Raw genomic sequence first — 115,343 nt, 5'->3', positions numbered from 1 at the left:
GTCACGGCTCGGCGGGATACATTTCTTTCCCGCCCCGGAGTTCCTGTGGATGTCTAATCTTGTGCTCACTGTGATTTACAATCTGACATAGCATAGCCAACACCAGTTGCACGGCGGGAGCAGTTTTGCGTTTAGCAAGAATCGAAGCAGAGAGAACTATCGAAGGCCGTTCAGAACGGCGTTCCATGCGGTCCAGAATGGGTATGAAAGCCAAGGCTGCAGCTGCAGCCGGCGTTCTGGCTGCGCTTGTGGCGGCAGCAGGCTGCGGCAACACGTATCGCCCAGTAGTGACGGCCATCAATCCCGTAGGACCGGCCTCGCAGCCGCAGCGGTTTGCGCTTGCCATCTCCGATCCTGGCGGCGGACTTCCCGGTATTGTGACGATCGTCGATTTTTCCGGTGATACGGTGCTGATTACGGCAAATGTTGGCGTTGCTCCGTACTTTTTCTGGCTGAATGCAACGGGCACTACAGGCTATACGTTGAACGGCGACGCAACCATGACGAGTTTCGATGTCTCGACTAGCCTGCAGACGAGAGACATGGTGGAGACGACGCTGTTGAATGGCGCTGCACCGAACAGCATCTTCGCGGATACGGCGTCGACCTACCTGACAGAGGCTGGTCGAGGCGCAGTCGCCCAGTTGACAGGAGCTCCTCCGGCGCTGAAGCAGGAACTGCCGATTACGACGGGATATACCCCTGTCTATATCGCCGGATACGCGGGCGCGGCGCGGCAGTATGTCATCAATCAGAATGCGAGTGGTGGAAATGGCTTGGCCTCGTCGATCGATACGACGAGCAGCACGATCTCCGGTACGGTGCCTCTCGGCAATACCCCTGTTTATGGCGTGATGACCTCGGATGGAAAGAGAGTCTTCATCATGAACAAGGCAGATGGCACCGTTTCTGTCATCAATGCCCAGGCGAATGCACTGGATGCGGTTCCGTCTCCGGCCGTCAATCCGATTCCTGTTGGAACAGCGCCGATCTGGGCTGACCTTGCAACGACGAAGAACGAGTTGGTGGTGCTGAACTCAGGTGACGGCGTCAACAAGGGGTCGGCGAGCATCATCAACATCCCGCTCTGCTCGACGGCTGCACTGCCGGGCAATGCGAATTGCGATGCGACCAACCCGATTGATGCGACTGGCTTCGGCCAGGTGCTGGCGACGGTGCCTGTGGGTGTGAATCCGCAGATGGTGGCAGTGTTGCAGGACGGCTCGCGCGCCTATGTGGTGAACAAGGCGGACAGCACGGTCTCGGTGGTGAATCTGACGTCCAATACCGTCACAGCGACGATTCCGGTGCCGAACACAATCCATCCGAACTTCATCGCGGCGATCAACGGCACGCCAACCGGAAAGATCTATGTGACCTCACCGGAGTCGACGAACATGACGATTATTCGTACAGATACGGATATTGTGGAGACGACGATTCCGCTGCAGGGATACGGCGTTCAGGTTCGCGCGCAGCTTCCGTAAACAACTCGATCAAAGATTAGAACAGAGGCTCTCAGTCAGTTACCTGCCATCACGATGGGCATGGTAGGTGTCTGGGAGCCTCCGTCGTCTTCGAGGGTGATTCCAAAGGCCTTGGCCTGAATGCCCTTGGGAAGCGGCGGCAGAATCACGCTGGCGTTTCCGCGCGGGTCGGGATGGAAGGTGCCGGCAGGGATAGGATCGCGTCCATCGGCGGGGATCAGCCAAAGCTCGTAGGTCTTGTAGGTTTCGACCGGCTCGAGGCTGCTGCCCAGGAAGATAAGGGCTCCCTTTGAGGTGACGTAGATCACTCGTCCCTGCGGGCCGGATGAGACGGGAGCACCCATGGAGGGGGTGAGGGTGACCTGACGGGCAGTGGGGTCGGTGATGGTCTCGAGGAGCTGGCGAGCACCCTCGGAGTCGGCGCGGAGGCGATTGATGATGTTGGTCTGATCGGCGATTCGTAACTTCTGGCTCTCGCGCTGGTGATAGAGATTGCCAGCTGTGATCGCAATGCCAGCGGCTGCGATCCATCCCAGCCAGGAAGCGATGCGCGGGAGCAGCCTGGTGACGGTCGCGTCTTCGTCCGTCTTTGGGAGCTTGTCCTCGTCAAGATAACGTGCGCTCCCCAGGCTTGCTGAGCGGGAGTGCAATCGTCCTCCCACCGCCGGCGGCGGTGGTGCGGTGACAGGACGAGGTGCCCGCTCGGAGCGCTCGTATCGTACTGGCTGCTCGGGAGGGGCGGACACGTCCTTCGGGGTGGGTTCCAGCTGCTCGATGGGGGCAAGTTTCTTTTCGCGAGCCACCTGATTCAGCAGGCGGTCGCGCACCTGGGACGGAGGGGAATGGGGTTCGACGATGGAGGCGAAAGAGGCAAGATCGCCCTGCAGCTGGGCGAGCTCCTGACGGCAGTAGCTGCAGCCGGAGACGTGCATCGTCATGGACGCCGATTCGGCGGAAGGCAGCAGCTGCAAGGCGAACAGTGCGAGATCGGCTTGATCGTAATGGGCGAGGGAACTCATGCGAGAAAGGCCTTTCTCAGCGCATGGAGTGTGCCGGTGATCCTGGCGCTTACGATGGCGGGAGAGTCGCTGGTCATCTCGCTGATCTCTGCATGCGTCAGGCCGTCGAAGAACGCCATGTCGAGTGTCTTTCGCTGATCGGCGCCGAGCTGGAGCAGGGCCGTGGCTGCCTGATTCGCCATCAGCTGTCGCTCCGATTCGACGCTGAGATCATATTGACCGGCGAGTGCAATGTCGCTGATCGCTTCTACCGGCTTCTTACGCCGGATGGCATCGATGGAGCGGTTACGTGTGAGGAGGGTCAGCCACGCTCCAAGGCTTCCGCGAATGGCAACGAACTGTTCCGGCGTACGCCAGATCTGGAGGAAGACAGCTTCCAGAATCTCTTCGGCGGAGGTGGGATCGCGGAGGACGCGGAGTGCGGTGGAATAAACAATCTTTGCGTAGCGATCGTAGAGAGAGGCCATGGCGTGCTCGTCACCGCGTCGTATGAGCGCGAGGAGGTCGGCGTCATCGTTCGATGTGGAACGGGATGCATGATTCGCTGGTCCCAACTCTCTGTACATCAATCAATTCCTGAGGTTCTGCTGAATTTTTCGATTAAGTCTTGTCCTAGCAACTCTAACGCATGAGGCCAGACAATGTACCTTAACCAATGAACGACCTCTGTGTCGGATATCGATTGAGTTTGCATGAAGATACGTCTGGACAAATTACTGGTGGACCAAGGGCATGCCGCATCGCGGGAGAGGGCGCAGGCCCTCATCCTTGCAGGACGCGTGCTGGTGAACGAACAGAAGGTGGAGAAGCCTGGAGCCGCCGTTACGGAAGACGCAGCCATTCGTATGCTGGGAGAAGACCTGAAGTATGTCAGCCGGGGCGGCCTGAAGCTGGAGAAGGCGCTGCAGCACTGGAAGATTGATCTGACGGGTGTTCCTGCAGTGGATGTCGGCGCTTCCACGGGGGGCTTCACGGATTGTATGCTGCAGGCCGGGGCAGTCTCGGTGTTGGCTGTAGATACCGGCTACGGGCAGATTGCGCAGAAGCTGCGCAGCGATGCACGCGTCACGCTGCTTGAGCGCACGAATGCGCGCTTGCTGGAACCGGGTAGCCTGCGCTCACCTGAGAAGGCTGCGCCTGTCTTTCTGGCGATGGATGTGTCGTTTATCTCGGCGACGCTGGTGCTGCCTGCCGTGATCGCGGCGTTGGCGGTCGAGGGGGAGAGATGGAGCGGAACGGCGGTAGTGCTGATTAAGCCCCAGTTTGAGGCCGGAAGGCACAATGTGGGCAAAGGTGGAATCGTGCGGGAAGAGTCTGCACGCCAGCAGGCGATTGAACGCGTTACGGAGTGTGCGCGAGAGCTGGGAGCTGCCGATCTCGAGGTGATTGACTCGCCGATCAAAGGGATGGAGGGCAATCATGAATATCTCCTGCGTGCTGTATTCGATGGAGCGAGCGATGAGAGCCCGGAGCCGGTAAACTAACAGAAATGTACAAGGCCGCAATTATCTCCAAGCCGCAGAAGCCTGAGCTTGCTTCGATTCTGAGCGAGCTGATGGACTGGCTAACCAGTCATGGCTATGAGGCGTTTCTCGACCCGCATAGTGCGGCTTACGTCGGCGCGAAGGTGTCGGTACAGCGCAGTGAACTGCCGAAGCATCATCCCAACCTGGTGATCGTGCTTGGCGGCGATGGAACGCTGCTGGCCGCGGCGCGGGCGTTCGCTCACTTCCCGACGCCGATCCTGGGTGTGAATCTGGGTTCGCTGGGCTTTCTGACCGAGGTACCGCTGGCGGAGCTGTATCTGGCTCTTGAGGCATGGTGCGATAACTGCGCGAGCATCGAGACGCGCGACATGATGCATATCGAGCTGCGCCGGTCTGCAAAGATCGTCAAGCACTGGGACGCGCTCAACGACATTGTGGTCTCAAAGGGCGCTATTGCACGTATGGCGGATTTTTCGGTGGAGATCGACCAGCAGTTTGTCGGGTCGATGCGAGCGGATGGCATTATTGTCTCGACGCCGACAGGATCGACTGCCTACAACCTTGCAGCGAATGGGCCGATCGTGATGCCTTCGGTGAGTGCCATGACGGTGACGCCGATCTGTCCTCATCTGCTGACGATCCGGCCGATTGTGGTGCCGGGGGATGCGACCATCACCATTCACATTGAGGGCGTGCCGAACCTGACCTACCTGACCGTAGATGGGCAGGAGGCGATCGAACTGGAGCTGGGAGACGAGATCGTCTGTTGCCGTTCGGAGCACAGCGTTCGCCTGTTGCGGCCGCGGCGCAATGGTCTCTTCAGCGTGTTGCGGAGCAAGCTGAGCTGGGGCGAACGCTAACGGATCGGGACGATCGCTCCGCCGACGGGATGGCAGAAGACCTTGCCGTGGCTGAGCGCGATACGGCGCTGGGCGAGAGAGGCCATCTCGGGGTCGTGCGTCACCATCACGATGGTGTGTCCCTGTGCGTGCAGGTCCTTGAGCAACCCCGCGACAATCTTCTGATTGGCTTCGTCGAGGTTGCCGGTTGGCTCATCGGCGAGGAGAATCGGCGGGTTGTTGATGAGAGCGCGGGCCACGCAGACGCGCTGTTGTTCGCCGCCTGAAAGCTCGCTGGGGAGATGATCGGCGCGGTTGCCGAGGCCGACGCGCTCAAGCGCAGCGCGGGCTTCCTTCTCGTCGGTCATCGAGTGGAAGTACTGCGCCAGCATGACATTTTCCAGCGCCGACAGGTAGGGGATCAGATGAAACTGCTGGAAGATGAAGCCGATCTTGTCGGCGCGAAAGCGGTCGAGATCGGTCGCCGACATGGAAGCGACGTCGACGCCGTCAATCATCAGGGCGCCCTGCGTGGGACGGTCGAGACAGCCGATCATGTTGACCAGAGTGCTCTTGCCGGAGCCCGAGGGACCGGTGATGGCGACCCATTCGCCGGCGACGATGGAGAAGGAGGCAGCGTTGAGTGCGCAGACCTTGCCAGCATGACCGGAGTAGTCTCGCGTGACCTCCTTGAGGGAGATCACGGCGCAATCGGGTCGCGTGAGATCGTTGGGATTTATCATCGCGAGGTTCTCTTTTACCATCATGATCATTCGCCTTTCAGCAGTGCCGCGGGTTGAAGGCCGCGCAGCAGACGGACGGGAAGCAATGCTGCCAGGACTGCGATGGACACATTCAGCAGAAGGATGGCGGGCAGGACGCTTAGCCGTGGCATGGTTGCGGTGTGAAAGTTGAGCTGGCTGATGAGAGAGGATGCTCCCGAGCCGAGGATGTAGCCGATCATTACTCCGCCGATGGAGAGAACCACGGCCTCGCAGACGAATAGCCCAACCATGTGAATCGTCGAGCTGCCGAGTGCTTTCATTAACGCAAAGTCTCGACGACGCTCCAGGACGCTCGCGGACAACGTGGCCAGAACGCTGATGGCCACAGTGAGCGCGATGAGGATCATGGCGGCGTACATCAGCGCATGCGTCTTATCGACGATGCGGTTTTCGCCTTCGACCAACTGTCGCACCGGATCGACCTTGATGCCGGGAAGCTGTTTGCGAAGGTCGCCGATGACGGATTCGACCTGCGCTGCTCCGCCGGGAACCTGGAGTTCGATGACGCTGGGCAGAGCACCAGTCCACGCGGTAAAAGATGCGAGCGGCATGTAGATGCGGTTATCTTCGTCTCCGCCGGTATTCAGTCGTCCGGCGCCGTGCAGCGTGATGGGACGGTCTGCGAAGGTGAGCTGCACGTTGTTTTCATCGCCGATGAATTGCGCGGCGTGCTGACCCAGGAGTGCACTTGAGGTTTCAGCGGGCGTAGGCCACGCCGTGACCTGCCACCAGGAGTCGAGGCGGCGTACAGCGGCGAAGTCGGTTCCTGCGACGACGACAGGAGTGCCGCGATCAGTGGTTGCGACGGCATAGCCGAACTCGGCTGCGTTGGCATCCGGTCCCGCGAGTGCCTGTACCTTGTCGAGCGTTCCATCGGCGAAGTGCTTTTCACCCTTTGCGGGAGTGATGACGATGTTGGCGCCGAAGCCGCGGAACTCGTGATGCAGCTTGGCATCAAGGCTGGTGTAGAGCGTGAGCAGCGCCGTTGCCACAGCGGCAGAGATGGTCATGGCGAGAAGCGCCGAGAGACTGCGCGCCCTGCGGTGCATGATCGACCGCCGGATCATCTGGAAGAGGCTGATGCGATGGCTCATGCGCCCGTCCGGAGGATCGAGGACGGTTCCATGGAGAGTGCCCTGCGAATGGCGGGTGTACTGCCTGCGATTGCGATAAGAAGCGACAGGCTGACGATGACGGGCAGCAGAACGGGGTTGAGGATGTCCGTCAGGGCAGGGGTTGCCGATGCCCCAAAGATCTTAATGCCAACCCATGCGGCGACCCCTGAGCCGATAATGTAGCCGATGGCTCCTGTGATGAAGGCCAGCAGGCCGGACTCGGTATAGAAGAGCAGTGCGATGGAGGTCTTGCTGGCGCCGAGTGAGCGCATCAGGCCGATCTCTACCTGCCGTTCGAGGATGGCGGTCGCCATGGCGGCGCTGACGGCGAAGGCCGCGGCGAGCATGGCTGCTGCACTGATGAGCCACATGAGGCCGCTGATGCGGCTGAGAACGGTGCCCTGGCTTTGTTCCACGCGGCGGATCTGCTCGGCGCGGGCTCCGGGGATGGCTTCACGAATCTGATAGGCGATGGAGTTGGCGTAGGGACGGCAGTACCAGATCTCCTTCTGCTTGGCGGAGAGGGAATCGGGGTCTTTGCGGGCGAAGGAGTCTTCGGGCTTGGTGCGGGCGGAGACCTCGACGCGCTTGACGGCATCCGGCGTTCCGGCGATGCTTTGCGCGGTGGAGAGCGGCAAGAGAATCTGATTGTCGACGGTATCTCCCGTGGCGACGATGCCGGTCACGTGAAGGCTGTGGAGAGCGCCGGGATTTTGAGGGGACGGCGTCAGTTGAATCGTATCGCCTGTGTGGATGCCTTTGCTCGTCGCCAGCGCACTGCCAATGACGGCATCAGCGCTGTTGGCTGTAGGGGAAGTCTCTTTCGGCCATTCACCGGTCAGCTTCCAGAGAGGATGCAGCGCGGGAGCTCCGGTGACGATGGCTGGGCCGCCGTTGGAGAGGGAGTGACGAAACCAGAGGCCGGTGGCCGCAACGTCGAGTGTCTCGCCTTCTGAGGTGGTTCCGAGGATGTGGACGGGCAGTTGAGGAGAGACGCCGGTGATGTTGTTGGCCCAGAAGATGCCGCGAAGCTTCTTGAGATCTGATTCCTTGAGGGTGGCTCCGCCGGAGTCGGGACGCACGTCGATGCCACCGACTTGGACGTCTAGCTGCTCTGCCGCGGGAGTGACAACGATGTTAGCTCCGTAGACGGCCAGCTCATCTTGAATGCGGTCGCCGATGGTGGTCGCCAGGGCGAGCATCGCGGTTACGGCTGTTGTGCCGAGAAGTATGGCGATGCCGGCGAGGATCTTGCGTCTCCGCTGCCGCCGAAAACTCTCAATCAAAAGCCGAAGGAACATGATGCGTGCCTTGTGTCCTTATTGCTGGAAGATCGGGATGAGAGAGCGCAGAGCGTCGGCCTGGATGGTGACCTGACCTGCGGTGACAGCGCTCTTCAGCGGGATGGGATTGCAGCCGCCCTCCTGGCCCATGGAGCCGGCGTTGAGGGGAGAGGCGCACATCTTGCAGGTGATGCCCTGATCGCCAATGTAGAAGCCTACGGGACCGCAGATGCGGCAGGCATCGCCGACGGCGACGATGTTGCCGTCCGGCTTCTTGAAGAGCAGGAAGCGAACCTCGGTGCTGCCGCCCTTGCCATCTTCGACGTGGACGCCGAAGCGGTGGAGCTGGTCGTCGTTGATCTCGGATGCGGGGACGGTGACCTCGGAGCCAACGAGTGTGACGGCGGTGGTGGGCGAGAGAGCCGTGGTGCTCTTGGCGTAGATGAACTCGGCGGTGGAGAGGAAGATGAACAGGAAGCTGGTGATGACGACAGCGTTCATCCAGAGCTTCTCGCGGCGCTGGGTCCACTCGATGCGGCGGCGGTCTGCCGGGGTGGCATCGGAGGCGAGCTGAACGGGAGCGCGCCGACGGTATTCCATCAGAATCATCAGGCCGGCGAGGGCAAGCATCGTAACGAAGAAGAAGAGGTCGTTGCGGACGATGGGGCCGATCAGGCGCATCTCCGCTTTGCTGGAGGGAAGGGCGCCGTTTTCGCTCAGCTCGTGCAGGCCGCTGACGATGAGCTGGAAGGCCACGAAGTAGAGGATGACGGTGGTGACGCGGAAGAAGCGCTGAAGATTGATCTTGACACTGCCACGGACAAAGAGAACACCGAAGACGACGGCGACGGCGATGCCGAGGACGGTTCCGGTGAAGCTTAGCAGCTCAGTGGAGTTGAGCGTGACGGCAGAGAGAATCAGAACCGTCTCGACGCCTTCGCGCAGCACCATGAGGAAGACGAAGAAGAAGAGGCCGGTCGTCGAAACGCCCTTTTCGCTGGTGTACTGCGAGACTTTTTCTTCGATATCGCCGCGCATGGTGCGGGCCGTCTTATGCATGAACCAGATCATGCTGATGACGAAGACGGCTGCGGCGAGCATGACCCAGCCCTCAAAGATGTCGGTATTGAGTTCGAGATGGGCCAGAACGATGGCCCCGGCGACGCTGCAGCCCACAGCGGCTGCGATGGCCCAGAAGACGATTTTCTTGAGCTCTTCGCGGCCGATCTTAACCAGATAGGCGAAGATGATGCCAACGATCAGCGAAGCTTCCACGCCCTCGCGGAGGGTAATGATAAATGCCTGCAGCATAAGGTGTTTCTCTTCCTCAGGGCCGCGATACGCGACGAACCGCCTGCTGGTCACCCTTGATCAAAGCATGGCGTCGAAGTCGACCTGTCCTGCATTCTAGTCTATTGAGGACTAAATTGGTCGTCAATCGGGAAAGGCCGTTATACGCGCAATCATTTCGAGGCGTGTTCTGTGAGTAGCAGATTGAAGGGATTTGATTTGCTGGGGGAGGGATGGTGCGCCCGGAGTGATTCGAACACCCGACCTACTGGTTCGTAGCCAGTTGCTCTATCCAGCTGAGCTACGGGCGCACATTGCGTTGACTGCAACTAGATAAGAATACATGATCTTTGGAATCAGATCAAACGTACGGTTGAGGAAAACAGCCGCCTAACGAGGCAGGCGGCTGGTATCGGCTGTGGTCTGCTGCAGCGAAGATGCAGGGATCGCCTTCATGGTGACCTCGGCTCCACTGCGGGCCAGCGCCAGAACGCGGTTCGGAGCGATACCGAGCAGCAGTGTGGCGACAGCTGTGAAGGTGAGCGCGATGGCCGCCGGGATGGACACCGGAGCACTCACCTTGATGTGTCCGGTGTCGGTTGCGGGGCGGCTGTACATTGCGGCCAGGAGGCGAAGGTAGTAGAAGCAGGCGATGCCGCTGTTGAGCAGGCCAAATAATGCAAGCCAGACGTTGCCCGCGTGCAGCGCTGCCGAGAAGACATAGAACTTGCCGAAGAAGCCGCCGGTGAAGGGGATTCCGATCAGCGAGAGGAGGAAGAATCCGAGCAGCGCGGTGAGGACGGGACGCTTGAGCGCGAGGCCGGCGTAGTCGTCGATGGTGCGAGCGTTCTCGTCGTAGCCGGAGAGCTGCGTGATGACGGTGAAGGCACCGACGTTCATGGCTGCGTAGGCTGCGGTGTAGAAGCAGGCCGAGGCGATGCCATCGGCTGGGAACGCGGTAAAGGCGACGAGGAGGTAACCGGCATGCGCGATCGAGGAGTAGGCGAGCATGCGCTTGACGTCGCGCTGCATCAGGGCGCCGAGGTTGCCGGTGAACATGGAGAGGACGGCGATGATCCAGATGAGGCCAGCCCAGCGCGGCTCGTACGAGGGAAAGCCGGAGAAGAGGACACGCAGAAGAACGGCGAACGCTGCGGCTTTGGGCGCGGTGGACATCAGGCCAACAACAGGAGCGGGAGCTCCCTGGTAGACGTCGGGGGTCCAGACGTGGAAGGGAGCCGCGGAGACCTTGAAGCCGATGCCGATGACGATCATCGCTAGCGCCAGCAAGGCGAGCATCGGTGTCGCTGTGGTCGCGAGTCCCTGCGAGAGGATATCGATACGTGTGGAGCCGGTTGCACCGAAGGCGAGGGCGATGCCATACAGGAAGAAAGCCGTGGCGAAGGAGCCGAGCAGGAAGTACTTGATCGAGGACTCGGCTGGTGGCGGCCTTGCCCTTGCGGAAGCCAGCCATGATGTAGCTCGAAATCGAGGAGATCTCAAGGCCGACGAAGACCATCAACAGCTCAACCGAGCAGGTCATCAGCATCATGCCCGTTGCGCCGAAGAGCACGAGGGCATAGTACTCACCCGCGACGTTGGCGTGACCCTGGAAGTAGTCCAGCGAGCTGAGAAGCGTGATGAGGACGACGGCGCAGATGAGCAGATGAAAGAAGACGGAGAACGAGTCGGCCTGGATGGTGCCGAAGAACGCATGGATGGTACCGAAGCCGAGCTGGTACCAGCTGGCGAAGCCTGCGGCGATGGTGCCAAGGATGGCGAGGAGGCCGAGCGACTTGCGGTTCTGCTGAGCCGGAATCAGGGGATCACCCAGCATTACGAGGACGCCGGTGATGGTGAGGATGTACTCAGGCAGAAGAGCGAGGACGTTGGGAGACATCTAGCGAGCTCCTTTCGTCGAAGCGGTCATGGTCTGTGTCGTTGCTGCGGGCTTAGCCGATGCGTCAAAGTTCATGTTGACTGCCTGAATGTGATTAACTCTTTCGGCGATCTTCGTGCCTGCGGTGTCGATGACATTCATAAAGACCGGGGAGGCTACGCCCATGAAGAGGAAGAGAGCCACCAGGGGCCAGAGAGCGAGATGCTCGCGCAGTTCGAGGTCGGGGGCCGTGATGGATTCGGAGCGCGGTCCGAGATCGCCGTAGAAGACGCGCTGGATCATCCAGAGCATATAGGAGGCGGTGAGGATGACTCCGGTGGTGGCGAGTGTCGTCCATCCGATGTGGTGCGAGATCGTCGACTGCATGGAACCGGAGAGAACGAGGAACTCACCGACGAAGCCATTCAGCAGTGGAAGGCCGGTGACGGAGAGCGCCGTGAGGACGAACATGGTGACGACCCAGGGCAGACGAGCTGCCAGACCGCCGTATTCGCGCATATCGTAGGTGCGGTAGCGCTCGTAGAGCAGGCCGAGGAGCATAAAGAGCGCCGAGCCGCCGATGCCTTCGTTGAGCGTCTGGTAGATGCCGCCGTCGATGCCGGAGACGGTGAAGGCGAAGATGCCGAGGATGACGACAGAGACGTGCCCGAGAGTACCGAAGGCCGCGAGGCGCTTGAGGTCCTTTTGGACGAGGGCGAGCAGCGCTCCGTAGACGATGCCGATGGCGCCGAGTGCGATCATCAGCGGCGCGATACGGTGAGCCTGTCCGGGGAAGATGCCGAGGTAGAAGCGCAGCAGGGAGTAGAGGCCCAGCTTGCCGGCGATAACCATGACGGCAGCGGTGGGAGCTTCGGAGACAGCGTCCGCCAGCCAGCCATGCAGCGGGAAGATTGGAACCTTGACGGCGAAGGCGGCCAGGAAAGCAAGCGATGCGAGCCAGAGTGCGGTCGGGTTCGATGAGATGCCGTGCGAGACGGCAAGCTCTGCGAGACGCGGATAGTCGAAGGTGCCGGTACGCGCGTAGAGCCAGAGCACAGCGACCAGCAGGATGGCTGAAGGGATGAAAGCGTAGAGGAAAAACTTGATGGCGGCGCGGCGGCGGTTCTCCGTCCGGCCGAAGGCTGCGATCAGCAACGCCATGGGGACCAGGGAGAGCTCCCAGTAGGCGTAGTAGAGGAAGAGGTCGAGCGAGACGAAGATGCCAAGCATTGCGACCTGCTGCAGCAGGAAGAGAACGTAGAAGAGGCGGCGGCGGCTGTCGATGGCACGCCAGGAGATGAGCACGCCAAGCGGCGCCAGAAGGCCGGTGAGCACGACGAACCACATGGAGAGCCCATCCACGCCAAGGTGATAGCCGATGGCGGGCGAGGTGATCCAGGGGCAGCTCTGCTCGAACTGGAAGCTTCCGGCGGGAACCGCGGAGTTGTAGTGAAAGGGCAGATGCAGCGTGAAGAGGAAGGTCAGTAGCGTGACGGCGAGAGCTCCCCACTGCTGGAGCTTGTCCCGATCAGGCAGCAGGGCAAGGACGATGGCTCCAACAAGGGGAGTGAAGGTGATGATCGTCAGGATGTTGTGGTCGAGGTTCATCGAGTTCGTCGGTTTCCTGTCGTTTTAGTGCAACCAGAGTGAATGGCCGAAGATCATGACGGCGATGACGGCAGCGGCGCCGAGAGCGAGCCATCCTGCGTAAGAACGAATGTTTCCGGACTGAATACGGCGTACCAGCGATCCCAGACCGCGCGTGGAGGCTCCAGCCGCATAACCCGCACCGCCAACCACGCCGCCATCGAAGATGGTGCCGAGAATGAGGCGCGAGAACATCAGCAGAGGAGTCACGATGACGCCCTGGTAGATCTCGTCCACATAGAACTTATTGTCGACGAGGCGGTAGAGGGCGGGGAACTTCTGTGCGTAGGAGGCAGCCGTGCCTGGCTTCTTGTAGTAGAGCGCGTAGGCGATGAAGAGGCCAAGCAGCGCTACGAGAACCGAGACGGCTGCAAGGCCGAGCTCGGTGGAGTGGCTGACGACCTCGGTCACGGTGACGGCTGGTGAGAGGACCGGCTCGAGGAAGGCACCGATCTCGTCGTGTCCGCCAAGTGCCGCGGGAACGCCAACCCAGCCGCCGATGATGGAGAGCAGTGCAAGAACCATCAGCGGCAGCGTCATGACCAGGGGCGATTCATGTACGCCGTGGCCGTGATGGTCATCGTGTCCGTGGCCATGATCGGTGTGCTCTTCGAAGCGCTCTTCACCGAAGAAGGTCTTGAACCACAGGCGGAACATGTAGAACGAGGTCATTCCGGCTGTGATCAGTCCAACGAGCCAGAGCAGCTTGCCGATCGGATTCGGAGAGACGAAGGCCTGGAAGAGGATCTCGTCTTTTGAGAAAAAGCCTGCGAGGGGAGGAAGCCCGGCGATGGCGAAGACGCCCATCGTCATCGTCCAGAAGGTGACGGGGATACGCTTGCGCAGGCCGCCCATCTTACGCATGTCCTGCTCGCCCGAGAGCGCGTGAATCACGGAGCCAGCGGCGAGGAAGAGCAGAGCCTTGAAGAAGGCATGCGTCAACAGGTGGAAGATACCAGCCGTGTAGGCCCCGACGCCGCAGGCCAGGAACATGTAGCCGAGCTGCGAGACGGTGGAGTAGGCCAGGACGCGCTTGATGTCGTGCTGCACCATGCCGATGCAGGCCGCGAAGAAGGCAGTCGCAGCACCGATGATGGCGACGACGCCGAGGGCGTAGGGCGAGCGGTCGAAGATGACGTGGGAGCGCGCGACCATGTAGATGCCCGCTGTGACCATGGTGGCGGCGTGGATGAGTGCGGAGACCGGGGTTGGGCCTTCCATAGCGTCAGGCAGCCAGACGTAGAGTGGAATCTGAGCTGATTTACCCGTGGCGCCTACAACGAGCAGCAGAGCGATGGCGGTGAGGAAGCCACCGTGCCATTCAGGATGAGCGGACACCGCGGAGAAGACCGTGGCGAAGTCGAGTGATCCGAAGTGGGAGATCATCAGGAACATCGCGAGGAGGAAGCCGAAGTCGCCGATGCGGTTGACGATGAAGGCTTTTTTGCCTGCGTTGGCAGCGGAGTCCTTCTTGAAGTAGAAGCCGATCAGCAGGTACGAGGCGAGACCGACGCCCTCCCAGCCGACGAAGAGCAGAAGGAAGTTGGCGGAGAGCACCAGGACCAGCATGAAGAACATGAACAGGTTCAGGTAGGCGAAGAAGCGCCAATAGCCCTCTTCGTGTGCCATGTAGCCGACGGAATAGAGATGGATGAGGAAGCCGACGCAGGTAACGACGCCGAGCATGATGGCGGTCAGATGGTCGACGGTAAAGGCGAAGTCGGCGTGGAAGCCGGAGACCGAGATCCAGCTGTTTCCGAACAGCGTGATGGTGGAGTGAATGGACTCAGGCGCGCCGGGAGCCTTGATGGTGGCCCAGAGCCACATCCAGAGCAGGGCTGAAATGGCCGTGGGGATCAGGGCGACGGCGGAGACGAGTGCGCGGGGCAGGCGGCGGCCCAGGGTTCCATTGAATCAGGAATCCCGCGAAGGGAAGCAGCGGAATCAGCCATAGATAGGAGGCGGGCATCTGGGTCTCTCGTGTCCTTAATTCTTGAGCAGGTTGACCTGGTCGACGTTGAGGGTCTGGCGCGTGCGATAGATGGCGATAATGATGGCGAGACCGACGGCGGCCTCGGCGGCGGCGACGACCATGACAAAGAAGACGAAGATCTGACCGGTGATCTGGTGCCACATGTGGGCGAAGGCGACGAAGGTCAGATTGACGGCATTGAGCATGAGCTCAATCGACATGAAGATGGTGATGATGTTGCGTTTGATCAGGAAGCTGGCGATGCCGACGGAGAAGAGGATCGCGGCGAGAACCAGGTACCAGGAGATGGGAACGGCTGCGGACATCGTAGTCTAGTGCTCCTTTCGGGCGAGCACGACGGCTCCGAGGATAGCGACGAGGATGAGAATGCTGGTGGACTCGAAGGGAAGCAGGAGGTCGCGGAACAGAACCTGAGAGATCTCGGCGATGTTGTTGGCGGCGTGGGTCAGGTGGTTGCCGAGATCGGTGACACCGAAGCTCTTGCCGTTGGAGAGGAAGACAAAGCTGAGCAGGCAGAAGATGGCGGCGGCGCCGGGGAAGCCGACGGCGTATGCGGCCTTGCTGCCGTGGGTTCGCTCTTCCTCGCCCGCGTTGAGGAGCATGACGACAAAGACGAATAGAACCATCACGGCGCCGGAGTAGACGATGACCTGTGCCGCGGCGAGGAATTCAGCCCCAAGCGACCAGTAGAGGACGGCCAGCGACATCATCACGACGACGAGCGAGAGCGCCGAGTTGATGGGGTGCCGCTGCAGCAGGAAGTTAATCGCTCCGGCGACGGCGAGCAAACCAAAGATGATGAACAATGCGAGTTGCATGATGCTCCGCGGATTCGTTCTTAGTGTGAATCGCTTGAATCAGGGCTAAATTGTTGTGGGCTACCTGTTGATTGTAAAGCAGGTAGCTCTGGGCTCATCCGCGCAGGGCAAGGACGAGGCTGGTGGCAATGATGTTGAGGATGGCGACGGGAAGCAAGAACTTCCAGCCGAAGGCCATGAGCTGGTCGTAGCGGAATCGGGGAAGCGTCGCGCGGACCCAGATGTAAAGCAGGAGAAACGCGAAGACCTTGGCGACGAACCAGAGCACGGGGAAGATCGCTGAGAGGATCGGTCCGCCGAAATTAGCAGGGAGGAGATTGCCCAGCGGGCTGGTCGCTCCACCCAGGAACATGAGGGTCGCGACGCAGGCAACGGTGATCATGTTGGCGTACTCAGCCATGAAGAACATCGCGAACTTCATCGAAGAGTATTCCGTGTGATAGCCGGCGACCAGCTCGGACTCGGCCTCGGGAAGGTCGAAGGGAGCGCGGTTGGTCTCGGCGTAGGCCGCCATCAGGTAGATGAAGAAGGCGATGAACTGGAAGCCTCCGAAGAGGTTCCAGGAGAGTGCGCCGTGCGCTGCCTGGCTGTCGACGATATCGCGGAGGCGAAGCGAACCGGCGCGAAGGACGACGCCGACCAGCGAAAGTCCGAGGGCAAGCTCGTAGCTGATGACCTGCGAGGTAGCACGCAGGGAGCCGAGGAGAGCGAACTTGTTGTTCGACGACCAGCCGGAGAGCGCGATACCGTAGACGCCGATTGACGTGATGCCGAGGATGACCAGCAGACCGATGTTGATATCGGAGATGGCGAACATATCGACGCCAGCGATGTGGGTGACTGCACCGAAGGGAACGACGGCGATCGAGATCAGAGCGCAGGTGAGCGCGATGATCGGCGCGAAGATGAAGAGCGGCCGCTCGGTGGCAAGCGGCATCAGGTCTTCCTTGAGGAAGAGTTTGATACCGTCGGCGAGGGGCTGCAGCAGGCCGAAGGGACCGACGCGGGAGGGGCCCCAGCGGTTCTGCATGCGACCGAGGACCTTGCGCTCGAGCAGAACGGTGTAGGCCACCGCCGTCAGCGTAATGACGAGCACGACGACGATCTTCAAGATCGAGAGCAGAAAGAATGTCTGGAAATCAGTCAGATGACTCACGTGTTTGCTCTCGTCTCCTAGTCGGCTGCGGTCTGGATGCGAACCAACTGCTCGCTGGTCTGGTACTGCTTGACGTCGTTCAGGTTGGGCGAGAAGCGGCCCAGAGTCCCCGAGGTGAAGAGCGTGTCGCCGGAGGGCAGAACCAGGTCGCGGCGGTTCGTGATCTGTACGAGCGGTGCCGCAGGCTCTAGGTGCTGGTCGTTGCCGCTGATCAGCTGGAGCCGAAGCAGGTTGTAGCCCGGTACGAGGCGATGAATCTCATCCAGGATCGCGAAGGGATCGAAGGGCGAGAGCTTGGGCTCGAGGTTGTTGGCGGTGAGCCAGACGGCGTGACGGTCGGCCTCGCCGGACTGAGCGCCGCGGCTCTGACCCATGTCGGCGCGAAGACCCTTGCCGAAGGGAACCAGCGCCTTGACGTCGGCCCCCATCTTGTCGGCGACGCGAACGATCATCTCAAAGTCGGTGCGGACACCGGCGCGGTCGCCGGCTTTGGCGACAAGCTGCAGGTCACCGTAGCTGTTGGTGACCGATCCTGCCTTCTCATAAAGATTGGCGGCGGGAAGAATCACGTCAGCAAGCTTTGCCGTCTCGGTCAGGAACATCTCCTGCGCGACGACGAAGGTATCCTTGAGCGCTGCCGGATCGACGCCATAGCGTCCGACCGGATTCGCATTGACGATGTAGAGCGCCGAGAGCTTGCCCGCGGCGGCGGCGTCGAAGATCTCGAGCATGTCGAGGCCTGCGGTGGCCGGTGCGTTGAACTCTGCGAAGGGGCCGGGCTGCGCAACCGGAACGTAGCCGGGAAGCATGTCGGGCAAGAGGCCCATGTCGGCTGCTCCGCGCGAGTTGACGTAGTCGGAGAGCAGGGCGAACTTCGCTCCCGGAATCGTCAGGCCGAATTCGATGAGGCGCTTCAGATCCGCGCCGCGAAGCTCGGAGCCGATGAGGATCAGGAGCTTTTCCTCTGCCTTGACGGCTTCGGTGAAGGCGCCGAGGGCGGAGGGATCGTTTGCTGCACCCGCCGCGGAGGCAGAATCACCCGCGAGGTAACCGGCGAGAGCGCCGTAACCGAACGGAGCCACCTGCAGGAATGCCTTGGCCTGACGGCGAAGCTTGATCTCGTCAGTGTTGGCGATGTAAAGCTTCGCCTTGTTGAGGCGGACATCGGAGCGAAGGTTCCACGCGGTTCCGGGAGCCTGGTTGGTGGGATCGCCACCTACTGATCAGGACAGCAGGGAAGTTCTGCGTGTCGCGCCACGAGGCGGTGCGCCCCTTCTGACCGGCGAGAGCCTGGGCGAAGGTGACGTAGTCTGCCGTGCGGTGATGATCGATGTTGTTGGTGCCGAGGACCGTGCGTGCGAACTTCTGCAGCAGGTATGCCTCTTCGTTGGTCAGGCGGTTTCCGCCGAGAACGCCGATAGAGCTGCCACCGCGGGTGTCACGCAGCTCGCGCAGCTTTTTGCCGGTGAAGGTGAAGGCCTCTTCCCAGGAGACTTCCTTGAGGCTGCCATCGGCCTGCCGGATCATCGGCGAGGTGATGCGCTCGGGGCTGTTGGCGAAGTCGAAGGCGTAGCGGCCCTTGTTGCAGAGGAAGTCGCCATTGATGCCGCTCTTGTCGCGGTTGTCGCCGCGAACGATCTCCGCGCCGTCTGAGGTGGAGCGGACGCCGAGGGTCGTCTTGCAGCCATCGCCGCAGTGCGTGCAGATGGTTGAGACGTGGTTCATCTCCCACGGACGGGTCTTGTAGCGGTAGGTGCCGGAGGTCAGCGCGCCGACCGGGCAGGCATCGATGCACATGCCGCACTGTTCGCAGTCGAGATGAGCGAGGTTGTCGGGAGAGAGCTGTGCGGGGATGTTGGGCGCGATGACGGCTGAGGAGCCACGGTTCTGAATGCCGAGGGCGAAGACGTCCATGCCCTCGCCGCACATACGGACGCAGCGATAGCAGAGGATGCAGCGCGGGCGGTCGAAGTAGACGGCTGGAGACCACTTCTGCTCTTCGCGGTGATTCTTCGGTTCGGCGTAGAAGCTCTCTGCCGCGCCGTACTTGAAGGTCATGTCCTGCAGTTCGCACTCGCCGCCAGCGTCGCAGACGGGGCAGTCGAGGGGATGGTTGCCGAGCAGTAGCTGCAGCGTCGCCTTGCGGGCCTGGGAGATCTCTGGCGTCTCGGTCTGGACGACCATGCCTTCGGCGACCGGCGTGGTGCAGGCGGTCTGGAGCTTGGGCATCTTCTCGATGCGGACGACACACATGCGGCAGGCCGCCTGAAGCGAAAGACCGGGGTAGTAGCAGAAGGCAGGGATCTCAATGCCGGCGGACTTGCAGGCATCGATGAGCAACGTGCCTGCCGGGGCGGTGAGTTGCTTGCCGTCTACGATGAACTTTACGTCTGGCATTAGTGCGCTCCCACGAGCTGTTCGACCGTAATGATCGGGGTTCCGGCCTTCTGGCCGTCGATGTAGTCTTCGAATTCCTTACGGAACTTCTTGACGAAGCCGAGTGTCGGCATGGCAGCGGCGTCGCCGAGCGGGCAGAAGGTGCGGCCCATCATGTTCTCGGCGAGATACTGCACATTGGCAACGTCCTTCTTCGTTCCGCCGCCGTTGTAGACGCGGCTGAGGGTCTTCTTGATCCAGTCCGTGCCTTCGCGGCAGGGGATACACCAGCCGCAGGACTCGTGCTGGTAGAAGGAGATGGTGCGCAGGGCAAACTCGACGATGGAGACGGTCTCGTCAAGTACGACGATGCCGCCGGAGCCAAGCATGGTGCCGGCCTTGCCCATCTGGTCGAAGTCGAGGCCTACGTCGATCTCTTCAGGCAGCAGAACCGGGCAAGAGCTTCCACCGGGGACGACGGCCTTGAGCTTCTTGCCATCCTTGATGCCGCCAGCGACGTCGTAGATAGCCTTCTTGAGGTTGTAGCCCATGGGCAGCTCGTAGACGCCGGGGCGCTCCACGTGGCCGCTGATGCCGAACAGGCGGGTGCCGCCGTTGCGCTCGGAACCGATCTTGGCGTACTCTTCGCCGCCCATAAGAAGGATGTGCGGGGCGGAGGCGATGGTCTCGGCGTTGTTGATGACCGTAGGACCACCGTAGAGGCCGACGACGGCGGGGAAGGGCGGCTTGATACGCGGGACGCCACGCTTGCCTTCGAGCGACTCCATGAGGGCGGATTCTTCGCCGACCTCATAGGCGCCTGCACCAGACTGGGTGATGATGTCGAAGTCGATGCCCGAACCGAAGATGTTTTTGCCGAGGAAGCCCCTGGCATAGGCGTCGGCGACGGCCTTCTCGACGATCTTCAGCAGGTAGCGATACTCGCCGCGAAGGTAGATAAAGCCCATCTTCGACCCGATGGCGAGGCCGGCGATCATGGTGCCTTCGATGATGGCATGGGGGTCGTGCAGAAAGATGACGTGGTCTTTGCAGGTGCCCGGCTCGGATTCGTCACCGTTGACCAGAACGTACTTCGGCTTCTCCGACTGCTTGGGCACGAAGGACCACTTCAGGCCGGTAGGGAAGCCTGCGCCGCCGCGGCCGCGAAGGCCGGAGGCCTTCATGGTGTTGATGATCCACTCGGGACCTTCAGCGATGGCCTTCTGAACTGCCTTATAGCCGTCGAGCTCGATGTACTTGTCGATGTCAGCGGCGCCCTGGCCGAAGCGGCGGCTGAGAACTTTAACTTCGTCGGGATGGGAGACGAGGGTTGGCATGGTTATTTCACGTCCTTTCCCTTGCCGGCGCGGTAGGTCTCGATGATCTCGTCGACCTTCACGGTGTTGAGATTGTCATGGAAGTCGTAATTGACCTGCATGGCGGGGGCCCAGCAACAGGCGCCGATGCATTCAACCTCTTCGAGGGAGAAGACGCCGTCCGAAGTGACTTCTTTATGGCCGATGCCCAGCTTGTGCTTACAGTGGTCGAGGATCTCGTAGCCGCCGCGCAGCATGCAGGATATGTTGGTGCAGACCTGCACGTTGTACTTGCCGGCTGGCTTGGTGCGCAGCATGGAGTAGTACGAAAGCACGTTGCGAACGTCCAACTCCAGAAGATCGAGGCGTTGCGCGATCTCGGTGACCACAGCATCGGAGACGTAGCCGATATCGTCCTGTGCATAAAGCAGCATAGGGACGAGAGCAGAGCGCTTGACCGGGTAAAGCGTTACCAGGTGATCGAAGCGCGCCGCCGTCTGGGGCGAAAAGATTGTGTTGGCGATCTCACTCACTGTGCATTATCTCCCGCGCCAGTCGTTCGGCGGCAAGGTCCATCTCTTCGGTAATTCCATTCAGTTTAACCGTTCCGTCCTCTTCCAGCGAAAAAGAGGAACGATTGCCCACGCTGTCTTCGAGGATGCCGTGTGTGACGCGCAACCAACGGTTGGCGACGCGAAGCATGATCTCGTCTGCGCCGACCTCGACGACTGCGTGATGCCGGCTGTTGAGTCCGTGGGCGGCCGAGTAGGAGCGCAGCAGCGATGCCCAGGAGGTCCAAAGTTCAGTGTGGAGCTGATGACTCGTTATCACAGGACTCCACCTCTTGCCATTAGCGGTCGATGGCTCCCAACACAATATCGATCGATCCGATGACTGCGACGACGTCGGCGAGCAGACGGCCCTTGCACATCGTCTCCAAAGCCTGAAGGTTCGAGTAGTCCGCGTTGCGCATGTGCACGCGGTAGGGCTTGGCGGTTCCGTCGGAGACGACGTAGTAGTTCATCATGCCGTGGGCCGCTTCGACCGAGCTGGTCGCTTCACCCGCGGGGACCGCAAAGCCTTCGGTGACGATCTTGAAGTGATGGATCAACGACTCCATCTGGGTCTTCATCTGTTCGCGATCCGGAAGGATGATCTTCGGCGCATCGGCCACGATGCGGCCCTCAGGCATGCCGTCGAGCGCCTGGAGGCAGATCTTCACGGACTCGCGCATCTCTTCCATGCGCAGCACATAGCGCGCCCAGACGTCGCTGTCGTTCGAGACAGGGACCTTGAACTGGAACTTCTCGTAGCTGGAGTACGGCATGTCGCGGCGGATGTCGAAGTCGATACCGGCGGCGCGCAGCGGAGGCCCGGTGACGCCGAGAGCGATCGCGTCTTCGGGCGAGATATAGCCGACGCCCTTCAGGCGCTTGATCCAGATGGGGTTGTTCTGCAGCAGGCCTTCGTACTGGTCGATCTTGGAAGGGAAGTCGAGCAGGAAGGCGCGGATGTCATCGAAGAGACCGAGCGGTGGCTCCATGCTGACGCCGCCGATGCGGATGTAGCTGGTCATCATGCGCTGGCCGCTGACGGCCTCGAAGATGCGCAGCAGCTGTTCACGTTCACGGAAACAATAAAGGAAGACGGTGAGCGCGCCGATGTCCATGGCGTGTGTTCCCAGCCAGACCAGGTGGGAGTTCAGGCGCATCAGTTCGTTGAAGAGCACGCGCAGCCACTGGGCCTTTTCGGGGATCTCGAGCTGCAGCAGCTTTTCGACCGCGAGGGCATATGCCGTGTTGTTGGTCATCGGCGAGAGGTAGTCGATGCGGTCGGTGAGGGGAACGACCTGCTGGTAGAACTTGGCCTCGCAGGTCTTCTCGATGCCAGTGTGCAGATAGCCGATATCCGGGGCGAGCGAGACGACGGTCTCGCCGTCAATCTCGAGCACAAGGCGGAGCACGCCGTGGGTGGACGGGTGCTGCGGCCCCATGTTGATGATCATGGTCTGATCGGAGATGGGGTCGGAACCGTGTTTGTGGAGCTCGGCGTCGGCGATAACGTCTTCGATGCCGGGATTAATCTGGTCGGGAGCGGCGATAGGTGGCATTAGCGGTAGCCCTCCACGGGGTAGTCCTTACGCAGGGGGTGGCCCTGCCAGTCTTCGGGCATCATGATACGGCGCAGGTTGGGGTGACCGTTGAAGTTCACGCCAAAGAGATCGAAGACCTCGCGTTCGTAAAAGTTTGCCGACGGCCAGATCGAGACGATGCTGTCGAGCGAGGCATTCTCGCTGTCGAGGCGGACGCACAGGCGAATGCGGCGCTTCAGCGAGTGCGAAAGGATGTGATAAACGACCTGAAAGCGGGGCTCGGACGGGTACCAGTCGACGGCCGTGACGTCCTCAAGGAAGTTGTAACCAGCTGCCTGGATGGCCTTGCAGGCAGGGATAATGTTTTCGCGGGCGACGGTGACGGTCAACTCTTCGCGGTCGTACTTGGCGGCGGCGGCCAGATCAGATAGTGCCTTAAGGGCAGGCTCTTCAGGGAACTTGTCGAAGACGGCCTGGGTGTCGAGAATCGCGGGCTCCATTAGAGATCTCCCTTATCGGTGGACCAGTCGAGAATGCCCTTCTTCCAGACATAGAACAGGCCTACAGCGACAAAGCCGAGATAGACGAGCATCTCCCAGAAGCCGAACATCTTAGAACCGGTGATAGCAGGCAGGCGACGGAAGATGACCGCCCAGGGAAGCATAAAGACGGCCTCGACATCGAACAGGATGAAGAGCATCGCCACCATGTAGAAGCGAACCGAGAAACGGCCTCGCGCGTCACCGATCGGATCCATACCGCACTCATAGGGTCCGAGTTTGGTGCGGGAGTTCTTGTGCTTTCCGACAAAGTAGGACGCCCCCACCATGCCGCATGCAAGACCAAGAGCCACCAGTATTTGCAGGACAAGCGGAAGATAATTCCAGATGTAGGGGTAATTGTGCATGGCCATGTTTGACTTTAAGTTTGCGGCTGGCAAGTGTCAAGCTATCAGGCCGTTGTGTTCGGCTATCGGCATTGCTAACGCAAAAGCTGTGAATAGGCGTCGATGATGCGGTCGCCTACCTGGGCGGCGATCAGTGCTCCTGCAGCCAGAAAGCTGCCGAAGGCGAGTTTGGAGGATGTTCCTGCACGACCCCGAGCCAGCTGGAATATCCCGTAAATGGATGCTCCAAGTACGCCAAAGAAGAGCGATAGCATGCCTGGCCAGAACCCCAGGAAGGCCGTGATCATGGCCAGCAGCTTGACGTCGCCGAGCCCCATGCCTTCTCGATGCCGGATAGCACGGTAGGTCTGTCGGATCAGCAACATAAGGATCGCCGCACCGCAGGCGGCCAGGACGCGGCCGAGGATCAGGGCTTCAGGCCCGGTCATGAAGAGATTGCCGGTATCGGCAGTGGCGCCCACGCTGGTCAGCTTTGGGCTATTTTGTGTCAGAAGGATCTGGTCCTGGCCGGGTGCGAGAAAGATAGCCTGGGTGCAGATGAGCAGGAGGCCGAGGAAGACTCCGGTCAGCGTGAAGCTGTCGGGCAGAAGGCCGGTCTCCCAGTCCATGAAGATCAGGCCGATCAGGAGAAAGCCTGCAATCGTCACGCCGAGGTTCGCAATGATGGCAAAGGCTGAGTAGGATGACCCGCCGTTTGTCCCCGGCGAGAAGTAAAAATGGATCACGGTATGCAGGCGGGCGGCCTGAATCGTAAACCAGATTGCTGTGAGCAGTTCAACCAGCGGGTAACGTGCTGAGATCGGTTGCCCGCAGTCGCGGCACTTCCCGCGAAGGAGTATCCAGCTCAGGAGCGGGATGTTGTCGTACCAGCGGATGGAAGCATGGCAGTGGGGACAGCGAGAGGACGGTTTGACGATCGATTCGTGCCCTGGAAGGCGGGAGATGCAGACGTTCAGAAAGCTGCCGAAGATCAGCCCGAGCAGAAAGCCGACCGTCTCGTAAATCATTCGTGCGCTCACACCTGAAGTATACGGCGCGTTAGAAATCGACGTGCATGCGGACGCCTTCGACCAGCACGGGACCTCGGTCCTGGTTGTAGCCCGGATGCTCGATGAACTGGATGTTGAGCGCGTAGAAGACACCTCGCCAGGCATGCAGGTTGTAGTAGCTTTCGAGGATGTCTTCGCGGGCGTAATTCAGTTTGCCGTCTCCGAGGAGGAAGCCAAGGCCTCCATAGCGCAGGTAATTCTGGTGGTCGCGCTTGATGGCGTTGGAGACGAAGGCGACACCGATCTTGTCGTTGGGGCGGGAGAAGGCCCGGCCGGAGTAAGCGCCGCCGAAGGCTACGGTCTGGTCGACCTCTGTGTAGGCATAGGACTCGTGCTGTCCCTCGTTCCAGCCTGCGCGGAAGAAGATACCGAGGTCGGGCGTCAACTCCTGCTCCATGTTGAGCCCGAAGCCATACTTTACGGCACCGAATTTTGCATGTGCAGAGATGTCAGGCTTGGCATCCTCGCCGGAGAGATAAGCGTTGACTGCGTCGCGGTATAGCCCCATATGCGCGTGATTGACGAAGCTGAGGATGCGTACTGTGCCTCTTCGGTTGGAGGGGACCAGCGGTCCCAGAAGGTTGCGCCTGAGTTCCACTTCGACGTTCTGTCCGCTGGCGCGGCTGAAGGCCCAGTCGAGATCGATGCCGTTGGCGACGGTGGGCATTGCCGCGATGGCGTAGCGTGCCGACCAGGAACGGTCGTGATACTCGGCGACCGCGGCGTAGGTGTAGCCACGGGTGTCGGCGGCGTAGTCCCATGCGCCGTTGTTGTCGACGGTCCAGTTGAGGAACTGCAGGTGACTGTCGGAGCCGATGGTATTGAGGTCGATGTAGTCGGGCAGACTCATCTTGCCGATGTGCAGCTCGATGCGGCGTTCCGGGAGCTGCGTGGCGAGCGAAAAAGGCGTCCGATCCACCTCGACCATCTTGTCGGTGAGGCCGATGGTCTGGTGGATCACAACTCTTGCAAGATAGGGCTTTGAGCCCAGGTTGGGATTACGCACGACATCGAGATTGGTGAATCCGGCCAGGCCCAGCGCCTGGCTGATACCGCGGCCGCCGGCAGACTCAAAGTCGACGATGGTGTCGGTGGCGTAGCGCATGTTGCGATGAAGCTGGAGCCCTAAAAATAAAGTGCCGATAAGAGAGGTCTTGTACTCGCCCCGGCTCTGCAGGCTGTTTGTGCCCTCGTACGGAGAGTGGAAGGGACCGTGAGCCTGGAAGATGATGTTGGCCTGCCCGGAGATGAGGTAGCGCGCCTGATCCGGGTGAGGGAAGATCGTCGTTGCGTCAGGAGATGCGCTCTGCTGTGGAGCGGGGGCGTCGATGGCCTGAGCCTGTAGATGCGTTGGCGTACGCATGGCGAGCGTGAGCGCCGCAAGGGCACACTTCGCAAGGAGAGATTGCATTGCAGGCCGATGTGGAGACATAGGTTTATTAGGCAAAGATGGACTCGACCAGAAGCCACAGGTTCAGCGCCGCGATCAGGATCGCGACGGCCCATCCCGCGACACGTGTCCATGTGCTGTTTACGAAGGTACCCATGCGATGTTTATCGCTGGTGAATTGCACGAGCGGGAAGACCGCAAAGCTCAGCTGCATGCTGAGAATGACCTGGCTGAGGATCAGTAGCTTTGCCGTGCCGGAGCTGCCGTAGATGGCGGTGACGATGATCGCGGGAATAATGGCCACCAGGCGTGTGATCAGGCGACGGAGCCAACTGGGCAGGTGGATATCGAGGAACCCTTCCATGACGATCTGACCGGCGAGAGTGCCGGTAATGGTCGAGTTCTGTCCAGAGGCAAGCAGGGCGAGGGCGAACATCATGCTGGCGCCGGTAAAGCCCAGAAGAGGCGTGAGCAGCCGATAGGCGTCGTCGATCTCCGCAACCTCAAAGTGGCCATTGCGATGGAAGACAGCCGCAGCGACGATCAGGATGGCGGCATTGATAAAAAGCGCCATCGAGAGAGCGACGGCGGAGTCGATGTTAGCGAATTTGATGGCGTCGCGCTTGCCTTCGACGGTGCGCGGGTAGGCGCGCGTCTGCACGATGGAAGAGTGCAGATACAGGTTGTGCGGCATGACGGTCGCGCCGAGAATACTAATCGCAATGTAGAGCATCTCCCGGTCGTGAAAGATCTCGCGGGAGGGTACGAAGAGATGGTGCAGGATCGGGAGCCACTCGGGGCGGGAGAGGATGGTTTCGATGCCAAAGAGAACCGCGATGGTGCTGATCAGGACCATTACCACGGCTTCGAGATAGCGGAAGCCGCGGTGTTCGAGCAGGAGGATGACGAGAACATCGACGCTGGTGATGATGACGCCAAGGATCAGCGGAATGTGGAAGAGCAGCTGCAGGGCGATGGCGGAGCCGATCACCTCGGCAAGATCGCAGGCCGCGATAGCAATCTCTGCGAAGATCCAGAGCGCAAAGGAGACTGGCCGGCTGTAGCGCTCGCGGCATGCCTGGGCCAGGTCGCGTTCCGAGGCGATCCCAAGTTTCAGCGAGAGACTTTGCAACAGGATGGCCATCAGGTTCGACGCCATGATGACGAAGAGCAGGGTATAGCCGTAGCGAGAGCCGGCGGCCAGATCGGTGGCCCAGTTGCCGGGGTCCATGTAGCCCACTGCAACCATGAAGCCCGGGCCGATAAAGCCCAGCATCCGGCGCCAGAGCTTGCTGGACGAGGAGACATCGACGCTGGCAAAGACGTTTGGCAGCGTGGGCCGATGGGCTTTGCTCACGCTTTCCTTAGCAATCGTGGATGTCGCCGTCTCCATCATCCTGTAACAGACCTCACTTTAGCTGAGTATGCCACAGCATGTTAACTATGGTTAATTTATTTTCGTTGAAGGATCGCTAAACGTGTCGTACCCATACCTTTTCGGCGGCTGGGCGCCCCAGGGTGGTCGTTCCGGATGGCGTTTCGATGGTGACGGTTTCGTCGTAGTTCCTCGCCAGAACGCGAATGGGCGTTTGGGGGCCGATGCCGTGCCGATGCAGAAAGAGCAGAAGCTTGGGGTCGCGTTCGTAGAGGCTGGCAACGATGAGGTTCTCCTGCTCCTCGACGTCGGAGAGAGGTGTCAGGCCACGCTTTTTGCGCTGGGAAGGGCTGTCGGGAAGAACGGTATTGCCGTGAGGGCAGGTTCCGCGCTCGCCCAGCTTCTCAATCAGCTTTGCTTCAAACGCAGGGGAAACCGCGTGCTCGAGACGTTCTGCCTCATCGTGAATCTGGTACCACTCCATGCCGAAGATCTCGGAGAGCATGCGTTCGATCAGGTGGTGCCGCAGTGCGGTCTTGTAAGCGATAGCTTTGCCGGTGGATGAGAGTTGGATGGTTCCGTCCTCGTGGACCACGACGTATCCATCGCGCTTGAGTCGGCGCAGGGCCATGGTGACGGCCGGGGGGGAGACGGAGAGCCAGTGAGCGAGGGTCGCCGAGATGACGTGCTGCCCCTCGCTCTCCGCTTCAAGAATGGCCTTGAGGTAATCCTCTTTGGAGACGGTAATTGCAGTATTCATCCAGATCTCATCGTGGAGTAGTTTCTGATCCGGAATTAACTATAGCTAATACCCTCTTTGAAGGAAATGATCTTTTACTTTGCCTTCACGCCAACAGCCACCAGGCCAGCTCCGGCGATCAGGGCAATCGTGCTGAGGATTGGGGAGATGGGCACTGTCTCCTTTTTGTCATGCGAGATCTGGATCGGGCCGGCGTCAACATCCTTGTGTTGGTGGGTGAAGCTGAAGCCGCCGCTGGCGAAGCCGACGATGCCAAGAACGATAAGCAGAATGCCAATGATGGTTGCGGGTTTCATCGTCTGAGAGAACCTTTCATAAAAGAGATAAGGGTGCATTTTTAGTGGTGCTTTTGTTTGTTGCAGATAGTCCGATGCGACGCCCAAGATGCGAGATGTACGCCGGTTGCGCGTTGCGGGGCTTGGGCGTAGTCTTGCCGTACACGGGAAAGGAGGATGATCCAGCCTATGAAAATTGACAGTAAGAGTTGCATCGATGCACGTGAGGTGACTGAGGCTTAGAGCGTTCTTCGCTCTAGTCCTGGCGACTTCAGTAATTTGCTGAACGTACTCCGCCGAGGCCCATGTCCGAGCAAGGACGCCTCAGGTCAATCTCAACAGCTCACCGACGAACGGCCCGCTGCTCCCTGTGAGCGCGGGCCGTTCGTGTTTTGGTTTTAGAATGGAAACCATGACACCTCTCGTTATCGCTGGCAGAGCCTTTCAGTCACGTCTCATCGTTGGAACCGGAAAGTACAAGGATGGTCCGGAGACGCAGGCTGCTATCGAGGCTTCGGGCGCGGAGATGGTCACGGTTGCGGTGCGGCGGGTGAATCTCGACCGCTCCAGTGAATCGCTGCTGGATTTCATCGATCCGCGACGCTACTTTCTGCTTCCGAATACGGCGGGTTGTTACACGGCAGAAGAGGCGATTCGGGCGGCGAGGCTGGGACGTGAGGTCGGTCTCTCCGACTGGGTGAAGATTGAGGTCATCGGCGACCAGGCGACTCTCTACCCGGATGTTCAAGCGACGCTTGAAGCAACCAGGGTTCTGGTTAAAGAAGGCTTCACTGTTCTGCCCTATACCTCTGACGATATTGTGTTTGCCAAGCGGTTGATTGATGCGGGCGCCGCTGCGGTTATGCCGCTCGGAGCCCCGATCGGCAGTGGCCTTGGCCTGCAGAATACGGCCAACTTGCGGATTCTGCGGGAGTTGATCACGGAAGTTCCCTTGATTGTGGATGCTGGAGTTGGGACGGCCTCGGACGCAACCGTCGCAATGGAATTGGGATTCGACGGCGTACTGATGAATACTGCCATTGCGCAGGCGAAGGACCCTCTGATGATGGCGGAGGCGATGCAGCATGCCGTTCTGGCTGGGCGCCAGGCTTATCTTGCAGGACGCATGCCGCGCAAGCTTTATGCGACGGCCAGCTCACCGCTTGAAGGAATCTCCCTATAGTCGCGCCAAAATCGTCAGACGTCAGGGTCTGCTTGATGAAGTAAACTTCGCCCATGCGTGTCTTTGGGATCGACTGCGGAACCGAGTTTACGGGGTATGGTGTCGTCGAGGTGGATTGCGATGCGCTGATGCCAAGGTTGGTTCATCGCGCGGCCGGGACGATTCGTCTGAACAAGAAAGACAGGACACCGCAACGGCTCGCGCAGGTTTACGCCGAGCTGACCGGGATGATGGAGCTGTATGAGCCGGATGTGGTAGCGGTTGAGGAGGTCTTCTTCTCCGCTAATGCAAAGTCGGCCCTCAAGCTGGGGCAGGTGCGCGGGGTCGCCCTGCTGGCCGCCGCCACGTGCGGTCTTCCCGTCGCGGAGTACGCTCCGCTCAAGATCAAGAGTTCGGTCGTAGGCTATGGGCTGGCTGCCAAGGAGCAGGTCCAGTTTATGGTGACCCGCCTGCTGGAGCTGGAGCGTCCGCCGGATTCAGCCGATGCTGCCGATGCGCTGGCAATCGCGATCTGCCATATCCACACGGCGCAGACGCTGGAGAGCCAGGGGGGCATGCGATGAAGCTCCTGTTTTTTATGCTTCTGATTGCGGGAAGTTCCGCACAGGCGATGGCACAATCGACGGCAACACCGTTGCAGTCTGCGCAGTCCGAGATCAGTTTTCAGTTTGAGCGGCAAGGGCTGGCGGTGCCGAAGTTCGCTCTTGTGCTGTATGAAGACGGAACTGGGAGCTACAAGGGGGAGACCGCTCCCGTGAGCGGGGCAAGTTATAACGCATCGCTGCATGCATCTTCTGCGGCGCAGCCGATTGATAGGCCTGTTCGAATCTCGCCTGCAACGACGGAGCAGCTTTTCAAGACGGCGCGATCGCTGAAGTACTTCAATATTCCCTGCGAATCGAAGGCAAAGAATATTGCGAATACGGGCAAGAAGACGCTCAGTTACAGCGGCAGCGCCGGGCGTGGGAGCTGCGTCTACAACTACTCCGATAACAAGGATGTTGCACAGATCACCGAAGTGTTTCAGGCGATTGCTTTCACCATGGATGAGGGGCGCAGGCTGGATTTTATGCATCGCTACGACCGTCTCGGGCTTTATTCCGAGATGGATACGTTGAGGCACGAGGTCGAAGCAAAGCGCGCTCTTGAGCTAGGTAACATCTCCACTTCTCTGACGTCGATTGCGCGTGATGAAGATCTTATGGAGAAGGTACGGGAGCGGGCCCTGGCGCTATTGAATAGCATCGGGGAGGGGCCGAAGTAGCCGGAACGCCGGGTCAGGCGTTTGCCGCAAGCGCACGATAGAGTTCCGACATCTCCTCGAGAGTGAGTGCCTCGGCGCGTGCCATCTTCGGAATAGAGGCTGGCCAGGCCTGGGCAAGATGCTGCGGGCTGAAGCCGGCGGCGCGGAGGTTATTCTCCAGAGTCTTCCTTTTCTGGGCAAAGCTCTGCTTCAGGAAGCGATCGAATCCTTCGGGGTCGACCTGCAGCTCGCCATAGCGAGGCGCGAAGGTGAGCCGCAGGACGGAAGAGAAGACCTCCGGCGGGGGAGAAAAAGATGAAGGCGAGAGGGTGAAGAGGTGCTCGACGCTGGCGTTCATCTGGGCCGTTGCAGAGAGCAGCCCGTAGTCCCTCACTCCAGGCGACGCGGCGACGCGATCGGCGACCTCGCGCTGCATCATGACCACGGCACGTCTGAGGTGGCCAGCTGCTCCTGCGGCGAACAGTTTCAGCAGGATGTCTGAGGTGATGTAGTACGGCAGGTTGCCGATGACATCCGCGGTTTCGCCGGAAGGAATGATGCTGGCCAGGTCGATGCGCAGGACGTCGTCTTCGATGACTCGAATCGTGGGTGTGTCCGCGTAGCGGGCGGCGAGTGCGGGTGCCAGTTCGCGATCCAGCTCCAGGGCCACAAGATGACCGGCGCGCGGCACGAGAATATCGGTGATCGCACCCTTGCCTGGGCCGATTTCGATGACCGTCCGCTGGCGGATATCACCGAGGGCGTCGGCGATCGCATGGCGAGCACGGTCGTCGGTCAGAAAATTTTGTCCGAGTTTCGGTTTCCGTTTCAACTGGCGTGGTACGTTTCGGGGGTATTTTGCATCTCTTTGTATAGACTAACGTTTTGGTCGACAGAGTAGAGGGAGAACGAATGCATATTGTTTTTGCGGCATCGGAGTGCGCACCCTGGGCGAAGACTGGCGGTTTGGCGGATGTAGTGAGTGCGCTGCCGAAGACCCTGGTTAAGATGGGCCATAAGGTGCATGTCTACCTGCCGTACTACCGCCAGGTGGCGAAGATGGTGCCGGAGCCGCCCGTCGTTCTGCCGAGTGTGACGATCCCATTCGCATCCTACAGCCGCTTTGCCAGGATTCTGGATGGGGGCAATGCGGACGGCGTACAGGTCTACTTCGTTGACATTCCCGAGCTGTTTGACCGTGAGAGCTTCTACGCAACGCCCTCTGGTGACTATCCCGATAATGGCGAGCGCTTTGGCAGCTTCAGCCGTGCCGTAATCGAGGCGACCAAGGTGATTGATGTACCGGATGTTTACCATGTCCATGACTGGCAGACATCGATGCTGGCGGTGATGTTGCGGTCGGTCTACTACTTCGATCCGATCCTGCGCCATGTCCCGGCTCTATTGACGATCCATAATGCCGGCTACCAGGGGACCTTTCCTCCGCGAATGATGGAGACCTTACTTCTGCCATGGGATATGTTCACGCTGGACAAGCTGGAGCAGTACGACCAGGTAAATTTTCTCAAAGGTGGCATCGTCTACTCCGACGCGATTACGACGGTAAGCGCGACGTATGCGAAGGAGATCCAGACACCAGAGTTCGGCAACGGGCTTGAGGGGACGCTGCAGAGCCGCGCGAGCGATCTGTTCGGCATCCTGAATGGAGCGGATTATTCGGAGTGGGATCCTTCCAGCGATCCTCTGATCGCCGCCCACTTTACGCCTCAGAAATTAGATGGGAAGAAGGAGTGCCGAAGGGATCTTCTCCATGCGTTTCGCTTTGAGAACGTCACTGACGATACGGCAGTAATTGGCGTGGTCTCACGCTTTGCCACGCAGAAGGGCATCGATTTTATCGTCGACATCATGGATCGTCTGCTGAAGGAGGACGTGGTTCTGGTGATGCTCGGTAATGGCGAAGAGTATTACGAGCGCCTGCTGACTGAGATGGCGGAACGCTATCCCGAAAAGGTTCGCGTGCAGGTGAAGTTCGATAACGTGATGGCTCATAAGATTGAAGCCGGTTCTGATCTCTTCCTGATGCCTTCGCGTTATGAGCCTGGCGGGCTGAACCAGATCTACAGTCTGAAATACGGAACGATTCCTGTGGTTCGCGCGACGGGCGGCCTTCAGGATTCAATCGAGGAGCTGCCGAACGGCGATGGGAACGGCTTCAAGTTCCTTGGCTACGATCCGAATGACTTCTTCGAGGCTGTTCTGCGTGCCTTGACGGCCTTTCGCGACAAGAAGGTGTGGAAGGTGATGATGAAACGGGCGATGGAGCAGGACTTCTCGTGGGATAAGCCAGCCCAGGAGTACGTTCGTGTCTACGAACGGATTATCCAGAATCGGCTCTAGTTTGTGGCGTACCGGCGTTGAAAGAGGTAGTGCAGCGGGATGCCGAGCAGGATAATTGCGGTGCCGATCAGCGAATTACGCGGCTGATCGGCAAATGAAAAGACCAATAAAACAATTGCGGATGCGATGAACAGCAGCGGCAGGAACGGATATCCCCATACGCTGTAAGGCCGCACCGCGTTTGGTTCTCGTCTGCGAAAGACGAAGATGGTGCTTGCTGTCAGTGCGTAGAAGAACCATTCGGCAAAGATGGCGAGAGAGAACAGGGCCTGGAACCTGCCGATGGCAAGCAGGAGCAGGGAGCTGAGAACGGCCTGCAGGATAAGCGCCGTTGAAGGCGTTTCGAAGCGCGGATGGACACGTGCCAGTCCTTTGAAAAAAAGACCGTCATGCGCTGCAGCAAAGGGAACCCGCGCACCGGACAGAGACGATCCGACAAAGGTAGCGCAGATGCTCACTGCCATGCCCAGGGAGACGAGGCCGGAGCCCCAGTTGCCGACGATCAAGCGCAGAGCATCGGCGGCGGGACGGTCGGCTGTAGCGATCGCGGCTGCAGGCATCACGTATTGGATCGCCGCGTTCGTCAACATGTACAAGCCACCGACGATTGCGACGCCGCCCACGAGAGCGAGTGGCAGGCTGCGTTGCGGTTGTTTAATCTCCCCGGCCATCTGCGTGACGTCGCTCCATCCGTCGTACGCCCAGAGCGCGGCGATGAGAGCGACCATGAAGCCGGAGAAGCCTCCACGCGCACCGGTAAACTCCGTGGAGAAGTTGTGCCATGAGCCGGTGTGTCCAGCTGCGCCGAAGCAAACGGCCGCGATGACGACGATCAGGAGAATCTTCAGCCAGGTAAGCGCCAGTTGCACGTTACCCGACTTGCGGGTGCCGAGGATGTTCAGTCCTGTAATGGCCCAGGTTGTGACGATGGCAAAGATCTGGCTCCAGAGCAGGTGTGCGAAGGCCGGCTGTGCAAGGAAGCTGAAGATGGGAAAGGTGCTGAGAACCCGCGCGAGTCCAGCGGCAATCGTCGCAATGGATGCAGGTTTGGCGATGGTGATCCAGGTCCACATGTAGAGGAAGCCCGTGAGGTCGCCATAGGCCTCGCGCAGGAAGGCGTACTCTCCGCCGTACTTTGGCCGTTGCGCCGCGATCTCGGCGTAGGTCATGGCGCCGAACAACGAAAGGAGGCCGCCGACGATCCAGACGGCATAGACCATCTTCGAGGAGCCGACCGCCGCCATCATCTCGCGCGGAACCAGAAAGATGCCGCTGCCGATGATGATGCCCACCACGATGGAAGTCGCATGAGAGGCGTTCAGTACGCGGGGAAGTTCTGTCCTGGATTCTTGCATGGGTTAGCGGGAGAGTAGCACATTCTCCTGGCTTGGCCGCATAATCCGGCAAACCTAGATGTAGTGCTTCAGTCCCAGCCAATCATTGCTGAGGTTCTTTTTACGGCCGCGGACAAGGTAGATGTTGCGATGCTCATATGGCATGGCGAGGGGATGGTCCATTCTTCCTGCGATCTCAACGGATTCGTAAAACTTGCTCATCTCTTCGGGCGTTGCGCCGTTGATGACGATCATGATTTCGCCGGTCGCTTCATTGGGCCCCCAGAGCCAGTAATTGTTGTGACCGCTGATCGCGAAGGGAAGCCCGTGACCGAGAAAATTAATCGCGCTGGCTTCGCCGTAGTTCGAAGCGAGAATACCTGCCTTGCGCTGGTCTTCCGGAGACAGGGAGTGGTAGATACGGGTTACCTGATCCACCTCTTCCTGCCAGCCAAAGCGGTCAGCATAAAACTGCGGCAAAACCCCGATAGCCCCGTTCTCCGTTTTTCTTCCGGCGTTGTAAAGATGTGTGGCTTTGGCATAGGCCAGCCATGCTGTCGGCCTTAGAACCGGAATGCCCATCGGCAGGACAAGTAATCCCAGCAAAAGAAGGATGCTTTGGTAGAGCGGAAAAGCAAAGATGCCGCCTTCTTTGACCAGTTTCCTGGAGGCAAACCGGCGCTCCCATGCGATACCCCCCGCGGCAAAGAGATAGGGGTAGATGGGGGCAACGTAATAATCCTTGGCGAACAAAGCCATCATGATGCCGAGGAAGAGAAGGTACGTGTACCCCAGCCATCGCCATGTCGCAGAGCGGAGCAGCCATATCAGGCCGGGCAGCCAGAGAAGAAGCGTTGCCGGTTGCATGTTGAGAATCTGTTGGGTGAGAAAGGGGATGGGGCCAAGTCGAACATTTTTGTTTTCGACTCTTCCGTTATGCAGAAACTCGAGCGTGGGCCAATGATGCTGGATCTGCCACAGCAGATTTGGCGAGGCAATGATGATGGTGAGCGCGATACCCATCCAGGCCCAGCGGTTCGAGAGGAGGCGTCTTTGTGGCGTGAGAAGAATGCCGACCAGCAATGCGAGCAGGAAGAATGTCATGGAGGGCTTGTTCAGCAGGCCGATTCCCGCGGAGATGCCGAAGAGCAGCCAATAGCGTCTTTCGGATGATCCGCGCAGGATCAGAATCAGCGCCAGAAGGCATGTCATCCAGAAGAGAGACTCAAAGGAGTTCATCGAAAGAAAGCTGTCGGTGCCGAGATACTGTGGCACAAGGAGAATGCCGGTCATGGCGAGCGCCTGGGCCGGACGCCTGCCTCCAAGCGACCATGCCAACAAGCCGGTCAGCAGAACCCGTCCTGCTCCGGCAGCAGCGGATAACATTCGGATGCCTGCCAAAGAGTGGCCGAAGACGGTCTCGGCGAAGCGTGCCTGTAGCGCAACGATGGGTCCGTGATCGACATAACCCCATGCCAGATGACGCCCGCAGATCAGGTAATAGAACTCATCCCGGAAGTAGCCGTAGCCGATATGGGCTTCCCAAAGGTTTGTTGTGAGATGGAGGAGAAACTTCACCAGCGCAAAGAGGACACCGAGACGTAGAGCGCTGCTCAATGCGGCATCGGGTACACGTACTACCGTTGTGCTGGCTGTCGCAGTGGACAGGGGCATAGGTTTCTCCAGGGGCAGAAGATCTCAGGTTGCACTTTAATACGAAGCGGCGGCGACAACGTTCCCTGATTTAGTATTTGTTTTTGCGGGCCACGAATTTGTCTCAGTGAAGGGTGGGAAGTGGAATGGACTGGACACCGGGCAGCATGAGCAGTGATGTCGAAGATAGGCGTGGTTCTTCAGGGGGCGGAGGATTTGGCGGGGGTGGACTCGGTATCGTCGGGATCATCTTCCTGTTGGTCATCAGCCTGATCACGGGCCGTAACTATATCGGCAGTTATCTGTCCGGAGGAGGTCACGTTGCAACCTCGTCGAGCAGCCGGCCGGTCACGGCGTCACGCGAAGAGGACACGTCTGCGCATCTCGTATCGTATGTGCTCGATGACGTGCAGCAGACGTGGGATAAGCTTCTGCCGGAACAGACCCGACAGCCCTATCGTCACGCGAAGCTTGTTCTGTTTCGCAACTATACGCAGTCGGGCTGCGGCGTTGCTCAGTCGCAGACGGGCCCCTTTTACTGTCCGGCCGATGAGAAGGTCTACATCGATTTGGGATTCTGGGATGAACTAAAGAAGATCGGTGGCAGCACCGCGGAGTTTGCGCAGGCTTACGTGATCGCGCATGAGCTTGGCCATCATGTGCAGAATATTCTCGGAATCGAACGGCAGATGCGCCGTCTTTCGGCACAGAATCCATCGCAGAAGAATGCGCTCTCCGTGAAACTGGAATTACAGGCGGACTGCTTTGCGGGTGTGTGGGGGCATAGTGCTGCCCAGCGGGGCAAGATCGACGAGGCTGATGTGCGCGCCGGGCTGAGCGCCGCAGCTGCCGTCGGAGACGATCACATTCAGAAGATGTCCCGCGGGGCCGTCAGTCCTGAGAGCTTTACCCATGGAACGTCAGCTCAACGACAGAGCTGGTTTATGCGCGGACTGCAGCAGGGGGACGTCAAAGCCTGCGATACCTTTAGATCGGCAGATGACAGTGGGAGCTACTAGGCGAGACCGGGAATCGCTCCCGCAATATTCGTATTAATCGTTGGCTTCTCTGCCAGAAAGACCGTAACGGTGGTCCCGTGACCGGAGCCCTGTGTCTCGCTGGTGAGGTCAATGGTTCCTCCGAGCTTATGGACGATGCCGCGGCTCACCCAGAGTCCAAGGCCGGTTCCTTGCTCTCCCTTGGTTGTGAAGAAGGCCTGGAACAGGTGCGGCGTGTCTTCCGGGGAGACGCCTGGACCATTGTCCGCGATGATGATGCGGGCACCTGAGGGCTGCTTTTGACCGCTTGAGTCGATATCGGCAGCTACCGGCAAAACACTGATATGGATCTCATGTCCGCCAACGGTCGCGGCCTCGGCAGCATTGCTGATGAGGTTCGTGAAGACCTGCCGCAGCTCTGCTGGAAAGGCGTCTACTACGACGGGACCTCGAAGATCCGTGCGTACGTTGACATCGAGCTCGTTGAGGCGGTGTTCCGTGAGAAGAAGGATCTCCTCGAGGATGACTTTAAGGTCGACAGGGACGGGCGCCCGGGATTCGCGATAGAGGCCGAGGATCGCCCGGCTTATCTGGGTCACGCGGGTAAGCTCCCGCTCGGCCATATCGATGAACTGTGCCGATTCTTCCGCCGAAACACTGTTCTTCATCAGGTAGAGCAGGTTGGACACGGAGTCCAGCGGGTTGTGAATCTCGTGAGCGATGGTGGCTGCGAGTCGCCCCGCGACGGCGAGCTTTTCGTTGGCGACCAGAGCTTCCTGTGTGCGCCGTTCCAGGGTGATGTCACGAAAGACCAGCACGATGCCGACGGTCTCGCCAGTCTGGTCGCGCACCGGGGCGCCGCTGTCGGCGATCAGGAGCTCAGTCGAGTCCTTGCGGATGAGAATGGTGTGATTGGTTGCCCCAACGGCAGCCTTCAGGCGTTTAACCTTGACCACGGGATCTTCCATTGGTTCGCGTGTGAGCTCGCTCACAATCCGAAAGACCTCGTCCAGGGGACGGTCCACCGCCTCGTTTGCAGGCCAGCCGGTCAGATCGCACGCGACGGGATTGATCATCTGAATGCGCCCGTCGATATCGCAGGTAATGACGCCATCCCCGATGGAATCGAGGGTGGTGCGTAGCTGTTGTTCCGACTGGTAGATCTCTTCTGCCCGCCGGCTGAGAATCTCCAGCGAGCTGCGATACGCAGAAGAGACAGCGTGCAGACGGCTGCGCATGAAGAGCCCAATCAGGATACCCATGCCGAGAGCGACGACGATCAGGGCTTCAATGAGATTACGAACCTGTCGGTGCCACTCGGCGATACGCTCCTGGCGTCGTGTCTCTGCGCGCGCTTTGATGGAGTCGATGTCCTGGCGGACCTGGTCCATCAAGCTCTTGCCGTAGAGATTTAGATTGACATCGTTACTGCGTCCGCCGGCTTTGACGAGGGCGGTGATGGGCAGAGCAAAGGCATCGCGCCAGGTCTGATGCTCGTTCCGCAGGTCTTCCACGTTGAAGCGCTGCTGTGGGTCTCCTTCGGTTAGGTTCTGCAGCTTTTCAAATTCAACAGGAAGGCGATTGCCGGCATCAGTAAATGGCTGGAGAAAGCGTTCATCGCCGGTGGTCTCGTATCCCCGAAGACCCGATTCCTCGTCCACGATCAGCTTGGCGACAAGCGAGGCCTGAGCGATGCGGGTATCCGTGAGCTGGATGATGCCAACGGTGTCGTTCGTGCTTCGGATCTGAAGATAAAGCGCTGCAGCTGCAAGCAGAAGCGCGATCACGGGGAGCAACAGCGCCTGTCGCAGAATCCGGGTGAATTTAGCTAGGTTCACGGCCCTCTCGTTGGCTTTCTATTCAGGTCGTTTCAACTAAGGCAGGAGCATATCAAGCTTTTGTAACAGTACGGGGGCTCCTTCTCCCTTTGTCATGTACAGGTTGACCAACCTGGTGACCTCTGGAGGCAAGCCGATGTAAGCAGAGAGCAGGAGAATTGGGACATCCGGTTTGATCTGCCGCATTCGCCCGGCAACTTCTCCGCCGTGCATGCCCGGCATCGAATAATCGAGGACGACGGCTTCGACGGGTTCGTTTTCAAACAGGCGCAGACCCGCACCTCCGTCCTGGGCTGTTAGAACGCGATAGCCTGCGCGTTCCAATAGGACCTTTCGGACATGAAGGCCGATGAGTTCATCATCCACGCAGAGAATAAGATGCGATGTTCGTGTCATGTGCGATCAGTTTTGGCAGAAAGGAAAAAGGGAAGCAGAGGTACGAAGTAAGTATACGTTCAGCGTTTGAGGCGGGATAGAGCGTAACGATTCACCGTACGTTTGCAATCTATGCACATTGCTTGGAGTAATCTGTGGTTGCGGATGCAAACAGCCTGTAAGAGGTAGAACCAGTTGAATCAGACGATCTTTGTGTTGGAAGATGACGCCGATATCTCTCGGCTGGTGCAGTATCACCTGGAAAGCGCCGGTTTTACCGTCCGGCCTTATCTTTCGGTTGGTCAGATTGTTCAGGATGCGGAGCGTCAGCCGCCTGCACTCTTTCTCTTGGATATCATGGTTCCTGGCGGCGACGGCCTGGATTTGTGCCGGCGTCTGCGTCTGAACCCTATGCTCAGCGTCGTTCCGATTATCTTCCTGACTGCACGTGCGGCAGAGAGCGATCGTGTGCAGGGTCTGGAGCTTGGGGCTGACGACTATATTACGAAGCCTTTTGGCACTCGCGAGCTGCTGGCCCGCGTAAAAGCTGTCCTACGTCGGTTTGAGCGTCCAGCGGTCTCCTCGATCGTGCGGTTTGAAGAGATCGAGATTGATGCCGGCGCCATGCAGTTGCGGGTGAAGGGAGAGCTGGTGACGACCACGGCGACCGAATTCCGCCTGCTCGACTACCTTGCCCGGCACCCAGGAAGAGTCTTCAGCCGGGACCATCTTCTGGACGCGGTCTGGGGTGATGCGCGCTTTGTGACGCCGCGCTCCGTAGACGTCTATGTCCGCCGCATCCGGGAAAAGATCGAGGAAGATGCAGAGACTCCGCGCTATCTTAAGACGATGCGAGGAGCAGGGTATCGCTTCGAGATCCCCAAGGCCGTTCCAGTCCCGGCTTAGAGGGAAATATTGACGAAGAGCCTCTTCTTTTCTTTTGTGGTCCGTATGACGATCGCCCTGGCGGTCGTTGTGTTGTTGCGCGCGTGGGCGGTTCCGGGCGGCTGGATGGTTGGAGCTGTTCTTCTCTTTGCCTGGGCCGTGGTCAACGGATTTCTGTTGTCACGTGCCGTCCGGAGGAGCGTGAAGCCCCTGGAAGCCGCGACGGTGGCGATTGCAGAGCAGCCGGCAAACAACCTGACCCCCTCGTTTACTGACTTCGATGGGCTGGCGTATGCGATTACGACTGCATCCACGCATGTCGAGCGCGTCCTGCACAACTCTTCGGAGAGTCGGCGCGAGTTGGAGGCCATGATCGACAGCATGCAGGACGCAGTCGTTGCCGTCGATCCGGCCGGGCGCATTCAGTGGACAAATCAGAGGCTGCAAAGGCTCCTTCCGAATGCTGTCGCAGGTGGTTCGGTGCGGATCGGACATGCTCTCGTGCAGACAATTCGCGATCCTGAGGTGCTCGAATGCGTACGGGGCGCCCTGGAAGAACGAACCGTGACCGAACGCCGTTCGATATCGTTGGTGCCGGGCAGAATTTTTGAGGTAGCGGCCTCTCCCATGCCGGGAGGAGGAGCTGTTGCAGTGCTGCATGACATCACCCGGATCGAACAGGTGGAGCGTACCCAGAGAGAGTTCGTCGCGAATGTCAGCCATGAGCTTCGTACGCCCCTTACCTCGATCACGGGCTATGTGGAGACGCTGCTCGATCATGAAAGCAGCCTGAGTCCGCAGGCCAGAGAGTTTCTGACGACGATTCACAAGAATGCCACGCGGATGAACCGTCTCACAGAGGACCTGCTGGTGATGGCGCGCGTCGAATCCTCGGAGCAGGAGTTGCATCCGATGCCAGTGCGTGCAGATATTCTGGTCCGCGATGCCATTCAGGCGATGAGTGGTCTGGTGCAGGATGAGGAGGCTGTCCTCGAGATTGGCAGCACAACGGAGTGCGAGGTCTTTGCAGATCCGGATGCCATCGTTCAGGTTTTGAGCAATCTTATTGAAAACGGCATTAAGTATGGCAAGTCCAAGGGCGAGGCGCGTAGCCGCGTGATCGTCGGAGCCAGAGAGATCGATGAACCCGGCGGCGCGGTCGAATTTATGGTTCAGGACTTCGGGCAGGGAATCGCATCGGAACATCTGCAGCGTATCTTCGAGAGGTTTTACCGGGTGGATAAGGCCAGGTCTCGGGAGTCCGGCGGTACCGGCCTGGGGCTGGCAATCGCTCGCCACGTGGTACAGACTCAGGGCGGAACTATACGGGCCGAGAGTCAGCTCAACGCAGGAAGCACTTTTCTGTTCACTCTGCCGAAGGCTCCAGTGAATGCTATCTAGTTGTTTTTCCGCGATTTCAAGCCGTTGTAACCTTTTGTTAATATTGCGGCGGCAGACTGGAAAACAGCGTAAAGTACGGTGGGCAACGGTGAAGGAGAATTTTGAGGCAGCGTTCTCACGATCGGCCTTCCGGTCTTCGTGCTGGGGAGTTACTGCGAGATTGATTTTGTCTGTAGGGCCTTGTGTGGATCAAAAACGCGCTGGTCCGATGCTGGAGTTCAGGCAGAGACAAGTTTAATGAATGCAGCGGGTTGCTCCTGTGTATTGTGGGGTATGCCTTCTCGTCCTATGAGTGGACGGAAGCCTTATTCTGATAGGACTTGGTCATGGTGTCAGTGAAGCTGGTGCGGATCTTTGCCAACCACTGGGTACGTCAAGGGGGAAGTTAGTGGGAGTTGGCATTCAAGTAGAGAGCCTGAACGCCTGGTATGGAAGTACGCATACGCTTCAGGACATCAATCTGCATATTCCTGCAAATCATGCGACGGCGCTCATCGGCCCCTCCGGCTGCGGAAAGTCTACTTTTGTCCGTTGCCTGAACCGCATGCATGAGACCAATCCCATCGCTCGGGCTACCGGCGTAGTGAAGATGGGCGATATCGATATCTACCGTGACGCGTCGCCGGTGGAGGTTCGTCGCCGTGTCGGAATGGTCTTTCAGCGCCCCAATCCTTTTCCGACGATGTCGATCTACGACAACGTCATCAGTGGACTTAAGCTCAACGGTTTTCGCAATCGACGGATTCTTGACGAAACGGTAGAGCGATCATTGAAGCAGGCTGCGCTGTGGGAAGAGGTGAAGGACGATCTCAAGAAGAAGTCTGGCGCATCTCTTTCCGGTGGTCAGCAGCAACGTATGTGTATCGCTCGCGCACTGGCTGTAGACCCGGAAGTTCTGCTGATGGATGAGCCTGCCTCGGCTCTGGATCCTGTGTCGACTTCGAAGATCGAAGACCTCATCTTTCAGTTGAAGAGCCAGTACACGATTGTGATCGTGACGCACAACATGCAGCAGGCGGCTCGTGTAGCGGAAAATACCGGCTTCTTTTTGAACGGTAAGCTCGTTGAGTTTGATTCGACGCACCGCATCTTCACGAATCCTCACGATAAACGAACGGAGGACTACATCACCGGGAGGTTCGGTTGATGCGCGTCAAATTTCATCAGAACCTGGATGAGTTGAAAGAACGTCTTCTGGTGATGGCCGGTATGGCAGAGCAGGCGATCCAGCGCTCGGTCGAAGCGTACCGCACGCGCGATCTCAGTATCTGCGAGCTTGTTTTCCACTCGGAGACGGCGATCAACAAGCTGGAGCGCGAGATCGATCAAATGGCCCTGGATCTTCTCGCGATGGAACAGCCCATGGCAATTGATCTGCGCTTCATCCTTTCGGTGATTCGCATCAACGCCGACCTGGAGCGCGTCGGAGATCAGGCTGTCAATATTGCTCTGCGTGTTCGCGAGATGGGAGCGCTTGCCAACGTCGACCTGCCAGTCGATATCCCCAGGCTTGCTTCGTTGTCTCTTGCCATGGTGAGGAAGGCACTGCAGGCCTTTATCGAGGGTAATGCAGAGATGGCCGATTCTGTTTTTGAGATGGACGATCAGGTCGATGCGATGAATGATGCTGCGTACAGGTCGCTGACGACGTTCATCAAGGAGCGGCCCGATCTTACTCCGCAATCTCTGAACGCCCTGATTATTGCGCGTAACCTGGAGCGCGTTGGCGATCACGCAACGAATGTTGCGGAAGACGTGATCTTTTGGGTGCGTGGCGCTGATGTGCGCCATAACGTCACCTCGAACTAGAGGGCACTTTTAAGGCGTCCACCAGATAAACCTGGGCAACAGCGGATAGTAAAGGCCAACTCTCAACTCGCCCTGGTATCCGCCGCCTCGAAGAATGCGAGCGTATGTCTCCAGTTGTGGAGCGTATTTCTCTCGTTCTGCTTGCATGAAATAGCTGATGTCTCCGCGGCTGTTTGCCGCTGTCTTGTAATCGACGATCCAGAGGTGATCCTCGCCTGCGGCCGTTGGATTATCTCCGGCGCGAAAGATGCGATCGAGGCGAACTCTGGATTGTTCTTCGTCCCATGACGTGATCCCGTGCTCGCTGATGGACTTTCGATGAGATTGAAGAATCCATAATCCTTCAGGATCCTGCAACGTGTTTGCGAGGGCGCGATGGATCGTCGGAACGAGAGTTGGAATTTTCGAGGAAGGGATACCGCTGCTGCGAAGAAGTGCCGTTATCCTCGGCGTCCAGCTCTGAATCTCTTTCAATAACTGTGAGGGATGATGGCCTGAGCTGATCTTGTTCGCCATCAGCTCAAGAAATGCATGGACGGCCGTTCCCACCATGCGGGCTTCAAAAGATCCCTCAGGGCGCACAAAGTCAGAGGGATGTGCTTCCTGTCTCGGAGCAAGGCGCAGCGAGGGCGTAGCTGTGCGTACGAAGGTCACGGGCAGGCGATAGAGTGGTTCGGATGACCGCGGCTTAGCCTCCGCTGCAAGCTGCGGGAGAACGGCGTGATTGGTGGGTTCGGGAAAAGCTACGATGGAAGCGATCAAGGGTTTTGAATGAAGATCGCTGTCCACGAAGTGTGATTCTGCAGCAGGCCATGCCGCTGCAAGCAGCGTGTTGCTCTCTGGATGCAGCGAGCTATCCTGCCTCTGTTTGAGCGTCGCAAAGAGGTGGAGCTCTTCGCGTGCCCGGGTGCAGGCGACGTAGAAGAGTCGCTTCGTCTCAGCTTCCTCGCGTCTGCGGCTGACCTCACGCAGCCATCGATTGAGTTTTTCCTCTTCCTCTCCCTTGCGTTGAATGGGTGCGAAGATTACGCCACTATCCTCTTGGCCGTTGTAACTGAGGGTGTCCCATACCAGAAGGCGATGGCCACCTGTCCGGGCTTTTTTTTCAAGGCCAGGCAACAGAACAACATCCCACTCCAGGCCCTTTGAGCCATGAATTGTCATCAGGTCGACCGCGCCCACTTTTGCGATACTGTCGGCGTAGAGTTTTCTCATCTTCTGCTTCAACGATTCAAGGTTTACCGCGCTGCCATGTTGTTCGGCATCGTAAAGGAGATCGAGATAGCGTTGCACATTGGAAAGTTCTTCAGGAGTAAGGTACGAGTCTCCTCCCAGCGTTTTCCATGTGCGCTCCACCAGCTCAGCAAGCGGGATTCGTGAGTGCTGCCGAGACATGGAAGCGATGATGTGCCGGATGCGCTGGAGGGCCTGTCGTCCACGTTCGCCAAGAAGATCGCCGCGCTGATCGATCAACTCTGTGACGGTGTACGGCTCCCACTTCGCGTCGTCCTGTCCACAGAGCATGTGCAGATCTGCTAACTCGAGACCGCACCAAGGTGCTCGCAAGACGGACAGCCATGCTATGCGGTCTGCGGGATGGAGCGCTGCCCGTGTGAGTGCGAAGAGGTCGAGAACCTCCGGCCTCTCTGCGAGCGATTCAATATCGACAGCGCGGAAGGGAATGGGGCCTGAACCATCTGTGCGTTTTAGTTCCGCAACGATCTGCGACAGATGACTGCGATTGCGCACGAGGACGGCGATCTTCCATGGCTTCCTGCGTCCTTCGGGCAAAGGCATGGCACGCCACTGTTCGATGATGCGGCGAATATGGGTCGCTTCGCGGCGAGCGAACCACTTCTTCGGCAATGTCGATTCTTCGGAAGTATTCGGCGCGATGACCTGTGTATGCCAGTGCGCGCTGGGTGCTTCGGCAAAGCTTGCTGGCCGTACAGGTTCGGCAGGGACGTAGGTCGCTTCGTCCGGTCTCTTGTGGTCGGACTCGCGTGGAAACAAGTTGGAGAAGATGCCGTTGAATGCATTTACGAGTCCAGCCTGAGAGCGAAAATTCGAGCGGAGGCGGAGCAGCTTGAGGCCGATTCCTCCAAGGACCTCTTCTGACATCGTGCGCACGAATCTCTCCACGCGAGCCTGGCGGAAGAGATAGATCGATTGCTTCGGATCTCCAACGAGAAAGAGTGTCTGGCTGTGTCCATCCCAGCCCTGGGTGAGAAGCTGCAGCAGCTCATACTGGCTTGTCGAGGTGTCCTGCATCTCATCGACGAGGATGTGCTGCAGCTCTATTCCCATGGAGTTTTCGACAGAGCTGGATTCATGCTGCAACGCGGTCCGTGCCAGAAGAGCAAGTTCCGTGAAATCGCACTCACCTCGTTCGGCAAAGATGATCTGCAGTTCAGCAAGCGAGCGGTATAGAACGCGAAAGAGTGCTTTCGCGACGAGCCACTGGCTTCGTGGATAGATCGGCGGAGGCAGGGTTCTTAACCGACGCAGTGCTTTGAGCAGATCTTCGTCGGCGCTAAGCGTTTCAACGATCTCCCTTAGAGTTGCAACAAGCTCTTTGCTGGGGGAGAAGCCCATGTGATTTGCATTGAAGCTGGCTCGCCATTTTCCTTCCCCGGTTAAGAGGAGATGTGCCAGCGCCTGCCATGTCGGCAGATCGTCGGCGACGGCTTGCGGCGGAGCGAGTCGATCGCGGCAAACGAGCAGGGGAGAGGGTTTATCTTTGTACCCTTCTGCGCTGCTCATCTCGTTTGCAAGGCTGGCAAGTCGTTCCAGCTGTCCGCGAGGAAAAGATCTTTCGATCTCTTCGAGTTCGCTGCAGATGGCTGAAGCGAGAGTGTCTTCAAGCTGCGGGAGAACCTGACCGTCCAGGAAGCTTTCTTCGAGGCTTTCCTTGTCGAGCGGAATCAAGCGTCCCCATTGGTCGCGCAGCGCAAGCATGTCAGCGATGAGTTCCTGGCACTTTTGCAGATTGCCGTCGCGCTGCAGGAGTAGAAGCTCGATGGCGCTGCTCAGAGCTGTGTCGGAGCCTCCAAGCAGAAGCAAGGTTCGTTCGGCAGCGAGACGATACAGATCGCCTGCATCTTCTACAGGGGACAAGCCGCTGCTGCCCGAGAGCACGGGTTGGCGATGCGCTATCTCAGCGCAGATGGAGTCGATGGTGCGGAGATTCAGGCGCTGGGGATGCTGCAGGATCTCCCATCCGAATCGGGTATCGCGCTCCAGAACTTCCCTGGCTAGCAAGAGTGTCTCTGCTTCGAAGTCACTTGCGGCGTCACTGGTTTCTGCCAGCGCGCGTTGCAGTTGTTCGAGTACGCGATCACGTATTTCTCCGGCGGCCTTCAGTGTGAAGGTGATGGCGAGCACCTGCTCCGGCTGCTGCACCTCCGTCCTTGCGAGGAGCTTGAGGTATCGCTGAATTAGAAGCCCGGTTTTGCCCGAGCCCGCTGGTGCTTCTGCAATCCAGGATTGCGTGATGTTGAGCGCGTCGCGGCGCTCAGCGTTATCCGTGACCGTCGATGGTGTAGAGGCTGGTGCTGGTTCTTCGCTGATTTCATCGAGCGCGAAGAGTTCACCACTCTGCGGACTCGCCTTCTGCTTGTTCATCCAATTCCTCGTCGAAGTCAATCGCTGCAGGGTTCAGGCGACAAAGTGTTCTTTGGGAGCAATGTTTGCAGGTCTGCGGATATTGCTTCGGATCTACGTGCGCCTCACCGCGATCGAAGCTCTCTGCGAGCCCTGTCAGAACCGTCTTCCATCCTTCGAGTTGTTCCTCAATGGGGGGACGTTTTTTGTTGGGCCTCCAACCGCTTCGTGTTGTTTTTCCGGTGTAGCCATCGAAGACCGCGTCTCCTCCAGCGTGGATATTGGCAAACGCGAGATCGATGGGCGGCATGTCCGGTTGAAGCATGGAGGACAGAACAGCATAGAGCGGCAGCTGCGGAGCATCGGGACGATCTCCCATCCACTGAGAGGGCATAGCGCTTCCAGTTTTGTAGTCGATGATGACGCTTCCTGCCTCTGTGGCATCGACGCGATCGACGCGCACCGTCAGCTGCAAGGGGCCAATCTTGACGTCGTCAAACTGCTTTTCACTGACAAGAACTTCGAAGTCGGAGCGAACTCGTTCGATCTCCATCCAGTTTGCCAGTAGTGTCTGCAGGCGTTCGCGTTGCACCTGGACATAGGCGGCGTCCCACACGCTGCGTGTCGACTGTAGCGCTCGCTGAATGCTCTCCTCTACAGACTCGGTGATGGCGACATTCAACTGTGACGAGGCCAATGCCTTCAGTGCGGCCTGGCTGCCCACCTTCTTCCAGAACGATTCGAGCGCTTCATGAACGATTGTTCCACGCTCGCCAGCATCCATACCCAGGACAACACTTCTAAGCTCGCTGGAGAGAAGACGCTTCTCCGCGAAGGCGCGAAAGCCGCACGCGGCCTGCATGCGCAGAATCTCCGCTCCCCCCTGAATCGTTCGCTCCGGCAGCCGTGGCAATGGCATGGTGTCGAAGAAGGGCTCAAGGCGAGCCTGCATCTCAGGCGCGTCTTCAGGAGAGAAGGAGTCTACGGATGCAATGGTGAGACTAAGAGAGGCGAGCAAAGGGGAGAGCCTCTGCCGGCCAGCTTCGGTCTCTGCCGCATAGCTGAAGATGACCTGCGGAGCACTTGCGCAGATCCGGGTGGCGACTGCCAGATTCCGCCGATCATCCGCTACATTGTCTCCAGGCATTCCAAGCTGTGCCTGAAGCGTCCAAGGTAGCAGCGCATTCCCGGAACGCTTGGTTGGCCAGGTGATATCTCCTGCGCCTAAAAACCAAATGGCATCAAACTGAGCACCGGCAGCTTCAAGTGGTCCCAGAATCTGCACGGGAGCTTCTCTTGATTCCTGGGTGAAGATCGTTGTTCGAACGATCCGCTCGAGCGAGTGTAGAGCGGTCGAAAAGTTGGCTTCGACCTCACGAAAATCGAGTGAAGCTAGTTCATCCAGACATGACTCCCAACGCTTGCGCGTCTGAAATTCGATGGAGTCCTCGGTGCCAAGATGTCCCCATTGTGCATCGGTGAGCAGGCTGCGTATCGTTGTTGCCCAGTCTGCAAAGCTGCGCAATTTGTCTTCAATCTCATATCGTTCCTGCGCTTCTTCAAGGCGCGAGAGTGTCAGGAGGAGCGTTGCCGGTAGCGGCCGTTTTTTGTTGCGCCGCGCGGTTGCAATCATCCACGCGATCGTTCCTTCCGGGCGCAGGAGAAGCTTCGCTCTGCGAAGGTTGAAGGCATCGAAGATGGAGCGTGCTTCTGCGTCGCCCTCCGGCATGGCAAAGAGGGGGGAGACAAGTAGAGCGCTGATTCGCTCCAGGGGAAGCGGCCCCGACAGCCAGCGGAGGATCTCCATGGCTACGCGGACCAAGGGGGTATCCGACAACCTGCTCCCGATGGAGAATTCGTAAGGAGCGGTTTCGTTGGATGCGGTGATCTCTTCCAGATGCGGTGAAAGAATGTGCCGGAAGCAACGATCGATGGAGGAGCGCCTAGACTCAAGCGAAGGGGAGATCACCGCAAGCCTGCAGGATGGCTCTTCGATCAGGCGGTTCCGCGCCCATCGTGCCACAGCCAGAATCTCATCTTGATCATTGCTGCATTCCACCTGAAGACGGCCATCGGCAAGCGGACCGACAGGCACTTCTATGACCTGTGCTCCTGCAGATGTGACTTCTTTGAGAAGACGTCGACGGGCCGGAGTGATGTCGTCAAAGCCGACCAGCAAAACTTCGAATGGAGGCGCCACAGAACCGGATTGAACGGCCTCGTGGAGCTGCTGTTCGATCAGGGCCTTGGAGAGCCAGTCCTGTGCCTTGCAACGTCGATCGAAGGCCGCCGCCCACCGAAGGTAGGTGCGGGTATCGAGACTGGAGGCTGCCTGTTTCATCAGGGACGAAGCCTCGTACTGCGCAACGAGTCGCCAGGCCTCGGCAGCCAGCTCTGCCAGGCCATCAACAGATCGGAGGACATCGCCACGCGTCTTATCCGCTTCGATGATGGAGCACCAGATCGTGTGCTCCTGGAGACCGTTCAGCAGGAGGGCTGTCGTATGTCCTTCGAGCAGCGCGGTTCGCCAGAGCGTCTCCATCCAGGAATCCCAGGCGAGAATTGTAGGAGAGGTCCAGCTCAACAGCCCTTTGGTTCGCTGCCGATGGTCGAAGGCACGTCGCAGCGTTCGCGCCGTCCGCTGGTTGGCGGTAATTACTGTAGCCCCGCGGTCAAGCGATTCGGCGACCGTTTGCTGGAGCTCTACAGTCGGGGGCCTTTCGTCCATATACCGGTTATACGCCGTAGCCTTTCGGAAATCGAACATCTGTCCAGGTGGCGGTGAAAGAGTGGCGCCCATGCACGTATCATCGTTAATCAGGAGAGTTTGCCCGTGTCTCGAAAGTTCTTTCTTGCATCTGTCTTTGCCCCCGTCATGCTGGTTGCTGCGACAACGCTGACCCTGGGCTGCAATACCGGATCGTCAGGGACTGAGAAGAAATATGTTGAAAAAACATTCCCGGTGAGAGGCAAGATCATCAGCACGGATGCGACCCACGTCACGCTCGATCACGATGCGGTTCCTGGCTTCATGGACGCAATGACGATGCCTTATAAGCTGAAAGATCCATCGATCGTAAGCGAGCTGCATCCCGGTGACATGATCTCCGCGCGTATCATCGCTCAGCAGGACGCAGCGGGGTTCCGCAGTCCTGAGCTCGACAATATTGTGGTCCTGGCTCAGGCCCGCCCGGACTACAAGCCTGCGGTTCAGTATCACGTGCCCAAACCGGGAGACAGCGTTCCGGACTTTCACCTGCTCAATCAGAGCGATAAGACGATTCATGTGTCCCAGTTCAAGGGGAAGGTGCTGCTCGTCACCTTTATTTACACGCGCTGCCCGATTGCGGACTATTGTCCGCGGATGAGCCGTAACTTCGCCGAGATTGATAAAGCCCTGGCTAAGGATGCTTCCCTTTATGCGGAGACGCACCTGTTGAGCATCAGCTTTGATCCCAAATACGACACGCCATCTGTTCTGCGTAGCTACGGTGGAGCGTATACAGGAAACTACACGCGCGAGAAGTTCGGGCACTGGGACTTCGCGGCTCCTCCAGAAAAAGAACTGGATTCAATCACACAGTACTTCGGGGTTGGAATTACCCAGGGAGATGACAAGACCCTCACCCATTCGCTCTCGACGGCGGTCATCGGCAAGGACGGCAAGATCGCTGCCTGGTTCCCGACAAATGACTGGAAGCCCGAAGATATTGTGGCCGTGTTGAAGAAGGTCGCGGCAGCTTAGGTCAATGGCTGGTCCACTGAATCCCGTTGCTGGCTGCTGAGAGCGGGTGATGGCATGTTCCGGGGCCCTCGAATCGTTTATCCTCAGCATCAGGCTAAAAACCGGGGAACCGGACAAGCCCACAAGATCAGGAGCTACAAGAACATGGCAAGGTTCACTATTGCGTTTGGAATCATTCTTATTCTTCTGGCGGTCACCGGATTCGTCGCGACGGGGAGCGCTCACCCCACGGCGCTGATTCCTGCGGTCCTCGGACTTTTGTTTGTTCTCTTTGGAGCGCTTGCGAATACGGCTGACTCGAAGAAGCGCATGCTGTGGATGCACATCTCCGTCACCGTAGCTCTGCTCGGCTTCCTGTCCATGATTCCGGCCGATATCGCGGCGTACCGGCTTTCACACGGAGCGTCGTACCCTTATCCGGCTGCAATTCTTGAGAAGGCGGCGATGTCGCTGCTATGCCTGATCTATGTGTTGTTCTGCATTCGCTCGTTTATCAACGCACGCGTCGCGAAGGCCTAGCCCTCCGGTTGGGGGAGGGCAGAAGCGTACACTGGTATAGAGATGCCTTCCCTTGGACCTTCCAGCTTTGGAGCGCCTTCTATGAAGGCCGCCGATCGACCATCACGGAACACAGGACGCGCAATCTCCGGCGAGATGACTGCTACCCGTCCGCGGCCAACGCTGAAAAAGGTGTTGCCTGAGGTCTGGAAGCTCATCAGGCCCAGGCGTGTGTTGCTGGGTTGTAGCTTCCTGCTGATGGTCGTCAACCGTGCGAGCGGACTCATTCTTCCTGCCTCCACGCGCTACCTGATCGATAACGTGATGGGCAAGCATCTGCTGTACCAGCTGCCTTATATCGTTGGGATCGTCGCCTTAGCCACGATTGTTCAGGGAATTACATCGTTTACCCTGACCCAGCTCCTCTCCAAGGAAGGTCAGCGGCTGATCGCAGAGCTGAGGATGCAGGTTCAGGAGCATATCGGTCGCCTGCCAGTCGCCTTTTACGATGAAAATCGAACCGGAACCCTTGTAGCGCGCATCATGACGGATGTTGAGGGCGTTAGAAACCTGATCGGCACAGGTGTCATCGACTTCTTCGGAGGCGTTCTCACAGCGCTGTTTGCCTTCGGCTACCTGATTCATCTTAGTGTCCAGATGACCCTGGTGACGTTTGTGATCCTTGTCGTCTTCGGGCTCATTCTGCAACGCGCCTTCAAGACGATTCGTCCCATCTTCCGGGAGCGCTCGAAGATTAACTCAGAGGTGACCGGCCGGCTCACGGAGTCTTTGGGCGGCGTTCGAGTGGTCAAGGGCTATCATGCTGAGTCCACTGAGGCCGAGGTCTTTGCGGGGGGCGCCAATCGGCTGCTGCAGAATGTCATCTCATCGCTCACGGCGCAATCCCTGATGGCACTCGCTTCGACAGCAGTGCTTGGTGTTGTCGGTGCGCTCATCATGTACCTTGGCGCTCACCAGGTTGTTGCTGGAAGGCTGACGACCGGAGGCTATGTCACGTATGTGATGTTCCTGGCCTTTATGATCGCCCCGATCGTTCAGCTGGTGTCGATCGGAACGCAGCTTACAGAAGCCGTCGCCGGCCTTGACCGTACGAGCGAGATTCTTGCCGAGGCAACGGAGGATGCTGATCCACTGCGGACCGAAATTCTCGGTCCGATTCGCGGCGAAGTGTCCTTTCAGGACGTGACCTTCTCGTACGAAGAAGGGAAGGAAGTCCTGCATGGCATCAGCTTCGATTCCCGGCCGGGCACGGTGACTGCCCTGGTCGGATCGTCAGGGTCGGGTAAATCGACGATCATCTCGCTGATCTGCGCCTTCCATTCGGCCAGCACCGGCCAGGTGTTGATCGACGGACTCGATCTCGCCACGGTCAACCTGGCGAGTTATCGAAATCAGCTGGGCGTTGTCCTTCAGGAGACTTTTCTCTTCGATGGCACGATTCGGGAGAACATCCTGTTCTCGCATCCGTTGGCGACCGAGGAGCAGTTTCTGCACGCCTGTAAGATTGCCCGCGTCGACGAGTTTGCAGAACGCTTCCAGGAGGGATACGGGACGATCGTTGGCGAGCGGGGGGTGAAGCTTTCCGGTGGTCAGCGGCAGCGTCTCTCCATTGCGCGCGCGATTCTGGCGGACCCACGCATTCTCATCCTCGATGAGGCGACCAGTTCGCTAGACTCCGAGTCAGAAGCGATGATCCAGGGCGGTCTCAATCACCTGATGAAGGGACGAACGACCTTTGTGATCGCCCATCGTCTCTCGACGATTCGCCGGGCAGATCAGATCCTCGTCATTGAGCAGGGGAGCGTGGTGGAAAAAGGAACTCACGACGAGCTCTATGCCGAACAGGGCAGGTACTACGATCTCTACACTCGTCAGCATGGCCTCGAAGCCAATCTCTTTCTCGCGCCCGGTGAAGGCGATCCCGTGGAAGAGCTTAAATGAAAAAGGCAATCTCCGCATCGGGGATCGCCTGCATTTCAACGATAGGAATCAATCGCTCTTAGTGCCGTGGTGTCACCGTGACCCCCATGCCGCTTAGCTTGCTGCGCGCCTGCATGGCCTCGGGAGAGTTGGGGAAGCGCTGAATGAGAGCGCGAAACTCGCGGACACCGGCATCATTCTGCTTGAGCGCCAGCAGTGCTTGTCCCTTGTGCAGGTGAGATACCGCAACCTTGCTGTTATCCGGAAACTGTTCGATGACGTGGTCGTACTCGCGAATCGCATCCTGGTACTTTCCGCCGCGATAGTGGATCTCGGCCTGATAGTAGGAGGAGTTGCCCGCCAGAGGGCTCTCCGGGTAATTCTTGATGACATCGCCGAACTCTGAGGAAGCCAGAGGGTACTTGGCTCCCATGTAGTCGCCCAGAGCGGTCTTGTAAAGCTCGTCTACCGGTGGCGCAGCCGGCGCCAGTGGAGCCTGCTCCACCGGCGCAGCCGACATCGGAACTCCTGCAGAGGGCTTGCCGCGTCGCGCCGGAGCAGCCGCCGGGGGAGGCGTAACCGGAGCAGGGGCCGCATTACCGTCGACAGGAGCTCCCGCAGCGCCGCCCGCAGGCATATTCGCGCTCATGGATTGCTGCTGGCTCTGGACGTCCTGCATCACCTTCTCCATACGCCCAAGTCGAGCCTTGACCTCGTCCAGCGAATCGTTCAGCGACTGAATCTGTCCGGAGACCTGATCCAGCTTGCCGTTCTGTGCTTCCTGGCGCACCTGCATCTGCTTCTGCAGCGTGTCGATGTTCTGCGACATGCGATTGACGGAGTCCGCACTCTGCTGCACCAGGTCCTTCATGACGCCCATACGCTCGTCGTTGGACTGCTGCAGTCGGGCTACGGCATCCTGCAACTGCTGCACCTGGGTCTGCAGCTGTACGATCTCTTTGCTGACGGCGAACGAGGGTGTTGCCGGCAACAGGAGAGCTGCAGCGAGCAGCGTCGAGCTCGCGGTGATACGAAATTTCATTGTGCTTATTTTTGTCATGGCGGTGATCGGTCCTCTCGCCTTTCTTCGTCGTTCCGGTGCAATGGTTAGGCCCTCGCGCCGCATTTATCTGCGGAGACGCGAGGGCCGAGGGTCATCTCAACAGCTCTAGCGGTCCATCGAGAACTGAGCGCGACGGTTCTGCTGCCAGCAGCTTTCGTTTTGCTCGGTGCAGAACTGCTTTTCCTTGCCGTAGCTGATCACGCGGATGCGAGAGGCCGGGACACCTGCGTTGACCAGGGCCGTCTTCGCCGAGTTCGCGCGGTTCTCGCCAAGGGCCAGGTTGTACTCTGCCGAGCCACGCTCGTCACAGTAGCCGCCAATGACAATCTTGATCGCCTTGTGAGCGTTCAGATAGGAAGCCGCAGTCTGAGATGAGGTCTGCGCATCAGGACGCAGATCGTAGCTGTCGTAGTCGAAGAAGACGTCCTGTACGTTCTGGTGGAAGGCCGCCTCTGACCCCATGTCGCCGGAGTCGCCATTGTTGGTCGGAGCGACGGGCACGCGCACTGTCACGCGAACATTGGCCTCCGTCGTGCCGCCGTCACCCTTCGCGGTCAGGTGGAAGTTGGTCGAGCTCGACGGGGAGACCGTCTGTGTACCGTTGCTCGGAACTTCGCCGATGCCGTCGATCGTGACGACCGTGGCATTCTGGGTGCGCCAGTTGAGCACAACCGACTGGCCGAGGTCGATCGCCACTGGGTCTGCCGACAGAGTGGCGGTCGGTGCGGCGGCGGGCGGTGCCGGCATCGGGCCCAGCGAGGACGGATCAACTGCCTTGTCCTTCTTGTGGCATCCGGTCACGGCGCTAAGGGCCGCTGCAACGGCAAGCATTGCCACAGCCCGGCGATAATTTGCGTGCGATAAGTTCATTGTCTCTCCTGCTCCTGCATTCAGATCAAAAACCAAGGTTTGAAGTCATTACTGCGAGTGTTCCCATCAACAATTATCTCGCAGAACGACGTTCTTATTTCCAACTCCAGTTCGGCATATCCGCTCCCGCTTCGGTGAGCGTCTTGCGACCGGTACCGTCGGCCAGCATCGAGACGATTCGTGTGCTCGAGCTGCGCCCTCCTGGAGTATTGGCAAATACGATGTGGCGTCCATCGGGAGACCACGAGGGGAAGTCGCAGCGGCCGATATCATGCGTCAGCTGAATCCAGCGCTTGGTCGCAACCTCCATGACGTAGATGTCCTGTCCGCCAGGTGCGCCAGGGCCGTACTTGCGGTCCCAGGCAAAGGCAATGAACTGTCCGTTCGGAGACCACGATGGCGACGTGGCGTAGCCACCATCGGTCATGCGCGATACGCCCGATCCGTCCGTGTCCATGATGTAAAGCTGCGGCAGCCCGGTCCGTCCGCTGATCCATGCGATCTGCGATCCTGTCTTGGGGTTGAAGACCGGCGAGACATCGGGACCACGGAAGCTGGTCACGCGGTGAACGCTACCGCCATTAGAGTCCGCAATCCAGATCTCCGGGTCGCCGCTGCGCGATGACGAGAATGCGATATCGCGACCGTTTGGCGACCATGCGGGAGAGAGATTCGTCCCTCCTGCAGAAGGGAAGCTGACAGGCCGGTTCAGCAGCAGGGAGTACATGCGAATCTGGAATCCGTCACGACCCAGCGATGAGAATGCAATGCGGCTGTTGTCCGGCGAGATTCTCGGCGAGATCGATACGGTGCCCAGATGGGTGATCGCATGCTGATTGGCGCCGTCGTAGTCCATCGCCCAGATCTCTTTATTGCCGCCGCCGATTTTTACGTAATAGATCTTGGTCTCGGCGATTCCGGGAACACCTCCGCCGAGGCGAAAGATAATCTCATCGGCGAAGCGGTGCGCGACCTGCCGGGCCATGTCGTCGCTTGCCTGTTCGTTGTACTGCTTGGCCAGCACCTGCGGAAACTGGGTGTTCTTGGCATCGAACAGAAATCCATTCACCGTGATTCGCCCGCCGGAAGAACCGAACGCGCCAAAGGCGACCATCGCCGCCGAGGCCGGGGCACCGCCCCACTGGGCAAGGTTGATCTCTGCCGGAGCGCCGGGGCTTGCCTGCGGAAGCATGCTCTTCGAGATGAGATCGAAGATACCCGCATTCGAAAGATCGTTATAGAGCGTGGTATCGAAGGTGTGCTTCAGCGGAAGCGTCTGCGGATCGGTCGCTGAGACGCCTTTGAAGTCGGCAACCGCCAGGCGGATGTTGGAAACTCCGCTCGATGTCTCGGTCTTGAACCAGTCCTGGGCGTGAAGCCCGACCGGTAGAGACAGCATGATTGCCGCCGCAAACGTAAAACGGATCAGATGTGTCAGAGGTCGTTCGGAACGAAAGTTCATCTCTTTTATCGTAGACGCAAAGTGTGATGGTTTGGGTGCTTTTTGCATGAACCAAAAAGGATTACCGCATTCATCTCTCTGAAATCAGTAGAATTCCGCTGACTCGAGTTCGGGAGAATCTGCGTGTTGTCACAGCCTCTCGATCATCTCATGGGCAAAAGGGGCATTATGATCCTTCGTCGCGATCTGTTCCGGCTGGCCGCCGCCACGACACTTAGCAGCCTCACTCCGAATCTGGCCCGCGCAGAGCAGCATGCCGGTCGCGGCATGGTCTCTCCCCGGATCAAGGACATTCAGGTCATTGAGTGCGAGCCGGCTGGCGTCCGCCTTACCGTCGTTAAGATACTCACCGATCAGGACGGTCTCTACGGCTACGGCTGTGCGACGTTTACGCAACGTGCCGACCTCGTTCGGCCTGCCGTGGAGAAGTATCTGAAGCCCTTTCTGCTGGGGAAGGCGACCGATCGCATTGAAGACATCTGGCAGTCCTGCTACGACAGCTCGTACTGGAAGAACGGCCCGGTGCTGAACAACGCGATCAGCGGAGTCGACCAGGCCTTATGGGACATCAAGGGACGTCAGGCGGGGATGCCGGTCTATCAGCTTCTCGGCGGCAAATGTCGCGAGGCCGTCGATACCTACGGCCACGCCGGAGGGGAGGACTACGCCGATGTCGTCTCCTCCGCCCGTCACTACGTCGAACAGGGATTTCGCAACGTTCGCGTCCAGATCGGCGTCCCGGGGATGGCTGGCTATGGGTCTTCTGCTGCGGGCAGTTCAAACTTTAAGCCGCTGCACGACAAGCCACTCTTCGAGCCGGCGCAGTACATCCGCCGCGCTCTCAAGATGTTCGAGGTCTGCCGCCAGGAGCTCGGGGACGAGTTGAACCTCCTGCACGATGTTCATGAACGAATCTCTCCGAATCAGGCCGTGCTCTTCTGCAAAGAGGTCGAAAAATTCAACCTCTTCTTCGTTGAAGATCCCCTCTCCCCCGAAGACATCGACTACTTTCGTCAGATTCGCGATAACTGTGCGACGCCGCTTGCGATGGGTGAGCTCTTCAATAGCCCTCATGAGTGGCAGCCTCTCCTCGAAGGCCGCCTGATCGACTACATCCGTTGTCACCTCTCACAGGTGGGCGGTCTTAGCCCGGCGCGCAAGATTGCCATCCTCGCCGAGCAGTTTGGCGTGAAGACGGCGTGGCATGGCCCTGGCGATGTCTCCCCCGTGGGACACATGGCGCAGATAACGCTCGATATTGTCAGCCCGAACTTCGGCATTCAGGAATACAGCCCATTCAATGACCGCACGCAGGCGATCTTTCATGGCTGTCCGTTGATGAAGGATGGCTATCTGTGGGTGAACGAGGCGCCGGGCTGGGGAATCGAGGTCGACGAGAAGGAGGCCGCGAAATCGCCTTTTACGCCGAGTAAGAACGGACTGAACGGGGGCTGGGGAGAGATTCGCCGCCTCGATGGAACCGTCATCAAGCAATAGGCGGGCTACTGCGTGTAATGGAAGGTGTACTCGACGGTAATGCGATCGCCTGCGGGGAGAGGACCAAAGCCCTCGACGCGCTGAATCGCACGCATCGCCGATTGATCGAGCGACGGAGAGCCGCTTCCTGTGCCCAGTCGCGGATTTGCCGGGGTGCCATCGCGATTGATGTCGAAGATAACCGTCACGCTCTTGCCTACCGAGGCACGCGGGTCGGCCTCTTGCGTGTACCAGTTCTGCGCAACCGTCCGGTTCACGATGTTGACGTAGTAGGCGAAACGCGCACCGAAGGTACGATCCTGGACCATCGCTGATGCTGTGCCGTTTTTAAGCTCGATCGTCGACTGCGGAATGCGTATTCCGGCGGTCTCTCCGGTTGCTGCCTTGGTGGGCTGCGGAGGCGTGGGCTGAGGATGCTTTGGCGGCGCAGGGGTCGGCTGCGGAGCCTGTTTTACCGGCTTCGTCTTCTCGGGAACCGCGACCTCGTCAGGCTTTGGTGGAGGCTCCGTCTTTTCCTTGGCGACGACAGGAGCGGGACTCGGTGACTCCGAGGTCAGCACGCCGTTATCCAGCTCACGTTGTTTTGGAGGCAAGGGAAGCGAGGCGACCATCGTCGCCTGGATCGCACCGGCCGTCGCTGCGTTCTCTCCCCAATTGTGGCCGCGATTGCTGATATATGCCGCACCGAAGATCAGTCCTGCGATGGCGACATGAAGCACCAGGGAACCCACAAGGTTCCCGCGCAGGTTCTCGCCTGTGCTCTGTTCGTCCTGTATCCAGCGGGTCTCGGCTGCCATGCGTTCGTTTACTTCTCGATGGGGCGGGTAACGATGCTGATGTTGGTGATGCCGGCTTGCTTGACTGCATCCATCACAGAAGCAAAGGCACCGAAGGGAACACGCTCATCGGCGCGCAGGTAGATCACGCGCTTGGATGGATCACCCTTGCTGCTTGAACGCAGCCGTGCGGGAAGCTCGTTCACATTCACCGGCTTGTCCTGCAGGAAGACGTTCTGATCGCGGTCGATGGTCACGACCTGGCGCTCATCCGTCACCTGATTGACGGTACGTGTCTTCGGGATGGCGACGTCGATGCCCGACTGCAGGACCGGCGCCGTCAACATGAAGATCAGCAGCAGCACCAGCACAACGTCGACGAGCGGCGTGATGTTGATCTCGGCGAGCGCGGTCTGCGTGCGGCCTTTGGCGGAGAAGGCCATGGCTAGAAGGCCCTCCGGCGCGGCGGCTCCTCGGCTGGAGCGTAGGTCGCTGTCGGCGGCTGCGTGGGCTGTGTCGGAGTCAGCATGGCGGCATTCTCAATAGCGTTCAACAACTCGCGGCCAAAGTCGTCCATGCGCGATCCGAACTCGCGCAACCGCGCCGTCAGCTGGTTGTAGCCTACGACCGCGGGAATCGCGACCACCAGGCCAGCTGCGGTGGTGATCAGAGCCTCGGAGATACCGGGAGCCACGGCGCGTAGTGTGGCGGCTCCTGCGGTGCCGAGTCCGTGAAACGCATCGATGATGCCCCATACCGTACCGAAGAGACCGATAAAAGGAGCGATGGCGGCGATCGTGGCCAGCCAGGTCATCCTGCTCTCCATCGATGTCAGCGCCTCGCTCGAGGCAGTCTGAGCGGCACGCTCCAGAGCAACTGGATTCCGCGGCAGGCCACGGCCGCCATTCTGGCGCTGATACTCGTCGTGAATCTCGTTGAAGACCGCTACCAGAGGACTCGGCCTGAACTGATCGGCGACCGCAGCGACCTCGCTCAGGCGGCTGGACTTGCGGAAGGCGCGGACAAAACGCTGCCCCTGCGCCTGGGCCTTCTTGAAACTGGACCATTTAGAAAGCATGATCGTCCAGGAGAAGATGCTGGCCAGCAGCAGCAAAAGTAGAACCGTAAAGGCGACCGGGCCGCTGTTATGGATCATCTCCGCGATCGCGCTCGAGTTGGCCGCGGCGGGCGGAGGTGCGGAAGCGGCTTCTTCCTGGAAGAAGCGAAAGGCTAAGGCAAGTGTCCAGACCATAGTTGTTGTGTCCACCAGAGGCTAGTGTAATCGTTGGACGCAGCTTTCACATTTACAGGTGTATCTCCTGCGTTGTCACTCCATGCACATGGACCAGTTTGCTATCCTCGGCCTAACCCGTTCCGCTGAGGCCCAGGAATGCTTCTCGAGTTGCGCGCCGAAAACTATGCCGTCATCGACCGTGCCGTCGCGTCTTTCGGCCCGGGACTGAACCTGATGACCGGGGAGACCGGTGCCGGTAAGTCCATCCTTATCGACGCGCTACAAGTCTTGCTTGGCGGTAAAGCCTCGTCGGATTTCGTCCGTCACGGCGAAGAGAAGGCCATCCTCGCATGCGTCTTTGAGCTGACGTCGGGCGCTGCAGCCATCCTCGATGCCAACGGGATCGACTCTGAGGAAGACCATGTTCTGTTGCGCCGTGAGATCGTTGCCAACGGAAAAGGCCGTGTCTTCATCAACAATCAACCGGCTACAGTCGCTGTTCTGCGTCAACTCGCACCCGAGCTTGCACTGGTTCACTCCCAGGGAGAGACGCTCGGTTCCTTCGATCAGGCGCAGCAGCGCACGCTTCTCGACCGCTTCGGCGAGATCTCCACCGAAGCCGTCGCCGCGGCCTATGCCAAATGGCGCGCCACTTCCAGCAAGCTCGCCGAACTGGAGTCGGATGAACAGGATCGCCTGCGTATGGCGGACCTCTGGCGTTTTCAGGCGCGCGAGATCGAGCAGGCAGAGCTAACCGCCGAAGATGAAGATGAGCAGTTGGATAGGGAAAAGCGCGTCCTGGCAAACTCCGAACGCCTCTACGCCGCTGCGATGAACGCCAATGAGCTTCTCTACGAGAGCGAAAGTGCTGCCGAGACCACGCTCGGCTCAGCCCTCAAGCATCTCGAAGACCTCGCCCGCTTTAACGATCGCTTCAGCGGGCCGGCGCAGCAACTTGCAGCGGCTAAGGCCATCGTGGAGGACGTTGCCGCCGAAGTCCGCGAATTTGCAGAAAACATCAACGCATCCCCTGGGCGGCTTGAGGATATTGAAGATCGCCTCGCCATGCTGGATCGCCTCAAGCGTAAGTATGGCGACACGCTCGCAGAGGTGATTGCCTTTGGCGAAGACTCTTCGCGCAAGTTGGCCGAGGTCGAGAACCGTGACGCCATCCTGATTGAGCTGAAGTCTGAGCAGCAGAAAGACGCTGCGTCCTATCGCACTGCAGCCTCAATGCTTACCGCAGCCAGGCGAGAGGCCGGGAAGCGACTGGAGAAGTTGGCCGTGGCGCAGATCAACGACCTCGCCATGCAGGCGAGGTTTGCCGCCGAGGTCAATCCTCAGGAGTCGCCCGAACACTGGACTTCGCATGGATGGGATCTGGTGGACTATCGCATCGCAACCAACGCGGGCGAGCCGCTGAAACCGCTCGAAGAGGTCGCGTCCGGCGGTGAGATGTCGCGCATCATGCTCGCGCTCAAGGTGACGGTCGAGGAAGGCTCCGGCCGCAAAAAGAAGAAGACGCCTCTCCCGCGCACTCTGGTATTCGACGAGATCGATATCGGCATCGGCGGGCGGGCGGCCGAGGCCGTCGGCCGGAAGCTCAAGACACTCTCCTCCGGCCAGCAGGTCCTCTGCATCACCCACCTGCCGCAGATCGCTGCCTTCGCAGACCAGCACTTCCAGATCGTAAAGTCCGAGAAGAAGGGGCGCACCCAGACCGAGATTTGCCGCATGGGGGACGAGGAGCGCACCAGGGAGATCGCCCGTATGCTCAGCGGAGAGGTGCTGACCGAGACCAGCCTGAAACATGCGGCACACCTGCTTGAGATGAGCCGCTAAAACTGACCCCCGAACGCATCCCCGGATCATTGAGTGGCATCCCAACATGGCAAACCGGTCCATGGGAGGGACCTCCGTATGGCAGCAACTCCTCAGAAATGTGCGACAGCGGGTTGTAACTGCATGGCACAGGCGGGTTCGAAGTACTGCTCTACCCAGTGCGAGGACGCCAGGAGATTTATGACACTGCGTTGCCAGTGCGGGCATCCAGAATGCACGCATTAGAGGTATTGCCGTAAATGCAACAAATACAGCTTTTTACCTGCTTCTGAGCCGGTTAGGCTGAAAGTGTCTTCCCGATCTGCCGCTCCTCCGGCCGTTTGGCCGGGTACGGCTCTTGTTGTGCACCTCAGATGGTTCATCTGGCCAACAGTTTTAAGGGTAGACAGGGTATACTTGGAGAGTGACCACTACTCTCGATTACGCTGCCGTAACAGACGGCGGCTCTACTGCGACAACCAAACGAGTCCTCCTTCTCAAGCCCCGTGGTTTCTGTGCCGGGGTGGTGCGTGCTATCGATATCGTGCGCATCGCGCTTGAGACATTTGGCGCTCCCATCTACGTCCGCAAAGAGATCGTTCACAACAGCTACGTCGTCAACGATCTTGCCAAGAAGGGCGCCATCTTTGTCAACGAACTGGACGAGGTGCCCGAGGGCGCGCGCGTGATCTACTCCGCGCATGGCGTCTCTCCTGCGGTGCGCGAGCGCGCCAAGGAGCGTGGCCTCAAGGTTGTTGACGCGACCTGCCCGCTGGTCACCAAAGTTCACGTTGAGGCAATCAAGTTTGCAAAGCAGGGCTACTCGCTGGTTCTCGTTGGTCATCGCGATCACGAAGAAGTAGAGGGTACTCAGGGCGAAGCTCCGGATGTGACACAGGTCGTCTCGAGCGTCGAAGAGGTCGAGGCGCTGGTCGTGCCGGATCCCGACAAGGTTGCTTACCTTACCCAGACAACGCTTTCGCTCGACGAGGCGAAGTACATGATCGATGCGCTCAAGAAGAAGTTCCCGAGCATCGTCGGTCCTCATGCGCAGGACATCTGCTATGCGACGGAGAATCGCCAGACGGCGGTCAAGAACGTCGCTCATGGTGCGGATGTCGTCCTGGTCGTCGGTTCGCGCAACAGTTCCAACTCCAATCGTCTGGTGGAGGTTTCGAAGAATCTCGGCACCAACTCCTACCTGATCGACAAGGCTGACGACATTAAGCCGGAGTGGCTGGATGGCGTTGGCACCGTTGCAGTTACAGCCGGCGCCTCGGCTCCTGAGGTTCTTGTGCAAGACGTTGTGGGCTATTTGCAGTCTAAAGGTTATGGCTCAGTCGACGAGGTCGAAGTCATGCCCGAGAATGTTCGCTTTGGTCTGCCCCCAGGATTGGTGCAGGCTATCAACCCGGCACCAGCAGTAGCGCAGTAACGGCAACCCCAGGTCAGAGAGCATCCGTGAATGAGCAGAACGACAGGTAATCCGCAGGCACCGGGGCAGCCTTCCCAGCCCCGCTTCGGCAGACTTGATCTTGGACTCGACCAGGTGGTGGATGGCATCCGCCGTGCGAAGGACTGGCTGTTCGGTCAGCAGCACGAGGAAGGTTACTGGTGTGGTGAGCTCGAAGCAGATGTCATGCTCGAAGCCGACTACATCTACATGCACACGCTTCTTGGAACCGGCGATCCGGGAAAGATGCAGCGTGCGCTGAACGAGATTCTGCGTCATCAGAACGAGGATGGTGGTTGGAGCCTCTATCCGGGCGGACCGTCGAACATTAACTATGGGGTCAAGGCTTACTTCGCCCTCAAGCTGATGGGCTGGTCTGCGGATCATCCGCTGATGGTGAAGGCGCGGAACTGGGTTCTGGCCAATGGTGGCGTCACCGCTTGCAATACCTTCACTAAGATGTATCTCTGCTCTCTGGGCCAGTACGACTACGATGCTGCGCCCGCGGTGCCGCCTGAGATCGTTCTGTTTCCCAACTGGTTTTACTTCAACATCTACGAGATCTCGTCCTGGTCGCGCGGCATTCTTGTGCCGCTGGCAATCATCTACGCAAAGAAGCCATTCAAAAAGATCACTCCCGAGCAGGGAATCGACGAGCTTTTCGTCGGCGGCCGTCAAAACGCTGACCTTCACCTTAAGTGGGATGCGAAGCACCCGATCGGCTGGCGCAACTTCTTTCTGCTAACCGACCGCATGGTTCACTGGTTCGAGCGGGTCCATATTCGCCCGCTACGCAAGGTCGCCATCCGCAAGGCAGAGAAGTGGATGCTCGATCGGTTCGAGAAGTCCGACGGCCTGGGCGCGATCTATCCCGCCATGCTGAACTCGATCGTGGCGCTGCGCTGCCTCGACTACTCGTTGGATGATCCCCATATGATCCGCGCGATGGATCAGTTCGAGCGTCTTGGGATCGACTGCCCGGAGGGCACCCCGGACTATCCCACACCGACCTTCCGTATGCAGCCTTGCTTTCCGCCGGTATGGGATACTGCGCAGGCGATGTACGCGCTCGGTGAGGCTGGTGTCAGCCGAAGCGATCCGCGCATGCTCAAGGCGGCTGACTGGATCCTTTCGAAGGAAGTTCGCACGAAGGGCGATTGGGCCGAGAAGGTTCCAAATGTGGAGCCTGGCGGTTGGTACTTCGAGTTTGACAATGAGTTTTACCCGGATGTTGATGATACCGGGCAGGTTCTGATGGCGTTGAACAGCGTGGATAACCCTCGCGAGCGCTATCAGTATGAGGTTTGCCAGCGCGCCATCAACTGGATCTGGGCGATGCAGTGCAAGAACGGTGGTTGGGCTGCCTTCGATAAGGACAATACGAAGAGCATCTTCCAGTACATTCCGTTTGCGGACCACAACGCCATGCTCGACCCACCGACGGTCGATATCACTGGGCGCATGCTGGAGATGCTGGGGCAGTACGGCTATACCCGTAAAGATCCGCGAGTCGAAAAGGCAGTTCAGTTCATCCTTAAAGAGCAGGAGCCGGATGGCAGCTGGTTCGGCCGTTGGGGTGTGAACTATCTTTACGGCACGTTCCTGGTTCTGCGTGGCCTTGAGGCCATGGGAATGTGGAACCATGAGCCGGCGATTCAGCAGGCCGCGGAGTGGATTCGTATGGTGCAGAATACCGACGGTGGCTGGGGAGAGACCTGCACGACCTACGACGATCCTAACCAGCGCGGTATCGGGCCAAGTACACCCTCGCAAACCGCCTGGGCAATCCTCGGTCTCCTGGCTGCAGGCGACACGCGTTCCGATTCGATCGCCAAGGGTGTTCGCTGGCTAATCGAACGCCAGCACACCGATGGCAGCTGGGACGAATTGGTTCCGGGCCGCAATGGCGAAAGTTATTACACGGGAACAGGCTTTCCCCGGGTCTTTTATCTGGGGTATCACTTGTATAAGCAGTACTTCCCGCTTCTTGCATTGACCACGTACGAACGCGCGATGACGCGCGAGGCAGCAGAACAGGCTGCCAGCTAAGTAAAAAGTTCTCTGGGAGGAACACCCACATGGCGGTACCGGTCTCACAGGCCTGGACGGTCGCAACTTACGTTTTGAAGCAGAAGCTCACGGGGCGGAAGCGTTACCCTCTCGTGCTCATGCTCGAGCCTCTTTTCCGCTGCAACCTTGCCTGCGCCGGCTGCGGAAAGATTCAGTATCCTGCTCACATCCTCAAGTCGGAATTGACGCCAGAAGAGTGCTTCCGCGCTGTTGAAGAATGTGGCACGCCGATGGTCTCTATCCCAGGCGGAGAGCCGCTGCTGCATCCGCAGATGCCGGAGATCGTCGCCGGTCTCGTCGCGCGCAAGAAGTACGTGTACATGTGTACGAATGCACTCCTCCTCAAAGAGAAGCTGCATCTCTTCAAGCCGTCGAAGTATCTTTCTTTCTCCGTTCATCTTGACGGCGAGCGCGAGCATCACGACTTTGCGGTTTGCCGCGAGGGTGGGCACGAAATCGCGATGGAGGGCATTCGCGCTGCTGTTGCGGGAGGCTTCCGCGTTACGACCAACACCACGCTCTTCGACGGTGCCGATCCCAACAGCGTGCGACGCCATTTCGACCAGCTGATGGAAGCCGGTGTCGAGAGCATGATGGTCTCGCCGGGTTACACCTATGACAAGGCGCCGGACCAGAGTCACTTCCTCGGCAAGGCTCGTTCGCGCCGGCTTTTCCGCGCGATTCTGTCGAACCGCAAGAAGTCCTGGGAGTTCAATACGCATCCGCTGTTTTCCGAATTCCTGATGGGCAAGAAGAACTTTGAGTGCACCCCCTGGGGCATGCCGACCTTCTCCATCTTCGGCTGGCAGAAGCCTTGCTACCTGTTGCAGGATGGCTACGCCGATACCTTCCAGGAGCTGATGGAGACGACGGCGTGGGATAACTACGGAGCCAAGAGCGGCAATCCGCGCTGCGCCAATTGCATGGTGCACTCCGGCCATGAGGCTTCGGCCGTCGACTACAACTTCGGCTCGCTCAAGGGATTTATCGAAACAGCGAAGCGCTACATCTTCAAGCCGACTTATGCAGACGCTGAAGCGCAGAAGCTGCTCAACGAGTGGAAACCGGCTCACGCGATGCCGCTTGTACAGATTCAGAGTCCAGCGGCTGCCAAAGATGATCAGCTGCAGGCCGTATCCGGAGACTAATCGACCATGGCGACCGAGCAGCAGGAACACCTTAAAATTGAACAACTGCGGAGCCAGTCCGCCGACGAGATTGAAGTCATCGCTGGACGCGAAAAGGAAAATCTCGAAGGTTGGATTCCAGCTCTCGCGGGTGAAGCCGAGGTCCGCGAGGCATTGGAGAAGGCCTTCGACTATCGCGGCGACGTGACGATTACCCGGAAGGACGGTACAACGGTAGAGGGTTATCTCTTCGACCGCCGCTCCGGAAATTCGCTTGGCGACTCGTTTGTGCGTATCATTCCGGTGAAGGACAAAGCGAAGGTCAATGTCAGCTACGCTGATATTGCGGCTCTCGCCTTCACTGGACGTGATACCGCTGCAGGAAAGACCTTCGATGCCTGGGTTAAGAAGTACTGGGAGAAGAAGGCCGCCGGCGAGAAGAATATTCAGATCGAACCCGAAAAGCTCGACTGAATCTACGCCTAGTTCATCCACGATGACCGCTCGCTGTGATGCGAGCCAGGAAAGACGCGAAGTGCGTGCATTCATAACGGGAGCAACGGGCTTTGTGGGAGCTCATGTTGCGCGGCACTATGCCAACGCAGGCGCTCAGCTTCGCCTTCTCACTCGGAAAACCAGTCGTCTCGATTCACTTCAAGGCATTGACGCAGATTTAGTCACTGGTGATCTGCGTCAGCCTCAGGATTTGCTCTCCGCGCTCCGGGGCTGCGACGCGCTTGTTCATGTTGCCGCGGACTATCGCCTCTGGGTGCGCGATCCCTCTGAGATGTATGCTGCCAACGTCGATGGCACTCGTGCCTTGCTGCGCCTGGCGCGCGAGGCTGGAGTACAGCGCGTTGTCTATACCTCCAGCGTCGCTACGATGGGATTCAGGACCGACGGCACGATCGTCAATGAAGCAACTCCAGTATCACTGGCCGACATGATCGGGCACTACAAGCGCTCGAAGTTCCTCGGTGAGCAGGAGGCGATCAAGGCGGCGCAGTCCGGTCAGCATGTCATGATCCTGAACCCTACGACGCCTATCGGCTCAGGCGATCTCAAGCCTACGCCGACGGGAAGAATCATCGTCGACTTCCTGAATCGCAAATTTCCCGCATACGTCGATACGGGCCTCAACCTGGTTGACGTAGACGAGGTTGCGAAGGCCCATGTCGCTGCCCTCGATCACGGCACTCCGGGCGAGCGCTATATCCTTGGCGGCGAGAATCTGACGCTCAAGCAGATTCTCGATCGCATGTCCGCTATTACGGGGCTTCCTTCGCCGACGATGAAGGTACCGCATGCCGTCGCCATGGCCTTCGCATTCTTTGACGAGACCATTACTGGCCGCCTCCTGGGCAAGGAACCCCGAGCCACAATCGAGGCCGTCCGCATGGGGAAGAAGATGATGTTTGCTTCTTCGACCAAGGCAGAACGCGAACTCGGCTTTCACGTTACTCCGATCTACAACGCGCTGCGTTCTGCAATCGATTGGTTTGTCGCGAATGGATATGCTCCTACGGTTGGTGGTTCGACTCGATGAGGATCGGTATCATCGCGGCGCTTCCTGGTGAGCTTCAGCCACTTGTTCGCGGGTGGGAGCGTCAACATGGGACAACGCGCGGCGTCTCTGTGTGGACAAAGAACAGCGGTGACGATCACCTGATCGCTGTGTGCGGTGGAATGGGTTCCGCCGCGGCGATGCGCAGTTTTACCGCCGCGGAGTTCTTCGGCTCACTCGATCTCGTCCTTTCAATAGGCTGGGCGGGAGCCCTTGATTCCGGGATGCGTACCGGAGAGTGCTATGTCCCCTCGGAGATCATTGACGTGCAGACTGGAGAACGCTTTGCGCTGTGCAGTGGCAAGCGTGCTCTGCGTCTTGTAACCACTCCGATCGTCGCTGATGCAAAGGAAAAGCGCCGTCTGTGGCAGAGTTATAACGCGGTCCTGGTCGATATGGAGGCCGCAACGATTGCCCGCCTGGCGGCCATGCGTGGTATTCCCCTAGGCTGCTTCAAGGGAGTCTCTGACGGAGCAAATGCCATGCTGCCTGATCTGAATCCCTTCATCGATGATCAGGGGCAGATGCGTATGGCTGCCTTTCTTGCGCATGTCGCCGTTAGACCTCACTTCTGGGCGTCGCTTGCGCATCTGGGAAAAAATAGCCGGCGTGCAGCTGAAGCACTCGCAACTAAGGTCCATAAATTTCTTGAGCAAAAAGATATTGAACGAACCAATCGAACGGGAGCCGTTTAGCTCAGTGAGTAGAGAAAATTCTTTAGTCCCCCAGACCATGCGCGCCGCTGTCTACCGTGGCGTTAACGATGTTCGCATCGAATCCATCCCCGTGCCGCAGATCGGCCCCGGGGAAGTGCTGGTGAAGATTCACACCTGCGGTATCTGTGGCACCGATCTGAAGAAGATTCATACCGGCTCACACTCCGCGCCGCGAGTCTTCGGCCATGAGATGTCCGGTACGGTTGTTGCTGTTGGCGAGGGTGTGACCGGGTTTGTCGTCGGCGATCGTGTGATGGCTTATCACCACATCCCCTGTGGCGAATGCTTCTACTGCCGCAAGCAGACCTTCGCTCAGTGCGAGACCTACAAGAAGGTTGGCTGCACTGCTGGATTTGAGCCCTCCGGCGGAGGCTTTGCCGAGTACATCCGTGTCATGGACTGGATCGTCCGTCGCGGCCTGGTGAAGATTCCGGATCACGTTCCCTTTGAGCAGGCGGCTTTTATTGAGCCAGTCAATACCTGCTACAAGGCTGTGGCGATGCTGAATCTTCAAGCCGATGAGACGGTTCTCGTCATTGGCCAGGGCTCCATCGGGATCCTGCTCGCTGCTTTAGCGAAGCGTACCGGAGCCAAGGTTCTGACCAGCGATCTCTATTCCGAGCGTCACGCGATTGCTGCGAAGTTTGGCCTGGATCATCCCCTGGACGCTCGCGGCGATGTCGTTGCTGCAGCCAAGGCTGCAACCGAAGGACGCGGTGCCGATGTGGCTCTTGTGGCTGTCGGCGGCAACGCTCTCATCACCGTTGCAATGGATGCTATCCGTCCCGGCGGCCGCGTCATGCTCTTTGCTGCCACCCAACATGGGGAGGCCCCATTCGATCCGGCGGCCGTCTGCATGGACGAGAAGACACTGATGGGCTCTTACAGCGCCTCGGTCGCTATTCAGGACGAGGTGACGCAGCTTGTGCTGGAGGGCTATACCTCAGGCTTCGACCTGACGCAGTTGATCTCCCACCGCTTCTCCATCGAAGACGCCGTTGCTGCCATCGATCTTGCATCGAATCCGCAGCCGGATTCGATGAAGATCGTCATTCAGGCAGCAGGGAACTAATCGCGATTGCGCTTCTTGATCTCCACGTTCAACCGCTTGATCTTCTGGTTGAGCGTGGAGAGAGGAATGCGGAAGTACTCCGCCGCCTCTGTCTGATTCCAGTGGCAGCGCTCCAGGCGGTCCGCGATAATGCGGCGCTCGATCTCTTCCATGAGGTCAAACAGGGACGCATCCGGTTGCTGCTCCAACATTGCAGACGAATACGTATTGCCGTTCAGCTGCGACGGAAGAAGGTCCGGTGGGATGATCTTGCCTGTCGAGAGCACGACACCGCGCTCAATCGCATTTTCCAGCTCTCGCACATTGCCAGGCCACTCATAATCCATCATGATGCGCATGGCCTCCGGTGACAGAGTGCGCTCCTCCATGCCGTTCTCGTTGCCGAAGAATTTCAGGAAGTGTGCCGCCAGCAGAGGAATATCCTCACGGCGTGAGCGCAGAGGAGGCAGTTCCAGCGTAATGACATTCAGACGATAGAAGAGATCTTCGCGGAAGCGTCCGGCGCGTACAGCATCCTGAAGATTAACATTGGTTGCGGCGATGATGCGTACGTCGACCTGGATCTCCTGCGTACCTCCAAGATGCATAAAGCGACGATCCTGCAGTACGCGCAGGATCTTCGCTTGCATGTCCATCGTCATCGTACCGATCTCGTCGAGAAATAGCGTACCGGTATTAGCAACCTCGAAGAGGCCTTTTTTTGCAGAGACAGCTGACGTGAAGGCTCCCTTGACATGGCCGAACAAGGTCGATTCCAAAAGCTCGGAAGGCACCGCGCCCGTGTTGACGGGTACGAAGGGCTTATCGCGCCGCGGAGAGTTCGCATGAATGGCCTTCGCCACGAGTTCCTTGCCGGTTCCGCTCTCGCCCTGAATGAGGATGGTCGAACGACTGGGAGCAACCTGCGCCACCAGATCGAAGAGCTTCAACATGGGATCGCTCTTGCCGACGATATTCTCGAAGTTATAGCGCTGTTTCAGTGTTCGCTTGAGCTGTACGACCTCTTCTTCGGCGCGGTGCCGCGCGATGGCGGTGCGAATGTCCGCGAGCAGCTTCTCGTTGTCCCATGGCTTCTGAACGAAGTTTTCAGCGCCCAGGCGGATTGCATCGACGACATTTCCCATCGTGCCGAAGGCGGTAATCATAATGACCGGCAGGGTGGGATACATCTCTACGATCCTCGGTAAGAGGTCCATGCCGCTTTCGCCGGGAAGAGCCAGATCAAGAAGAAGAAGATCGTACTCATTGCGAGCGAGTTGCTCCATGCCGCTGACGCCATCGGTCGCAAGAGTGATGGTGAATCCCTCAAGCGTGAGCATCGTCTCCAAAGACTCGCGGATTCCGGATTCGTCGTCGATGATCAGGATGCGGGGGCTGCCGGCGATAAGGTCGGCCTTACGGGAGGCGGTCTCGAAGCCAGCCTCAGTGCTTGTATCAGGCATGAATCGTCTTCCTGTCAATCTCCTGTGGAGTTGACGTTATTGCTGGGCGGTTGGCGGCGGCAGGGAACTCAAGCTGGAATGCGGTGCCTACGCCGACTTCGCTCTCAACGTAGATCTTACCTGCATGTTCCTGCATGATGCCGTAACTTACGGCGAGTCCCAGGCCAGTTCCTTTGTGCCCACCCTCTTGCGGCTTGGTCTTCGTGGTGAAAAACGGATCGTAGATCTTGTTCAGATGCTCGCGCGAGATGCCCGCACCGGTGTCCTGTATGCGCACCATCACCCTGCCGCCACTGCGGAAGGTGGCGATCCGAAGAGAGGCATCCTGCATGCCAAACATGGCGTCTTTCGCATTCAGCAGGAGATTCAGGAGCACCTGCTGCAGTTTGCCTCGGTTGCCGTGAATCGAAGGCAAAACGGTATCGAAGTTTGTCTGTATGCGAATCTGCGCAGTCTTGAACTGATGCTCCAGCAGTACGAGCGTATCGCGCAACAGTTCGTTCAGATCAACGCTGGTAAATTCGCTGCCGCTGGTCCGCGAGAAGTTGAGCAGGCCGTTGACGATCTCCGAGGCCCGGAACGTTTGCTGCGTAATCTTCTCCAGCACGGGAGCCAGTCGTTCATCGTCGCGCATATGCTTCGACAGCATCTGTGCATAGCTTGAGATGACAGCAAGGGGCGTATTCACCTCGTGCGCAACGCCTGCCGCGAGGAGTCCGATCGACGACAGCTTCTCCGACTGCGTGAGCTGCGCCTCCATCTGCAGGCGATCCGTGATGTCATCCACCAGGATGATGCGGCCAATCGCCACAAAATCCTTCGACACCAGAGGTGCAATCGCAATATTCGCAGTGCGGATCTCACCTGATGGAAGTGGTAGGCGGAACTTATATAGGGTGTGCGTGCCCTGTTCGCTACGGACGTCATTGAAGCGCGCTACAAAATCAGCGGAGAAGAGGGCCGATAGTGGCTGCCGGAGAGCCTCGGAGCGCGAACGCGAGAACATGACCTCCATCTGCGCATTCCAGCTCTCCACACGGTCTTCCAGGTCAACGGCAAAGATACCGATGTTGATCGATTCGACAATATTTTCGTTGAAATCTTTCAGCCGTTCGAAGTCGGTGATCTTCTGCTCCAGACGGCGATATAGCTGAGCATTCTGGATTGCGATGCCGATATATCCAGCCAGCGACTCCAGCACCTCCATATCTTCGCTCGACAGGAAGTCGCCATCATTCGTACGACCGAGGCCAATCACTGCCACCGTACGCGTTCCGTGACCGCCGCGGTTTGCCACGCGGCACGGGACGTAATAATTCAGGTCAAGCCGCGACGCTGACAGGCGTTGCGACTCCGGCAGACGAAGCACCTGCTGCGGATTCTCCAGGAAAAGGTGGCTATTGGAATCCGCGCGGTCGAAGTCGAGGAAGCGAAGGTCGAGGTTGTTCAGTTCGACGGGCAGCATGTTCGTCAAACCGTGCGAACTCGCAAGCTCAAAGGCCGGCGACAATCTGGTTACCTCTGTTTCAGGTGCCAGAAAGACGGCGACACGAGTCACCAGAAGAGTCTGAGGAAGACGCTCTACGATGGATTCCAGCAGCGTCCCCAGGTCGGTCTGCGAGTTCAAGCCCCGCCCAAACTCCACCAGCGTCTCGCGATAGTCGAATCGCTTTTGATCGAAGACGCGGTCCACGCGGCCTTGGATGGCACGTTTCAGCGGATCGAAGATCAGGCCGGTGACAACGATCGCGAACAGGAAGCCCCAGGTGCTGAGGCTGGGGAGCCGCGCATGAACCATCTCAGCCGTAATGGCGACGACGCCAAAATAGAGTCCCACCAGTGCTGCAGTCGCTAACGTATAAGTCACGCCGCGTTTGAAGATGAGATCGACGTCCATCAGGCGATAACGCACGATAGCCCAGCTGAAGGTTAGCGGTAGGAAGACGAGAGACAGGCCAGCCAGCTTGGTGAGCGTCGCCGGCATCGTGATGTCCGCGAGGTAGGGAATCGCGTACAACAGCGTGAACGGCGTGATCGCCAGCAGGGTTCCGCGTGTAAGCCACTTCAGCTGCTGTCGCTCAAGTGCCGACTTGGCACGGCGATAACGGAACTGGAAGAGTACCGCGGCGGCCACATAGTAAAAGGCCATGTAGCCGACGGAAAGCTGGTCGAGCTTATGCCGCAGCAACTCCGTCGCTGACCAGAAGAGAATGGCCCAGACCTGCAGGCTGATCAGCATGACGCCTGGCACGTACAGCGCCGCGCAGAGCGCCTTTCTTAGCTTGCCTGATGTCGGCGAAGCAAAGTCGTCCGAGAAGTTGACGGAAAAGTGCAGGAATAAGGCTGGTTGCAGTGCGGCGGCTGCGATGTTTCCCCAGTAGATGATCCAGTCGAAGGTATCCAGCTCAGTCGTGTATTTGAAGGAGTATAGGACGAAGGAGACAAGACAGAAGATGTAGAAGTGAGTTGCCTTTGGAGCCGTCCAGCGTCGGAACAGGACATAGATGCCGATACACAGATAGACCAGCGCGATAAAGCGGAGGCCCTGGTTAATGGACCGTTCCGTCGGCTCCAGAATGACCTGGATATCGAGCTTGGAGGCGTTATTTAGATCGGTTGCATGGGCCCGGGGACGCAGAATTGAGTATGTGGAGTGAGCCCATATACCGCTGCGGAACATCTCCCGCATAAACGGAGCCATGCGTTGTACTGGCCGTTCGTTGATTCCGATCAGAACATCGTCAGTGCGAATGCCGGCTCGCTCGCCGGGAGATCCTGCTGGAACGTGTCGCGCGACCAGCCCTCCGGAACCCTCCACCCAGGAGACTCCATCCGTAGGGACTTCGAAGTTATTCTCACTCTTCAGGTTCAGGATTGCGAGCACGAAGGCGCCCAGCGTGACAACGGCAAGGGCAACAGCCAACATCCGTGTTTGCGCGGCATTCTTCATGGTTCCTTCGTCGGTACCTGGAGGTGTTCATGCACACAGCATGCCAAACCACTTAATCAATTATCTTCACGGAGATGCGCCGAGGCAGCCCGTTAAATATATGAAAAACCATATGTCACGGGAAAAATCCTAGATCCTTGTCCGTGAACGACTTTCGAATCTCGGCTAGGAGAAACTGTCCGTTAATAGCTTCGACCTGAACCCGGTTGCTGTGCAACTTAAATTAGGCAGCAACAGTGGATTAACAGTCCTGTAACATTGTTCTTGAGGTTACTCCCTTGCTGGAAGCTATGTCGGTATCTCGCATGGAACGAGGCTTTGTCTCGGTCGCGGGAGCACGCCTGCACTACCTCAAGTCGGGAGAGGGGCGTCCACTGATTCTGTTGCACGGTCTGGTGGGGTCTGCCTGGAACTGGAAGCAAAATATACGTTCGCTTGCCAGCCACGCCACGGTCTATGCCATCGATCTGCCTAATATGGGCGATTCTGACCGAAGCGAGAACTTCGATGCAAGTCTCGAAGCCACTGCAGATGCTATGGCAGCCTGCATGGATGCGCTGGGGCTCGAGCAGGCTGATGTTGCAGGACACTCCCATGGTGGTGCGGTGTCGATGATGCTGGCCGCTCGTCATCCTGAACGCGTCGGCAGGCTCATTCTGTTTGCGCCTGCCAATCCTTACTGCGATCTGGGGCTGCAGCTGATTCGCTTTTACCAGACTCGGTTTGGTGCATGGTTCGCACGGCAGATTCCATGGTTGCCGCGAGCAATTAAGTGGGTTGCGCTCCGCAGAATGTACGGTGATCCGCGGCGATTGCGCAGCGATGTCCTTGACGGATACATCAACGGACTTTCCATCCCTGGAACGATCGACCATGTACTCAACATCCTTCATGGATGGGAGGCGGGGATGGAGCGCCTGCGTACATCGTTGGAGCAGCTTGCGGATAAACCGATCCTGCTTATATGGGGAGACCGCGATCATACGGTCGGGCTACGTTCCGCCAGGGATCTCGGGCGTGTCTTTTCGCGCTCTAGCCTGGTTGTGATTCCTGGTGTCGGGCATATTCCGTTTCAGGAGATGCCGGAGATCTGCAATCGAGCGATGACTGATTGGCTCTCCACGCCAAAGACAGCCTAGCGTTCTTCCAGAGAAAAAGTATCTTTCAGCCAGCCGCGTATCGCGGCCTGCATCAGCGCAAGCTTTGCCCCTGGTGAAGACGGCGTTCCCTGGAAGAAGTGCTCTGCACCTTCGATCCAGACCAGCTTTTTGGGATCCGCTGCGCGCAGCAGCATTGGCTCGACGGCTTCCTGTGGTCCAAACTGGTCCTCCGTTCCGCTGATAAACAGCTTTGGTTGGGGACAGTGTTCGAGGAACTCGTAGGTATAGCTGCGCCCCTCGGCGCGGTAGGGAACTCCCAGACCGATGACTCCCTTGACCCGCTCGTCTCCGCATGCCGCCTGCATGCCGATAAATGAGCCAAAGGAAAAGCCTGCCAGCAGAATCGGCAGTCCGGTCTTCGCCGCCAACCAGTCGAGCCCAGCTTTGGCGTCTTCCAGTTCACCTATGCCGTGATCGAACGTACCCTCGCTCAACCCCACTCCTCTGAAGTTGAAACGTAAGACCGGAAGGCCAAAGCCTGAGAAGGCCTTCATCGCGTGATAGACCACCTTGTTGTGCATGGTGCCTCCGCCCAGGGGATGGGGATGGCAGACCAGAACGGCAAAGCGCGCATCGTCACTCCCTCCATTCAGGATGGCTTCCAGCTTGCCGGCTGAGCCATGGAGATCATCGATTGATTGAACAGAGGGGCGGGAGAAGCTTTCGGACGAAGTCATCGTTCCATAAGTTTATCTGTGCAGCTGGAAGACGAAAACATGGTTGCGAGGCGCCTATCGTATGCTGGGAGTCATGCCCGTCGATCCTATCCAGCTCACCCGGCAACTCGTCGATATCGAATCCACCACCTATAACGAGGGCCTGGCCGGATCTTTTCTTCATGAATATCTTCTCTCCCAGCGCTACGAGGTCGAGCGGATGGCGGTCGCTCAGCCCGAGCGCTCAATGACGCCGGGTGCAGGCGATAGCGATCGGTTCAATGTCTATGCCTCCATGCCCGGCGTCACGGCCGATGTCGTCCTCTCGACACATTTCGATACGGTTCCGCCTTATTTCGGCTGCACTGAAGATGATGAGTTCCTTTATGGCCGCGGCACCTGCGATGCAAAGGGAATCCTCGCCGCCCAGGTCGCAGCGGCTGATCGCTTGCGCGAAGCTGGCGTCAAGGTCGGTTTGCTGTTCGTTGTTGGCGAGGAGCGCGACTCGGCTGGGGCCACGGTCGCCAACGAGAATCCCCGGGGATCGAAGTTCCTGATCAACGGCGAGCCTACCGACAACCGTCTCGCGCTTGCTTCCAAGGGGGCTCTCCGTGTCGAGCTGCGCGCTAAGGGCAAGATGGCCCACTCCGCTTACCCCGAACTCGGTGAATCTGCAATCGACAAGTTAATCGAAGCCTTGCACGATCTCCTGGCGATGCCGCTTCCGGTTGAGCCGGAGATTGGCCCTTCCACGATGAATATTGGCCTGCTTGAAGGCGGTCGCGCACCCAACGTCATTGCCGATAAGGCCGAGGCCCACCTGCTGATTCGCCTTGTTTCACCTGCGGATGAGACCAAAGCCAATATCGTCAAGGTCGTCGGCGATCGTGCCGATGTCTCATTTTCTCTGGAACTGCCCTATGTTCGGATGAGGAAGGTCGGCAATCTCCCCACCATGGTGGCCAAGTTTACGACCGATATTCCCTCGCTGACCAACTGGGGAGAGCCCTTCCTCCTCGGCCCCGGCTCCATCCACGTTGCGCACACGCCAAACGAGAAGATCGCCAAGAAGGAACTGCTTGAGGCCGTAGACCTTTACTACGACCTTGCTATTGGTCTGGTCGGCTAAAGTCGGGTCGCCATCTGAGCTGCCGGGAACATGGAACGGTTCCTGGCAGTTTCGTCCCTGTTTTCCTCAATTGCTGCGGGCTTAACATGGAGTCATGGCAGCCGAGTTTACGCACCTCCATCTCCACACTGATTATTCTCTCCTCGATGGAGCTTGCGACGTCGACAAACTCGCCGCGCACCTCAACAAAATAGGCCAGACGTCAGCCGCCATGACTGATCACGGCAATATCTTTGGCGCGGTTCACTTCTTCGATGCCATGAAGAAGAAGAACATCAAGCCTATCCTTGGCTGCGAGCTTTACCTCTCCGAGACGGAAGACCACCGCGAGATGTCCGGCGGCTACAAGCACTTCCTCGTGCTGGCCGAAAACGAAGAGGGCTATCGCAACCTTGTCCGACTAACCAGCGAGGCGGCGCTTCACGGCTTCTATCGCAAACCGCGGGTCTCCAAGGAGTTTCTCTCCCGCCACACGAAGGGGCTGATCGCCTTCTCCGGCTGTCTCGCCGGCGAGGTCAACCAGCACCTGATGGCAGGGAAGTACGAAGAGGCCAAGAAGTCTGCGGGCCACTTCGAAGACATGTTCGGCAAGGGCAACTTTTTTCTCGAGGTGCAGGACCACGGCCTGGAGCCCGATAAGCCTGTGCGTGAGGCGCTCTATCGCATGGAGCGTGAGCTTAACATTCCGCTCATCGCGACCAACGACAGCCACTACGTCGCCAGCGACGACTCGCGCGCCCACGAGATCCTGCTCTGCGTTCAGACCGCAGGCAGCATGAACGACCCCAACCGCTTCAAGTTCGACACGCAGGAGTTCTACATCAAGTCGGCGGAGGAGATGCATCGTCTCTTTGCCGACAATCCTGATGTCTGCACGCGCACGATGCAGTTCATCGACCGGTGCAACCTCAAGCTCAGCGCCGTCGACAATCCCTTCCCGGAGTTTCCCGTCCCCGACGGGCATGATCTCGACTCCTACTTCGAGCGCGTCTGTCGCGAAGGCCTGCGCAAGCGCCTCGATACCAACGTGGCGCACCTCCGCGCCAACGGCCTGCTCAAGAAGACCATTGCAGAGTACGAAGAGCGGTTGAACCGCGAACTCGACTGCATCAAGCAGATGAAGTTTCCTGGCTACTTCATGATCGTCTGGGACTTCATCCGTTACGCAAAGGAGCAGGGAATTCCGGTAGGCCCGGGCCGTGGTTCTGCCGCCGGATCTCTCGTGGCCTACGTCATGGAGATCACGGATATCGATCCGCTCCAGAACGAGTTGCTCTTCGAGCGCTTCCTCAATCCTGAGCGCGTCTCCATGCCTGATATCGATATCGACTTCTGCATGAACCGCCGTGGCGAGGTCATCGAGTACGTCAAGCGCAAGTACGGCAACGATCAGGTCGCGCAGATCATTACGTTCAATACGATGGCCGCCAAGGCTGCCATCAAGGACGTTGGACGTGCGCTCGAGATGCCCTATGGCGAGGTCGATCGCGTCGCCAAGATGATCCCGCCGACCATCGGCATCACGATCGATCAGGCACTTAAGGACAACGGTCCGCTCGCAACGGCATACGACTCCGATCCTAAGGTCAAAGAGCTGATCGATACGGCTATGCGGCTTGAGGGACTGGTGCGTGGGGCCGGCGTTCACGCCGCCGGTGTCGTCATCGCTCCCAAGCCGCTCACCGAGCTCGTTCCCGTTACGCGCACCAAGGACGACGCCACCGTCACCGCCTACGACATGAAGGCCGTCGAGAAGATGGGTCTTCTCAAGATGGACTTTCTCGGTCTGACGACACTCACTGTTATTGATGATTGCCTGAAGCTCATCAAGCAGACGACCGGCGAAGAGCTTGACCTGACCAAGATTCCTCTCGACGATGCGAAGACCTACGAACAGGTCTTCCATCGAGCCTTGACATCCGGCGTCTTCCAGTTTGAATCCGGCGGCATGCGTGACGTGCTCCGCCGTTACAAGCCGACGACCGTCGAAGACCTCACCGCTCTCAACGCGCTCTATCGTCCTGGCCCGATTCAGGGCGGTATGATCGACGACTTCATCGAGCGCAAGTGGGGGCGCCGCGCCGTCGAATACATGTTTCCCGAACTCGAGCCCATCCTGATAGAGACACTCGGCGTGATCGTCTATCAGGAGCAGGTCATGCAAATCAGTTCGGCAATCGCTGGCTACTCGCTTGGCGGCGCAGACCTGCTGCGCCGCGCCATGGGTAAAAAAGATCCCGAAGCCATGGCCAAGCAACGTGACTTGTTTATGCAAGGTGCCGCCGATCGCAAGCACCCAAAGGATAAAGCGGGCCAGCTCTTCGACCTTATCCTTCAGTTTGCGGGCTACGGATTCAACAAGTCGCACTCGGCTGCATACGCTCTCCTCGCGTATCACACAGCGTGGCTGAAGACGCACTACCCGGTTGAATTTATGGCTGCACTGCTTACGAGTGAAACCTCCAAGCCGGAAAACGTCGTGAAGTACATCGGCGAGTGCAAGGAGATGAATATCCCCGTTGTGCCGCCCAACGTGCAGATGTCCGACGCGAATTTCACTCCGGTGAAGAATGAGCAGGGGAACGCTATCGGCTTCGGTCTTGCCGCCATCAAGAACGTCGGTCACAACGCCATTGAGTCCATCATCGCTGCTCGTTCCGAATTGCGGAAGGAAGGCAAGCCCGGTTTCTCTTCGCTATGGGAGTTCTGCGAGAAGGTTGACCTCAGCCGTCTCAACAAGCGCGTGCTGGAGTCGCTGATCAAGGCCGGTGCCATGGACGCCTTCGGCAATCGTGCGCAGACTTCAGCGGCACTGGACTCGGCGATGGAGCGCGCTCAGAAGGCGCAACGCGATGCTGCTGCCGGACAGCACGGCCTCTTCGGTATCTTCGACTCCGACATGGCCTCGTCCGGTCAATCGGTCGATTCGCTTCCCAGCGTTCCTGAATGGGATGAACACACTCGCCTGCAGAACGAAAAGGAAGTCCTTGGCTTCTTCGTCTCCGGACATCCGATGGACAAGTACCGCGAGAAGCTACGCAACATTAAGGTGGTCGATACCGCCACAGCCGTCGAGATGAAGCCGGAGCCGCAGGTCTACCGCCGCGGCCGCGACGAGTCCCCACAGAACGAGATCCAGATAGCAGGCGTGATCACCGGCCTCAAGGTCGCCAAGTCCAAGCGCTCCGGCGAACTCTATGCGCAGGCCGCTCTCGAGGACACGACCGGAAAGATTGAGCTGATTGCTTTCCCGCAGTCGTACGAGAAGCTAGCCGAGAAACTTAAGATCGAAGTTCCGGTTCTCGTGCGTGGCGTGCTGCGTGGCGAAGAAGACTCAGCGCCCAAGCTAGCCATCTCCTCGATTCAGGCGCTTGAAGATGTCAAGGTCAGGCTCCCTGGCGCGTTGCGGATCAAGGTGCCGCTGCACAGCCCCGATGTCGCGTTGCTGGAGAAACTGCACGCTATCCTCACGGACGCGCCCGGACAGGGGAAGCTGTTGCTTGATCTTGAAGAGCCGGGAGAGTTCTGTGCTGTCCTTGAGCCGTCAGGAGTCACGGTTGCCGCTGACCGGCTCTTTATCGATCGTGTCGAAGAGCTTGTCGGGCAGGGCGGTGTCCGCGTGATCGAATAACAATACAGCTTTCAGTCAACACGTCTGCCCATGTACTGTTGCTGATATGGCCTTTCATCGAGGAATCGCAGCACTGTTGGCAGCAGTGTCTCTGCTGGCGTGCGCCGATGCGCATGCGGCATTTCAGCGCAGGCAATTGGATGACCTCAGCGAGTCGTTCTGGACATGGCGAGCGACAGAGCAGCCGTTTACCAACGACGATATCCCGCGCATTGAGCGCGCAACAGACTTCCGCGTCGACTGGTCTCCGTCTGCGGTCAAGCGCTATCACGCACGCATCGCGGAGTTTGAAAAGCAGTGGCGTGCGCTCGATGTGAGTGGCGCCTCGGTCATCGACCAGATCGACTATCGGCTCCTTGGCTCTGCCATTGCCCGTGTCGACTGGGAGCTCGATGTCGTCCCCATGTGGCGTGAGAATCCGGACTTTTATGTGCAGCAGGGGCTTGGCAGTGTCTATGCTGCCATCCTGCCTCCTCCTCCAATTCAGGCCGAACGGCAGAAGATCATTCTCGCGCGTCTCGAACGAATCCCGGACACGCTGAAAGACGCCCGCGAGAATCTCACCGACATGCGCGGCCCCTATGTTCGCGTGACGCTGCACAATCTTGATCACATCGAAGGCCACCTCCAGCGCTTCAAGGAAGGCCTGCAGCCAGAGTTCTCTCAGGACAACAAGACGAAGCTCGATAAGGACGTCGTCGCGGCGCAGGAGGCCCTCGCCAGTTATCGCGAGTGGCTCAAGAGCAGGTCGTCGGGGCTGCCGGAAAAGACTGCTGTTGGACGAGAGGGGTACCTGTACTTCCTTCGCAACGTCGCTCTCCTGTCCTATAGCCCGGAGCAGATGCTAGCCATGGGACGTCAGGAGTGGCAACGCTCCGTCGCATTCGAAAGCTTCGCTCAGGCAGCCAACAGCAAGCTGCCCAGGATGCCAATCTTTCCTGACATCCAGGCGCAGGAGCAGAGTGCCAATCAGGCCGAACTCTCCATTCGGCAATACCTTGTCTCACACGGCATCCTCTCCGTTCCTGAAGATGTAAAGCATTATCACGACCGCGCAATTCCACCTTACGTCGCCGCACTTGATTTCCTCGGAGTTACGGACGACCTGACCGGTCCATCCCGTCTCAACGAGGACAGCACAAGCTATAAAGGCGATCCGGCCAAGGCCACTGACTTCTTCTCCGTCGTCACCGCCATGGACACGCGGCCATTGATGATTCACGAAGGCGTCCCCGGCCATTACTTCCAGATGGCATGGAGCTGGCATCATCCGGATCCGATCCGCCGCCACTATTACGACTCCGAATCGAATGAGGGCATCGGCTTCTATGCCGAAGAGATGATGCTCGAGGCCGGCATCTTCGACGACGCACCGCGGATGAAGGAGAGCATCTACAGCATGATGCGTCTGCGCGCCTTGCGGACCGAGGTCGACATCCGCCTGGCACTCGATACCTTCACTCTGGAACAGGCAGCCGATTATCTCACCCGCACCGTTCCCATGGACGCGCCGACAGCCCGTGACGAGGCTGCCATGTTTGCCTCCACGCCGGGGCAGGCGATTACCTACCAGATCGGCAAGCTCGACATCATTCGCATGCTCAGCGACGCTCGGCAAAAGCAGGGGAGCGCCTTCAATCTGCAGACGTTTCACGACTTCGTCTGGCTGAACGGAAATGTCCCCTTTGCGCTGCAGCGCTGGGAGATGCTCGGCGACGCGAGCGATGTTCCCCCAATTGCATCTTCTTTTGCCTGGAATCGTAAGTAAAGTTACAAGCTGGGCGAACATCACACCGGCCATCGAGACGAGGAAAGGCAGCGAACGGTACAATCGAAGTCGGGTTAATTTACTTTCGATATGGCAGAACACCAGACGAACAAAGCCGGTTCTACTCTATCCGCAGGGGCGCACAAGCCGGAAGCCTGGCGGAAGACGGAGTTGGCACGGCATCCGCAGCGCCCATATCCCATGGACTTCATCGAGTCGATCTTTACGGATTTCACAGAAATTCACGGTGATCGAGCCTATGGCGACGATCAGGCAATGTCCTGTGGCATGGCATGGTTTCATGGTGAGCCCGTCATGGTCATCGGCAACCTCAAGGGCCGTACGCTCAAGGAGCGTGTGGCAAGGAAGTTCGGCTCGCCTGATCCAGAGGGCTACCGCAAGGCTTTGCGTGCGATGAAGATAGCCGAAAAGTTTGGACGACCGATCTTTACCTTCATCGATCTTGCAGGTGCCTATCCCGGAATCGGTGCGGAAGAACGTGGCCAGGGCGAAGCGATCGCCCGGAATCTCATCGAGATGTCACGGCTTCGTGTTCCGACGATCGCAACGATTACCGGAGAGGGCGGATCGGGAGGCGCGTTAGCTCTTGCCGTGGCGGATCGCGTCCTGATGCTCGAAAATGCGATCTACTCGGTGATCTCTCCCGAGGCATGCGCGTCCATTATGTGGAAGGACGCCAACCGGAAGGAGCAGGCCGCGGCCGCCTTGAAGTACGGAGCACCCGACGTGCTGCGCCTCGGCTGTGTCGATGAAGTCATCGGCGAACCCGACGGCGGCAGCCAGAACGATCCATCTGCAGCCTTCGCCCTCGTCGGTAACAGCCTTCGCCAGCATCTTTCGAACCTGCGTTCCATCTCCATCGAACAGATGCTGGAAGAACGATATCTTAAATTCCGTAACATCGCCCAGTTCTACACCAGCGACGCCGCGGTTCCTGCAACGGCAACTGGCGCCTGAGCCCACGAACTACGACGGAGTATTCGACGTTGTCTTCCCTAGAATCGAAGACCCCGCAGCAGCGAACGGGAAGAGCCTTCCATCTCGCGCTTTTTTGCGCTGCATTGGCATGGTCGGTCTCATCCCATGTGCTCTCCGTTAGCTCCGCTACCGGAATCAGCAATCGCTTTAACGCCGATTGGCTAACGCCGATCCTCTCGTCGTTATTTTTAATCTTCCTGCTGGCTGTAGGCTTCACGGTTCTGGATGTGATCGGACGACGTCCTTCACCCCCCGGTTTGAGCCTGGGTTTGCCCAGGCGCGCGTCGAGTGGCCGGGAGTGGCTTGTGGGCATGGCTCTGGGATGGGGCATGGTCGTCCTGTCTGTTCTGCCCATGACGTTGGCCGGTGATCTGCACATTAGCGTATGGTTCCAGCCTCGCGCCGTCCCTGTCCTTCTTCTGGGACTCATCTCAGCCGCTCTCGTCTCGCTGGCGCAGGAGATGGTCTATCGTGGCTATCCTTACCAGCGGTTAATGGAGGCCGTTGGGCCGATCGCCGGAACCTTCGGAATGGCTCTGATCTTCGCTCTGATGAAGACGATTGAGACCAGGACACCGCGTTCCGGAATCATCATTGCCTTTTGTACGGCGATCGTCTTTTCCATCGCGTGGCATCGGACGCATGGCCTCTGGCTCTCCTGGGGAATGCGATTTGGATGGATATTCGGCATGGGGGTCGTCTTCGGCCTGCCCGTCTCGGGTTCGACGGATTACAGCTCCATCATCCAGACGGTGGCTGTCGGCAGCCGTTGGCTCACTGGCCGCTATTACGGGCCTGAGGCGGCCTGGATTACGCTTGTCGCGCTGGTTATCGGATTAGTCGTGATGATCCGTGTCACCCGTACCTGGGCATGGGACTATACCCACTCGGAGATCGTTCCCGGAGGTTTCCCCATGGACGTCGCCCCTCCCGCAGCGCATACGGCGATGGAGCAGTCCGCACAGGCCAAAGCCTCCGCGCTGGTACAGATCATGCCCAATACTCCCCAGGGGCGTTCGGTCGAGGATTCTCCTCCTCCCCCCCCGAAGCCCATCTGATTCAGCGCCCTGCTTGCCTTTGCTCAACCCACTTGTCAAAAGGGAAGAGGAGGCGCAAGCTTGTCTGTATCTGAGGTGCTCCCATGGCGATGCGCACGCACAGATGGGTTCTCCTGGCAGGATGCCTGACGATCTGTCTCCCAGCACTCCGGGCGCAGGTCTTTGTTGTGGGCGAAAAGACCGCGACAGCTGACATCACAACGGCGTTCAAGCCGACGGACATTCCTCTTCCCACAGGCAAGATGACTGAGCGCGGCCGGCGTGATCTGGTTCGCAGCCTGAACGCTGAACAGGGGTTTGCGCATCGAGCGCTTCCCATCGGCGTCATTACGCTACAGGCGAACGGCAACCTGCTGCCGGAGCCTGACAAATACAGGCAGATGATCTATCAGAAAGGGCAGTCCGCTGCGGCAGGCGACAGAGTCGTCGTAACCGCGCTGGATATCAAAGGGGATAAGATCGTCGTTGATCTGAACGGCGGTCCTTATGCGAAACATCGTTTTCTCAGCCATGTTCAGTTCGGCAATGCTCCGGTCGCCGGGAATACTGGAGAGCAGGCGACAGGGTCTCGCGTCACGCTGGTTTTTCCTGACGGTGTGCCTGAGATCTCCGGTCCCGAGGTGAAAGCACTACTCGAGCCGGTAATTGATTTTGGCGTCAAATCCAGTGACCAGGCCTATGCCGACACACTTCCTCCCCGGCTTCGCGACGCCATTGCCGCGCATGAGGTTTTGGTTGGTATGAACCACCGAATGGTACTTGCCTCGCTTGGAGCCCCCGAGAACAAAATTCGAGAGCAGCAGAGCGGCGACCTCAACGGCGCACGGTATGAGGAGTGGATATACGGCCACGTCCCGCAGACGGTGAAGTTTATCCGTTTCGTTGGCGATCACGTCTCCGTTGTAGAGATTGCAGCCATGGGCAAACCCCTTGAGATTCACGACAAGAACGAACTTGATGGCTCAGAGACTCCGACTAATACACGCGAGATTGCGATGGGAGACCGCCAGCCCGGTAAAGAAGGAGAAGACACGACGGCCTCGACCTCACCTCCCAGCCTGCGTCTGCCAGGTGAGGCCAAGGATCCCGCCAATGCCCAGAGGAAAGTGCAGTATCCCGCAGAGGATTCTGCCTCCCGCAAAGCCGATAGTCAGCCCATTCCCGCGGCTCCGGGATCGCCCGCTGACACGGACGCGCCGCAGACCCAGCAGACTGCTGCACCTATTCCGTCAGCATCAACCCAGGGAGTGCCGGCGCAGCCGGGACAGGTTCCCCGCACGCAATAGGCCCCATAGCCTTAACGTCGGCTCCGTTGTAGAATGGTATCGAGCTACAACCGCAGTTCTTCTCCTCTGATTCCTGCCGAGGCCAGTCCCGGAAAAATCCTGAGAAGTTCCCGGATGTCTACGATCTCTCGCGTCCCCAACACTGCGGCCGCGGATTGAGCGTCAGCCATCCTTGCGCGGGCTGAAACATTCGTAACAGGGAGATCAAGCATTATGGCGAAGATTGCCAAGACCGGCGACCGTAAGAAGGTCATGGATACAAACAAGAGCACGGACTGCCCGAAGTGCTCCAAGCCCACGCGTATCGTCAAGCGCGTCAAAGATCGCGAGCGCGGAACCCCCGGCGGAGTTTACATCTCCTGCTCGGCTTGCGACTTCTTCGAGAAGCTCTAAAAACCAACGTAGTATCCTTCTAAAAAAGAGCCCCGTAAGGGGCTCTTTTTGCATGGGGATAACTTCAGAACCTCATACCGGCATGAACCAAAGTTGTATAGATTCCAACCCGGCGTTACTTGACGATCGTCTTACCAGGAGAGCAGACTTTAGTCCGGAAAGCAGGGAATAGAAGTTTTTATGAGTTCTATTAGTACCGCCACCCCAAGCCGCACCTCCTCCTCGTTCTCCTCTCTTCCTCACTTTGATCGCCCGACTTTTCTGATGTGCCCGCCTGAGTGGTATGACGTCAACTACGTCATCAATCCATGGATGGCAGGCAATCTGCATCGTCCGTCACGCGACAAGGCATACGCGCAGTGGAAGAATCTGCACCACCACCTCCAGCAGATCGCAGACGTGCGCCTCGTTCATGGGCAGCCCGGCATGCCGGACATGGTGTTCGTCGCACACGCTGCACTCGTGCAGCACGGCGTCGCAGCACTCTCCAGCTTCGCCCATCCGCAGCGTCAGTCCGAGGAGCAACCGCTCCGCCATTGGCTGCAGAACGCAGGATTCCTCGTGTGGGAGACCCCACGCGAGACCGCTTTCGAGGGTGAGGGGGATGCCCTGTTCAACGCGAACGGCGATCACCTTTGGGCCGCTCATGGCGTTCGGACCTGCCGCCAGAGCCACCGGCACGTTGCTGATGCCTGGCACACGCCGGTCACCTCACTTCACCTGGTCGATCCGCGCTTTTACCACCTCGATATCTGCTTTGCCCCGCTGTCAGGCGGCGAGCTGCTCTACTTCCCGTCGGCCTTCGATGCACCGTCCCGCGCAAAGATTGAGGCTGCTTACTCTCCGGAGAAGAGGATCGCGGTGACGGAGTCCGAGGCGACCCAGTTTGCCTGCAATCTGATCAACGTCGGTCGGCACATCATTCTTGGAGCCACAGGCACGGGAGTTGCGGCAAAGCTGACTGAGCGCGGCTATGCCGTGCACGAACTGAACCTGAGTGAATTTATCTGCGGAGGCGGGTCTGCCAAGTCCCTTACGCTGCGTCTCAGCGACTCACGCATCACCGCCGGGTTGGGGCAGCCCAGGCCCTAGGCCAATTCAGCAGAAGCAATCTCATCGACGATGGCACGTGCCGCAGCTGCTGGATCGGCGGCGCGTGTGATCGGTCTCCCCACTACCAGGATGGAAGCTCCCCGTGAAATCGTCTCGCCTGCCGTAGCGATGCGACGCTGATCGTCAGTGGGATATCCCTTGGGGCGAATTCCCGGTACCACAAGGATCGAATCCGGTCCGGTGGCCTCGCGGACTGCTGAGACCTCCTCGGGAGAGCAGACCATTCCGTCAATACCTGAATCTTTGGCTAACGTTGCCAGCCGGACGACCTGTGGCCCGGGGAGGCCGGGAACACCGGCTGCATTCAGCTCATGTGCATCCATGCTGGTGAGCACGGTCACGGCCAGCAGGCGTGGAGCTCCGGGCGTCTCAGCAGCCTTAGCCGCAGCCTCCAACATGGCTGGACCGCCGCAGGCATGAACGGTGAGTAGTTCGGCTCCGGTCTGGCTCACGGAGCGAACCGCTCCCGCCACGGTATTAGGAATATCGTGCAGCTTCAGATCGAGAAATACGCGAAATCCGCGAGAACGAAGTTCTGCAATGAGGCTGTTGCCTGAGGCGTAGTACAGCTCCATACCGACCTTCAGCCAGCTGCAGGCATCTCCCAGCCTGTCTGCCAGGTCGAGTGCCTCACGGCTTCCCGGCACGTCGAGCGCAACGGCAATCCTGTCTCGCGCCGAGATGATGGCATCTGTCTTCGCCAAGCTGCTAAGTGGAGTCGTCACCTGTTCAGTTTAGCGTGGAGGGGACTGAATTGCCCGCTCCTCCACGCTAAACAGGGTGTTGTGGAAGGGAACTGCGGAGATTACATCCCGGTGCCGGTATCAGCCAGGATCGGCATACGAACCTGGGCGATCAGCTGACGCATCATGTCCGAATCATTCGGACGTAACGTCTCGAGCTTGACCTTACCCAATCCGGTGATATGTAGCGCCTTTGCGGCGGCGTACGATAAATCCACGATGCGGTCTTCCGGCATCGGGCCACGGTCGTTGACGCGGACAAAGATAGAGCGGCGGTTCTTCAGATTCGTGACTTTGATCCAGGTGTTCAGGGGAAGGCTGCGGTGAGCGCAGGTCAGCTTGTTCATGTCGAACTCTTCGCCGTTTGCGGTCTTCTTGCCCTGAAAGTACTTGCCGTACCAGGAGGCTTCGCCGACCTGGTACCACTTGCGTGGCTTGCTGCTTTGGGGAGTATTCTGGCTCTGCATCTGTGACGGCGAAGCATCGCTTGCCGAAGCTGTGACTCCAAGCGCCACAAGCAGTGTCACGACGGCAACTCCAAGTTTGGTGGAGACGGTTCCGTCTCTCTTCACAGGAATTATCTTCATGGCATCGTTCATTCCTTAATTGTCCCGTTTCAAAACGGCTAAGTCAATCAGCTGCTTAGGTTAAGGGGTAAATTGGCTTGCCCGCACCCCGCCTTCTGTGCTAAAGGTAATCACTGAGTGTGATGCCGATATTCGGTCTGTTTTGGGCGAGTATTGGCCAAAAATCGGCTTTTTACGACATTTTTTTCCAAACCTGCTAATTTTTCAAAAAGTTCAAAAAAAGGCTCCTTCGGCCATTTTCCGGCTGTCGACGATGAATTTCGCCTTATGAAGACTGCTTTGACGATTGCCGGCTTTGACCCCTCTTCAGGAGCCGGCATCACCGCCGACCTGATGGTCTTTGCCGCTCACGGACACTTTGGGACCTCTGCCATTACGAGTCTCACGGTGCAGTCGACGTTGGGAGTCCGCGCTAGTCAGCCTGTCCCAGCCGAACTTCTGAGAGATACCCTCGATTGCTTGCACGAGGATCTTCCTCCGGATGGCGTAAAGATCGGCATGCTCGACACTGCAGAGATCGTCGCCACCCTGGCGGACTATCTTGAACGGCTTTCCGCCGAGCGTCCCGGCACTCCAATTGTCCTCGACCCGGTTCTGCGCTCCAGCTCCGGCAGGGAACTGCTCTCTGCGGAGGGACTCATTCTGCTGCGAGACCGCCTTCTCCCCCTGGTTGGCTGGATCACCCCGAACCTGGACGAGTTGAGCCTTCTCACTGGGCTTCCTGTTACTTCACGCGCAGAGGTTGAGCCCGCAGCGAGCGCGTTGCAGATACGCTGGCCGCAGCTCAACGTACTGGCCACAGGAGGCCATCTGCCTCAGCCCGACGACCTGGTGCTGCCTTCCGCTTCTTCGCAAGCCCATTGGATTCCCGGGGAGATGATCGAGAGCAGGTCGACTCACGGAACCGGCTGTGCTCTTTCAAGCGCGTTGCTCAGCCGCCTGCTTCTTGGGGATGATCCGCTGGCGGCGGCAACACAAGCCAAGCACTACGTCGCTGGAGCCATCCGAGAGGCCAATCCCATCGGTCATGGCCGCGGCCCGCTCAACCATTTATGGGTGCAGCGCTGATCCTTCGTTCCAGACGGCCTCCCATGCGCTCCTCATTACATTGCTTGAGCATGAAGCCAGGATCTACTCCGGTGTCTCAGCCGCGAGATCTTTGATGACTGGATGAATGCTTACAAAAAGAAGTGACTCGCCTCTCGCTCCGTATGGCTATAGCGGATGACCTGCTAGGCTTTAAAGATGCCCATCAACATTGTGCTCAATGGACAGTCCCGCAGCTTTGAATCTCTCGGCGAGTCTCCCAGCGTCGATGCTCTCGTCCAGGAGCTGGGGCTCAAATCCGATCGCGTCGCCATCGAGCGTAACGGTGAGATCGTTCCACGTACCACATGGGCGCAGGTCTCCCTGATCGAAGGGGACCGCGTCGAGATGGTGCATTTTGTCGGTGGTGGCTGTTAAGCGTAATCAGGCTCTGCCAGCTACCTCTTGCCTGATCTTTTCTCGGCGATCGCCATAATCAACCCATCCTCCGATGTGTTGTATCCCTGCAGTAGAGCCTCGATCATTCTTTGCGGGAGCTCCGGATCGTCGGCAGTTGCTGCAGGCGTTCCGCGATCGCCTTCGAGTCGCGGAACAGGACGAGAAAATCCCTCCTGCGGCATCGCTCGAAACGAGCAGAGGAGGGAAGATCATGTGAACTTGGAGGAGAATTTGGAGGCGCGGGTCGGGATCGAACCGACGCATAAAGGTTTTGCAGACCTCTCCCTTACCACTTGGGTACCGCGCCTCGGTGGGCTATCAATAAGCCCTGCAAATTGTATAGGTGAAGTGTAACGCAGGCAGGGACAAATTTGGAGCGGGAGACCGGGGTCGAACCGGCGACATCTTCCTTGGCAAGGAAGCACTCTACCACTGAGCTACTCCCGCTCTCACAAAAATAAGTATATAGATCAGTCTCCCTTCGGTCAAACCATCTGCCTGTGGAAGTTACTGTGTCTGGGGAGCTTGGCATTTAATTCGGGAGGCGCTGGTTATAGGCAATGCGAGGACCAGCTGACTCACTCGAGCGATGACGGACGATGTGCGGCGTAATAAGAAGAATAAGCTCACTTGAGTCCGTCTCCGTGGTCTTATAACCGGTCGTGCTTTGAAAGCCTGGTAGTTCGCTCAGGAGTGGCCATCCGCTGAGCGCTGCTGCTTCTGTCTTGCTCATCGAGCTGCCGATCATTGTCGTCTCGCCATCTTTGACCGTGACATCGGAGGTATACGAGCGGTTGGCAAGGATCGGGATGTTGTTCAGCGTGCTTCCAGTGAGCGCCTCGATCTTCAGCTCCAGTTTCATGCGCACCAGGCCGGAGCGCTCAACCGTCGGCGTGGCCTTTACCAACAGTCCAAGGTCTTCGTACTGGATCTGGGGAATCGTCAGCGCGCTCGACGTTCCCAGCAGCTGCGAGACGCTCACGCCATTGATCGTCGTTCCTGCCAGCGCGGAGGCGGTGGAGGAGACGGGGGTGGAATAGGTCGAGGTGGTAATCGGATATTTTGTTCCGGAGCGAAACTCTCCTGACTGACGATCGCTCACGCGAAGCAGCAGGTTGTCGACAGCCTGCGTATCGCTGGAGTTCAGCGAAAGATTGAACGTGGTCTGAACATTGGCGCTGATGCCTGACATGGTCATGCCGCCACCGAAGAAGCCGATCGTATTGGTGACCAAACTATTCGAAACCAGACCTGAAGCAATAAGTGCCAGAGCGATGATGGTGTTGCTGGAGCCAGCTGGAATCAGGCCATTTGCGATGGCCTCATCCACAATCGACTGGTTCGAGGAGACAATGCTGTTCGCCTCGGTGCTGACGTTGTACACCCCGATCTGTTGCGGCAGCTGTGTCCCGATATTTTTCTGATACGTCCGATCGATGCTGTATAGCCTCATATCCAGCACAACCTCGGGATTGCCGTCCATCATATCCGCCAGCGTCAGGTTGATCGCCGTGAGTGTATCTTCTGGAGCACGCAGCACCAGAGAGCCTGAGGTCGTCTGTATGGCCGTTTGTTTGACATCGAACACACTGCGGATTAGCGTCCCAAGTTCATTCATCTCTTCGACGGTCTTGCCGGGCAGGTAAATAGTCTCTTCGAGCAGGCGTTCGAACTTCTGCCGGTTATCAGCGTCGTCCTTGACGATTAAAACGCTATGGGCATCGAGCGGGACAGCCAGAGCCGTGGACATCTCGTAAAGAACCCCCGTCGCCTGTTCATAGGTCGCGTCTTCGAGATTGAAGCGGAGGTGCTTGCTCTCCAGGGAGTCATCGAAGTATGCCGTGATGCCGTAGCGGGAGAGAACCTGGCGGATCGTCTGGCGGGAATCGGCCTCCACGAGAAAGCTCTGTTTCCCCGTTTTCGGATCGAGGGCGATGGGGCCGGCGATTCTCATCGTGCTGCGCGACCACTGGCCGGCAGGCGTATCGGCGACAGATTCTATCTGCGTATGGAAGGCACTCTCTGCGGAAGAGGGATCCATGTGTTGTGCGACGAACCGATTGTTAGGATCGAGGGCCTGGGCCTCTGCCAGAAGCTTGCTCGACTCCTGCTGCTGACCCATCATGCGTGCCTTACCCGCCTGTTGAACCAGTTGCGTAACTCGATGCTCACGGGCAACGGCTGCGGCTTTGAGGTAGTCGCTGTCTTCTGGGTTGAGGTTCACTGCACGGGTAAATTTTTCTTCCGCGCCCTTCAGGTCGCCATGGTCCAACAGGCGTGCTCCTGCCAGATACGCGTCATCGGCCTCCCGCAGCGCCTTCGAACTCAGAGTTTTTTTAGAGGAATCAGGGGTTGACGGAGTCGGGGAAGACTGGCTTGTCCCTGCACTTTCAGCCTGTTGCGAAAATGCAGTCGATGGCAGCATGGGCACAACAATGCATGTTGCAGCAACAACAAGTTGTCGCAGCATGGCTGCACGATGTGGATTGCCAAACGTCATGAACTGCAGTTTAGACGGAGCGGAGTGGCTATCGGCTTCCGACAACCCCGCGGGTAATGCTCTCCAGGCGCGGCCGCTCACTGGCAGGGGGGCGGCGCATGCCGAGACGAATCTGAGTGGTATCCATGTCGAGCTCTGCAAGGGTGCGGCTCAACGTGTTGCGGTGCATGCCGAGATCTTCGGCGGCCTTGCACTGATTGCCCTTGTGCTGCGCGAGAACTTCCAGAATGTAACGCCGTTTGAACTGACGAACGGCTTCAGCATAAGAAACTCCGGCACTGTGCATCTGAACTACAAGCATGTCCAATTCGCGCTTCAAGGGGTTTGCTCCTTACAGGTCGTCTTCTTTTTGCGACGTCTTCCTCATTGTGACCCTAAGGGTGCAGTTTGATCCAATCGGCAGTGTTGTGCTTAATTAGCGTTGCGCCGGTCAGGATGCGTTGCTCAAGGTCTTGAGGTACAACGAAGGATACCGCATGTGCTCCTTCAAGGAAATAGGGAGCAAGCCGGGAATTTTTCACCCAGCCCAGCTCGGGAAGGAACGCACTGATCGCCATCAGAATCGCGACACCGATCAGACAGCCGCGCAGAAAGCCAAATGCCGCGCCCCCCAGGCGGTTGAAGAATCCAAGTCCAATCGCGTGAGCAGTTGCATGTACCAGGCGACCTGCAATCGCCGCCAGAATCATGACAACGATCGCAATAATCAGGAATGCTGCGGCACTCGCAAAGGCGGGGTTATGGATCAGATTCCCCAAAAAAGGAACTAATCGACCATAGTTCCAGCTTGCCAGCAGGACACCGGCGATCAATCCGCAAAGCGAGAAGATCTCCCGGACAAGGCCGCGCATAAATGCCTGCACCGTGGAGTAGGCCAGAACCACGACCATCAGCCAGTCGAAGGGTGTCATCACGGGTTTCTAGAGGGTCTCTCGTCCCGAGATCAGACGGAACGCCTCAAGATATTTTTCCCGCGTGCGAGCCACGACATCGTCCGGGAGCGCGGGCGCGGGTGCCTGCTTGTTCCAACGGATAGACTCCAGGTAATCGCGCACATACTGCTTATCGAACGATGGCTGCGGGCCGCCCGGTGCGTAGCCATCCTTTGGCCAGTATCGCGAAGAGTCCGGTGTCAGCACCTCGTCGGCCAGGACAATCTCTCCGTCGATCAGGCCGAACTCGAACTTCGTATCCGCGAGGATCAGCCCGCGGCTCTCGGCGTGTCGCGAGGCCTTTTCGAAGATGTCCAGCGTCAACTGGCGCAACGCATTGGCATGCTCCAGGCCGACCGTCTCGATCACTGTCTCAAACGAGATGTTTTCATCGTGCCCGCCGGTGTTGATCTTCGCTGCAGGCGTAAAGATCGGCTCTGGAAGACGGTCTGACTCCTTGAGGCCTGCTGGCAACTTGATACCGCACACGGCGCCCGTCGCCTGGTAGTCCTTCCAGCCGGAGCCCGAAAGGTAGGCGCGCACGACACACTCCACGGGAAACATCTGTGCCCGTCGGACCACCATGCTGCGTCCTGCAAGCTGGTCGAGATGCGGTTGCAACTCGGCAGGGAACTGCGATGGGTCGGCGGTAAGGACATGATTCTTTACCGTGTCCTTGAGAAAGTCGAACCAAAACAGCGATAGCTGCGTCAAGATGCGTCCCTTGTCGGGAACACCGGTCGCCAGGACGTGATCGAACGCAGAGATGCGGTCCGTCGCGACAAACAGCAGTTCGTGATCGCCAAGCGAATAGATATCGCGGACCTTGCCGCGAGCGATCGGCGACAGGCCTCCAAGACGGGTCTCAAGCAGTGCGTTTTGCATCATCTATGACGGTACCATTCTCCATACTGCGCATCGGGTTCGATCGCCAGGCTGTAGGGATTACTTGATCGGCAACGTCATGGCGATGGCATCCCGCTCACCATGAAGGCCCGGACAGTGAAAACTCACCTGCTTCTTTGCGCGATCGACCGTTACCTGTGTCTCCTGGGAGCGGCACTGATCGTCGCTGAAAGAGGCGCGCTGTACTCCGTGCTGGAGAAACGGAGCCCATGATGGCTGATACATCACGATGAGGTCATGTCCCGTATGACCGTCCAACTGCTCATCCCAGGGATTGACCAGAAGCAGGTAGTTCTTTCCGATCTGCTTGAGATCAGGTTGTTCCGTGTCGAAAATGGCTGTCAATGGAACAAGCAGGGCTGAAGCAAACATCGGCAGGAAGAGGATCACCGCGCAGATGCATGTCAGCCAGCGAGGCCTCATAAGGCTGAAGCGAACCAGCATCAGTTCATAGCCGATGACCGCTACCCAGCAAAACGCCGCGTTGAAACGCAACGAAACTGTGCCCCAATGCGATACGAAAAAGAAGAGCCGCACGAGAGTGGCAGAGACTGCCGTTGCCAGGAGAATTCTCTCAGCCCAAAGGGGCATACGAAACCAGAAGAACCTTAGAATGCTGGCCGCGATGGTCACTGTCAGCAGCAGTCCGATGGCTTCTTCGAAGTGCAATGTCGCTCCTGATCTGGTGGCGAAGAAAGGCGCGGTCAAGACCGCGCCTTCTGTTCTCTAAGCTACAGCTTTGCGTGTCGCGGTATCGTCGCGGCGATTGAGGTTGACGCTCACGACCTTTGAGACGCCCGGTTCCTGCATCGTTACGCCATAGATGACGTCCGCCTGCGACATGGTGCGCTTGCTGTGGGTGATCACCACGAACTGTGTCGTCGCGCTCATGTCTGAGATCAGCTTGGCGAATCGTCCGACGTTGGTCTCGTCCAGAGGTGCATCAACTTCGTCCAGGATGCAGAAGGGAGCCGGCTGGAACTGGAAGATACCGACCAGCAGCGACAGAGCCGTCAACGCCTTCTCGCCACCCGATAGCAGCAGCACATTCTGCAGCTTCTTGCCCGGAGGTGACGCTACGATGTCGATGCCGCTCTCCGCAGTGTTCTCGGAATCGGTCAGCTTCATAAATCCCTGGCCTCCGCCGAAGAGTTTAGTAAACGTTACGGAGAAGTTGTCGTTGATGATGTGGAACGCCTCATCGAACTTCAGCTTCGAGACCTCATCGATCTCCTTGATCGAGGCCTGCGTGTTTTCAATCGAATCGAGTAGATCCTTACGCTGCGTCTCCAGGAAGCCGTGACGCTGGGCTGTCTCGGTGTACTCCTCAAGGGCCATCATGTTGACCGGTCCCATCGCCTCAAGCTTCTGCTTCAGGGTGCGGGACTCTTCTTCTTCGGTCTGCAGGGCATCGCCCTCGATGCGGGCGATGCTCTCGTTTTCACGCAGAGTGACTGCTTCGACCGCGAGGTCGTTCAGGCAGGTCGCCTCCAGATGTTCAATATCCGAGGCGAGTCTTGCAGCGCGGGCCGTCAGCTCTGCCCGCTGTTCGCGAAGCCCATCGGTTTCGTGGCGAAGCGAACGGAGCCTCTGATCGAGCTCTGACATCGCCGTGCGAAGTTCGGCGGCTTGAGCCGTCAGGCTTGCACTTTCGGCCACAGCAGCTGACCGCGTCTCCGCCAACTCCGTATGCTGGCTGGAGAGAGAAGATGTCTCCTCCTCGCGTCGCAGCTTCTCACTCGCCGAGGCAGAAAGTTGCTGCTCGAGCTGCTGAATCCTCTGCTGCTGCCCGTTATGGAGCCGCGATGTCTGGTCGAAGTTTGCCTGCGCGTTGCGACGCCGTTCCTCCAGCCCTGCCAGGGACGCAGATGCTTCTGCTGCTTCCTGCTGCAGTTGCTCGCGGCGACCGCGCAGGTCATCGAGCTTCCCTTGCAACTCGGTCAACGATCCTTCCAGCGCGGATCGTTCCGCCTCCAGAGCCTCTGCTTCCTGCTGCTTGCGGGAGATCAGGTCGGTCTTCTGGTTGCGTGCATCGCGATTGCGTTCCGTCGCCAGCGCCCAGTCCTGCAGGCGACGCTCGATACGAGCCGTCTCCGACTCCATCTGCCGCAGTGCGGCTCCGGAGTTCGCGGCCTCACGCTCTGCATCGCGACGCTCGATCGTCTGGCTCTCGATCGCCGCGTTCAGCTCAGCGATCTGGCGACTCAGATCGGCGGTTGCCAGCTCTGTCTGAGCCAGCTCCTGTTCCGTCTGGTCTAGCTTGTGCTGCACTGCAGTCAACTCACGCTTCAGCGCCAGCGGACCCTGCGTGCTGGGTCTACCCCCCGTCACCGTAACGTTATGGAATGTCTCACCCGTTGGCGACAAAAAGAAGGCATGCGGATTCGATAGCGCCAACGAACGTGCGGTGTACGAATCCGGAGCGACGTAGCCTTCGCGGAGCTTCGGCAGGATCACTTCAAGCGACTTGCCGAAGCCATCCAGCACACGCACGCAGTCGCGCAATGCCACGACGCCATCGATCTGGGCCGTGTTGGTGACCGTTTCACTCGGCATGCCCTCCGCAAACGAGAAGTTTGCCTGGGAGTCGTTCGGATGGACGAGGAAGGTTGCTCGTCCGGCAACATCGGTCTGCAACAGATGCATGCCGGCGTTGGCGGCATCCCAGCTCTTGACGACGATGTAGTTCAACTCATCGCGAAGAAACTCGTCGACCACGCTCTCATATTTTCCCTCAACTTCGAGGAAGTCAGCCAGCGTGCCCACCGGAGCCATTGTTCCGGTCTCGGACGCCGCGCTCGACTTGAAGATATTTCTCACCGTCTCGGTGGAATAGCTGTGATCCCTGATCAGGCCTTCGAGCGAGTTGCGCCTGCCGTTCAGCGTTGCCAGCTCGCCACGCAACTGGTCGCCGCGGCGCTTGCTCTCGTTTTCTTCCTTGCGCCGCTCGTCGATCTGCTGGCGGCCCTCGGCGATTCCTGCCTCCAGTCGCTTCAAACGCTCCGTCACCGACTCGAACGACATCTTGACCTGGCCGCGCTGTACCCCCAGCGACTCAAGCTCCTGGCGTGCCACGTCGGACTCGGAGTTCAGGCGCTGTGCCTCCTGCTCCATCCCCGCGAGCGAAGCCTCGGCCTGTGCAACTTCGTTGCGTGTCTGCGAGGCACGCTGTACCAGCTGCAGTGTCTGACGCCGGTTCTGCTCCGCCTGCTGCTCGGCAGATTGCAGGGAACGCATCGCCTCATGAACCTGTGCCTGCCGCTGTTGTGCAGCCTCGCGCGAACCGGCAGCCTCTGTCGTTGCGTTCTCGAGGAAGCTGCGATGCTGCTCAAGCTCGCCTGCAAGCGTGCTCAGCTGCTCGCGTGCCTGGGCGAGGTCGCCGGAACCGTTCTCCAGACGATCTTCGAGCTCGATGATGCGATCCGTGTTCGATGCAGTCCGTGCCGCAATGCGTTCGAGCTCAACCGCTGACTGATTGGCTCGCGCTCCGGCCTCTCGGATCTGCTGATCGAGCACGTAGCCGCGATTTACGCCATCGGTGTGCTCAGCATCCAGCTGTTCCACCGTCACTGCCTGCGTGTCGATCTGCGTGGCGAGAGTGGCAATCTTCTCTGTAGTCGTGGCCTGCTCGCTGTCAAGCTGCGACAAGCGGCTAGCCAGTACGACGCGTAGCCTCGTGCGAAGCTCATCGCGCAGTGCGCCATAACGCTCCGCCTTTGCGGCCTGGCGCTTCAGCGTTCCCATCTGCCGCGTGACTTCGTCAAAGATGTCGTTGACGCGCGAGAGATTCTGCTTGGCTGCTTCGAGCCGCAGTTCAGCCAGGCGCTTCTTGGTTTTGAAGCGGGTGATGCCGGCCGCCTCCTCGATGATGGAGCGGCGATCCAGCGGCTTCGAACTCAGCAGCTGTCCGATGCGCTCCTGTCCGATAATCGCGTAGGACTCACCGCCCAGACCCGTACCCATGAAAATGTCCTGAATATCGCGCAGACGGCAGATCTTGCCGTTCAGCAGGTACTCCGACTCACCGGAACGGAACAGACGGCGTGTGATCGTCAATTCGCCGGCGCGGATGGGAGCGCGGTTGAACTTGCGGCGCCGGATCTTCAGGACGACATTGCTATTGGCTGAGGCCTCAGCTTCGGCCCCATCGGCGATAGCTGCTGCTTCTCCTTCACCCTCGAGCACAGTGCCGGGCTGGGCCTCTGCGACCGCTTCCTCGGTGTCCTGGGCTCGCTGGCGGCGCATCTCATCCTCATCCCAGTCGCCCGCGGCGGCGTGCTGCTCAGAGGGATGCTCGTCCGCAATCATGATCTCTGGGCCTTCAGGCGACAGCGTCGCGCCGTCGTAGACCTCGGGATCAACCAGTGTCAGCGAGACCTCGGCCATTCCTGTTGGTTTACGGTCGCGCGTTCCAGCGAAGATGACATCTTCCATCTTGATGCCGCGCAGGCTCTTGGCCGACTGCTCGCCCAGAACCCAGGTGATGGCATCGGAGATATTGGATTTTCCGCAGCCGTTCGGGCCGACGATGGCCGCGATACCTTCACCGGAAAGCTGGACCTCTGTACGGTCGCAGAACGATTTGAAGCCGAGGATCTGAACCTTCTTGAGCTTGAGCACAATCACCTCTCACAGCGTGCCCCCTGGGCCGCCTGTGGCGGCTCCTGCGGGGGAGCAGGGCACGGGGGTAAGACTGAACTAACTCTAGCGTTGCCGAAGCATGGAATCAACGGGAACAACACTATGGATTGTGGATAAGATGTCCCTAATACAACCAATAGGTCGAAGGTACATCTTGCCGCCTCCCAAATTTCCTATTCTCAACGCCTGACGGCCTTGGACTGGTTCTCCTTGGCAGGGTCAGCAGTAGGGATTATTTTAGGGCTGCCGCTTAATTTTCATGCTTTCTGTCACAGTTTGATACGACACTGGAAGTAAAGCTGAAGGCATCTGCCGCTTGCAACGGGAGCAACGAGCTTTCTATAATCCGCATCATCATGGCAATAGAGGTCGCTTTACAGTTGATTCGTCTGTCCTTGAGGACATACGGAGGTGGTGGGCTGTAGAGTGTTTCATGAGATGTTGCATCTAACTGACCCCGGGGTCGCCGGTTGGCAGTAGTTGAAACGAAGAGAGATTTAACTGAGGAGTGTGGAATGAAGAAGGTGGTAGTTGCGTCTCTCCTGGCGGTCGCTAGCGCAGCAACAGTTGCGCGTGTTGCGGTTGCACAAGCCCCGGCAAGTACAGGTTCCAGCGCGCAGCAGGCTGGCGGCGGCGTTACGCTTGCCCCGGCCGAATATAACGACTACACAGCGGCTGTTGGACAGAGCTCACCCCAGGCAGCGGCACCCGCACTGGAAGCTTATCTGACGAAGTATCCTCAGTCACAGGTGAAGACCGACGTGCTGCAGCGCCTGATGTTGGCGTACAGCTCCTTCGATCCCACCAAGACGATCGATGCTGCAGATCGCCTCCTGCAGGTAGATCCCAGCAACATCCGCGCGCTGACCTTTGAGACCTATTTCCGTCTCCAGGCAGCCGATCAGATTCAGGATGCGACTGCGAAGCAGGCTGCGCTTGACAAGGCTGCGGAGTTCGGTCAGAAGGCACTGGATGCGACCAAGCCTGCTGCAATGAGCCAGGCTGATTTCGATCAGGTCAAGAATGCTGCCGCCCCTGTTTACCATCGCGCCATCGCCTCCGCGGCGCTCGGCAAGAAGGATGCAGCAACGGCGGTTACGCAGTTCAAGGCTGGGCTCTCCAGCGTTCCGGTCGATCAGACCAAGACACCCGGACCGTTGCTGCAGGACACCTACTCGCTGGCACAGGCCTACTACCTGTCCACCCCGCCGGATCTGCTGAGCTGCGCCTGGTACGCTGCGCGCGCTGCGTCGTTTGCCCCGGAGCCGTACAAGACGCAGATGATGCCGCTGGCCAAGTACTGCTACAAGAAGTACCACGGTGCCGACGACGGCTTTGATGCTCTCGCCACCCAGTCACAGACCGCACTCGAGCCGCCGGCAACTCTCGGCGATACCATCAAGCCCGCCCCCAAGCCGGCTGACATCGTGAAGCAGGTCATCGCCAGCACCCCCGATCTTGCAACCCTCGCTATCTCTGACAAGGAGTTCATCCTTGCCAATGGATCGCCTGATGACTCCGCAAAGGTTTGGGATACGGTCAAGGGCAAGTCGGTTCAGTTCCCGGACACGACTGTCGTCTCGGTCTCTGATACTGCTCTTCAGGTTGCCGTCTCCGACGATGCTGTTCAGTCGAAGACTGCTGACTTCACCTTCAATCTGAAGGAACCCCTCAAGACCCCGCCTGCGGCAGGAGACAAGATTACCGTCACTGGTACCTACGCCTCCTTCACGCCCCAGCCCATCATGATCACGATGGACGATGGTGCAATTGTGCCCAAGAAGGCTGCCAAGCCGACTCCGGCTCACCACACCACCCGCAAGAAGTAATTGCGGTAAATCGCAAAGATAAAGGGCAGCCTTCGGGTTGCCCTTTATCTTTGCCTGCACCATCGGAGTACAGGATGCATCTTGCGGCGGTAACGGCTGACGATCTCTCGGAGATCGTCGCACTCATCAACCTTGCCTACCGTGGCCGGGGAGATGATGCCGGTTGGGCGACAGAGAACAAGTACATCGAAGGGGAGCGGACGACCATCGGGGACCTGCAGAAGGATCTCGCGGACAGGCCACAGGCGCTCTTCCTGATGTGGCGCGATGAGAGCAACGACAAGCTGCTGGGCTCGGTGTGGCTCGAGCCTGCGAAACAGGGCGCCTGGTATCTCGGCCTGCTCAATGTCCGCCCGGATCTCCAGCGAAGGCAACTTGGAAGGCGTCTTCTGGAGGCGGCAGAAGAGCGAGCCAGGGCGGAAGGCGCTGAACGCATCCGCATCTCTGTCGTCAACGTGCGGGATCAGTTGATCGCCTGGTATCAGCGACGAGGCTATGTGCTTACCGGCGAACGACAGCCCTTTCCCTACGGAGACGAACGGTTTGGCCGCCCGCTTCGTGAGGATCTTGAGTTCGTCTTTCTCGAGAAGCCTGTCTGAGTTACTCGCCCAGCATGAGGTGATGGATGGAGTAAGCGCGTCCCGAAGCGCCGTCGCAGCCAATGAGAGCCGCGCACATCTTCGGATTCCCTCGGGCGGCCTCGAATTTTCCTGGCATGCCAGTGAGGAAGCGGTTCAGGACGAGCTGTGTCTCCACGCCGATCACCGAGTCGTACGGCCCCGACATCCCCACGTCGGTGATGAACGCAGTGCCATTCGGAAGAACGCGGGCATCCGCCGTCGGAATGTGGGTATGTGTCCCCATCACGGCCGTCACCCGGCCGTCGAGATACCACCCTAACGCGACTTTTTCGCTGGTGGTTTCCGCGTGAATGTCCAACAGGATGACCTTGGCCGTAATCTTTGACAGCAGCTCATCGACTTTCCGGAAGGGATCGTCGCAGGAGGACATAAAGACCCGTCCCTGCAGGTTCAGGACGGCATACTGTTGTCCGTTCGGCAGTTCTCCTTGGTAGAACCCGAACCCCGGGGTCCCTACGGCGTAGTTCGCCGGACGTAGAACCCGTCGGCCGCGCTCATGGGAGTCGGCTGGGACGGTCATGTATTCAAAGATCTCGCGCTTGTCCCAGATATGATTGCCCGTCGTGATGACGTGTGCGCCCATGTCGAAGATCTCTTCGGCGATAGACGGGGTGATCCCGAAGCCACCGGCGGAGTTCTCGCCGTTGATGATCAGCAGGTCGACCGCGTTGGTTTCGATGACGTGGGGAAGATGCTCGCTTACGATATGGCGGCCGGCGGAGCCAAAAACATCGCCGACAAAGAGAATGTTCACAACAAAATTTTACATGGCTCTGTGGCCCTTGAAGCCCATCCGCCTTCGATTGTGATAGTTTGCTTGACGTGGCAAACAGCGAACGATTTCAGTTAGGCGTCAAAGTCCTCTCACTCCTCGCCGAGAGACAGGAAGGAATGCTCACCTCGGCCGAGATCGCCGAGACGCTGCAGGAGAGTGCTGTGATGGTACGCAGGTCCTTCCTGCTCCTTCATAAGGCAGGACTCATCATGCAGCGCAAGGGACCTCATGGGGGAGCCAGGCTGAAACTGCCGCCAAAGCAGATTGGTCTTGGAGATGTATTTGCCGCGACGGCAGGCGATTGGCTCTCGATCGAAGACAAGGCCATCGCCGGGCTGATGAAGAAGGTTCGCGAAGATGCGATCGACGCGATGAACGAGCACTCGCTGGCTGGCGTCGTCAAACGCGTGCGCAAGGCGAAGTAAGTTGCAAGGCTATTGCTGTGGGTGAAGATGCCGGGACTTGGCCCAGAGATAGCGGGCGAAGAGATCGATGTCGCCCGTGGTGCCTCCTTCGGAGACGGCAACGCTCTGGTCTTGAGTGACGGCGTGGCGCACGACGTCATCATAGGTCGCAGGCTGGAACTCAAGCAAAAAGAGAAAGCCGTTTTTGACCTTATTCGTTGCAGCGGCATGCCCCGTACCCGATGTGCCGTTGACTCGTCCCGCATAGCTTCCCGGGGCGAGGGTGATGACGTCCGTGAAGGTATTGGCCAGGCGCGTCATCTCAGCGCGTGTAACGGGATAGCTGCCGTCGAGATAAGACAGGTAGAGGCCCGCAACGTCCATGCGTGCATGGACGCAGTCCTCGCCCCCCTGGCTGGGCAGCGCATAGCCCCAGTCGTAGGCCTGGCGGCCGCGCTTCGTCGTAACCGTGCGGACACCGGCGGTAAAGAACCATTCGATATTGTCTGCAACAATCCGGTGATATCGCGTAGCCCGTGCTGGCGCATCGTGGAGCATGGCATGGGCCGAGGCGAGCATCTGGAAACCGTAGTTGAACATCATCACCTGATTCCACGGAACGGCGCTACCGCCCTTGTACGGAGATGCGGCGGAGAAGTACTGATGGTCATCGTGGGAGAGATCGAGCAGGCCATCAAGAACGTGATGGTCGATGACAAAGTCGGCGTGGCGGACATAGGTCCGGGCGCGCTCGAGGTATGTCGAACCGAAGTGATGCGGATCTCCAAAAGGCACCGGCTTCGTCCAGAGTGCGCGCATCTTGAGGATTGTGACGGCGCAGTTGCCGAGATTGCCGATCAGGTCGCCCTGCTCGCCGCCCGTACTCAGCCTTTTCTCTGAGAGATCGTTGGGCCATGCAGGATCGATGCGGCCGGTCCAGATCATGTGCTGGCCTAGCGGAGGGGCAGCAAGATCGTTTCGTTCAGTCAGTTGGGCATCGCAGAACCGCACCATCTGATCGACAAAGCGAGGGTCGTGGACGATCTGGTTGATCAGGCCCAGAGCGCGAATCGCCTGTCCGGAGACGCCGTAGGACCAGGCATTCTTCTCGTTGCTGGCCGCGGGCTGCATCGCCGCGATATATGCAAGCAGGGAATCGGTTTCGGCTGGAGTGACAGGGCCGTCGAGATCGCCAACCGTCATCTGCGCGTGCGCGAAGGAGCCTGTCAGGACGAGGAGAATCAGTACCAGTGCGGCGCGCATGGAACCCTTCCGTGGGAGCCATGAATGGCTCCCACGAATTTTATCCGTGAAATTCAGGTTTTGGCTGCGGACTATTCCGCGGACTCGCCGCGAACCCGCTCTTCTTTCTGCGCGATCTGGTCGGCGGTCTTCTGCCGAGACCGCATCAGGGGGAACAGAATGACGTCACGGATGGAGCTGGAATTGGTCAGAAGCATCGTGAGGCGGTCGATACCGATACCTTCGCCGCCAGTCGGCGGCAGGCCATATCCCAGCGCGCGCACGTAGTCATGATCGATCTCCGACATGGCCTCTTCGTCACCGCGTTCTTTCTGTTCGATCTGGTCGGCAAACCGCTCGTACTGGTCCACCGGATTATTCAGCTCCGAGAAGGCATTCCCAACCTCAAAGCCGCCGATATAGAACTCAAATCGCTCCACCCACTCCGGCTCTTCGGGCTTCACCTTCGATAAAGGCGAAACCGCGAGAGGGAAGTCGTAGATGATCGTCGGCTGGATCAGGTGCTCTTCCGCCACTGTCTCAAAGATCGTGGCGATCGTCTTTCCAGCCGGGTCCTCAGCGTCGTAATCGATCGAAATCTTTGCCGAGCGAAGCTGCTGCACCAGTGCAGCCACGCCCTCCTGGCTGGTAAAGCTCTCATTCGTCGGCTTGCTGCCCGCGGTCTCCGGCCAGAAGTGGAGAATCGCCTCACGCATCGAGAAGCGACGCCAGGCGCCAAGGTCAATCTCGTTGCCATTGAAGCGAGTGATGGCCGTCCCATTCACCTCCATGGCCACGAACTTGACCACATCCTCCGTCAGCTGCATCAGGTCGTGGTAGTTTGCGTACGCTTGGTAGAACTCCAGCATGGTGAACTCGGGGTTATGCCGCGTGCTGACGCCCTCGTTGCGGAAGTTGCGATTGATCTCATAGACGCGATCCAGGCCGCCCACCACCAGCCGCTTTAGATAAAGCTCCGGCGCAATGCGTAGATAGAGATCGATGTCGAGCTCATTGTGATGCGTGATGAACGGCCGTGCCGCTGCTCCACCCGCAATCGGCTGCATCATCGGCGTCTCCACCTCGAGATAGCCGCGCTCGTCGAAGAACTTCCGCAGTGCACGCAGCACTGCAGCGCGCTTGACGAAGACCTCGCGCACATTGCGAGCCTCTTCAACGCTCTCCGCCTGCGCCTCTTCTGCTGCTGCCGCAGCCTTGGCCGAGTAGCCTGTATTCATAAACAGGTCAACATAGCGCTGACGATAGCGGAGTTCGGTGTCCTCAAGGCCGTGATACTTGTCCGGCAGAGTCAACATGGCCTTGGCCAGAAAGGTGATCCCCGGCTGTTCCGGCGTGGTCGCTGCATGTACGGTCAGTTCACCGGTGCGCGTTCGCATCAGGTAGCCGCGCACGCCAATGTGATCGCCAAGATCGAGCAGCTTATACAAAGCAAAGGCATTCTCGCCCACGTCGTCCTTGCGGACGTAGATCTGCAGACGCTGGCCATTCTGCTGCAGCTGCGCAAAACCCGCCTTGCCCTGGATGCGGATCGCCATAATGCGTCCGGCGATGGCGACCTCTTTGCGGTCGGCCTCCAACTGCTCCCCCAGCACCTGGGAATCGGGCGCGTCGTACTGCTTCTTGATCTCGGAAATCAGCTCGGTAAACGCAAAGGCGTTCGGGTACGTCGCGTGGCCGAGGGCCTCGATCTCCTTCAGCTTGTCCTGGCGCTGCTGATAGAGCTTCTGCTCAAATTCTGACTCGAAGTGCACAGTATTTCCTTTAGTTGTGGTCGTTGTTCAGTATAGCGGTCATGGTGTTGCGGCCCACCTGCGTGTTGTAATAGTCAGGCTATGCCGGATCAAAACAAAAAAGGCGCGTTCGGGGAGTTGGTCAAGGCTGAGTCCATGATCCAGCTGGCGATCGCTCTCCCGGCGGGGTGCGTCATTGGCTGGTTGCTGGGGGAGTGGCTGGATAAACACTTCCACCAGAACTGGATCGGCATCGCCGGCATCATCCTCGGCGCCATCGGGGGATTCCTCCAGATCTTCATGACCGCATCGCGGTATCTCAAAAGGGGCGAGTAAGTGCGGTCTTTAGAATCATTTTCCGACGCCGATTTTCGGACGACGGTGATGCGGGCATTGCGCCTGCTGGCAGTCATCACGGCCGTTGGGGCGTTGCTTTTGTGGTGGAAACTGGGCTGGCAGTCCGCCGTTCTGCTCCTCGTGGGGTCGGCTATCTCCGGCTCCGGACTGTGGGAGTGGCTCCGGTTGATGACGGCCGTCATGGCCCGCATGGACGATGGCGGACAAGCCCGCCCGATGGTCATGTTGCTACTTGGATTCTTTATCCGTCTCGCTGCCACGGTAGCGCTGCTGTATGTTAGCCTTAAGGTACTGAACGGATCTGTCTATGCGCTGGCAGCCGGGCTTGCACTGGGAGTGTTTTCACTCGCAATCGAGGGCCTGAGGCTGGTAAAGGCGTGGACTGTCTAAGACCCCTTAAGGTCGTTCAACGAATACATTTATGCCGAAACAGCTTTTGTTCACCAAGTTTCTGAACGGTCACCTCGCCGCGCCTGTCACCGCGCTGCTTGAGGCCGTTCATGTCCATCCGAAGCATCCGCAGGCTCCCATCAGCAACGCGTTTGCGATGGAGATTCTGGTCTTCCTGGTCCTGATCGCCTACTTCCTGATCGTGCGTTTTACGCTCAGTGTCGAAAAGCCGGGTGCCTTCCAGCATCTCGCCGAGATGACGAATGGCTTTGTCGAAGATCAGGGACACCAGATCATCGGTCATGGCTCGGAGCGCTTCGTCACCTACCTGACGGCGCTGTTCCTCTTCATCCTGCTCAGCAACCTGATGGGTCTGATTCCTGGCCTGGAGTCGCCGACCGCCGACGTAGTCGTGCCGCTGGGTATGGCGCTGATGACCTTCCTCTACTACCACTTCCACGGTATCCGTGCGAACGGCGCTGCGTACATCAAGCAGTTCCTCGGACCGGTCTGGTGGCTGTATCCGCTACTGTTTCCGATCGAGGTCATCTCGCACTTCGCCCGTGTGCTCTCGCTCACGGTTCGTCTCTACGCGAACATGTTCGCAGGCGACCTGCTGACGCTGGCCTTCTTCTCGCTGGTGCCGATCGGTATTCCGCTTATCTTCCTTGGCCTCCACCTTGGCGTGGCGGTTATCCAGGCTTACGTCTTCATGCTGCTGGCGACGATCTATCTGTCCCTCGCCGTGGCGCACGACCACTAGTTATCGGTTCGCTCAGGCCTCGGTTTGGGCTGCATTCAAGCTTTGCGGCGGAGGGACTCCCTCTCCGCCGTAGCAACAACGCCGCAAGCGTGAGGGTGCCAGCACGGTGAGCATCAACCACCCACTGGCGGCGGAATCTAACGGGAGATGGAGTTACACCATGAAGAAGCTTCAGTATCTGTTCATGTCGCTGGCCGCGATGTTCCTCGCGACGCCGGCCTTCGCGCAGAGCGCAGTCAACGGCGGTTCTGCCGCAGGTCAGTGGGTTCCGCTGGCAGCCGGTCTGGGCATGGCCCTCGCCGCTGGTCTTTGCGGTCTTGCACAGGGTAAGGCAACCGCGTCGGCCACCGAGGCTCTCGCACGCAACCCCGGCGCTCGCCCCGGAATCTTCATCTTCCTGATTCTCGGCCTTGCCTTCATCGAGTCCCTCGCTCTGTTCACCTTCGTCATCATCTTCCTTCAGGTGAAGGCGTAAGACCCAGGCTCTCGCAGCCGCAAAAAGCCCTCGCTTCGGCGAGGGCTTTTTGTTCTCTTCTCAAATCTGGTGCGCCCGGAAGGACTCGAACCTCCGACCCTCTGGTTCGAAGCCAGATGCTCTATCCAGCTGAGCTACGGGCGCGGGTACATCTCGAACAACAATATTACTTGGCCGGGGCAGGAGCGGCTGCCGCAGGCTCTGGCGGAGGCGGCGGATCGCTGAACTGGCGAAGACTTTCGACAATATCGAGTCCGGCACGGCGCAGCAGCTGGTGAATCATCGACTCGTTCAGCCGGGTTGCGTCGTACTCTATGCGAATCGTCTTTTCCGCCTCATCAAACACCACACCACGAACGCCGTAGACCTCACGCACCCGTGCGATCGCAAGGGTCGCTGCCTCACTAGGCGGAACTCCGTAGCGATAAACAACATCAAGCTGTGTCATGCCTTGATCATACCAGTCTGCCGTCGGCTCATTCTCACATTCTCTGAGGGGCTTCACCGCTCTGTCGAAGCCGTCCGTGCGATCAAAGTCGCCGTGTACGCCGCACCAAAGCCGTTGTCGATGTTGACGACCGTTACGTTGGGCGAGCAGGAGTTCAGCATCCCCAGCAGTGCCGCAGCGCCACTGAACGAGGCTCCATAGCCGACAGATGTCGGCACCGCGATCACCGGAACCCCAACCAGGCCTCCGACCACCGATGGCAGCGCGCCTTCCATTCCGGCACAGACGATCACCACGTTAACTGCAGTCAGGCTCTCCCTTACAGCCAGAAGCCGATGCAGTCCGGCGACTCCGACATCGTAAAGCCGTGTCACCTCAGCTCCGAAAAGCTCTGCCGTCACCGCAGCCTCTTCGGCCACGGGAAGGTCGCTGGTGCCTGCGCAGACCACGGCAATTCTTCCGCGAAGCTCCCCCGCAGGGGATTGCCTCAGGGTCATTGCCCGAGCCTCCGCATGATGCGTCGCGGCAGGAACCATCGCTTTCACCTTCTCGGCGGTAGCACCGTCGACCCGCGTCGCCAGAACATCCGATCCGGCGGCGGCCATGTGGGCGAAGATCTCAGCAGTCTGCTGCGGCAGCTTGCCGGCGGCATAGATCACCTCCGGCAGTCCACTGCGCAGCGAGCGATGATGATCGATGCGGGCATGCCCGATATCTTCAAAGGGAAGGTTTGTCAGCCGATCAGCTGCGACAGCTGACGGCATCTCTCCGCGCTCAACTGCGGCCAGCAGATCGAGCAGTGTGCTCCTGTTCATCGTCTCAATTTGCCCCACTGGAAAGATATGCCGCAATGGCAGCTTGCTGCACCTGCTTGACCGCAACCGAGTGCTTTGTCGCCGCCGCACGGCAGTCTTCGAACTCCGGCGCAGCATTGAAGACCTCATCGCCACGCGAGCCGATCTTGATGCGAATCTCGCCATACGGAGTGGCTACGGCAACATGCCGCCTCTCCAGGCAACTCCGCCGCTCGTGATGAATCCTGATTCCCAGTGTGCTGGTCTCGCGCAGAAGCAGATCCTCTAGCAGGGTCACCTTGCTGTCCTCCGCGAGAATGGTGATCAGTGTCCCCAGGCGACCCTTCTTCATCTGCACCGCTGAAGACATCACATCCAGCGCTCCAAGCGCCAGCGCCCGTTCGCTGACATAGGCAAGAATCTGTGGTGAGAGATCGTCGATCGCCGTCTCCAGGACAGCAACGGAACCTTGCACCGTCTCACTCGACTCCCCAATCGAAAGCCGTAGCACGTTCGGGAAGTCCTTTGGATTTCGTCCTCCGGCGCCATAGCCGATCTGGTTCACCTGCATCGCAGGCTGCACACCGAACGTCGGTTCGAGCGCGCGAATAATCGCTGCTCCAGTCGGCGTAACCAGTTCCTGCTGCACATGCGCCGAATAGGTCGGCATCCCACGTAGAAGGTCCGCGGTCGCTGGTGCCGGAACAGGGAAGCGGCCGTGCGCGCAGTCCACCATGCCACCGCCAACGTTGAGCGGGGAGCAATACCAGCGCTCGATTTTGAGAGCGTGAATTCCTGCGCTCGCCGCAACGATATCGACGATCGCATCCACCGCTCCCACCTCGTGGAAGTGGATCTTCTCAATGTCGACGTTATGAATCTTCGCCTCGCTGGCGCCGAGTGATTCAAAGACACGAATCGCCGTATCCTTGACCGGATTGGCGAGTGTCGTGGACTGAATCAGTGAACGGATCACGCTGAGGGATCGGCCATGAGCATGGTCGTGGTGCGTGTACTCATGGCCGTGATCCTGATCCGTATGCGGGTGTCCGGCTTTGTGGAGATGCTGCGTCTTGGGGTGGTGCTGATGGCCAGCATCCTCCTGCGATCGCTGGTCTTGAAAGTTGTCATGCGAGTGATGCTGTGCCGTCTCCGCCAGCTCGCCGTTCTCAAGAACATGGATCTTAGTGCATGAGATTCCGCTGCGGTCGACTCGCTCAATCTTCAGCGATGCCCCCAGGTTCAGCGCGGCGACGGCGTCATGCAGAATCTTCGGCTCAACGCCAGCGTCGATCAACGCTCCAAGAAACATATCTCCACTGATTCCCGCAAAGCAGTCAAGATAGGCAATTCGCATGGTGCTCTATTCTTTCACGGCTGCCGGGGCAATCGCCGAGAGCGGTAAGACGGCGTTCATTGATCCCGAGCGATAACCCTGCATATCCATCGTGACGTAGAGGAAGCCAAGCGCATGAAGAGCGGCTGTGATCTGATCGAACGCTTCAAGATTCAGCGCTCGCGCCAGATCGGCGCGGTCAATCTCGACCCGTGCCAATTCCCCATGATGCCGAACGCGCACACGCTGGAAGCCCATAAGGTGCAACGCTTCCTCTGCCTGCTCAACCTGCAGAAGATTTTCCCGTGTCACCGGACGTCCATACTCGATACGCGACGCAAGACATGCAGATGCAGGCTTGTCCCACAGCGTAAGATCGGCTGCACGAGCGAGCTGCCGGATCTCCTCCTTCGTCAGCTGCGCGGTGACCAGAGGTGCGACGGCATGATGATTCTTTGCCGCCACCTGACCGGGGCGAAACTCGCCGCGATCATCCAGGTTCATGCCGAATGCAAGATGCGCGAAGCCTCTCGCTGCGCGCTCTGATTCCATCTGTGTAAACAGCTCATCCTTGCAGTGGAAGCAGCGCTGTGAGTCGTTCTTCTGGTAGCTGGGATTGTCGAGCTCTGCTGTTTGGAGGATGTGCGTGGGAATCCCGTGCTCGGCCGTAAACGCCAGCGCGCGTGCCAGTTCTGCGCGTGGCAGAGACGCCGAATCCGCAATGACGGCCAGCATGGCATCGCCGAGCACGCAATGAGCGGCATAGGCGAGATACGCCGAATCGGTGCCGCCGGAGTAGGCGATCATGACGCTGCCCAGTTCACGCAGCGTCGTCTCCAGCGTCTCCTTTTTAGCTGCCAGTTCCACGGCATCCTCCTGCAATTGAGATGGTATCGGAGTAGCCACAGGTTTTGCGAATGATGCCCTACAGCGCGCTGATTCGACTCCAGATTTCGGGATCGACCGGAACGCCCGAGCGCATATTTTCTTCGCGAAGAGTCAACGTCTGTTCCCCCGGATAGCGCACCGGTTTGGCCGGATCGATTGGCGTCGCCTGAGCGAGCGAGGCGATGATGCCGTCGGCGATGTGGTTCAGCTCATCCGCTGCAGCGAGGTTCGATGGATCGATGACGAGAAACATCTGGGATTGGCCAGCCTCGCGCAGGGGATCGGGAGAAAATTGATGCGTTGCCGTCCCCCCCGAAAGCATCGCGGCGATGGCATCCAGCACCAATGCCAGTCCCGACCCCTTCCAGTAGCCGATCGGAAGCGCTCGCTGCGATGCCTCAATAGCCTTGGCATCCTGCGTCAGGTTGCCTTCGCTGTCATAGCCTCCAGGCACCGGCAGTGGCACATCACGCTTGCTGTAACTGGACAGCGATCCGTATGAAAACTGGCTCATCGCCATGTCGAGGACGATGTGTCCGCCCTCCCGTGGAATCGCCAGCACCAGCGGGTTGTTGCCCAGGGCAGGCGTCTTCGCTCCCCACACCGGAAGGTTTGCCAGTGTATTCGACCAGCAGATGGCAAACATGCCCTCATCTGCTGCCTGCCAGCCGAAAGCCCCGCCCCGCATCCAGTGGTTGGTATTCGCGAGCGCGACTGCGCCGATGCCATTCTTGCGTGCCAGTTCGATCGCACGGCTCATGGCATCCTGCCCATTCAGGTTACCGATCCCTCGATGACCATCCCAGCGCTCGATCGCTCCGAAGGCTGCCGAAAGCGTCGGCGTTGCATGAACGTCGATGCTTCCGTTCTCCACCATCGCCGAAAAGCGCGGAAAGCGGTTAAGCCCATGTGTATAGACGCCGTCGCGGGTAGTTTCGGCAAACAGTTGAGCGCAGCGCTGAGCCCGCTCCTGGGGGATGCCAAGTGCCAGCATGGCCTTCAAAAGAGCTTGATAGAGATCGGGAAAGGGAATACGAAGCATGGTTCTGTCCAGTCCTCTTCGAAAAAGATTATTAGTGGAGCAGCGGCGGAAGCTTATCGCTTACACCGAAGAGAAAGATAACCCCAATCACCAGACTGTAGGCGGCAGTCAGCGAGGTGACAAGCGCCTGCAGACGTGGCTGGTTGCGGCTGGAGACGAAGAGGCCCGATGCCGATGCTGTCATAAGGGAGTTCATGAGCAGCAGTCCGCCGATAAAGCACAGCAGGCCGAAAAGACCGCGGCTCGTCCCGCCCAGGTTGGCTGCCAGCAGAAACAGCATCAGCTGCGATGGGGTCTCCGCGCCAAGCCCGTGAATGATTCCCACAACAAATACCGAGCTGCGGTCATAACGAAAAGCAAATGGATCTGGGCGTTCAGCCTCTGACCCAAAGAGCCTGCGTACCTTCCACGCAAGATGACGGGCACCGGTAATCAGCAGGGCAATACGGCTGGGAGGGAGAGCGTGACGGTGGCCCTTCCCGCGTCGCAGGAAGGCAATGGCGACATAGACAGAGAGCACAATCAGGGTCGCGCCGACCAGCCGTTCTCCAACGGCGTCCATGCGCTCCGGGAGCCGTAGGTGCAGCAGCATCACGCTGATTCCCAGCAGCGCCACGGTCACCGCATGGCCCAGCGCATAGAGCAGGCCCAGCGCCATGCCCTCGCGCCAGTTGCGTTGAACGCTTGTAATGTCTGTAATGGCTGCCAGATGATCGTAATCAAAGCCGTGGCGGAAGCCCAGCAGGGCACAGGACAACAAGGCGAGCTCGAGCGTAGACGGCATTCACTGGTAGCCTACGGGGCGATACGCTGTCCATGCAAGGAACCGGGGCCTGATTTGCGCGGGGATCGCCGGTGCGGCAGTTAAAGTTTATCTTGTACCTGTGAAAGGTAATTGTTACTTATGAACGTTGATGAGATCTTTCGCCACGCTGTGGCGCCGAAGCCAAAGACTCCGCGCTCTATTGTCATGATCGGCTCAGGCGGTATCGTCCACGACGCGCACCTGCCTGCATATGCCAAGGCAGAATTCCCCGTGGCCGCACTGGTCGACCTCAACCCCGAGAAGGCCGAGGTGCTGGCGAAAAAGTTCAATATTCCCTTTGGCAGTGGATCGATCGCCGAGGCAATTCGGTTTGCCCCGAAGGATCCCATCTTCGACGTCGCGGTGCCTGCAAAGGCTATTCCCGGCATCCTGAAGCAACTTCCGGATGGAGCCGCAGTCCTTCTCCAGAAGCCGATGGGCGATAATCTGGCCGAGGCGAACGAGATTCTCGCTCTCTGCCGAGCGAAGGGGCTGACGGCCGCAGTGAACTTTCAGCTTCGCTGGGCACCGAACATGCTGCTGGCTCGGGCGTTGACGTCGAGCGGTACCCTGGGAGAGCTCCACGATATGGAGGTCTCAGTCAGCGTCCATATGCCCTGGGAACTCTGGAGCTTCCTCAAAACCGCGCCCCGGCTCGAGATCACCTACCACTCCATTCATTACATCGACCTGGTGAGGAGCTGGTTCGGTACGCCACGCAGCGTCTATTGCAAGAGTGTCCGCAGCCCGCGAACGCCAGATCTGGCCTCGACCAAGAGCGTGATCACCCTCGACTATGGAGACGACAAGCGCGTCTTCATCGCGACGAATCACAGCCACGACTTCGCGCCGACGCTGCAGCGCAGCTTTGTGCAGTGGGAGGGCATGGAAGGCGCCATGCGCGCGCAGATGGGTGTCAATCTGAACTACCCCGTTGGCGAGCCGGATGATCTGGAATACATCCTCCGCGACGAGGAGGGCTGGAGGGTGGCGACAGTCTCTGGAAACTGGTTTCCGGATGCTTTTATGGGGTCGATGGGAGCCCTGCAGGCCTATGTCCAGGGCGAAGCGCCGACGCTTCCGACCAGCGTTGAAGATGCCATCGACACGATGCGCACGGTCGAAGCTGCCTACATCTCCAGCGAGCGTGGCGGAGTAGTCCTCCCCGTCGAATAAGGCCGCCGCGTTAGCGGCCCATCCATCCGCCATCGACGGTGATCACGGTTCCGGTCACATAATCGCTGGCTGGTGCGCTCAAAAACAGTGCAGCGCCTGCTAGATCGCTCGGCTTGCCCCATCGACCGGCCGGAATACGTTCGAGGATCTGACGGTTGCGTGTCTCATCGGCCTGCAGCGCCTCTGTGTTCGTCGTGGCAAAGTAGCCGGGGGCGATGGCATTGACCTGGATATTCTTCGGTGCCCACTCGTTCGCCAGGGCCTTGGTCAGCTGCGCGACTCCACCCTTGCTGGCGGCATAGGCAGGCACGCGGATTCCACCTCTGGAAGCTGAGAAGTGAAGCGATGTTGACGATCTTGCCCGGAGCGCTGCGCGCGATCAGATCGCGTCCGACGAGCTGCGAAAGCTGAAAGACGCTGGTCAGGTTGACCTGCAGCACCGTCTGCCAGTCATCGAGGGGATATTCCGTTGCTTCATGGCGAATGATCGTTCCGGCGTTGTTGATAAGAATATCGACCTGGCCGAACTTGCTCTTCACCTGCTCAAACAGCTCTATCGGGCCGTTCGTGGTGGAAAGGTCGGCCTGGAAGGCGGCTGCCTTCCCGCCGATCGTCTCGGCTGTCTCGGTCGCGGCGCGGCGGTTCCCGTGGGCGGCGACAGTGGCGCCTGCCTGGGCCAGAGCCTGGGCGATAGCGGCTCCCAAACCCGTGGCTGCTCCGGTAACGAGGGCGACTTTGTTGTCGAGGCGAAAGGTATCAAAAATGGTTGGCATGGTTGCTCCAAAGACTACTGTGTACGGCGCGACACGAGCAACTGTTGGCCTTATCGTGGGAAGAATCCCACTTTTCTTCATGTGTCTCCCACGCTTGATTGACGCTGATGTTGGCCGTTTCGTATGGTTGGAAGGGTTGCCATTG

Annotated in this window: 100 protein-coding genes, 4 tRNA genes and 2 pseudogenes; 43 read left to right on the top strand and 63 right to left on the bottom strand. The window is 58.8% G+C overall.

Annotation, left to right across the window (positions count from 1 at the left end):
• Positions 1-203 precede the first annotated feature (203 nt).
• Entirely contained in the window at positions 204-1,487 is a 1,284-nt protein-coding gene (locus PW789_RS02390; protein WP_299370840.1) for a YncE family protein, read from the top strand.
• Between the two features lie 35 nt (positions 1,488-1,522).
• Here PW789_RS02390 and PW789_RS02385 read toward each other — a convergent pair whose 3' ends face one another.
• Together PW789_RS02385 and PW789_RS02380 are read right to left on the bottom strand one after the other, a co-directional pair.
• Positions 1,523-2,506 (bottom strand): anti-sigma factor, encoded by a 984-nt coding sequence (locus tag PW789_RS02385; protein ID WP_299370838.1) that lies wholly within the window; start codon positions 2,504-2,506, stop codon positions 1,523-1,525.
• Complete coding sequence (locus PW789_RS02380; protein ID WP_299370836.1) at positions 2,503-3,072, bottom strand: sigma-70 family RNA polymerase sigma factor; 570 nt, start codon at positions 3,070-3,072, stop codon at positions 2,503-2,505. Before PW789_RS02380 ends, PW789_RS02385 begins: the two co-directional genes overlap by 4 nt.
• A gap of 126 nt (positions 3,073-3,198) precedes the next feature.
• On the opposite strand from PW789_RS02380, the gene PW789_RS02375 reads away from it, so the two are divergent.
• Positions 3,199-3,990: a TlyA family RNA methyltransferase gene (locus tag PW789_RS02375; protein WP_299370834.1), complete on the top strand. Its 792-nt coding sequence runs from the start codon at positions 3,199-3,201 to the stop codon at positions 3,988-3,990.
• 5 nt (positions 3,991-3,995) lie between these two features.
• A complete protein-coding gene (locus PW789_RS02370) occupies positions 3,996-4,853 on the top strand; it encodes an NAD(+)/NADH kinase (RefSeq protein ID WP_299370832.1) in 858 nt (285 codons plus the stop codon).
• Here the strand turns inward: PW789_RS02370 and PW789_RS02365 are convergent.
• The 23 genes and pseudogenes from PW789_RS02365 to PW789_RS02255 all read right to left on the bottom strand — a co-directional run bounded on the left by PW789_RS02365 (position 4,850) and on the right by PW789_RS02255 (position 28,359).
• Positions 4,850-5,599, bottom strand: coding sequence for an ABC transporter ATP-binding protein (locus tag PW789_RS02365; RefSeq protein WP_299370830.1), 750 nt, complete (start codon positions 5,597-5,599; stop codon positions 4,850-4,852). The two genes, PW789_RS02370 and PW789_RS02365, sit on opposite strands and share 4 nt — an antisense overlap.
• Positions 5,600-5,601: 2 nt before the next feature.
• Positions 5,602-6,711: an ABC transporter permease gene (locus PW789_RS02360; protein ID WP_299370828.1), complete on the bottom strand. Its 1,110-nt coding sequence runs from the start codon at positions 6,709-6,711 to the stop codon at positions 5,602-5,604.
• Positions 6,708-8,033, bottom strand: a complete 1,326-nt coding sequence (locus tag PW789_RS02355; protein WP_299370826.1) for an ABC transporter permease — start codon at positions 8,031-8,033, stop codon at positions 6,708-6,710. Before PW789_RS02355 ends, PW789_RS02360 begins: the two co-directional genes overlap by 4 nt.
• Positions 8,034-8,051: 18 nt before the next feature.
• Positions 8,052-9,326: a Fe-S-containing protein gene (locus PW789_RS02350; protein ID WP_299370824.1), complete on the bottom strand. Its 1,275-nt coding sequence runs from the start codon at positions 9,324-9,326 to the stop codon at positions 8,052-8,054.
• 213 nt (positions 9,327-9,539) lie between these two features.
• Positions 9,540-9,616: transfer RNA gene (locus tag PW789_RS02345), tRNA-Arg, on the bottom strand.
• 79 nt (positions 9,617-9,695) lie between these two features.
• Positions 9,696-10,808 (bottom strand): NADH-quinone oxidoreductase subunit N, encoded by a 1,113-nt coding sequence (locus PW789_RS02340; protein ID WP_367182465.1) that lies wholly within the window; start codon positions 10,806-10,808, stop codon positions 9,696-9,698.
• 397 nt (positions 10,809-11,205) lie between these two features.
• Entirely contained in the window at positions 11,206-12,792 is a 1,587-nt protein-coding gene (locus PW789_RS02335) for a NuoM family protein (protein WP_299370822.1), read from the bottom strand.
• 24 nt (positions 12,793-12,816) lie between these two features.
• Positions 12,817-14,688 carry an NADH-quinone oxidoreductase subunit L gene (gene nuoL / locus PW789_RS02330; protein ID WP_367182474.1) on the bottom strand — a complete coding sequence of 624 codons (1,872 nt, stop codon included), beginning with the start codon at positions 14,686-14,688 and terminating at the stop codon, positions 12,817-12,819.
• Between the two features lie 129 nt (positions 14,689-14,817).
• Entirely contained in the window at positions 14,818-15,129 is a 312-nt protein-coding gene (gene nuoK, locus PW789_RS02325; RefSeq protein ID WP_299370820.1) for an NADH-quinone oxidoreductase subunit NuoK, read from the bottom strand.
• Positions 15,130-15,135: 6 nt separating this feature from the next.
• The gene (locus PW789_RS02320) at positions 15,136-15,642 is read right to left on the bottom strand and encodes an NADH-quinone oxidoreductase subunit J (RefSeq protein WP_299370818.1); all 507 of its coding nucleotides are present in this window, start codon (positions 15,640-15,642) and stop codon (positions 15,136-15,138) included.
• Between the two features lie 94 nt (positions 15,643-15,736).
• On the bottom strand, positions 15,737-16,798 hold the full coding sequence (gene nuoH / locus PW789_RS02315; RefSeq protein WP_299370816.1) for an NADH-quinone oxidoreductase subunit NuoH: 1,062 nt from the start codon (positions 16,796-16,798) through the stop codon (positions 15,737-15,739).
• Positions 16,799-16,815: 17 nt separating this feature from the next.
• Positions 16,816-19,195 (bottom strand): annotated as a pseudogene (locus PW789_RS02310) (molybdopterin-dependent oxidoreductase).
• Positions 19,195-20,511 (bottom strand): NADH-quinone oxidoreductase subunit NuoF, encoded by a 1,317-nt coding sequence (gene nuoF / locus PW789_RS02305; RefSeq protein ID WP_299370814.1) that lies wholly within the window; start codon positions 20,509-20,511, stop codon positions 19,195-19,197. The pseudogene PW789_RS02310 and the gene nuoF overlap by 1 nt, the downstream one beginning before the upstream one ends.
• A 2-nt stretch (positions 20,512-20,513) precedes the next feature.
• Positions 20,514-21,023, bottom strand: a complete 510-nt coding sequence (nuoE, locus tag PW789_RS02300; protein WP_299370812.1) for an NAD(P)H-dependent oxidoreductase subunit E — start codon at positions 21,021-21,023, stop codon at positions 20,514-20,516.
• Positions 21,016-21,321, bottom strand: a complete 306-nt coding sequence (locus PW789_RS02295) for a transcriptional regulator (RefSeq protein WP_299370810.1) — start codon at positions 21,319-21,321, stop codon at positions 21,016-21,018. Before PW789_RS02295 ends, nuoE begins: the two co-directional genes overlap by 8 nt.
• A 19-nt stretch (positions 21,322-21,340) precedes the next feature.
• The gene (gene nuoD, locus PW789_RS02290) at positions 21,341-22,600 is read right to left on the bottom strand and encodes an NADH dehydrogenase (quinone) subunit D (RefSeq protein ID WP_299370808.1); all 1,260 of its coding nucleotides are present in this window, start codon (positions 22,598-22,600) and stop codon (positions 21,341-21,343) included.
• Positions 22,600-23,082, bottom strand: coding sequence for an NADH-quinone oxidoreductase subunit C (locus tag PW789_RS02285; RefSeq protein ID WP_299370807.1), 483 nt, complete (start codon positions 23,080-23,082; stop codon positions 22,600-22,602). The genes nuoD and PW789_RS02285 overlap by 1 nt, the downstream gene beginning before the upstream one ends.
• On the bottom strand, positions 23,082-23,489 hold the full coding sequence (locus PW789_RS02280) for an NADH-quinone oxidoreductase subunit A (RefSeq protein WP_299371608.1): 408 nt from the start codon (positions 23,487-23,489) through the stop codon (positions 23,082-23,084). The genes PW789_RS02285 and PW789_RS02280 overlap by 1 nt, the downstream gene beginning before the upstream one ends.
• A 74-nt stretch (positions 23,490-23,563) precedes the next feature.
• A complete protein-coding gene (locus PW789_RS02275; RefSeq protein WP_299370805.1) occupies positions 23,564-24,496 on the bottom strand; it encodes an A24 family peptidase in 933 nt (310 codons plus the stop codon).
• A 31-nt stretch (positions 24,497-24,527) separates the two neighbouring features.
• Complete coding sequence (locus tag PW789_RS02270; protein WP_299370804.1) at positions 24,528-25,949, bottom strand: carbohydrate porin; 1,422 nt, start codon at positions 25,947-25,949, stop codon at positions 24,528-24,530.
• Positions 25,950-25,977: 28 nt separating this feature from the next.
• Entirely contained in the window at positions 25,978-27,285 is a 1,308-nt protein-coding gene (locus PW789_RS02265) for an Nramp family divalent metal transporter (protein ID WP_299370803.1), read from the bottom strand.
• Positions 27,286-27,400: 115 nt separating this feature from the next.
• Positions 27,401-28,063, bottom strand: a complete 663-nt coding sequence (locus PW789_RS02260) for a metal-dependent transcriptional regulator (RefSeq protein ID WP_299370801.1) — start codon at positions 28,061-28,063, stop codon at positions 27,401-27,403.
• A 74-nt stretch (positions 28,064-28,137) separates the two neighbouring features.
• Positions 28,138-28,359, bottom strand: coding sequence for a DUF3185 domain-containing protein (locus tag PW789_RS02255; RefSeq protein ID WP_299370799.1), 222 nt, complete (start codon positions 28,357-28,359; stop codon positions 28,138-28,140).
• A 382-nt stretch (positions 28,360-28,741) separates the two neighbouring features.
• On the opposite strand from PW789_RS02255, the gene PW789_RS02250 reads away from it, so the two are divergent.
• From PW789_RS02250 to PW789_RS02240, 3 genes are read left to right on the top strand one after another with little or no spacing between them, the layout of a single operon-like run.
• Positions 28,742-29,521 (top strand): thiazole synthase, encoded by a 780-nt coding sequence (locus PW789_RS02250; RefSeq protein WP_367182464.1) that lies wholly within the window; start codon positions 28,742-28,744, stop codon positions 29,519-29,521.
• A 53-nt stretch (positions 29,522-29,574) separates the two neighbouring features.
• Positions 29,575-30,084, top strand: coding sequence for a crossover junction endodeoxyribonuclease RuvC (ruvC, locus tag PW789_RS02245; RefSeq protein ID WP_299370795.1), 510 nt, complete (start codon positions 29,575-29,577; stop codon positions 30,082-30,084).
• Complete coding sequence (locus PW789_RS02240; protein WP_299370793.1) at positions 30,081-30,785, top strand: hypothetical protein; 705 nt, start codon at positions 30,081-30,083, stop codon at positions 30,783-30,785. Before ruvC ends, PW789_RS02240 begins: the two co-directional genes overlap by 4 nt.
• Positions 30,786-30,798: 13 nt before the next feature.
• On the opposite strand, the gene rsmA is transcribed toward PW789_RS02240, so the two are convergent.
• Positions 30,799-31,596, bottom strand: coding sequence for a 16S rRNA (adenine(1518)-N(6)/adenine(1519)-N(6))-dimethyltransferase RsmA (gene rsmA, locus PW789_RS02235; RefSeq protein ID WP_299370792.1), 798 nt, complete (start codon positions 31,594-31,596; stop codon positions 30,799-30,801).
• Between the two features lie 80 nt (positions 31,597-31,676).
• Here rsmA and glgA point away from each other — a divergent pair, with 80 nt between their 5' ends.
• Positions 31,677-33,125 carry a glycogen synthase GlgA gene (glgA, locus tag PW789_RS02230; protein ID WP_299370790.1) on the top strand — a complete coding sequence of 483 codons (1,449 nt, stop codon included), beginning with the start codon at positions 31,677-31,679 and terminating at the stop codon, positions 33,123-33,125.
• Here glgA and PW789_RS02225 read toward each other — a convergent pair.
• Positions 33,122-34,480, bottom strand: coding sequence for an APC family permease (locus PW789_RS02225; RefSeq protein ID WP_299370788.1), 1,359 nt, complete (start codon positions 34,478-34,480; stop codon positions 33,122-33,124). The genes glgA and PW789_RS02225 overlap by 4 nt on opposite strands.
• Positions 34,481-34,534: 54 nt before the next feature.
• The gene (locus PW789_RS02220) at positions 34,535-36,133 is read right to left on the bottom strand and encodes a glycosyltransferase family 39 protein (RefSeq protein ID WP_299370786.1); all 1,599 of its coding nucleotides are present in this window, start codon (positions 36,131-36,133) and stop codon (positions 34,535-34,537) included.
• A gap of 125 nt (positions 36,134-36,258) precedes the next feature.
• Here PW789_RS02220 and PW789_RS02215 point away from each other — a divergent pair, with 125 nt between their 5' ends.
• On the top strand, positions 36,259-37,131 hold the full coding sequence (locus tag PW789_RS02215; protein ID WP_299370784.1) for a neutral zinc metallopeptidase: 873 nt from the start codon (positions 36,259-36,261) through the stop codon (positions 37,129-37,131).
• On the opposite strand, the gene PW789_RS02210 is transcribed toward PW789_RS02215, so the two are convergent.
• Positions 37,128-38,948 carry a CHASE3 domain-containing protein gene (locus PW789_RS02210; protein WP_299370781.1) on the bottom strand — a complete coding sequence of 607 codons (1,821 nt, stop codon included), beginning with the start codon at positions 38,946-38,948 and terminating at the stop codon, positions 37,128-37,130. The genes PW789_RS02215 and PW789_RS02210 overlap by 4 nt on opposite strands.
• Positions 38,949-38,984: 36 nt before the next feature.
• A complete protein-coding gene (locus tag PW789_RS02205; protein ID WP_299370779.1) occupies positions 38,985-39,344 on the bottom strand; it encodes a response regulator in 360 nt (119 codons plus the stop codon).
• A gap of 174 nt (positions 39,345-39,518) precedes the next feature.
• Between PW789_RS02205 and PW789_RS02200 the strand changes: the two genes are divergently transcribed.
• From PW789_RS02200 to phoU, 4 genes are all read left to right on the top strand, one after another.
• A complete protein-coding gene (locus PW789_RS02200; RefSeq protein WP_299370777.1) occupies positions 39,519-40,229 on the top strand; it encodes a response regulator transcription factor in 711 nt (236 codons plus the stop codon).
• Between the two features lie 45 nt (positions 40,230-40,274).
• Positions 40,275-41,609, top strand: a complete 1,335-nt coding sequence (locus tag PW789_RS02195) for an ATP-binding protein (RefSeq protein ID WP_299370775.1) — start codon at positions 40,275-40,277, stop codon at positions 41,607-41,609.
• Between the two features lie 388 nt (positions 41,610-41,997).
• On the top strand, positions 41,998-42,756 hold the full coding sequence (pstB, locus tag PW789_RS02190) for a phosphate ABC transporter ATP-binding protein PstB (RefSeq protein WP_299370773.1): 759 nt from the start codon (positions 41,998-42,000) through the stop codon (positions 42,754-42,756).
• The gene (gene phoU, locus PW789_RS02185; RefSeq protein ID WP_299370771.1) at positions 42,756-43,418 is read left to right on the top strand and encodes a phosphate signaling complex protein PhoU; all 663 of its coding nucleotides are present in this window, start codon (positions 42,756-42,758) and stop codon (positions 43,416-43,418) included. The genes pstB and phoU overlap by 1 nt, the downstream gene beginning before the upstream one ends.
• A gap of 9 nt (positions 43,419-43,427) precedes the next feature.
• Here phoU and PW789_RS02180 read toward each other — a convergent pair whose 3' ends face one another.
• Together PW789_RS02180 and PW789_RS02175 are read right to left on the bottom strand one after the other, a co-directional pair.
• Positions 43,428-47,042 (bottom strand): exodeoxyribonuclease V subunit beta, encoded by a 3,615-nt coding sequence (locus tag PW789_RS02180; RefSeq protein WP_299370769.1) that lies wholly within the window; start codon positions 47,040-47,042, stop codon positions 43,428-43,430.
• Positions 47,008-49,749, bottom strand: coding sequence for a PD-(D/E)XK nuclease family protein (locus tag PW789_RS02175; RefSeq protein ID WP_299370767.1), 2,742 nt, complete (start codon positions 49,747-49,749; stop codon positions 47,008-47,010). Before PW789_RS02175 ends, PW789_RS02180 begins: the two co-directional genes overlap by 35 nt.
• 105 nt (positions 49,750-49,854) lie before the next feature.
• On the opposite strand from PW789_RS02175, the gene PW789_RS02170 reads away from it, so the two are divergent.
• The 3 genes from PW789_RS02170 (at position 49,855) to PW789_RS02160 (ending at position 53,226) form a co-directional block, all read left to right on the top strand.
• Positions 49,855-50,766: an SCO family protein gene (locus PW789_RS02170; RefSeq protein WP_299370765.1), complete on the top strand. Its 912-nt coding sequence runs from the start codon at positions 49,855-49,857 to the stop codon at positions 50,764-50,766.
• 144 nt (positions 50,767-50,910) lie between these two features.
• Positions 50,911-51,285 (top strand): hypothetical protein, encoded by a 375-nt coding sequence (locus PW789_RS02165; RefSeq protein ID WP_299370763.1) that lies wholly within the window; start codon positions 50,911-50,913, stop codon positions 51,283-51,285.
• A gap of 81 nt (positions 51,286-51,366) precedes the next feature.
• Positions 51,367-53,226 carry an ABC transporter ATP-binding protein gene (locus PW789_RS02160; protein WP_299370761.1) on the top strand — a complete coding sequence of 620 codons (1,860 nt, stop codon included), beginning with the start codon at positions 51,367-51,369 and terminating at the stop codon, positions 53,224-53,226.
• Positions 53,227-53,284: 58 nt separating this feature from the next.
• Here PW789_RS02160 and PW789_RS02155 read toward each other — a convergent pair whose 3' ends face one another.
• The 3 genes from PW789_RS02155 to tolB all read right to left on the bottom strand — a co-directional run bounded on the left by PW789_RS02155 (position 53,285) and on the right by tolB (position 56,537).
• Positions 53,285-54,247: a tetratricopeptide repeat protein gene (locus PW789_RS02155; RefSeq protein ID WP_299370759.1), complete on the bottom strand. Its 963-nt coding sequence runs from the start codon at positions 54,245-54,247 to the stop codon at positions 53,285-53,287.
• A 126-nt stretch (positions 54,248-54,373) separates the two neighbouring features.
• Entirely contained in the window at positions 54,374-55,138 is a 765-nt protein-coding gene (locus tag PW789_RS02150) for an OmpA family protein (RefSeq protein WP_299370757.1), read from the bottom strand.
• Between the two features lie 94 nt (positions 55,139-55,232).
• Complete coding sequence (gene tolB / locus PW789_RS02145) at positions 55,233-56,537, bottom strand: Tol-Pal system beta propeller repeat protein TolB (protein WP_299371605.1); 1,305 nt, start codon at positions 56,535-56,537, stop codon at positions 55,233-55,235.
• A gap of 231 nt (positions 56,538-56,768) precedes the next feature.
• Between tolB and PW789_RS02140 the strand changes: the two genes are divergently transcribed.
• The gene (locus PW789_RS02140) at positions 56,769-58,097 is read left to right on the top strand and encodes an enolase C-terminal domain-like protein (protein WP_299370755.1); all 1,329 of its coding nucleotides are present in this window, start codon (positions 56,769-56,771) and stop codon (positions 58,095-58,097) included.
• A gap of 5 nt (positions 58,098-58,102) precedes the next feature.
• Here the strand turns inward: PW789_RS02140 and PW789_RS02135 are convergent, their stop codons facing one another.
• Genes PW789_RS02135 through PW789_RS02125 form a run of 3 tightly spaced genes read right to left on the bottom strand, consistent with a single transcriptional unit; the run spans position 58,103 to position 60,125 of the window.
• On the bottom strand, positions 58,103-58,894 hold the full coding sequence (locus PW789_RS02135; protein ID WP_299370753.1) for a TonB family protein: 792 nt from the start codon (positions 58,892-58,894) through the stop codon (positions 58,103-58,105).
• Between the two features lie 8 nt (positions 58,895-58,902).
• A complete protein-coding gene (locus tag PW789_RS02130; RefSeq protein ID WP_299370751.1) occupies positions 58,903-59,316 on the bottom strand; it encodes a biopolymer transporter ExbD in 414 nt (137 codons plus the stop codon).
• 2 nt (positions 59,317-59,318) lie between these two features.
• Complete coding sequence (locus PW789_RS02125; protein WP_299370749.1) at positions 59,319-60,125, bottom strand: MotA/TolQ/ExbB proton channel family protein; 807 nt, start codon at positions 60,123-60,125, stop codon at positions 59,319-59,321.
• Positions 60,126-60,263: 138 nt separating this feature from the next.
• Here PW789_RS02125 and recN point away from each other — a divergent pair, with 138 nt between their 5' ends.
• The 8 genes from recN (at position 60,264) to PW789_RS02085 (ending at position 69,930) form a co-directional block, all read left to right on the top strand.
• Positions 60,264-61,949 carry a DNA repair protein RecN gene (gene recN, locus PW789_RS02120; RefSeq protein WP_299370747.1) on the top strand — a complete coding sequence of 562 codons (1,686 nt, stop codon included), beginning with the start codon at positions 60,264-60,266 and terminating at the stop codon, positions 61,947-61,949.
• Between the two features lie 403 nt (positions 61,950-62,352).
• Positions 62,353-63,363, top strand: coding sequence for a 4-hydroxy-3-methylbut-2-enyl diphosphate reductase (locus PW789_RS02115; protein ID WP_299370745.1), 1,011 nt, complete (start codon positions 62,353-62,355; stop codon positions 63,361-63,363).
• A gap of 30 nt (positions 63,364-63,393) precedes the next feature.
• A complete protein-coding gene (shc, locus tag PW789_RS02110; protein ID WP_299370743.1) occupies positions 63,394-65,430 on the top strand; it encodes a squalene--hopene cyclase in 2,037 nt (678 codons plus the stop codon).
• Positions 65,431-65,459: 29 nt separating this feature from the next.
• Positions 65,460-66,599, top strand: coding sequence for an adenosyl-hopene transferase HpnH (gene hpnH / locus PW789_RS02105; RefSeq protein ID WP_299370741.1), 1,140 nt, complete (start codon positions 65,460-65,462; stop codon positions 66,597-66,599).
• A gap of 6 nt (positions 66,600-66,605) precedes the next feature.
• On the top strand, positions 66,606-67,052 hold the full coding sequence (locus tag PW789_RS02100) for a hypothetical protein (protein WP_299370739.1): 447 nt from the start codon (positions 66,606-66,608) through the stop codon (positions 67,050-67,052).
• Between the two features lie 61 nt (positions 67,053-67,113).
• Positions 67,114-68,124, top strand: a complete 1,011-nt coding sequence (gene hpnA / locus PW789_RS02095; protein WP_299370737.1) for a hopanoid-associated sugar epimerase — start codon at positions 67,114-67,116, stop codon at positions 68,122-68,124.
• The gene (locus tag PW789_RS02090; RefSeq protein WP_299370735.1) at positions 68,121-68,837 is read left to right on the top strand and encodes a nucleoside phosphorylase; all 717 of its coding nucleotides are present in this window, start codon (positions 68,121-68,123) and stop codon (positions 68,835-68,837) included. The genes hpnA and PW789_RS02090 overlap by 4 nt, the downstream gene beginning before the upstream one ends.
• A 37-nt stretch (positions 68,838-68,874) precedes the next feature.
• Positions 68,875-69,930: a zinc-dependent dehydrogenase gene (locus PW789_RS02085; protein ID WP_299371602.1), complete on the top strand. Its 1,056-nt coding sequence runs from the start codon at positions 68,875-68,877 to the stop codon at positions 69,928-69,930.
• Here the strand turns inward: PW789_RS02085 and PW789_RS02080 are convergent.
• A complete protein-coding gene (locus PW789_RS02080) occupies positions 69,927-71,372 on the bottom strand; it encodes a sigma-54 dependent transcriptional regulator (RefSeq protein WP_299370734.1) in 1,446 nt (481 codons plus the stop codon). The genes PW789_RS02085 and PW789_RS02080 overlap by 4 nt on opposite strands.
• On the bottom strand, positions 71,365-74,322 hold the full coding sequence (locus PW789_RS02075; RefSeq protein ID WP_299370732.1) for an ATP-binding protein: 2,958 nt from the start codon (positions 74,320-74,322) through the stop codon (positions 71,365-71,367). Before PW789_RS02075 ends, PW789_RS02080 begins: the two co-directional genes overlap by 8 nt.
• A gap of 290 nt (positions 74,323-74,612) precedes the next feature.
• Between PW789_RS02075 and PW789_RS02070 the strand changes: the two genes are divergently transcribed.
• On the top strand, positions 74,613-75,461 hold the full coding sequence (locus tag PW789_RS02070) for an alpha/beta fold hydrolase (protein WP_299370730.1): 849 nt from the start codon (positions 74,613-74,615) through the stop codon (positions 75,459-75,461).
• Here the strand turns inward: PW789_RS02070 and PW789_RS02065 are convergent.
• A complete protein-coding gene (locus tag PW789_RS02065) occupies positions 75,458-76,159 on the bottom strand; it encodes an alpha/beta family hydrolase (RefSeq protein WP_299370728.1) in 702 nt (233 codons plus the stop codon). The genes PW789_RS02070 and PW789_RS02065 overlap by 4 nt on opposite strands.
• A gap of 73 nt (positions 76,160-76,232) precedes the next feature.
• Here PW789_RS02065 and PW789_RS02060 point away from each other — a divergent pair, with 73 nt between their 5' ends.
• From PW789_RS02060 to PW789_RS02025, 8 genes are all read left to right on the top strand, one after another.
• Positions 76,233-77,267 carry a M20/M25/M40 family metallo-hydrolase gene (locus tag PW789_RS02060; RefSeq protein ID WP_299370726.1) on the top strand — a complete coding sequence of 345 codons (1,035 nt, stop codon included), beginning with the start codon at positions 76,233-76,235 and terminating at the stop codon, positions 77,265-77,267.
• A gap of 94 nt (positions 77,268-77,361) precedes the next feature.
• The gene (dnaE, locus tag PW789_RS02055) at positions 77,362-80,898 is read left to right on the top strand and encodes a DNA polymerase III subunit alpha (protein WP_299370724.1); all 3,537 of its coding nucleotides are present in this window, start codon (positions 77,362-77,364) and stop codon (positions 80,896-80,898) included.
• Positions 80,899-80,983: 85 nt separating this feature from the next.
• On the top strand, positions 80,984-82,666 hold the full coding sequence (locus PW789_RS02050; RefSeq protein WP_299371599.1) for a DUF885 family protein: 1,683 nt from the start codon (positions 80,984-80,986) through the stop codon (positions 82,664-82,666).
• A 90-nt stretch (positions 82,667-82,756) separates the two neighbouring features.
• Positions 82,757-83,644 (top strand): acetyl-CoA carboxylase carboxyltransferase subunit alpha, encoded by an 888-nt coding sequence (locus PW789_RS02045; protein ID WP_299370722.1) that lies wholly within the window; start codon positions 82,757-82,759, stop codon positions 83,642-83,644.
• Between the two features lie 29 nt (positions 83,645-83,673).
• The gene (locus tag PW789_RS02040) at positions 83,674-84,723 is read left to right on the top strand and encodes a CPBP family intramembrane glutamic endopeptidase (RefSeq protein WP_299370720.1); all 1,050 of its coding nucleotides are present in this window, start codon (positions 83,674-83,676) and stop codon (positions 84,721-84,723) included.
• A gap of 89 nt (positions 84,724-84,812) precedes the next feature.
• Positions 84,813-86,009, top strand: a complete 1,197-nt coding sequence (locus tag PW789_RS02035; RefSeq protein WP_299370718.1) for a hypothetical protein — start codon at positions 84,813-84,815, stop codon at positions 86,007-86,009.
• A 213-nt stretch (positions 86,010-86,222) separates the two neighbouring features.
• Positions 86,223-86,402, top strand: coding sequence for a hypothetical protein (locus PW789_RS02030; protein WP_020713649.1), 180 nt, complete (start codon positions 86,223-86,225; stop codon positions 86,400-86,402).
• 180 nt (positions 86,403-86,582) lie between these two features.
• Positions 86,583-87,494, top strand: a complete 912-nt coding sequence (locus PW789_RS02025; RefSeq protein WP_299370713.1) for a dimethylarginine dimethylaminohydrolase family protein — start codon at positions 86,583-86,585, stop codon at positions 87,492-87,494.
• On the opposite strand, the gene pyrF is transcribed toward PW789_RS02025, so the two are convergent.
• Both pyrF and PW789_RS02015 read right to left on the bottom strand, forming a co-directional pair.
• Positions 87,491-88,219 carry an orotidine-5'-phosphate decarboxylase gene (pyrF, locus tag PW789_RS02020; RefSeq protein ID WP_299370711.1) on the bottom strand — a complete coding sequence of 243 codons (729 nt, stop codon included), beginning with the start codon at positions 88,217-88,219 and terminating at the stop codon, positions 87,491-87,493. The two genes, PW789_RS02025 and pyrF, sit on opposite strands and share 4 nt — an antisense overlap.
• A 101-nt stretch (positions 88,220-88,320) precedes the next feature.
• Positions 88,321-88,845, bottom strand: coding sequence for a septal ring lytic transglycosylase RlpA family protein (locus PW789_RS02015; protein WP_299370709.1), 525 nt, complete (start codon positions 88,843-88,845; stop codon positions 88,321-88,323).
• Between the two features lie 267 nt (positions 88,846-89,112).
• Here PW789_RS02015 and thiD point away from each other — a divergent pair, with 267 nt between their 5' ends.
• A complete protein-coding gene (thiD, locus tag PW789_RS02010) occupies positions 89,113-89,913 on the top strand; it encodes a bifunctional hydroxymethylpyrimidine kinase/phosphomethylpyrimidine kinase (protein ID WP_299370708.1) in 801 nt (266 codons plus the stop codon).
• A gap of 177 nt (positions 89,914-90,090) precedes the next feature.
• On the top strand, positions 90,091-90,309 hold the full coding sequence (gene thiS, locus PW789_RS02005) for a sulfur carrier protein ThiS (RefSeq protein WP_299370706.1): 219 nt from the start codon (positions 90,091-90,093) through the stop codon (positions 90,307-90,309).
• 253 nt (positions 90,310-90,562) lie between these two features.
• On the opposite strand, the gene PW789_RS02000 is transcribed toward thiS, so the two are convergent.
• From PW789_RS02000 to smc, 8 genes are all read right to left on the bottom strand, one after another.
• Positions 90,563-90,637: transfer RNA gene (locus PW789_RS02000), tRNA-Cys, on the bottom strand.
• A gap of 65 nt (positions 90,638-90,702) precedes the next feature.
• Positions 90,703-90,777: transfer RNA gene (locus tag PW789_RS01995), tRNA-Gly, on the bottom strand.
• An 85-nt stretch (positions 90,778-90,862) separates the two neighbouring features.
• A complete protein-coding gene (locus tag PW789_RS01990; RefSeq protein ID WP_299370704.1) occupies positions 90,863-92,602 on the bottom strand; it encodes a hypothetical protein in 1,740 nt (579 codons plus the stop codon).
• Between the two features lie 256 nt (positions 92,603-92,858).
• Positions 92,859-93,149, bottom strand: a complete 291-nt coding sequence (locus PW789_RS01985; protein WP_299370702.1) for a helix-turn-helix domain-containing protein — start codon at positions 93,147-93,149, stop codon at positions 92,859-92,861.
• Positions 93,150-93,204: 55 nt separating this feature from the next.
• Positions 93,205-93,741: a CvpA family protein gene (locus tag PW789_RS01980; protein ID WP_299370700.1), complete on the bottom strand. Its 537-nt coding sequence runs from the start codon at positions 93,739-93,741 to the stop codon at positions 93,205-93,207.
• Positions 93,742-93,750: 9 nt separating this feature from the next.
• Positions 93,751-94,650, bottom strand: coding sequence for a phosphoribosylaminoimidazolesuccinocarboxamide synthase (locus PW789_RS01975; protein WP_299370698.1), 900 nt, complete (start codon positions 94,648-94,650; stop codon positions 93,751-93,753).
• Positions 94,651-94,707: 57 nt separating this feature from the next.
• A complete protein-coding gene (locus PW789_RS01970; RefSeq protein WP_299370696.1) occupies positions 94,708-95,301 on the bottom strand; it encodes a hypothetical protein in 594 nt (197 codons plus the stop codon).
• A 93-nt stretch (positions 95,302-95,394) separates the two neighbouring features.
• Entirely contained in the window at positions 95,395-99,288 is a 3,894-nt protein-coding gene (gene smc, locus PW789_RS01965) for a chromosome segregation protein SMC (RefSeq protein WP_299370694.1), read from the bottom strand.
• 536 nt (positions 99,289-99,824) lie between these two features.
• Between smc and PW789_RS01960 the strand changes: the two genes are divergently transcribed.
• The gene (locus tag PW789_RS01960) at positions 99,825-101,138 is read left to right on the top strand and encodes a hypothetical protein (protein WP_299370692.1); all 1,314 of its coding nucleotides are present in this window, start codon (positions 99,825-99,827) and stop codon (positions 101,136-101,138) included.
• A 74-nt stretch (positions 101,139-101,212) separates the two neighbouring features.
• Entirely contained in the window at positions 101,213-101,737 is a 525-nt protein-coding gene (locus PW789_RS01955; protein WP_299370690.1) for a GNAT family N-acetyltransferase, read from the top strand.
• Between the two features lies 1 nt (position 101,738).
• On the opposite strand, the gene PW789_RS01950 is transcribed toward PW789_RS01955, so the two are convergent.
• Positions 101,739-102,533 (bottom strand): TIGR00282 family metallophosphoesterase, encoded by a 795-nt coding sequence (locus tag PW789_RS01950; protein ID WP_299370688.1) that lies wholly within the window; start codon positions 102,531-102,533, stop codon positions 101,739-101,741.
• Between the two features lie 68 nt (positions 102,534-102,601).
• Here PW789_RS01950 and PW789_RS01945 point away from each other — a divergent pair, with 68 nt between their 5' ends.
• Positions 102,602-102,979 (top strand): Rrf2 family transcriptional regulator, encoded by a 378-nt coding sequence (locus PW789_RS01945; protein ID WP_299370686.1) that lies wholly within the window; start codon positions 102,602-102,604, stop codon positions 102,977-102,979.
• A 9-nt stretch (positions 102,980-102,988) separates the two neighbouring features.
• Here PW789_RS01945 and PW789_RS01940 read toward each other — a convergent pair whose 3' ends face one another.
• A complete protein-coding gene (locus tag PW789_RS01940; RefSeq protein ID WP_299370684.1) occupies positions 102,989-104,221 on the bottom strand; it encodes a hypothetical protein in 1,233 nt (410 codons plus the stop codon).
• Positions 104,222-104,292: 71 nt separating this feature from the next.
• A complete protein-coding gene (lysS, locus tag PW789_RS01935; protein ID WP_299370682.1) occupies positions 104,293-105,972 on the bottom strand; it encodes a lysine--tRNA ligase in 1,680 nt (559 codons plus the stop codon).
• Between the two features lie 81 nt (positions 105,973-106,053).
• On the opposite strand from lysS, the gene PW789_RS01930 reads away from it, so the two are divergent.
• The 4 genes from PW789_RS01930 to PW789_RS01915 all read left to right on the top strand — a co-directional run bounded on the left by PW789_RS01930 (position 106,054) and on the right by PW789_RS01915 (position 107,936).
• Positions 106,054-106,287 (top strand): AtpZ/AtpI family protein, encoded by a 234-nt coding sequence (locus PW789_RS01930; RefSeq protein WP_299370680.1) that lies wholly within the window; start codon positions 106,054-106,056, stop codon positions 106,285-106,287.
• Positions 106,288-106,335: 48 nt separating this feature from the next.
• Positions 106,336-106,698 carry an ATP synthase subunit I gene (locus PW789_RS01925; protein WP_299370678.1) on the top strand — a complete coding sequence of 121 codons (363 nt, stop codon included), beginning with the start codon at positions 106,336-106,338 and terminating at the stop codon, positions 106,696-106,698.
• A 31-nt stretch (positions 106,699-106,729) separates the two neighbouring features.
• Positions 106,730-107,461 (top strand): F0F1 ATP synthase subunit A, encoded by a 732-nt coding sequence (gene atpB, locus PW789_RS01920; RefSeq protein WP_299370676.1) that lies wholly within the window; start codon positions 106,730-106,732, stop codon positions 107,459-107,461.
• A gap of 160 nt (positions 107,462-107,621) precedes the next feature.
• Positions 107,622-107,936, top strand: a complete 315-nt coding sequence (locus PW789_RS01915) for an ATP synthase F0 subunit C (protein WP_299370674.1) — start codon at positions 107,622-107,624, stop codon at positions 107,934-107,936.
• Positions 107,937-108,003: 67 nt separating this feature from the next.
• Here the strand turns inward: PW789_RS01915 and PW789_RS01910 are convergent.
• The 7 genes from PW789_RS01910 to PW789_RS01880 form a co-directional block, all read right to left on the bottom strand.
• A tRNA-Arg gene (locus tag PW789_RS01910) sits at positions 108,004-108,080 on the bottom strand.
• A 22-nt stretch (positions 108,081-108,102) separates the two neighbouring features.
• Positions 108,103-108,384, bottom strand: coding sequence for a hypothetical protein (locus PW789_RS01905; RefSeq protein ID WP_299370672.1), 282 nt, complete (start codon positions 108,382-108,384; stop codon positions 108,103-108,105).
• A 53-nt stretch (positions 108,385-108,437) separates the two neighbouring features.
• Complete coding sequence (larB, locus tag PW789_RS01900; protein ID WP_299370670.1) at positions 108,438-109,199, bottom strand: nickel pincer cofactor biosynthesis protein LarB; 762 nt, start codon at positions 109,197-109,199, stop codon at positions 108,438-108,440.
• 4 nt (positions 109,200-109,203) lie between these two features.
• Positions 109,204-110,535, bottom strand: coding sequence for a nickel pincer cofactor biosynthesis protein LarC (larC, locus tag PW789_RS01895; protein WP_299370668.1), 1,332 nt, complete (start codon positions 110,533-110,535; stop codon positions 109,204-109,206).
• Between the two features lie 6 nt (positions 110,536-110,541).
• Positions 110,542-111,381 carry an ATP-dependent sacrificial sulfur transferase LarE gene (larE, locus tag PW789_RS01890; protein ID WP_299370666.1) on the bottom strand — a complete coding sequence of 280 codons (840 nt, stop codon included), beginning with the start codon at positions 111,379-111,381 and terminating at the stop codon, positions 110,542-110,544.
• A gap of 58 nt (positions 111,382-111,439) precedes the next feature.
• Positions 111,440-112,444: a 3-dehydro-L-gulonate 2-dehydrogenase gene (gene yiaK / locus PW789_RS01885; RefSeq protein ID WP_299370664.1), complete on the bottom strand. Its 1,005-nt coding sequence runs from the start codon at positions 112,442-112,444 to the stop codon at positions 111,440-111,442.
• A 31-nt stretch (positions 112,445-112,475) separates the two neighbouring features.
• A complete protein-coding gene (locus PW789_RS01880) occupies positions 112,476-113,228 on the bottom strand; it encodes a hypothetical protein (RefSeq protein WP_299370662.1) in 753 nt (250 codons plus the stop codon).
• Positions 113,229-113,348: 120 nt separating this feature from the next.
• Between PW789_RS01880 and PW789_RS01875 the strand changes: the two genes are divergently transcribed.
• Entirely contained in the window at positions 113,349-114,425 is a 1,077-nt protein-coding gene (locus PW789_RS01875; RefSeq protein WP_299370660.1) for a Gfo/Idh/MocA family oxidoreductase, read from the top strand.
• Positions 114,426-114,435: 10 nt separating this feature from the next.
• On the opposite strand, the gene PW789_RS01870 is transcribed toward PW789_RS01875, so the two are convergent.
• Positions 114,436-114,735, bottom strand: a complete 300-nt coding sequence (locus PW789_RS01870) for an SDR family oxidoreductase (protein ID WP_299370658.1) — start codon at positions 114,733-114,735, stop codon at positions 114,436-114,438.
• A gap of 76 nt (positions 114,736-114,811) precedes the next feature.
• Positions 114,812-115,198, bottom strand: a pseudogene (locus tag PW789_RS01865) (SDR family NAD(P)-dependent oxidoreductase); the annotation flags it as partial.
• Positions 115,199-115,343 lie beyond the last annotated feature (145 nt).

This window comes from Edaphobacter sp., assembly GCF_028283685.1.
Lineage (GTDB): Bacteria > Acidobacteriota > Terriglobia > Terriglobales > Acidobacteriaceae > Edaphobacter.
The sequence above is the reverse complement of the archived record's forward strand: the minus strand, read 5'-3'. Positions and strand labels throughout refer to the sequence as shown.

Bases quoted from the DNA above. Each gene is read 5' to 3' on its own strand.
- PW789_RS02160 (WP_299370761.1), top strand. From the start codon at position 51,367: ATGAAGGCCGCCGATCGACCATCACGGAACACAGGACGCGCAATCTCC.
- PW789_RS02180 (WP_299370769.1), bottom strand. From the start codon at position 47,042: ATGAACAAGCAGAAGGCGAGTCCGCAGAGTGGTGAACTCTTCGCGCTC.
- PW789_RS02175 (WP_299370767.1), bottom strand. From the start codon at position 49,749: ATGGACGAAAGGCCCCCGACTGTAGAGCTCCAGCAAACGGTCGCCGAA.
- PW789_RS01940 (WP_299370684.1), bottom strand. From the start codon at position 104,221: ATGCGCGCCGCACTGGTACTGATTCTCCTCGTCCTGACAGGCTCCTTC.
- PW789_RS02280 (WP_299371608.1), bottom strand. From the start codon at position 23,489: ATGCACAATTACCCCTACATCTGGAATTATCTTCCGCTTGTCCTGCAA.
- PW789_RS02275 (WP_299370805.1), bottom strand. From the start codon at position 24,496: ATGATTTACGAGACGGTCGGCTTTCTGCTCGGGCTGATCTTCGGCAGC.
- PW789_RS02030 (WP_020713649.1), top strand. From the start codon at position 86,223: ATGGCGAAGATTGCCAAGACCGGCGACCGTAAGAAGGTCATGGATACA.
- PW789_RS02380 (WP_299370836.1), bottom strand. From the start codon at position 3,072: ATGTACAGAGAGTTGGGACCAGCGAATCATGCATCCCGTTCCACATCG.
- tolB (WP_299371605.1), bottom strand. From the start codon at position 56,537: ATGCTGTCTCTACCGGTCGGGCTTCACGCCCAGGACTGGTTCAAGACC.
- PW789_RS02155 (WP_299370759.1), bottom strand. From the start codon at position 54,247: ATGAAATTTCGTATCACCGCGAGCTCGACGCTGCTCGCTGCAGCTCTC.
- PW789_RS02225 (WP_299370788.1), bottom strand. From the start codon at position 34,480: ATGCAAGAATCCAGGACAGAACTTCCCCGCGTACTGAACGCCTCTCAT.
- PW789_RS02150 (WP_299370757.1), bottom strand. From the start codon at position 55,138: ATGAACTTATCGCACGCAAATTATCGCCGGGCTGTGGCAATGCTTGCC.
- PW789_RS02025 (WP_299370713.1), top strand. From the start codon at position 86,583: ATGAGTTCTATTAGTACCGCCACCCCAAGCCGCACCTCCTCCTCGTTC.
- PW789_RS02215 (WP_299370784.1), top strand. From the start codon at position 36,259: ATGGACTGGACACCGGGCAGCATGAGCAGTGATGTCGAAGATAGGCGT.
- PW789_RS02135 (WP_299370753.1), bottom strand. From the start codon at position 58,894: ATGGCAGCCGAGACCCGCTGGATACAGGACGAACAGAGCACAGGCGAG.
- PW789_RS01960 (WP_299370692.1), top strand. From the start codon at position 99,825: ATGAAGAAGGTGGTAGTTGCGTCTCTCCTGGCGGTCGCTAGCGCAGCA.
- PW789_RS02370 (WP_299370832.1), top strand. From the start codon at position 3,996: ATGTACAAGGCCGCAATTATCTCCAAGCCGCAGAAGCCTGAGCTTGCT.
- nuoD (WP_299370808.1), bottom strand. From the start codon at position 22,600: ATGCCACCTATCGCCGCTCCCGACCAGATTAATCCCGGCATCGAAGAC.
- PW789_RS02035 (WP_299370718.1), top strand. From the start codon at position 84,813: ATGCGCACGCACAGATGGGTTCTCCTGGCAGGATGCCTGACGATCTGT.
- nuoF (WP_299370814.1), bottom strand. From the start codon at position 20,511: ATGCCAACCCTCGTCTCCCATCCCGACGAAGTTAAAGTTCTCAGCCGC.
- PW789_RS02335 (WP_299370822.1), bottom strand. From the start codon at position 12,792: ATGAACCTCGACCACAACATCCTGACGATCATCACCTTCACTCCCCTT.
- PW789_RS02100 (WP_299370739.1), top strand. From the start codon at position 66,606: ATGGCGACCGAGCAGCAGGAACACCTTAAAATTGAACAACTGCGGAGC.
- PW789_RS02285 (WP_299370807.1), bottom strand. From the start codon at position 23,082: ATGGAGCCCGCGATTCTCGACACCCAGGCCGTCTTCGACAAGTTCCCT.
- recN (WP_299370747.1), top strand. From the start codon at position 60,264: ATGCTTCTCGAGTTGCGCGCCGAAAACTATGCCGTCATCGACCGTGCC.
- PW789_RS02065 (WP_299370728.1), bottom strand. From the start codon at position 76,159: ATGACTTCGTCCGAAAGCTTCTCCCGCCCCTCTGTTCAATCAATCGAT.
- PW789_RS01975 (WP_299370698.1), bottom strand. From the start codon at position 94,650: ATGATGCAAAACGCACTGCTTGAGACCCGTCTTGGAGGCCTGTCGCCG.
- PW789_RS02015 (WP_299370709.1), bottom strand. From the start codon at position 88,845: ATGAAGATAATTCCTGTGAAGAGAGACGGAACCGTCTCCACCAAACTT.
- PW789_RS02165 (WP_299370763.1), top strand. From the start codon at position 50,911: ATGGCAAGGTTCACTATTGCGTTTGGAATCATTCTTATTCTTCTGGCG.
- PW789_RS02255 (WP_299370799.1), bottom strand. From the start codon at position 28,359: ATGAAACCCGCAACCATCATTGGCATTCTGCTTATCGTTCTTGGCATC.
- PW789_RS02355 (WP_299370826.1), bottom strand. From the start codon at position 8,033: ATGTTCCTTCGGCTTTTGATTGAGAGTTTTCGGCGGCAGCGGAGACGC.
- PW789_RS02365 (WP_299370830.1), bottom strand. From the start codon at position 5,599: ATGATGGTAAAAGAGAACCTCGCGATGATAAATCCCAACGATCTCACG.
- PW789_RS02195 (WP_299370775.1), top strand. From the start codon at position 40,275: ATGACGATCGCCCTGGCGGTCGTTGTGTTGTTGCGCGCGTGGGCGGTT.
- PW789_RS02045 (WP_299370722.1), top strand. From the start codon at position 82,757: ATGGCAGAACACCAGACGAACAAAGCCGGTTCTACTCTATCCGCAGGG.
- PW789_RS02385 (WP_299370838.1), bottom strand. From the start codon at position 2,506: ATGAGTTCCCTCGCCCATTACGATCAAGCCGATCTCGCACTGTTCGCC.
- phoU (WP_299370771.1), top strand. From the start codon at position 42,756: ATGCGCGTCAAATTTCATCAGAACCTGGATGAGTTGAAAGAACGTCTT.
- PW789_RS01955 (WP_299370690.1), top strand. From the start codon at position 101,213: ATGCATCTTGCGGCGGTAACGGCTGACGATCTCTCGGAGATCGTCGCA.
- glgA (WP_299370790.1), top strand. From the start codon at position 31,677: ATGCATATTGTTTTTGCGGCATCGGAGTGCGCACCCTGGGCGAAGACT.
- PW789_RS02080 (WP_299370734.1), bottom strand. From the start codon at position 71,372: ATGCCTGATACAAGCACTGAGGCTGGCTTCGAGACCGCCTCCCGTAAG.
- PW789_RS02075 (WP_299370732.1), bottom strand. From the start codon at position 74,322: ATGAAGAATGCCGCGCAAACACGGATGTTGGCTGTTGCCCTTGCCGTT.
- atpB (WP_299370676.1), top strand. From the start codon at position 106,730: ATGCCGAAACAGCTTTTGTTCACCAAGTTTCTGAACGGTCACCTCGCC.
- larB (WP_299370670.1), bottom strand. From the start codon at position 109,199: ATGAACAGGAGCACACTGCTCGATCTGCTGGCCGCAGTTGAGCGCGGA.
- PW789_RS02260 (WP_299370801.1), bottom strand. From the start codon at position 28,063: ATGAATACTGCAATTACCGTCTCCAAAGAGGATTACCTCAAGGCCATT.
- PW789_RS02205 (WP_299370779.1), bottom strand. From the start codon at position 39,344: ATGACACGAACATCGCATCTTATTCTCTGCGTGGATGATGAACTCATC.
- ruvC (WP_299370795.1), top strand. From the start codon at position 29,575: ATGCGTGTCTTTGGGATCGACTGCGGAACCGAGTTTACGGGGTATGGT.
- PW789_RS02390 (WP_299370840.1), top strand. From the start codon at position 204: ATGAAAGCCAAGGCTGCAGCTGCAGCCGGCGTTCTGGCTGCGCTTGTG.
- PW789_RS01875 (WP_299370660.1), top strand. From the start codon at position 113,349: ATGAACGTTGATGAGATCTTTCGCCACGCTGTGGCGCCGAAGCCAAAG.
- PW789_RS01905 (WP_299370672.1), bottom strand. From the start codon at position 108,384: ATGACACAGCTTGATGTTGTTTATCGCTACGGAGTTCCGCCTAGTGAG.
- dnaE (WP_299370724.1), top strand. From the start codon at position 77,362: ATGGCAGCCGAGTTTACGCACCTCCATCTCCACACTGATTATTCTCTC.
- PW789_RS02130 (WP_299370751.1), bottom strand. From the start codon at position 59,316: ATGGCCTTCTCCGCCAAAGGCCGCACGCAGACCGCGCTCGCCGAGATC.
- shc (WP_299370743.1), top strand. From the start codon at position 63,394: ATGAGCAGAACGACAGGTAATCCGCAGGCACCGGGGCAGCCTTCCCAG.
- thiS (WP_299370706.1), top strand. From the start codon at position 90,091: ATGCCCATCAACATTGTGCTCAATGGACAGTCCCGCAGCTTTGAATCT.
- PW789_RS02090 (WP_299370735.1), top strand. From the start codon at position 68,121: ATGAGGATCGGTATCATCGCGGCGCTTCCTGGTGAGCTTCAGCCACTT.
- PW789_RS02375 (WP_299370834.1), top strand. From the start codon at position 3,199: ATGAAGATACGTCTGGACAAATTACTGGTGGACCAAGGGCATGCCGCA.
- PW789_RS01930 (WP_299370680.1), top strand. From the start codon at position 106,054: ATGCCGGATCAAAACAAAAAAGGCGCGTTCGGGGAGTTGGTCAAGGCT.
- PW789_RS02220 (WP_299370786.1), bottom strand. From the start codon at position 36,133: ATGCCCCTGTCCACTGCGACAGCCAGCACAACGGTAGTACGTGTACCC.
- PW789_RS02250 (WP_367182464.1), top strand. From the start codon at position 28,742: ATGGAAACCATGACACCTCTCGTTATCGCTGGCAGAGCCTTTCAGTCA.
- PW789_RS02270 (WP_299370804.1), bottom strand. From the start codon at position 25,949: ATGCAATCTCTCCTTGCGAAGTGTGCCCTTGCGGCGCTCACGCTCGCC.
- thiD (WP_299370708.1), top strand. From the start codon at position 89,113: ATGAAGACTGCTTTGACGATTGCCGGCTTTGACCCCTCTTCAGGAGCC.
- yiaK (WP_299370664.1), bottom strand. From the start codon at position 112,444: ATGCTTCGTATTCCCTTTCCCGATCTCTATCAAGCTCTTTTGAAGGCC.
- PW789_RS02060 (WP_299370726.1), top strand. From the start codon at position 76,233: ATGCCCGTCGATCCTATCCAGCTCACCCGGCAACTCGTCGATATCGAA.
- PW789_RS02140 (WP_299370755.1), top strand. From the start codon at position 56,769: ATGATCCTTCGTCGCGATCTGTTCCGGCTGGCCGCCGCCACGACACTT.
- PW789_RS02240 (WP_299370793.1), top strand. From the start codon at position 30,081: ATGAAGCTCCTGTTTTTTATGCTTCTGATTGCGGGAAGTTCCGCACAG.
- PW789_RS01880 (WP_299370662.1), bottom strand. From the start codon at position 113,228: ATGCCGTCTACGCTCGAGCTCGCCTTGTTGTCCTGTGCCCTGCTGGGC.
- PW789_RS02070 (WP_299370730.1), top strand. From the start codon at position 74,613: ATGTCGGTATCTCGCATGGAACGAGGCTTTGTCTCGGTCGCGGGAGCA.
- larC (WP_299370668.1), bottom strand. From the start codon at position 110,535: ATGCGAATTGCCTATCTTGACTGCTTTGCGGGAATCAGTGGAGATATG.
- PW789_RS02350 (WP_299370824.1), bottom strand. From the start codon at position 9,326: ATGCTGCAGGCATTTATCATTACCCTCCGCGAGGGCGTGGAAGCTTCG.
- PW789_RS02125 (WP_299370749.1), bottom strand. From the start codon at position 60,125: ATGGTCTGGACACTTGCCTTAGCCTTTCGCTTCTTCCAGGAAGAAGCC.
- PW789_RS02085 (WP_299371602.1), top strand. From the start codon at position 68,875: ATGCGCGCCGCTGTCTACCGTGGCGTTAACGATGTTCGCATCGAATCC.
- PW789_RS02360 (WP_299370828.1), bottom strand. From the start codon at position 6,711: ATGAGCCATCGCATCAGCCTCTTCCAGATGATCCGGCGGTCGATCATG.
- hpnH (WP_299370741.1), top strand. From the start codon at position 65,460: ATGGCGGTACCGGTCTCACAGGCCTGGACGGTCGCAACTTACGTTTTG.
- PW789_RS02320 (WP_299370818.1), bottom strand. From the start codon at position 15,642: ATGCAACTCGCATTGTTCATCATCTTTGGTTTGCTCGCCGTCGCCGGA.
- PW789_RS01915 (WP_299370674.1), top strand. From the start codon at position 107,622: ATGAAGAAGCTTCAGTATCTGTTCATGTCGCTGGCCGCGATGTTCCTC.
- nuoK (WP_299370820.1), bottom strand. From the start codon at position 15,129: ATGTCCGCAGCCGTTCCCATCTCCTGGTACCTGGTTCTCGCCGCGATC.
- PW789_RS01980 (WP_299370700.1), bottom strand. From the start codon at position 93,741: ATGACACCCTTCGACTGGCTGATGGTCGTGGTTCTGGCCTACTCCACG.
- PW789_RS01925 (WP_299370678.1), top strand. From the start codon at position 106,336: ATGCGGGCATTGCGCCTGCTGGCAGTCATCACGGCCGTTGGGGCGTTG.